The sequence below is a fragment of the Herbihabitans rhizosphaerae genome, assembly GCF_004216555.1.
Lineage (GTDB): Bacteria > Actinomycetota > Actinomycetes > Mycobacteriales > Pseudonocardiaceae > Herbihabitans > Herbihabitans rhizosphaerae.
This window is the reverse complement of record NZ_SGWQ01000019.1, coordinates 1-80,779: the sequence shown is the minus strand read 5'-3', so window position 1 is coordinate 80,779 and position 80,779 is coordinate 1. Positions and strand designations below refer to the sequence as shown.

Here is an 80,779-nt window from a genome sequence, read left to right as displayed (position 1 = left end):
CTTCCATCCACACCCACCCAGAACCGGCAACACCGCGATGAAAAACTACCCCTGGGCGAAAGCACTGGACGCAGTTGAGAAACAGCTCCGCGACATCGAGACGAGCAGGTAGATCATGGAGACCATGCCGAGTTCCACCTTCGCGCGAACACGCGTGTCTGCGCGAAGGTGGAACTCGGGGTGCGGAGGGTGGAACTCGCGGGTGCAGGGCGCGGGACTCGGGGGTGCAGGGCGCGGGACTCGCGGGTTACTTCTGGCGGGCGCGGAGCAGGTCGATCGCTTTGGTGATGCGGCGCTGGCGGGTTTCGGGTGCTTTGGCGCCTTCGATGGCCAGGACGTGGCGGAGTTGGTGGCTGTAGGACAGGGTGTCGAAGAAGGCCCTGGCGGCGGGCGAGGCGTCGAGGGCGGTGGCGAAGTCCTCGGGTATTTCGACGGTGCGTGGCTCGGTGTCCAGCTCCACGGTCACCTCAAGCTCGTCGCCGGCCGCGACGCCGGCCTTGCCCCGCTGTTCGGCGCTCACCGGCAGCATGTACCGGCCGCCCATCGACGCCACTGTGCTGCGGTACGTGTGGCCGTTGATCGTGACGTGGACGGGCGGGCGCTTGCCGGAACCGAGAGTCTCGACAACGTCGACCGGCACTTCGATGCCGGTCGCGGTCTTGCCGCCAAGCTCCAGCGTGGCGTGGAATTTCATCGCCCCTCCCCGAAGAACTCCGCGAGCACCGGCGCCAGTGCGGCGGGCTTCACGATGTGGGTTTGGCCTTCGAGCGTGCGGTGCGTCGCCGCCGGCAGCACCTCGGCGAGCTGGCGCATCGCGGCGGTCATCCACGCCGGGCTCTTGCCGCCGCACACCACCAGCGCCGGCACGCTGGACGTCCACCGGTCGGCCGGCAGCGGCTGGCCGTGCTCGAACGGGGCGACGAACGCCACGTCGTAGGGCAGCGTGTGGGCGACACCCTTGAGCTTCGACCACGCCGGCATGAACCGCATCATCGCCACCACGAATCCCGGCAAGCCGACGCCGGCGCGCATGAACCACTTCACCGTGTCGGCCCGCTTGTCCTGCGCCAGCAACGATTCCATGCGTGATTCGTAGTCGGCGGGGATCGGCGCACGGCTGGAGTCCACGACGAACGGGATCTCGTACAGCGCCAGTTTCTCGACGGCCAGGCCGGCGTTCACCGCCTCCAGCGCCAGCGCGCCGCCCGAGGAGATGCCGTACAGGTGCACCGACCCGCCGGCCTCCTTGATCAGCGCCGCCAGGTCCTCGATCTCACGCTCCCGCGAAAACGGCGCCGTGTCCGTGCTCTCGCCCCGGCCGCGCCGGTCGTAGGTGTACACCGTGAACCGGTCCGCCAGTTCCGCGGCGAGCCCGCCATTCGGGCCGGACGCGCGGTAGCACAGCGCGCCGTCCACCAGGATCAGCGGCGGCCCGCTGCCGATCTTGTCGTAGGTGATGGTGGTTCCGTCACTCGATCTGACTGTCCCCATTGGACTCATCCCTTCGCGGTAAGTGTGTCGATCCACGACTGCCACGCGCGTTCGGTCGCGGTTACGTCGATGTCGGAGAAGACGCTGTGCGTGAGCACGAACCCGCCCTGAAACCCTTGCAGGAAACGGAGAAGCGCGTCGTCGGTGCGCACGCCGATGGTGTGCGCGTTGGTGTAGTAGACCTGCCCGTCGAGGTCATCGGAGCCGAGTGCGTTCCGCAACGCGGTCCACGCACTGTCCCATGTGGACACCTGCGGGCCGAAGACGGTGAACGGCGAGCCGGAGCGCGGTGCGAAGTGGCCGAGGTATTCGCGGAGCGTGCGGAAGAACATCGCGTGCCCGAGGGTCATCGCCTCGTACTCGTCGGCCCAGTCGTCGCCGGGTAGGAAGCCGCCGGTGACCACGCGCAGCACGGTCGAGCCGCCCTCGCGCCCCTCGATCAGGAACTCGTAGCCGACCCGCCGGCCGTCCGGTGCGGGCTCGCCGCCGTAGGCCAGTCGCGCGCCGGGCTCCCACGCGGTGACCGGATGCTCGGGGGTGAAATCGCCGAACGCGGTGCGCACGGCGGCGCCGTCGACCTCGGTGCGTCCCATGAACCAGGAGTCGATGCCCGGACCGGTGGCGATCGCGTCCCACACGGTGTCCGGATCGGCGTCGACCTGGAGTTCGAACGCGTCGGAGAACTCGTGGCTCATGTCAGGACTCCCTTGCCGGAACAGGCTTTTCGGCACTGGGGTGCACAGCCACGACGATCCGGTGCGCGCGCCCGCCCCGCGCCGACTCGTCGTGATACTTGCCCACGAGCGTGGTGACGGCAGTCGCCAACTCCTCGGCGAAAGCGGACCGGTCCGCCGCCGACGCGAACCGCACCTCGCCGTCCAGCGCGAACGTGGCGACCTTCTTGTTCGCCTTCGCGGCACCCGTGAGCAGCGAGCCGACGTCGCGCACCAATCGCGCCGCGACGGCGAGCAGCCAACGCGCGGACAGCCGGTCCGGCGCGCGCGCTGGATCGGGCTGCACGGCGGCCAGCGCGGTCGGCGAGATGACATAGGACGCCGCGGTGGCCCGCAGCACCCGTTCGGTCATGTTGCCCTTGCGCCGCTCCTCGGCCAGCTCCACGAGCCCATGCCGCTCGAGCGTCCGCAGGTGGTAGTTCACCTTCTGCCTGGGCAAACCGACCTTGCCGGCCAGCATGCTCGCCGAGTTGGGCTCGGCCAGCTCGGCCAACAGCCTCGCCCGGACCGGGTCGAGCGACACCTCGGCCGCCGACGGGTCTTCGATCACCGCTACCTCGAACATGCGAGAAGCGTGTCACCGACAACTCAAACTGTCAAGACAAATCTTCTCGTCGGCGGCTGAGTCGCCATCGCGCCAGCAAGCAGCTGACCAGCACGCCGAGCCACACCACGGCGATCATCACGGCCAGCGCCATCGGATAGTCGCCGTCGTGCAGGCCCGGGTTCACCGGCGCCGGGTCCAGCCGCCACAGCAGTGGAAACGCCAGCAACGCGAGCAGCGCGGTGAGCCCGGCGCCCACCGCGACCGGCGCGCGGAACGGCGCCGGCAGCACCCGCGTCACGAGCACGCCGACCACCGCCACCACGGGCGCCACCAGCAGATCGTGCACGACCGGTCCGGCGACGAACCAGGTGCCGATCGCGATCCCCTCGTCGAACGACCGGTCGACCAGCTCGTAGACCAGCACTCCGCCCCAGGCCAGACCTGCCAGCCCGGCGAGCCCCAGCAACACGCGGGTGATCACTTGACCACCTCCAGCCGGTGCACCCACTTGGTCTGCAGCACGCCGGGCCGGTTCGGCGCGATGATCCGGCACGGGAACCCGTGATCGAGGTTCAGCGTCTCGCCGTTGACGCGCAGCGCGAGCAGCGTCAGCGGGTCGGCGACGTGCTCGGCGGGCAGTGTGCTGACCGCGTACAAACTGTTGCGCTCCAAGGAGATCACCCGCACGTCGGTATCGATCGACAGACCGGCGGCACGCAGCACGTCGGCCACCGGGACACCCGTCCACGTCGCCGACTCGCTCCACCCCTCCACACAGGCGATCGGCAGGTCCGCGGTGATCTGCGGCATCGCCTCCAACTCGGCGCGGGTGAACGACCGGCCGCCGATCTCCAGCCGCCACGCCGGATCACGCGCCGAGTCGTGCACACCCGCGGCGAACGCGGTGCGGTTGACCGGCAGCCCTTGCGGATCGTCGCCGGCACGCCAGGACAGCCCGGATACCTTGCGCAGCAACGGAACCGTGGCGCCGGCCGTCGCCACCACGGCGACGCCCGAGGCCAGCCAGGTGCTACGCAGGAAGCCACGGCGGGACAGCGTGCCGCGCTCCGGCGGCTCGGCGTCGACCTTCTCGCCGAGCGCCCGCCTGATCACCGGCAGCTTGACCGCCACGTGCACCACGATCGAGCCGGCCAGCACCCACGCGACCGCGTAGTGCGCCGGCGGGAAGAAGAACTGGAACGGGTAGTTCTGCGCCACATTGAACAACCCGGTCACCAGCTCGAAGAACGCCGCGCCGGACAGCACCAGTATCGACGCCCGCTCCAGCGCGTGCGCCGCCGAGCGAACCACCGGCCGGCCGAACAGCTTCGGGTAGACGCTCCACAGTTTCGCCACCAGCAGCGGGATCGACGCCACGCCGGCTATCACGTGCAGCCCCTGCGTCACCTGGTACAGCCACACCGGCCGGCTCGGCCAGAAGAACCACGACGGCGGGTGCTGGATCGCATGGCTCAGCAATCCGGTGACGAAGCAGACCGTGAACGCGATGCCCAGCCACATCCCGATGCGCGCGGTCACCCGCTCGTCGTGCGCCGCCGAGCGGAACGAGTTTTCCTTGACAGGAAACGAGAATCTCATCGGATCAGCTCCGCGAACCATCGCTCGCCGCGCCGTCCGACATCGCCGAGGCGCAGCCCGACGTCGTGCGCGCACCCCTCGAGCGCGTCGACGCCGAGCCACGCCCAGTCGAACCAGGCGCCGTCCAGGGTCGCGCTGGCCACCCGAACCCGCCCGGTGCGCAGCCCCTCCCCCGGCCCGCTCACCTCGACCAACGCGGTGCCGCCGCGCCGCAGCAGCTCGCCGGTGCGGCGCAACAGCCGCACCGGGTCGCCGCCGATGCCGACGTTGCCGTCGGCGAGCAGCACATGCCGCCAGCGCCCCTCCCCGGGCAGCCGGTCGAACACGTCGCGGCACAGCGCGACGGCACCGCGTTCCCTGGCCAGCCGCACCGCGACCGGCGAGCTGTCCACCCCGAGCGCCGGCACGCCGCGTGCGGTGAGTGCCGCGGTGAGCCGGCCAGGGCCGCACCCGACGTCCAGCGTCGGCCCGGTACACGCGTCGAGCATCCAGGCGTCGGCGGCGTCGGATGCGGCCTTCCATCGGCTGGTCGGCAGGACCAGCCGCTCCCCCGTGGACAGTTCCAGCCAGCACTGGCCGGAGGTCATCGCGTGGCAGAACTCGTTGCCGGCGTGCGGAATCCGGCTCGCCGTGGTCATCGAGCCACCACTCCAGCCCTCACTCCGGCGACCGCGGCGACGGCCTCGGCGAAACGTCCGCCGGTCAGCCTGGCGACCGCCACCGCGTCGGTCATGGTGTCCACATCGGACAGCACGGGCAGCCTGCGCACCTCGCCGAGGGCGGTGCGCAGGGCCCACTCGGTGTGCCGCCCGGTGTCCGGTGTGGACATCGGAATCCTGGCGAGTACCCGCGCGTCGGCCGGACATCGCAGGCCGAGCGCCCACCAGCCGCCGTCCTCGGCGTGCCCCAACACTGCGGGCGCCTCGGCCAGCGCGTCCGCGGCGCCGGTCAGCAGTGCGGGTGTCACCTGTGGGGTGTCCATCCCGATCTGCACAACCGGTGTGTCCGGTAGCAGAGCCATCGTGTCGGCGTGCGCGTTGGCCAGCCGCTCGCCGAACCGGTCGCCGCGCTGGTCGATCACCGTCGTGCGCGCCAGCCACCCCGCCAGCTCATACTTCCGTTGCGCCGCACCGAGATCGCCGGTCAGGGCGACGACGGTTTGACTGTCCGGTGTGGACAGTGCGGCGTCCAGGGTGTCCAGCAGCGCGGTGGCGGCGATCTCCGCGGCCTGGTCGGGAGTCGCGGGCGGGCACAGCCGGGTCTTCGCCAGACCGGCCACCGGCGCCTTGGCCACGACGAGCACGGCGAACCTCATCGCAGCACCCCCGCCATGTCACGCACCGCGCGTGCGGTGCCGCGCACCGAGCCGGACACCTTGGAGCGCGTGCCCTTCGCGCGGTTGCGGTAGGACACCTCGAGCTCGGCGATCCGCCACCCCGCCCGTCCTGCCCGCAGCAACAGTTCGAGCGGATAGCCGAACGCGCGGTCGGTGACGCCGAGGTCAAGCAGGTTCTCCCGTCGGCACGCTCGGGCCGGTGCGATGTCGTGCACGGCCACACCGCGCCGCCGCAGCAGCGCCGCGAGCAGCGTGTTGCCGGCCCGCGCGTGCCACGGCCAACAACCTTTTTCGATCGGAGAGCGCCTGCCCACAACGAGATCAGTGCTCTCATCGAGCAACGCCACCAGTCCGGGCAGTTCGGCGGGATCGAGCGAACCGTCCGCGTCGAGGAAGCACACCACGTCCGCCGTGGCCGCCTCCAGTCCACTGTGGACAGCCGCGCCGTAGCCGCGGCGGGGCTCGTGCACGACGGTCGCGCCGAGTTCGGCCGCGACGATCGGCGAGCCGTCGGTCGAGCCGTTGTCCACCACGATCGGGCGGTATCCGTGCGGCATCGCGGCCAGCACGCCGGGCAGTGCGCCGGCTTCGTCCAGGCACGGGAGCACGACGTCCACGGTCGTCTCTGAGTTCGTCACCCCGCTGACGTTAAGTCCACCGTGGACAGTCGAAAACCCTTGCGGCGCTTACCAAATTGTGACGCCGCGCCAAGTCTTACGGAGTTCTGACGGATGCCGCCGCGGGCACGCGCGGGGGTGCCGGCGGCACTAGCGTCCACCGGGTGACTGTGCGCGTGGACCCCGACGAAACGACCCGCCCGGACCCGGCCGAACCGTCGTCCGCTCCGGTGACCACCGGCCGCCGGGCCGACCTGATCGCGGCCGGGATCGCGTTCGCGCTCGTGGTCGTGGCGGTCGTCGTCGGCAAGCTCCTCTGGCCCGTGCTGCTCACCGGATTCGGCGTCGGACCGCTGTTCGGCGAGTGGCCGATCCTCGGGGAATGGTTCCCGCACATCGGGATCGGCACCCCGCTGGCGATCATCGTCGCGCTGGCCACCGCGATGTACGGGCCGGCGCTCGCGGCCCGGCTGCGCTGGCGCACCGCGCTGGGCTGCGGGTACCTGCTGGCCGTCGCGTGGACGTTCACACTCGCCATGATCGACGGCTGGCAGCGCGGGATCGCCAACCGGCTCGCCACCGACGCGGAGTACCTGCCGACCGTCCCGCACATCACCGACACCGGCGCGATGCTCAACGGTTTCGCGCGTCGAATCCTCGACTTCCAGCCGGACTCGTGGCCCACCCACATCGCCGGGCACCCGCCGGGCGCGACGCTCGTTTTCGTCTGGCTCGACCGGATCGGGTTGTCCGGAGGAGGTGCTGCCGGCACGGTCTGCGTACTCGTCGGCTGCCTCGCGGCGGTCGCGGTTCCGGCCACGATCTCCTTGCTGGGCAGGCACGATCTCGCGCGCGCGGCGCTGCCGTTCGTGGCACTGTTCCCCGGCGCGGTGTGGATCGGCGCGTCGGCGGACGGGTTGTTCACCGGCGTCACGTCGTGCGGGATCGCGCTGCTGGCCCTCGGCGCGGCTCGCCGGTCGCCGCTGGCCGGGTTCGCCGGCGGGGTGCTGCTCGGATTCGGGATCTTCCTGTCCTACGGGCTGGTTCTCATGGGGCCGATCGCCATGGCGGTGATCGTGGTGCGGCGGGCGTGGCGCACGCTGGCCGTGGGGGTGGTGGGCGCGCTCAGCGTGGTGGCGGTGTTCGCGCTGGCCGGGTTCTGGTGGCTGGACGGGTACACGGCGCTGGTCGAGCGTTACTACCAGGGGATCGCCAGCATCCGGCCGTACGGGTACTGGGTGTGGGCGAACCTCGCCTGCCTGGCGTTGGCCGTCGGGCCGGCCGCCGTTGCGGGCCTTCGGCGCGCCGGTGTCACGGTGTTCTCCGGCCTGCGCCGACGGCTCACCCCGGATCGGTTTCCCTTGGCGGCACTGGGAATCGCCGCCGTGTGGGCGGTGATCGTGGCCGACCTGTCCGGGCTGTCGAAGTCCGAGGTGGAGCGAATCTGGCTGCCGTTCGGGGTGTGGCTGGTGGCCACGGCCGCACTGCTGCCGGCCCGGTCACACCGCGCCTGGCTGATCGCCCAGGCCGGCACCGCGCTGCTGGTCAATCACCTGATCCTGACCAACTGGTAAGTGAGTACTCACCCGCCGGTGAGCGAGCACTCACCCCCGAGAATGAGTGCCGCCTGGTTCTACGCTGTCGAGATGCGTGATCGTGGCGAACGACTGTCCGACGGCGAGTTCGAACTCCTCTGCCGACTGCTTCGACGGTATTGCGAGTTCAACCTGGACCAGCACGATCATCTGGTCGTGGACACTACCTTCGGGGACGTCTTCATCAGCGTCACGCGCAAACCCCCGCCGGCCAGCCACCTCGACGGGTACACACGCTTGCCGGGTTGATCGCGCACAGCTGTCCCTACTGACGGCGTGGTGAGTGAGCACTCACCACCAGGTGAGTAAACGCTCACCCGCCAGGAGCCCGCAGCGGCACGGCAAGCTCGAACTGCCGGGTGAGTGAGTGCTCACCCGGCAGTGGGTAAGTGTTCACTCACCCCGAGACGCCGGTGGCCGCGGGCTCGCGGAGGGGATCGCTCGCGAACGCGGACACGCCGTCGGCGAAGGACACCGACGCGGAGAAGCCGAGCAGGTCGCGCGCCGCCGCCGGGTCGGCCACCACGTGTCGCACGTCGCCCGGTCGTGCGCCGCCGACGATCCTCGGCTCGGGTCCATCGCACGCGCGGGCCAGTGTCGCGGCCAGATCCCCGACCGTGTGCGGCTCACCGGAGCACACGTTCACCGGCGTGAGCGCGGAATCGGCGCCGGCGGTCTCGATTGCCAGCACATTGGCCGTCGCCACGTCCGTGACGTGCACGAAGTCGCGCCGCTGCCGGCCGTCCTCCAGCACGGTCGGCGCCTCACCCCGCCGCAACGCCGAGCGGAACAGCGACGCCACCCCGGCGTACGGCGTGTCCCGAGGCATCCGTGGCCCGTACACGTTGTGGTACCGCAGCGCCCACACCTGCCCCCCGGCCTGCCGCGCCCACGCCCCGGCCAGGTGCTCCTGAGCAGCCTTGGTCGCCGCGTAGGTACTGCGCGGATCGAACGGCGCGCTTTCCGGGACCAGACCCGGCTCCAGCGGCGCCCCACAAGTCGGGCACGGCGGTTCGTAACGCCCGTTGTCCACATCGGACTGCCGGCGCGGTGCCGGGCTCACCACACCGTGCGCGGCACAGGTGTAGCGCCCCTCGCCGTAGACCACCATCGACGACGCCAGCACCAGCCGGCGCACGCCGGCGCCGTGCATCGCGGCCAGCAACACCGCCGTGCCGAAGTCGTTGTGCGAGGCGAACTCCGGCGCGTCGAACGGGTCGAGCCCGTGCCCGACCATCGCGGCCTGGTGACACACCACGTCCACCCCGCGCATCGCGTGCGCGAGGACGTCGGTATCCCGCACGTCGCCGATCACGGTGCGGTGCGGCGACTCCGGCGCCGACGACCCGTGCGCGGCCGGCAGCAGCGCGTCCAGAACGGTGACCTCGTGTCCGCGCTCGGCCGCCAGGTCCGCGATGTGCGAACCGATGAACCCGAGCCCTCCGGTGACCAGTACTCGCATGCGGGCAACGCTAGGCCGACGGCCGGCCGCCGACAGCCCACGCGGCGATCACGTCACCGAACCGTCAGATCTTCCAATCGTCCACAATGGACGGTCACTGGCGCGGGTAGACCGGTTCGCCGTTGGTCTCACTCCGCGCACGACGCTGATGCGACTTGTCGCCGATGCCCGTCTTCTCGCCGATCTTGGCCCGCGCGATGCCGGCCGCACCTTGAACGGCCGGGTTGTCGGCGACCTTGCGGTAGGTGCGAACGATCTGGTCGTAGCGGCCTCGCCCGGCTCGCGCGCCCAGCACATAGCCGACGGCCGCACCCAACAGGAACGCCTTCATGCTCTCGCCTCCCACGCATCCACGTGCTCCCCTCCATCCTGCATCACCCAGCCGCGCCGCGCTGACCGCCGGACCGGTATCCCCCGCGCGGGCGGCCTCCGCGATGAGATAAAGTGACTCCCCGTCGGCGCAGGCCGACGTGAGCGATCCTCCATAGCTCAATTGGCAGAGCATTCGACTGTTAATCGAAGGGTTGCTGGTTCGAGTCCAGCTGGAGGAGCGGGCGGGCTTTGGGCGACGTGTGTCCGCGGAAAGCGCGGACCGGGTCGCCCGCCGTTATTTCCGGGGGCCGAGCCCCCGGACCCCACGGCGCGAGTTCCTCGCCTACCAGCTTGGTGCGCCCTGTTCGGGCGCGAGCGCCCTCATGGGCGCGGTTGCGTTTGGACCAACACGCGTGGGGCGTTCACTTTCTGTCAGCAGCAGTGCTCGCCTCGCCAGGCTTCCCGGCCCTCCTTGACGGCCACCACGGCGATCACCATCGCGGCGATCGGGTCGGCCCAGTGCCAGCCGAACAGACTGTTGAGCAACAGGCCGATCAGCAGTACGCCGGACAGATAAGTGCACAGCAGGGTCTGCTTGGAATCGGCCACCGCGCTGGCGGACCCGAGTTCCCGACCGGCCCGGCGTTGTTTGTGCGAGAGCACCGGCATGATCACCAGGGACACCGCCGCCAGCACGATGCCCACCGTTGAATGGTCGGCCGTCTCGGCCCCGAACAGGGTTCTGACGGACTCGACGGTCACGTAGGCGGCCAGCGCGAAGAATGACACCGCGATGACCCGCAGCGCGGTCCGTTCACGCGCTTCCGGATCGGCGCCGGAGAACTGCCACGCGACGGCCGTCGCCGAGGCCACCTCGATCACCGAGTCGAGCCCGAACCCGATCAGCGCGGTGGACGACGCGATCGTTCCCGCCGTGATCGCGACGACGGCTTCCACGACGTTGTAGGTGATGGTCGCGGCGACCAGCCAGCGCACCCGGCGCGTCAGCACCGCCCTGCGCTCAGGGGCAAGCCGAGGTGTGGGCGCACAGCAGCCGTCGGCGCACGCGGTCATCGCGCCTCCGTGGCCGGAACGTCGTCCAGGCAGGGCTCGTCGGTGTCCACCGCGAGCACCACCTTGACCAACTCCCGCAACGCGCGCCCCAGGTGCTCGTCGGCCAGCGCGTAGCGCACCTGACGCCCCTCGTAGCTGGCCACGACCAGGCCGCATCCCCGCAGGCAGGACAGGTGGTTGGACACGTTGGAGCGGCTGAGGCCGAGTTGGTCGGCGAGTTGCCCCGGATACGGCGTGCCGTCGAGCAGGGCCACCAGGATGCGGCACCGGGTCGGGTCGGCCAGCGCACGCCCCAACCTGGCCAGCGCGTCTTCTCGGGTCTCACACTTCAGCATGCCTCGAACAGTACAGCGTTGACTGAACCGTTCCTAGTCCTTGAAGGAGCCGTCCGGGCGGCGGGCGTGGCGAAACTTCATGTGGTTGCACTGAGGGCACGTGGGCAGCCAGATCTTGAAGATCCACAGCCACCAGGTGATCAGGATGACCCGCAGCATCCGCCATACCCATGGCGCCGAGCACGCCGAACAGTCGCGACAGTCGCCAGCCATGTCTCCAGCCTGCCGATCGCGGTGGGTGCCGGCAAGGTCGCTAGGGGTGTCCACCGTCACGTGTGGGGGCACCTAGGCGGTACCGTCCAGGCATGGTCGAATCCGTCCCTCCGGCCAGGACCGTGTGCCACGGCTGCCGCCAGGTAACCCACGTGCGCGTCGAGGACGACGACGGCAACGTCACGCTGCGGCCGATGATCCTGCCCGGCGAGGGCGTCACCCTCCGCGAGCGCGCCCCCGGCCGGCTCGTGCAGGAATCGTGCCCGGTGTGCGGCGAATCCGACGACCCCGGCTGGATCCCCGGATTCGTCCCGCCGGCGTGACGCCGGCTCACATGCCGAGCGTGTAGGCGGCCATCGAGATCGAGCCGGCCGCGTGCCCGTCCACCAGCGGTACGAGCGGCTCGTCGTCGGCGAGGCCCGCGACGTAGAGCAACGGCAGGAAGTGATCCGGCGTGGGCACGGCGTTGCCGAAATCGGGGTGCCCGTCCAGCGCCGCCGCCTCCGCCGGGGAGCTCGCCAGCACCTCGCGCGCCGCGTCGTCGAACCGCAGCGCCCAGTCGTACCCGGCGTCGGGCCGGTTGAAGTCGATCGCGCGCAGGTTGTGCACCACGTTGCCGCTGCCGATGATCAGCACGCCGTCCTCGCGCAGCGGAGCGAGGCGCCGGCCCAGTTCCAGGTGGTAGTCCGCGCCCTCGAAGGCGTTCAGCGACAACTGCACGACCGGGATCGACGCGTCCGGGAACGCGTGCAGCAACACCGACCAGGTGCCGTGATCGATCCCCCAACTGTCGTGATCACTGCCCACCCAGGTCGGCCGGACCGCGTCGGACACCTGCTCGGCCAACTCCGGCAACCCGGGCGCCGGATAGTTCACGTCGAACAGCTCGCGCGGGAAGCCGTAGAAGTCGTGGATCGTGCGCGGCCGCGGCATGGCGGTGACCGCCGTCGCGTTGACGTACCAGTGCGCGGAGATCACCAGGATCGCCCTCGGCCGGGGCACCGACTCCCCGAACGCCCGCCACGCCTGGGTGTACCGATTGTCCTCGAGCGCGTTCATCGGATTCCCGTGGCCCAAGAACGCGGCCGGCATGCGCTGATCGTTCATCAGCGACCAACGTACTTCGCGAGGTGCTCGCCGGTGACGGTGGAACGCGCGGCGACCAGATCGGCCGGAGTGCCCTCGAAGACGATCTTGCCGCCGTCGTGGCCGGCGCCCGGTCCGAGGTCGATGATCCAGTCCGCGTGCGCCATGACCGCCTGGTGGTGCTCGATGACGATGACCGACTTGCCCGACTCGACGAGCCGGTCCAGCAGGCCGAGCAACTGCTCGACGTCGGCCAGGTGCAGGCCCGTGGTCGGCTCGTCGAGCACGTAGATGTCGCCCTTCTCGGCCATCTGAGAGGCCAGCTTGAGCCGCTGCCGCTCGCCGCCGGACAGCGTCGTGAGCGGCTGGCCGAGCTTGAGATAACCGAGCCCGACGTCGGCGAGCCGGTCGAGGATCTTGTGCGCGGCGGGCGTGCGCGCCTCGCCGTCGGCGAAGAACTCCTCGGCCTCGGCCACCGACATCGCGAGCACCTCGGCGATGTCGCGGCCGCCCAGCTTGTACTCCAGTACCGACGCCTGGAACCGCTTGCCCTCGCACTCCTCGCAGGTGGACTCGACGGTGTTCATGATGCCCAGGTCGGTATAGATGACGCCGGCGCCGTTGCAGACGGGGCAGCCGCCCTCGGAGTTGGAGCTGAACAGCGCCGGCTTCACGCCGTTGACCTTCGCGAAGGCCTTGCGGATCGGGTCGAGCAGTCCGGTGTAGGTCGCCGGGTTGCTGCGCCGGGAACCGCGGATCGCACCCTGGTCGATCACCACGACGCCGTCGCGGCCGTCGACCGAGCCGTGGATGAGCGAGCTCTTGCCGGAGCCGGCCACGCCGGTGACCACGCAGAGCACGCCGAGCGGGAGGTCGACGTCCACGTTCCGGAGGTTGTGCGTCGACGCGCCGCGGATCTCCAGCGCGCCGGTGGACGGGCGCACGGATTCCTTGACCTTCGCCCGGTCGTCGAGGTGACGGCCGGTGATGGTGCCGCTGGCCCGCAGCCCGTCCAGGGTGCCCTCGTAGCAGACGGTGCCGCCCTCACTGCCCGCGCCGGGGCCGAGGTCGACGATGTGGTCGGCGATCGCGATCGACTCGGGCTTGTGCTCCACGACGAGCACGGTGTTGCCCTTGTTCCGCAGCTGCAGCAACAGGTTGTTCATCCGCTGGATGTCGTGCGGGTGCAGACCGATCGTGGGCTCATCGAAGACGTAGGTCACGTCGGTGAGCGACGAGCCGAGGTGACGAATCATCTTGGTCCGCTGTGCCTCGCCGCCCGACAGGGTGCCCGACGGGCGGTCCAGCGAGAGGTAGCCCAGCCCGATCTCGGCGAAGGAGTCCAGGAGATGTTGCAGACCCTTGAGCAGCGGGGCGACCGACGGCTCGTCCAGCTTCCGAACCCAGTCGGCCAGGTCGCTGATCTGCATCGTGCAGACGTCGGCGATGTTCTTCCCGTTGATCTTCGAGGACAGGGCTTCCTTGCTGAGCCGGGTGCCGTCGCACTCGGGGCAGGTCTGGAAGGTGATCGCCCGGTCAACGAACGCCCGGATGTGCGGCTGCATCGCCTCCCGGTCCTTGGCGAGCATGGACTTCTGGATCTTGGGGATCACGCCCTCGTAGGTGAGGTTGACGCCCTCCACCTTGATCTTCTCCGGCTCGCCGTAGAGCAGCTTCTGCAGTTCCTTCTTGTTGTACTTCCCGATCGGCTTGTCCATGGGTAGCCCGGCGCCGCCGAAGATGCGGCCGTACCAGCCGTCCATGCTGTACCCGGGGACGGTCAAGGCACCCTCGGACAGCGACTTGCTGGCGTCGTACAGCGCGGACAGGTCGAAGTCGCTGACCGAGCCCATGCCCTCACAGCGCGGACACATGCCGCCGAGCCGGTGGAACGTCGCCTTCTCGGCCTTCGTCTTGCCGCCCCGCTCGACGGTGATCGCGCCGGTGGCCGTCACCGAGGGAACGTTGAACGAGTACGCGTTGGGCGAGCCGACGTGCGGCTTGCCGAGCCGGCTGAACAGGATGCGCAGCATCGCGTTGGCGTCGGTGGCGGTGCCGACCGTGGACCGCGGGTTGGCGCCCATCCGCTCCTGGTCGACGATGATCGCCGTGGTCAGACCGTCGAGGAAGTCGACCTCCGGCCGCGCCAGCGTCGGCATGAAGCCCTGCACGAACGCGCTGTAGGTCTCGTTGATCATCCGCTGCGACTCGGCGGCGATCGTGCCGAACACCAGCGAGCTCTTGCCCGAACCGGAGACGCCGGTGAACACGGTCAGCCGGCGCTTCGGGATCTCGACGCTGACGTCCTTGAGATTGTTCACCCGCGCGCCCTGCACGCTGATCATGTCGTGGCTGTCGGCAGGGTTCGTACTCATTCGCTTCTCCAGTGGCTCGCGCGGGTCGGGCTCGATCTAACCAGGGTGACCAGGACCTATGGCAATGACGCTATGTGCTTGTCGCCGCCGGATGCTTCTTGATTTCTGATCGGTGCGACGAGTTCGCGCCACACCGCCGGTCTCACCTGTCGAACGCACCGAGCGCGAGCGAAGGAGAACCCCCGTGAGCAACGATCTCTGGTCGATGGTGCACGCCGAGCGCGGCGCTGATCGAGGACCTCACCCGCCTCGACGACCAGCAGTGGGAGACGCCGTCGCTGTGCCCGGGCTGGACCGTGCACGACGTGGTCGCGCACCTGATCGACACCGCGCTGACGACGCGCCTCAACTTCGTGGTCGGCATGGTCCGGGCGCGGTTCGACTTCGACCGCCAGAACGCGCGCGGGGTGCGGCGCGAGCGCCGCGACTCACCTCGGGAGACGCTGGAGCGGCTGCGTCAGGTGGCGCCGAGGACCTCCACCGCGCCGGCGCCGCTGGACACCCGGCTCGTCGAGGAGGTCCTGCACGGCGAGGACATCCGCCGTCCGCTGGGACTCACCCGCGCCTACCCGGTGGAGTCCGTGGCCCGGGCCCTTCGCCTGCAGGCGCGCACCTCGGCGTCCTTCGGCGGAGCCAAGGAGCGGCTGGCCGGCATCCGGCTGACCGCGACGGACACCGACCTGTCGATCGGCGACGGCGCGGAGGTGCACGGAACGGCGCTCTCCCTGCTGCTGGCCGTCACAGGGCGACCGGTGGCGCTGGACCAGCTCGACGGGCCGGGCGTCGCGACGCTGACGCCCGCCGCCTGATCACGACGCCGGCGTCATGGACAGCGCCCAGAAATCGGCGTAGCGGCCGTCTCGGCGCAGCAGCTCGTCGTGATCGCCTTCCTCGACGATCCGGCCGCCGTCGAGGAACACGACGCGATCGGCGCGCCGGACGGTCCGCATCCGGTGCGCCACCATGACCACCGTCCGGCCCGCCATCAGGCGCTCGATTCCCTCGTGCACGGCCGCCTCGTTCACCGGATCCAGCGCGGAGGTCACCTCGTCCAGCAGCACGATCGGCGCGTTCTTCAGCAACGCTCGCGCGATCGAGACCCGCTGACGCTCACCGCCGGACAGCAGTGCGCCACCCTCACCGACGTTGGTCGCCCATCCCCCTGGCAGCCGCTCGATCACCTCGTCCAGCCGGGCCGCGCTCGCCGCCGCACGCACCTCGGTCTCGGTCGCGTCCGGGCGGCCGAGGCGCACGTTCTCCTCGATCGTGCCGTCGAACAGGTACACGTCCTGGAACACGATGGCGGTCCGCTCCATCAACACGTCGGTGTCGATCGCGCGCACGTCCACACCTCCCACGCGCACCGCGCCCGCGTCCACGTCGTAGAAGCGCGCGAGCAACTGCAGCAGCGTGGTCTTGCCCGTACCCGACGGTCCGACGACGGCGAGCCGTTGTCCCTGCGGCACCGACAGCGACACGTCGTCGAACACGGTGCGGTCGCCGTGGGTGAAGGTGACGGACTCGAACTCCAGGTCGTGGCTCCGCGGCTGGATCGGCTCGGGCGCCTCCTGGAGCGGCTCGGTGCGCAACACCGCGTCGAGCCTGATCAACTCGGACCGCGCGCCGCGCAGCTTGCCGCCGATGTCCGCCAGCGACAGCACCGGATCCGCGCAGCGGGCGGCCAGCACCAGAATCGTCAGAATCTCCGCCACACCAACGTTTCCGCCCAGTGCGAGGTAGCTGCCCAGCACCAGCAACCCGGTGAACATCGCCTGCACCGCGAGCGTCAGGCCCACCACACCCGGCAGCGCCGACAGCGTAAGCTGGCGGGAGGCGCGCTCCACCTCGCGCAGCGAATCGTCGAGCATTCGGAAGCGTTCGGTGGTCCGGCCGCCGGCTCGGAGCACCGGCTGCGCCTGGAGATATTCGATGACCCGCCCGGCCGCCACGTGCCCGCGTTCGGCACTGTCCGCGTCGCCGGCCGCCGTCGAGCGTCCGGTCCAGGCCTGGATCGCCACCACGATCGGCACGGCGACCAGCGCGGCCAACCCCATCTGCCAGTTGACGGCGAGCATCACGACGATGATCGTCAGCGGTGTCACGCAGGCGGAGATGAACGGCGCCAGCAGGTGCGCGATCACGCTCATGGCCTGCAGAACGCCGTTGCTGGCCAGCACCGACACCTCGCCGACGCGGGCCGCGCTGTACCAGCCGATGGGCAGCCGGGCCAGGTGATCGCCGAGCCGGTGGTACATGCCGTCCAACAGTGTGGTGCCGGCGCGGAAACCGGACAGATCGCTGACGTAGCGCAGCAGCGCGTAGACCGCGACCCCGGCGCCGAACGCGATCAGCCAGGGCCAGGCGTCCGCGGGCGTGCTCCCGAACAGGGCCTGCAGCACGGGGACCAGCAACGCGTAGGACAAGCCCTCGGCGATCGCGGCGATCGTCATCAGGGCCACGGTGCGGCGCACCGGCGGGGCGTACTCGGGTCCCAGCACGCGCAGCAGTGTTCGAATCATCGGGGCTCGTCTCCTTCGGCCGTCGCCGATCGGTGGGCTTGCCAGAACGCGGCGAACTTTCCGTTCTGTGCCAACAGTTCCGCCGGTGTGCCGCGCTCGACGATCGACCCGTTCTCCACCATCACGACGGTGTCGGCGTCCACGATCGTCTCCAGCCGGTGGGCGATGACCAGCACCGTCCGATCACCCCCGAGCGTCGCCAGAGTGCGGCGCACCGCCTGTTCGGTCCGCGGGTCGGCGAAGGCGGTCGCCTCGTCGAGCACCAGAACGGGCGTGTCGGCGAGCAGGGCGCGGGCGATCGCGATCCGCTGCGCCTCGCCGCCGGAGAGCTTCACGTCGTCACCGATCACCGACTCGTAGCCGTGCGGCAGCTCCAGAATCCGGTCGTGGATGTTCGCCATCCGGGCGGCGCGCACCACGTCCTCGCGATCGGCCCGCGGTACCGCCAGCGCGATGTTGTCCGCGACCGACGCGCGCAGCAGGCGCACGTCCTGGAAGACGAAGGACACCTTGTCGTACAACGCTTTGCTGCCGATCTCGCGCAGATCGACACCGCCGAGGACGACCGAGCCGTGCGTCGGGTCGAAGAACCGCGGCAGCAGCTGAACCAGCGTGGACTTCCCGCTTCCGGACGGCCCGACGACCGCGGTGACCGTCCCCGGCTCGAGCACCAGATCGATCCCGCGCAGCACCTCGTGATCGTCTTCGTAACCGAATCGGACGTCCCGCAGTTCCACCCGGTGGCCCCGCGGTGCGACCGGGTGCTCGGGCTCGGGCAGCGGCGGCACCCCGAGCACGTCCCGGATCCGGCCGACCGCGCGCCCGGCGGCCTGCATGTCGTCGAAGACGTGGCCGGCCAGTGCCGCGACCGGCGCGGTCAAACCCAGTCCGAGCAACAGGAACGGCAGCAGATCGGCCGGAGGCAGGCCACCGGTCGTGATCAGCGCCGCGCCGCCGATCAGCACGACCAGCAGCACGAACGGCGGCGACAGCGCCACCTGCATCCCGGCGGCGACCCCGGACAGCCCGCGCACCATCCGGTAGAAGATCGTGACGAAGTCGTCGACGGCCGTGCGGAACCGGCGATGCGCGCGCTCGCCGCCGCCGAACGCCTTGACCACCGCGATGCCCTGGACGAACTCGACGACCGAATTCGAGATCCGCCCCATTGCCGTGTCGAACGCCTTCTGCTCGCGCAGCCGGGTCGGGGTCATCAACAGCGGGACCAGCGCCAACGCCAGCACCACCGGTATCAGCGTGATCAGGGTGAGCCGCCAGTCGATGGTGAACAGGTAGACCATCGACACCAGCGGCACCACGAACGCGGAGATGAGCTCGCCCGGCGCGTGCGCGATGAACGGGTGCACGGCACTGATGTCCTCGCCGACGACCTTGGCCAGCTCGCCGGTCCGCCGCCGGGAGAACCACCCGATCGGCACCCGCCCCAGATGCGCGGCCAGTAGTCGGCGGAACGACAGTTGCACCTTGCCGTCCAGAATGTGCCCGACTCCGGTCGACGCGGCCGTGAACAGCAACCGGACGAGCAGACCGGCAGCACCCGCGATCACGACGAGCCGGACGTGATCGTGATCGATCGGGCCGGGCGACAGCAGAGTGCGCCCCAGTTCGACGACCGCCAGCAGCGGCGCCAACCCCGCGACAGCGCCGATGACCTGCAGGATCACCATCGCGGCGAAACTGCCGATATGCGGGCGCAGCAGCCCCGCCATGCTCGGTTTCACCGCGGAATCGACAGCCGGTGTGGTCATCAGACGTGGTTCCCCTCGGCGAGTCCAGCGACATTTTCGTACGCGTACGGTAACTGTAGCTCCAACAGGCTTCGGTGCGCCACCGAGATCCGAACCGTGGAGGATGAGCAGATGCCCCCAGGCCGACCACCCCGCTTGTCGCTGGACGCGATCATCACCGCGGCCGATCGCATCCTGGAGGCCGAAGGGCCGGACAAACTGTCGATGCGGCGCCTGGCCGGCGAGCTGAACAGCGCGCCGATGGCGCTGTACCACCACGTGCGCGACAAAGATCAGCTACTGCTGCTGATCCTGGAGAAGCACGCCGAGCAGATCCCGCACCCGGACCTTCCGGAAGATCCCCAGGAGCGGCTCACCGCGGTGGCGCTCCTGCTGTACGAACTGCTCGCCGAGCGCGCGTGGATCGTCGAGGTGCTGGCCGCCGGCGACCTCTTCGCCCCCTCCGCGCTGTGGTTCGTCGAATCGATGATCGGCGCGGCCGTCGACCACGGCTGCACGACCGAGCAAGCCGTCGAGGTCTACCGCGCGATCTGGCACTACATCCTCGGCAACCTGATCATCCGCGTGATCAGCGCACGCCGCCGAAGCCGGACCGACACTCCCGTCTACGGCAACGAAGCCATCGCCCAGATGTCGATCGGCACCTACCCCCACATCGCGTCCATCGCCGATCGCTGGGACGAACTCAGCGACCGCGATTCGCACCGACACGCGCTGACGGCCATCGTCAACGGCTTGCTGGACTCTTATGGGCCGAACACCCAGCCGAGACGCCACCGCGTCGGTCGCCGGTGATCACCTGGTCCGACCGTCACTCACCCGCGCCAGGGCATGCGCAAGGTCGGGATGGACGTCGAGGACCCTGTCCATCTCGGTGATCCGCAGTGGCATGAGGACCGCGTAGGTGTGCGCCACCACGCGGAATCGGATGCCCATCTCCACCGCGGCGATCCGAACGGTGGCCAGGTCTGTGACGCCGGCCAGCCCGAGGAATTTCACGGCCCTCAGGTCGACGATCAACAGCGAATCGCCGTGGTGCAAATGCCCGAACAGACGGTCCCGCAGCACTGGGCTGGTGCACAGATCCACATCACCGCGCACCTCGATCGCCAGCACACCAGGTTGGACCGCGATCGGGGTCACGGTGAGAAGCCCAGTCCGCGGAGGGTGAGCAGGCGCGATGACGCTCGCACGCCGGCGGCGTTCAAGCGACACGACTTGATGCACAGTGCTCACGAGGTCGCTCCTAGGCCTGAGTGGCGCTCCACCATCGACAGTTGAGGTTGGGGCGAGCGCATGCGAAGCCGGTCGATCAACTGGTCGCACTGCGCCGCGGTGAGCAGGCCCTGCTGGGCGGCGTACATGATGGCCACGGCTGCGCTCCAATGCGGTTCCGCGATTCCAGCGAGATCAAGCTGCGCCATGGGTAGCCTCGTTCGTTGAGCCGCCAGACGGGAGCGACGACAGGGTGTTGCCGCCGCCAGGTCCGCGGATGGCCCGCTAGTCCGGGCCACGCCGAGCGAACCGACGGATCAGGGTGGTGATCAAGGCACCAAGAGCCAGCCACAGGAGTGCCGCGAGGCCGTAGTTGAACAGGATTCGCGCCTTCGGGCTGTCCGGGGTGAACAGGTCGTCGAATCCCAGTGACACCGCGGCGGCGAAGCCGCGCACGAACGAGGCGACCCCGTTGGCGGGATTCGCCTCGCCGATGACCATGACGATGTGTGCGGCGAGCACCGCGGCGAACAGGCCGCAGACCATGTTGATGACCGTGGTGGTGATCCGGACCGCGCGGACCCGGCTCCACTGCCGTGTCATGCGGTTCTGGGCGTGCGCGAGATCCGATCCGCGCTCGGCGGGCATCGCTCGGCCTTGGTCGGGATTCGGGATCGTCATCGGCGTGCGAACCATCGGGCCGGCCCACGGCTGCCGCTGCGGCTGGTGATCACGTGGTAGACCAGGAGTAGGGCCACTGATCCGAGAATGGCCGTGATCCAGGTCGAGGCGTCGAAGAAGCCTTCGGTGGCGACGCCGAAGTATTCCGATGCCACCCAACCGCCGAGCAGTGCCCCGGCGATGCCGATCAGGATCGTGACGATGATGCCGTGCTTCGCGCGACCGCCCAACAAGGTCTTGGCGATGACGCCCACGATCAGGCCGAGCACGATCCAAGCGATGATGCCCATCTTCGTTCCTTAGAACTGGGGATCGCGGAAACTCTGGTGGTGTGGGGCACGGTGCGACTCAGAGAAGGCAGCACTGGCTCGGTTCGGGGAGAACATCGCCCACCACCTCCTCGGCACGTCGGAAACCGACGCATGCTCGCCAAGGTCTGGGGCGTTGTCCAAATACACCACGATCCGCTGTCGCCGGACTTCCACCGTCCGGCGAGACACTGTGATCGAGTGTCGTACCCCAGCGTAGACCCCAATTCCACGATCCGACAGGGCCGATGCCGGACTGGTAGATCCGGCCGTGTAGACGCACACTCGAGGGGTGATCCTGGGGTACTTCTTCGCCGCTCTGGCAGCTCTGGCGTCGGGCGGAGGCTCGATCCTGGAGTCCATGGGGATCCGCCGGGCCGGCGTGTACGGCGGCACGTCCATGGATCTTGTGGCCCTGCGGCACCAGTGGATCTACCTGCTCGGACTCGGGGTGGACCTGCTGGGATTCGTCTTCGCCGCCGCGGCGTTGCAACTGCTGCCACTGTTCCTGATCCAGTCGGTCCTCGCGTTCAGCATCGGGGTGACAGCCACCATCGCCGCCTTCATGGGCACACGCCTGGCACCGGCCGGCTGGGTCACCTTGGGCCTCGGTGCGGCCGGACTGATCCTGCTGGGCATCTCCGCCGCCCCCGGCCCCGCCCGCGACCTGCACCCGATCTGGCAGTGGATCCTGCTGGGCATGGCGCTGCCGGTAGCCGCGACCGCCACCTACGCGAAGCGCCGTGATCGAGCGTGGACGGGCCGAATGCTGGCCTTCACCTCCGGCGTGGGGTTCAGCGTCGTCGGCGTCTCCGCGAGGACCCTGGACACGCCGACCACGCCATGGCACCTGATCCTCGACCCGGCGGTGTGGGCGATCGTTCTCAACGGACTCACCGCGGCCATCGTGTTCGCGATGGCCCTGCAGAAGCGGGGCGCGACCGCGACCACCGCGATCATGTTCACCACCCACACCGCGCTGTCCTCGCTGATCGGCCTGACCTATCTCGACGACCGGGTTCGCACTGGCTTCACCGCCGTCGCGATCATCGGTTTCGCCCTCGCCCTCGCCGGAGCGGTCGGCACCGCGCACTACGCGACCCACGCCCACCACAACCAGCTCCGGCGGGAACGCCGCCAAGTCGCGCGAGCCACCAAGACCGACCCGAGCGCGTAAACTGAGTGTTCAGCCGGACACGACGACATCCCCAAATCCGAGGTGCCTGCCCTCCGGTCACGTTCGTGGAAGGTGGCCCGTCATGGCCCGCCGTGATCACTCGCAGCCCGCCGGCCCCAGGGCCGAAGACTCGCCCGGGGCCGAGCAACCACCCGAACCCAGCCCAGCCGAAACCCAGGAACTTGACACCGGCCAGCGTGCACCTGGATCCCGTGTCACCCACGCGGGCCGCACCCGAGCCGTGCCCCGAACCCGCACTGGCGCCGCCTGGGTCGCCGTCAGCGCCGCCACCCTGATCACGATCGCACTGATCGTCTTCCTGGCGCAGAACACCGGCAGCGTCGAAATCTCGTTCCTCGGGATGACCACCAGCACCTCGCTAGCCCTGGCCCTGCTCATCGCCGCGGTCGGCGGAATCCTGCTCACCCTGATCCTCGGCACCGCACGCATCACCCAACTGCGCCGCAACCTCCGCAAGCGCTGACACCGCGACCGCGTTAGTTCAAGATCAGCGGGAGGTTGTCGGCGAATAATCGAACGCTCGCGCAATCGGTGACATGTTTTCCGCACCGCCAGGCCTGCCTGTGGTCGCTGCGCGAACTGCATTCCGGACTGACGGTCGGCGCGGTGCGGCCGGAACGCGAGCCGCGGGGGCACTGGTGTGGCGACTACGCGCGTGTGGCGTTGATCTGGCCGTGTCCAGTCGTGCGTACCGACGGCGAATCCAGGCCTACGAAGCCGGCGAGTCGTTCAGCAGACTCGCGGCCGAGGCGAGTGACATCGACACAGTGCGCTTGGCCGCCTCGAAGGGTTTGACCACCGCCACCTGTTGAGTGGCCCGACGCCCGAATTCGGCTATCACCGAAGGATGTTCCACCTGAACGGCGGTACCGAACCGAGCGGCGTCGCATTCATGAGAAAGGTTTGCGCGGCAATCTCAGCCTATATCCGAAACAATTAACTCGTCCCCTTCGGATTCGTCCGTTGTTCACGTATGGGGCGTTTTCAGTCTACGGTCGATCCTTACGGTTCTCTCCTGCCGGCCAAGAGCCACCCGAAAGGAAAGTCCCGATGGATCGTCGCAATTTCCTTCGTGCCGCCGTCGTCGGTACGGGCACCGTCGCCTTCGGTTTCAGCGTCACCCGTACCTCGATCGCCTACCCCGCCGTCCCCGGTCCCAGCCCCTATGGCGCCCTGCTGTCCGCCGATGCCAACGGGATCATGCTCCCGTCCGGCTTCACCAGCCGTGTGATCGCCCGCTCCACGCAGACCGTGGCCGGCACCGGTTACACGTGGCACGGCGCACCCGACGGCGGCGCGTGCTTCGCCGACGGCTCCGGCTGGATCTACGTCTCCAACGCCGAGCTCGGCAGTGGTGCCGGGGGCGTCAGCGCGGTCAAGTTCGACGCCAACGCCAACATCACCGGGGCGTACCGGATCCTGTCCAACACCAACCGCAACTGTGCCGGCGGCCCCACGCCGTGGAATACCTGGATCTCCTGCGAGGAGGTCGACACCGGCTACTCGTGGGAGACCGACCCGTGGGGTGTCAATCCCGCGGTGCGGCGCGCGGCGATGGGCCGGTTCAACCACGAGGCCGCCGCCTGCGATCCGGTCCGCCGGGTCGTCTACCTCACCGAGGACAAGTCGGACGGCGGGTTCTACCGGTTCGTGCCCACCACCTGGGGCAACCTGGCCGCCGGCACACTGCAGGTGCTCAAGACCGATCTCACCTGGGCGACCGTGCCGGACCCGGACGGCTCGCCCACGACCACCCGCAAGCAGGTGTCCGGGATGAAGGTGTTCAACGGCGGCGAGGGCGCCTTCTACCGCAACGACAAGTGCTACTTCACCACCAAGGGCGACAACAAGGTCTGGGTCTACGACGCCGCGGCGAACACCCTGAACACCGTCTACGACGACAACCTTCCCGGCGGCGGCACCGGCCCATTGACCGGCGTGGACAACATCACCGGCGACACCACCGCCGGCGACCTTTACGTCGCCGAGGACGGCGGCAACATGGAAATCTGCATCATCACCCCCAGCGACGTCATCGCGCCGTTCCTCCGCGTGACCGGTCATTCCTCTTCCGAGGTCACCGGTGTCGCATTCAATCCCGCCGGCACCAAAATGTACTTCTCCTCCCAGCGCGGCTCCAGCGGTAGCAGCAGCGGCGGAATCACCTACGAAATCAGCGGCCCGTTCCGCACCACCCCGTAACGCGTCCCGACTCGGTGTCGCGCCCGCCCACGCGGGCGCGACACTGTCGCACCGACGCGTTGACCGATCTATTGAAAGAACCCCTGCACGTACGGGTCCACGAGAGTTCGCATCTCCACCGGCGGCCCGGCGACAGTGACACGGCCATCACGCATGAACACCATTCGATCGGCGACGCCGGTGTCGATCAGTAGGGGCGCGTCGTGAGTGATGGCGAGAACCGCGGCACCGGTGTCCGCGTACTTGCGCAGGTTGATCCACACCTGATACGCGGTGCCCCTGTCGAGCGAGGCGGTGGGCTCGTCAACGACAAGCAGGTTCGGCGCGGGAATCAGCGCGGCGGCCAGAGCGGCCCGCTGAATCTGTCCGGTGGAATGGTGGCCTGGGTACAGATCCAACACGTCATTCGGGTACCAGGCCGCCGCACACGCGTCCTCGACACTCCAAGCCCAGTGCAGACGATGCAGCTCCCGCAACTGCGCGCCGACGGTTTCGTCCGCGATGAATGCCGTGACACCTGACTGAGGCACGAAACCGATGGTGCCCTCGATGCGTACTCGCCCAGTGCTCCGCGCCGACGCGGGCAACAGACCAGTCAACGCGGCTGCCACCATGGATTTGCCACACCCGGACTCGCCGAGAAGCGCCGTGATTTCCCCTTCGGGTACGGCAAGGTTCACCGCGTCAAGGACGGTCTCACTCCATCGGCCGGTGTCGATGTGGACGGTGAGATCGCTCAGTTCAGCGATCGGCATGCGACGTCCTCCTACGGCCACGATCATTCGTCAGGTAGCGCCTCTCTGCTGTTGTCAGCATAAACAGCCAGAGTTCGACGCGCTTTGCCACTGGCTATCGGCCATGCAAGGGTGAATGTTAGAGCGGCAAGCACGACGCCCAGCAACCACAGCAATATGCCGCCCAGTGAAACGCCCAAACTCGAGTAGTCAGCTGGTTTAGCAAAAGAGAACCACATCGCCACAACGAGGAGCGCCAGACATGGCGATCCAAAGAAGAGCAGAAGGTTGGGGTTTAACGATCGAAGACGCTCAATGCCATATCGCTGTCGATGCCTCGCCGCCCACCATTCCCATTGAAGGCCGCCGGGCACTTTAACGCTGAGAACGGTTCGGATATAGTCAGCGGCTCGATAAGCGGTGTAACTAAAGAGGACCCAGCGCGCACACAGCACATACGAACTGAAAGGAACGATCAGCAGCAACGGCGCGCGAGCGTTGGACGAGAGCGAGAAGCCGAATATCGCTCCAACGCTTGTGAGCTGGAGCGCCACAACTTTCCACGACAGATCCCAAGCCCTGTTGATCTCTTCTCGGAGTGCGGCGAATTCAGCTAACGGTCCCGAATGAGTGTCGTCGTCGCCTGCCAACTACTGCCTCCAGCCACTCGCCCAGGAGCCGAGCTGGACGATCATGGCCGCCAGCTCAGTCCCTGGTCAGACAGTGGTGGGGCGGGCGGGGCTCGAACCCGCGGCCAAGGGATTATGAGTCCCCTGCTCTAACCAGCTGAGCTACCGCCCCAGTTGACCACAGCATGGTACCGGTGGGGCGATCGTGTCACCGGACGGTGGCGACGGCGAAGATCCGGCGGAACGGGAACCAGGTCGTGCCGTCCGCCCGCTGCGGGTACGCCTGCCGCAGCTTGGGGGCCAGCTCCGCACGGAACGCCTGCCAGTCGGTGTCGGTCAGCTCCGCCTTGATGGGGCGCAGCGCGGTGCCGGTGATCCAGTCGAGTACTGGATCGTCGCCGGAAAGTTGTTGCACGTATGTGGTTTCCCAGGCGTCGACGGTGCAGCCGGCGTCAGTCAGCAGAGTGGCGTATTCCTCCGGTGTCAGGACGGACTTGGCATCGCGCAGGCTGGTGATCTTGTCGCGCCAGTGCTCCTCGACGACCAGCGAGCGGACGGCCATATGGCTCGGCGCGTCGAAGTTGCCGGGCACCTGCATGGCGATCACCGCGCCCGAGGGCAACGCGGCGGGCCAGGATCGCAGCAGGGTCGCGTGTGAGGGGATCCATTGGAGCAGGGCGTTGGTGACCACGACGTCGGTGTCCGGCTCGGGGTGCCAGTCGCGCACGTCGAGCACCTCGGCGTCGAGCCCGAGTTCGCGCGCCTCGGCGATCATCTCGGGCGAGGAGTCGTATCCCTCGATCACGGCATCGGGCCACCGCTCGGTGAGCGTCGCGGTGAGGTTGCCGGGACCGCACCCGAGATCGACCACTCGCCGGGGCGCCGCCGCATCCACCCTGGCCAGCAGCTCGAAGAACGCGCGGCCGCGGTGATCGGCGAAGGTCAGGTAGGTCTTCGGATCCCACATGAGCCCTCCTCAACAAACAGTACAGGCGTACTGCTTACCACATCGAGATTCTCTGCAACAGAACGCGGCGGCGGCGCGTCGTATTGAGGCAGGTGCCCGACAAACCAGCATGGGGAGCACATGAGGAAGTCCCGAATCGTCGCCGCCGCCATCGCCGCCATCGCGGCGGCAGCCCTGGCCGTGACGCTCGCACCCGGCGCGGTCTCGGCCAAGCCGGCGGCGGACAACCCGCCCGAGACCGCCGACGCGGCGCCGGACTCGGCCCGGCAGAACCTCACCAAGATCATGCCGCTCGGCGATTCGATCACCTGGGGCTACACGATCAAGCACGGCACGCCAGTCGCCCTGGACGGCTACCGCAAGGACCTCTGGGCACGCCTGCACGACAGCGCCAAGCTCAGCCCCGATTTCGTCGGCAGCTGTCCACGCCAGGGTGACGACGAGTGGAAGTGCTACGGCAAAGGCTCGGGCACCTTCGGCGACTACAACCACGAGGGGCACAGCGGCTTCCGGGTACACCAGCTCTCCGCGAACATCGAGCGCTGGCTGGACCTGTACGAGCCCGAGATCGTGCTGCTCATGGCCGGCACCAACGACGTCGGCAAGCCCGACGCCGCCGAGGCGCCCGGACGGCTGTCCGCGATGATCGACAAGATGCGCGACAAGCGCCCCGGCACCCGCCTGTTCGTCGCGACCATCCCGCAGTTCGGTGACGCCGCCGCGCGCGCGAGGGTCAAGGTCTACAACGACGCCGTCGCCCGCATCGTCCCCACCAAGGGCGACAAGGTGCACCTCGTGCCGCAGCACATCGTCGGCGCCGAGTCCGAGGACCTCTCCCCGGACAACATTCACCCGAGCGACTGTGGCTACGCGAAGCTCTCCTACGTGTGGTTCTACTACATGAACCGCGTGCTCAACGGCGGCCGCTGGGACAACGGGTACTGGCCGTGGAGCGAGGCGCCCGGCCCCTGCGCCGGCCCCTGATCACTGCTGAACCTACTGCTGGGCGCGCTCGCGGGCGAGGCGCATCGCCTCGGCGACCTCGGCCGCGAGTGAGCGCAGCGGACCCTCGTCGGTGCCCGGGTCGGGGCGGACCTGCAACACGACCCCGTCCTGCCCCGGCACCGACCGCTGCACGAACCACGCCCCACCACCGGGCAGATCGCGATGATGGCTGGACTTGATCGAACCGGTCACCCGCTGGTGCACCACCTGTGGCACCTTGCGCGGCGTGGACAGCCGAAACCGTTGCGGCGCTTGGTCTTCCAGCAGCACCGCGGCACCCGCCGTGCCGGACTCGCGCGCCTCGACGACGGTCAGCGAGCCGTCGTCCCACGCCGCCTTGCTGATCAGGTGCCAGTCGAGGCGGCGCGCGTCGGTACCGTCGCTGATCCACAGTCCGCGCGTGGTCGCCACCAGATGACCGCCGCCGCGCAGGTCGCCCACCGCCACGACGTTCTCCTCCGGCGACAGCTCACCGGTGAACGAGTCGGGCAGCCCGTGGGTGAGCTTGCCGAACAGCCGGCGCACGAGCGAGGCCACTACAGGCCTCCCGCCGCCTGCTCGCCGAGCGCCTTGCGGTACTGCTCCAGCGCCACGAGATCGCCGAACAGCGTGCGGTACTCCTCGGACTCCTCGACCGGGTTCACCCGCTGCAGCCGCGACTTCAGGTCGGCGATCTGCCGCGCGACGAGGTTCTCCTGCATCCTGGCGACCAGGCTGGACACATACCGCGCGTCCGGTTCCGTCTTGGCGCGCAACGATTCCACGGCCAGCTCGGTGAGCAGCGACCGCACCGTCTGATGTGGACAGTTCTCGCGCACGGCGTCCACCAGCGCCGGGCCGGCGAGCCCACTGGACGCACCGCCGGACTTGATCAGCGCCTGGTGCAGCTCCCGGTATGCCGGATCGGAGAACGCGTCGTCCGGCACCTGGTCGTAGTACGGCCCGGCCAGCTCCGGCACCTGCAGCGCGCACTTGATCGACTCGCGCTGCACCCAGAATCGCGGGTCGTCCGGCCGCGGCCGAGGCGGGCCGTCGACGTCCACGGCGAGCGCGCCCTGGTTCGGGTCGGCCGGTCGCGCACGCCTCGGCGGCGGCGTGCCCGACCCAGCGGTCTCCCGCACGCGGCGCACCACGGTCAATGTGTCTTCCCAGCCGACCCAACCGGCCACCTGGCGCGCGTACTCGTCGCGCAGCGCAACGTCTTTGATCTGTGCCACAAGGGGAACCGAGTTCCGCAGCGCGCCGACCCGGCCCTCGGCGGTCTCCAGGTCGAACTCACCGAGCAGCCCGCGGATGGCGAATTCGAACAGCGGCCGCCTCCGCGCCACGAGATCGCGCACCGCGACGTCACCCTTGGCCTGGCGCAGCTCACACGGGTCCATCCCGTCCGGCGCGACCGCGATGTAGGTGTCACTGGCCCACTGCTGATCGTCGTCGAACGCCTTGCGCGCGGCGTTCTGCCCGGCCGCGTCACCGTCGAAGGTGAAGATGATCTCGCTGCCCAGGCTCACCTTGTTGTACGAGGCGTCGAACAGCAGGCGTGCGAGCACCTTCATGTGCTCGGTGCCGAACGCCGTGCCACACGTGGCGACCGCGGTCGGAATACCGGCCAGGTGCATCGCCATCACGTCGGTGTAGCCCTCGACGATCACCAGCTGACGGCGCTTGGCGATCTCCCGCTTGGCCAGGTCGAGCCCGAACAGCACCGCGGACTTGCGGTAGATCGGGCTCTCCGAGGTGTTCAGGTACTTCGCCTGGATCGGGTCGTCGTCGAACAGCCGCCGCGCGCCGAACCCGACCACGTCACCGGACAGGTCCTTGATCGGCCACAGCAGCCTGCGGTGGAACCGGTCGATCGGGCCCTGACGCCCCTCCTTGGACAGCTGCGCCTTGTACAGCTCGGCCAGCTCGAAACCGCGCCCGAGCAGGTACTTGGTGAGCTTGTCCCAGCCGGCCGGCGCGAACCCGCAGCCGAACGTGGCGGCCGCGGCCGCGTCGAAGCCGCGCTCCTTGAGGAACTCGCGGGCCTTCGTGGCGTCCTGCGTGGTCAGCTGCTCGGCATAGAACTCGGCGGCCGCGCGGTGCGCCTCGACCAGGCGTGCCCGGGTGCCGCGATCCTGCTGCCGGCGAGCGCCGCCGCCCTCGTAGTTCAGCGTGATGCCGGAGCGCTCGGCGAGCCGCTCGACCGCCTCGACGAAGGTGAGGTGCTCGATCTTCATGAGGAAGGCGATCACGTCGCCGCCCTCGCCGCAGCCGAAGCAGTGGAACGTGCCGTGCGTCGGGCGGACGTTGAAGCTGGCGGTCTTCTCGTCGTGGAACGGGCACAGGCCCTTCAGCGATCCGCCGCCGCCGTTGCGCAGCTGGACGTACTCGCCGACGATCTCGTCGATCCGGTTGCGCTCGCGGACCAGCGCGATATCGCTCTCCCGGATACGCCCTGCCACACGTTCATAGTAGATGTGTCGCATCAGACGAAGCCGGCAGCACACGCGTGGGGCACACTCGAAGCCATGACCGTCAGTGTGGACGCTCTTGCCGACGAGTTCGCCGACCACCGTGCGCACCTGATGGCGGTCGGTTACCGGCTGACCGGTGCGGTCACCGACGCCGAGGACGCGGTCCAGGAGGCCTGGCTTCGACTGTCCACTTTGGACATCGATCGGCGTGCGGAGATCCGCGACCTCCGCGGCTGGCTGACCACCGTCGTCGGCCGGATCTGCCTGGACCGGCTGCGCTCGGCGGCCGTGCGGCGCGAGACCTACGTCGGCGAGTGGCTGCCGGAGCCCGTGGTCACGCCGTTCGGCCCACCGCCGGGCGACGATCCGCTGGATTCGGTCGTGCGCGCCGACGGCGTGCGGATGGCCGCGATGGTGGTGCTGGACAAGCTCACCCCCGAGCAGCGCGTGGCGTTCGTGCTGCACGACGCGTTCTCCGTGCCGTTCGGCGAGATCGCGGAGACCCTCGGCTGCTCCACCGCGTCCGCCCGCCAGCACGCGTCACGCGGACGCAAGGCGCTGGCCGACGCGGACCCGCCGCCGCGCGCGCCGCTGCAGGAGCAGCGGGAGCTGATCGAGCGGTTCCTGGCCGCGGTCGCCAGCGGCGACATCGCCTCGGTGGTCAAGCTGCTGCACCCGGACGCCGTGCTGGTCGGCGACAGCGACGGCAAGGCCCGTACCGCGCGGCGGCACATGGTCGGCGCGGACAAGATCGCCCGATTCCTCATGGGCCTCATGGAAAAGTACACCGCGGAGACGATCACCACCGGTCAGCTCGTCCTGGTCAACGGCGATCTGGGCATGGCGATGCCGCAGGTTCCCGCCGACGGCCACAAGTGGGAGATGTCGCCGCGGATCACGTCCTTCGCGGTCCGCGACGGCAAGATCGTCTCCATGTACGACGTGGTCAACCCGGACAAGCTCACCCACGTCGAACTGCCCTGAGGGTGCTCAGCGGCCGCCGATGATCTCGCCGGCGATCCGCTGGTGCGCGGCGAACGTCTCGGGCAACTGGGTCGGCGCGGTGCCCTCGACCCAGAAGCCGAACGTCATCAGGCCGATCACCCTCGGGTGCCGCTTGGCGATCGCGTGGTACTCGTGCTGCAGCGCGGCCAGCTCGGTGTCGGTCGTGTGTCCCGGCAGACTGCCGCACATGCGCAGCGGCGCCGCCTGCGGGAACAGGAACAGCCCCTGCTCGGGCCGGGTGCGCTCCTCCAGTGCGCCCAGGATCGACTCGACCTCGGCCGGCGACTTGCAGTAGTCGTCGAAGCCGATCCAGTCGACCTCGGCGGGCACCTCGATCGAGGCGATCTTGTAGCCGGCCTCGACCAGCATCACCTTCGCGTCCGGGAAGGTCTCCTTGATCGTGCGCGCCGCGGTGGCCACGTCGGCGACCTTCGCTCCGTGGTGGTACGGCTCGTCGAGCAGGTAGAACGCCGCCACCTTGTCCAGCTTGGGCCGCACCGCCTCGGCCAGCCGCAGCCAGCGCTCGCGGTAGTCGGGGTACAGGTGGCAGTTCGGGCTGTTCTCCCCGTCGCACTCGGCGAACATCTCGAAGCCGGTGTACACCGCGCAGGACGCGGGCGCGCAGTCGTCGAGCACCTCGGGCGCGTACCGATCGTAGTCGCTGATGTTGACGTGGTTCAGGTTCGACCGGCCGGCCACCTCCGGCAGGTGGTTGCCGGTGTCGGCCATCATCCGCGCGCCGAAGTACCCGAAGTAGCGGAGTTCACCGTCCGCACGACTGTCCACAGTGGACGATTCGTGGCCTGGCGCGGCGTACGCCACCGTCGCGCCGACGACCCCCGCCGTGATCAGTGCCGCGATGATCCACCCAGTACGTCGAAACCCCATCGGTCCCCTCCCCGGGACGAGTGTTGTCGCGGGGAGGTTACCGGGTGATCGTTACCTCGGGTCGGATGGCACCGGAACCCGGCAGGCGTCGCCCGAGGTGAAGCCCTGGTCGGTGATGTCCAGTGCACTGTTGAGCCGGGCGCGCATATTCTCCAGGCCGATCTGGTAGCTCAGTTCGATCACGCCGTCGTCGCCGAACTCGTCGCGCAACCGCTTGACCAGTTCGTCGGTGACGGTCACCGGGCTCGCGGTCATCGCGTCGGCGTAGGAGATCGCGAGCTTCTCCTGCTCGGTGTAGCTCGGCGAGTCCTGGTAGTCGTCGATGTTCTTGAGCCGGTCGATGTCCAGGCCGTCGTGCTTCTGCAGCATGGTGCCGAAGTCGACGCACCACGAGCAGCCGAGCTGCTGTGCCACGCGGTACACGGCCAGCTCGCGCACGCTCGCCGGGAGCACCTTCGACGCCTTCTCCACGGCCATCTCGTGCTTGGCGCTGGCCATGAACAGCTTGCGGTGGTGCGCCACGACGGTGAACGGCTCGGGCACCGCGCCGTAACGCCGGCGCGCGAACCGGTACCCGACGCGAATCAGTGCGCTCGCGTTCTTCGTTGCCACACCAGGGATCCGAGGCATGACGTGCCCTCCCGATCGTCACCGGGCGCGCTCCGTGCGCGCCCTCCTACGACCTGGACGGGACAGCCTCCGAAGGTGTGACAGCCCAGGTCAGGGCTGGGGCCAGGGTGGCGGGTCGTAGGCGACGAAACCCTGCTCGGCGGGAAGCCGGCCCGGTCGCTGCCCGGTGCGCACCCACGACTCCAGCGCCTTGGTCGCGGTCACCACCTGCGTCGGCGTGAACCGGCAGTGCCCGACGCCGCTGGTCCACGCGTTGGCCGCGTTGCGCTCGCGGCCGGCGTCGGCCACCGTCTGGTTGTAGGCGCTGATGTGCGCCTGCGGCACCAGCGCGTCGACCGTGGTGTGCAAGGTCAGCACGGGGTTGCGGATCCGGCCGCTGTAGTCGGCGTAGCGCTCCAGGTAGTGCCGCGCCTTCGGGTGCGCGCCCAGCCGCTTCTTGTCCATTGTGGACAGATAGCCGTCGACCTGGTCACCGCCGACGCCGAGGCCGGCGAGGTACTGCCTGTCCGAAGTGGACAGTCGGTAGGTGTGGTCCAGGTTCTGCGTGATCGGACCGCCGGCGCGGCGTTCGAGCTCCGCGCGCCCCTCGGTGGCGAAGGACCAGATGCCCAGGGGCCACTCGGGTCCGGTCGGCACGCCGGCGGCGAGCCGCATGAACTCGAACTTGCCGCGCCCGTCCGGCGCGGCGAGCTGGGCCTGGAGAATCGGCGCGACCTCGGACTCGAAGTCGAGATCGTCGCGCACGTCGCCGGGGCGTCCCCAGGCCGCCGGCCATCCGTACACCGCCGCGTAGGCCGACGCCACCGCCGCGACACCGTCCCAGGTGCGCGTGCTGCCGGCGCCGACCGGGCAGGACGGCATCGCGCCGTCGTAGGTCTCGGCGTACCGCTCGATGCTCTCGAACGTGATGATCGAGCCCATCGAGTAGCCGCCGAGCAACGTCACCCTGGGCTTGCCGACGACCTTGCCGAAGTGCTTGGCCAGCGCGCGGGTGTCACGGATGCCGTCGCGAACCGCCCAGCCGGCCGAGGCGTAGGCGGAGCCGGCGATCGCGTACCCGGCGTTCAGCATCGCCTGCTCGTGCGCCTCGGAGATGTGCGAGTTCGGCGGGCGCCGGCCCGGCTCACCTGGATGATCGGCCGCGTCCTCGTAGCCGTGCGCGTACATCACCAGCGTGCGGTTCCAGTTGGCCGGCACCCGGATCTCGTACGGCACGCCACCGAGCTCCCCGACCAGGTCGACCGGGCCGGTCGGCCGGTCCGGTGGCGTCGCCCCGGCCGGGACGACCAGCAACCCGAGCACGGTCGCCACCGCGACCATCACCACCACGACAGCACGTCTGAGCACGCCCGGCTCCTCTCGTCACCCCGCCAGCAATGACTAGCACGATCGCCGGCGCGCACGCGACGCCCGGACGCAGCAACCCTGCCGGGCCTGCTCTTACGGCTCGGTCACCCGCGCCACGAAGTAGATCACCCCCGTCTCGGCGTGCCGGACCACGAGCAGGAACGGGCGGTCCACGTCGACCCGCACCGGCTCGCCGATCTCGACCGAGGTCATCCGCATCATCACCGCGGTGGCGGCGGCGCCCTCGAAGCCCTGCTCGTCGACCTTGAGCACGGACTCGTGCAGCACAGCCGACACCGCGAGCCGGCTGGGGCTGATCCCGGACAGGTCGGCCTCGTCGGTGAACACCGAGCGCACGCCGAGCCGGCGCAGCGCCGGACTGAGCTCGGCCTCCATCGACACGTCGAGCTTCGGCATCGCCAGGCGCACCCTGGTCAGCTCCGGCGCGTCCAGCAGCGTGCCCAGCCGGTCTTCGTCCAAAGTGGACTCCGCGTCGGCCAAGTCGTTGTCCGGCAACAGAATCAGCGCGTCCACTCCCCCGACGGCCGGCAGGCTCACCACCTGCCAGCCGTCCACGGCGGCGTACCCGACGCGTTCGGTGAGCCGCATCGTCGGCACGTCGACCGCACCGGACGGCGTGTGGAACGGCGCGGGCGAGGTCTCTCGCTCGGTGAACCGGTACCGCCAGGCGCACTTCAAGTACAGCGCGTTCACCAGGGCGGACACCGTGTCGGCGTGGATCGAGCCCTCCGGCAGCAGCTCCGGAATCAGCCCGCGGGTGGTCTCCGCGACGTCGGCGTTGATCGTCTGCCGCGCCGGCCCTGGCGACTCGCGGAACGGCGCGTTGCGCACGCTGCCGCCGGACCACTTCGCCAGTTCGTCCACAAAGGACTGTTCCACCTCGATCGCGGAGTCGGCCCACAGCGTGTTGGACACCGCGATCACCGGCTCGTCCTGGCCGTGGCCGGCCGTGCTGAGCGTCGCCGCTCTGCCCAGCAGCTCGCCCGGCTCGCCGAGCAGCTCGGTCAGCTCGTCGCGGGTCAGCCCGCGGGCGCCCTGCGCGAGTAACCCGAGTGCGCTCGCCACGGAGAACGGCGACCAGCACGCGTTGCGGGTCGCGTTCGGCGCGACGACACGGTGCATGGCCAGCGTGTACGCGAGGTGCTTGCGGTCGGTAGCGGTATCCACACGGCCAGTCTGCCACCGCCCGGGAGCACCCTGCTCACTTTCACCGTGGGCGAACGGGCGGCTCTCCGTGCTCGATCAGCGCGTCGCACCACGCCACCGCCTGCTCGTCGGTGAGCGAGGCGACCTGGTCCACCACGACCCGAAGCCGCCCGGCGTCGTCAGCCGCGGCCAGCCACCCCGGCCGGAACGCCGGCTCCAGCGCGTCCGGCGCGCCGTCGGCCAGGTTGGCCACGAGTGCGGTGAGGAGTTCCCGTTGTGCGGCCTGCAACACCAGCCGGTCCGGGTCGCTCATCACGTACCGCAGCGCCATCGCCTTGAGCAGCGCCACCTCGGCAGCGGCCCGCTCGGGCAGCACCAGATCGGCCGAGTAGCGGGTGATCGGCCGGTCCGGGTAGCGGTGCAGCGTGGCGGTGACCGCGGCGGCCACGAACCGCCCGACCAGCTCACTGGTCATGCGCTTCAGTGTCACCTGTGCCGGCAGCGACGCGTCGTACCCGTTGCGGGCCAGCTCCGCGACCACGGGCAGCCGCAGCAGATCGTCGGCCGCCCCCTCCAGCGCCGACACCGGTGCGGCGGAGAAGTGCTTGGCCGCGATCTCGGCGACCGCCGCGCGCTCGACCGGATCGGCGAGCGAGGCGAGCGTGATCCGCCCGGAGTGCACGCCGTCCTCCACGTCGTGCACCGAGTACGCGACGTCGTCGGACCAGTCCATGATCTGCGCCTCGACACACCGCCGCCTCGGCTCAGCGCCCTGCCTGATCCACTCGAACACCTCGATGTCGTCGTCGTAGACCCCGAACTTGACCTCGCCGTCGCGCCGCGGCCACGGGTACTTGGTCGAGGCGTCCAGCGTCGCCCGGGTGAGGTTGAGGCCGTGCTCGGCGCCCGCCTCACCGAGCACCTTCGGCTCGAGCCGGGTCAGGATGCGCAGCGTCTGCGCATTGCCCTCGAACCCGCCGCAGGCCTGCGCCACCTCGTTCAGCGCGCGCTCACCGTTGTGCCCGAACGGCGGGTGGCCGATGTCGTGCGCGAGGCCGGCGGTGTCCACCACGTCGGGATCGCAGCCGAGGTCCTCCGCGATCCCGCGCCCGATCTGCGCGACCTCCAGCGAGTGGGTCAGCCGGGTCCGGGGCGCGCCGGTCACCTCGGCACCCTCACCCGGCCCGACCACCTGCGTCTTGCCGGCCAGCCTGCGCAGCGCCGCCGAGTGCAACACCCTGGCGCGATCGCGCGCGAACGGGCTGCGCCGCGACAGCATCGAGCCGGGCAGCGCGCCACCCTTCGGCGGCTCGGGAAACCGGCGAGCCGTGTCGTGCTCGGTGTATCCGCCGTTCACCGGCACGAGGCTACTGGCGCGGCCCGAGCGCGACCCGGCCGCCGTCGCGGGTGGACGTCAGCCCAGGTCGGCGCCGAGCTGATCGGCCGAGGCCTTGGTCAGCCGGTAGTACAGCAGCGCCTGGGTCTCCCGCCAGATGTAGCGGAACTGCCGCTCGCGCGTCTGGACGACGGGCCCGCTGTGCGTCGGCGACACCCAGGCGTCGAGCCCGGCATCGCGGGCCATCGTCCTGGCGCGCAGGGAGTGCCAGGGGTCGCTGACCAGCACGGCCGTCCGCCAGCCGCGCGCCTTCACCGCGTCGGCGACGGCACGCAGGCTGCCGAGGGTGTCGTTGCCCTCGCCGACCGACACGGTGCGGTCGGAGGGCACGCCCTTGGCGCGCAGCCACTTGGAACCGGCCTCGGCCTCGGTGTACCGGTCGCGCTCCTGCCGGCCGCCCGTGGTCACCACGTGCTCGGCGACCCCGGCGTCGTAGAGGTGCTTCGCCTTGCGCAGGCGCGCTTCGAACACGGCCGACGGCTGGCCCTGGTACTGCGCGGCGCCGAGCACGATGACCACGTCGGCGTGCGAGCGGTCGTCGATCCGCGCCACCTGCCACACCCGGAAGCCGGTGCCGGCGAACACCAGGCCACCCACGATGAGCATGCCGAGGAGGAGCCGGCGCACCAGCCGGAGCCTCCCCCGGTTTCTGCCGCGACCGTGAGCGGAGTGGGTCACCCCGGCATTTTCCCAGACACCCCGGCGACGGTAGGCCGGGGCGACGGATCGCGCCAGAGAGTTGTCCACAGGGCGGAGTTATCCACAAGTTGATCAAGGCCGGTTTCGCTGGGCGTCGACATCGGCTGTGCTGGTCGCATGACACAGAACAGAGCAGTCCTCGATCTCGAAGCCGTCGCCGATCTCTTCCCGCACCGGGTGGCGCGTCTGTCCGAGCTGTTGGAGCTGGGTATCACCAGCAGAGCCGTACTGAGCCGACTGAAACCCGGCGGGCCGTGGCGGCGCCTGCTGTCCGGCGTGGTCCTGCTCGACGACGCGCGGCCGTCCCGCGCGCAGATGATTCAGGCGGCGCTGCGCTACGCCGGTCCGGACGCCGTCGTCACCGGGCCCGACGCGCTGCAACTGTACGACCTGCGCACGCCGCACGGCACCAACAGCCTCGTGCACCTGCTGGTACCCCATCGCCGGCAGGTGCGCGGCGAGGCGCAAATACTCGTCGAGCGGACGCACAAGCTGCCGGAACCGTTGTCCCGCAACGATTTCCCGGTCGCCCCGCTGCCAAGGGCCGCGCTGGACACGGCGCGCAGGCTGACCTCGCGGGAGGAGGTGGGCGCCCTGCTCGGCGAGGTGATCCGGCGCGGTCGAGTCAACCCGTCGGAGCTGCTCCGCGAACTCGATCGCGGCAGCCGGCGCGGCACCGCGTTGCCTCGCTCGGTGTTGATCGAGTTCGAGGAGCGGGTCACCTCGGTGGCCGAGGGCTGGGCGCGCCGCCTGCTCACCAGGGCCGGCCTGCCCCACCCGCGATGGTCGGTGCCACTGCGCGTCGAGTCCGGCCACGAGTTCGGCACGGTCGACGCCTGGTGGCCCGATCTCGGCGTGGTCTGGGACCTGGACGGCTTCGACTTCCACCCGACGCCGGCCAACGCGGCCGCCGCCGTGCGCCGAGTCGCCGAACTCCGCCAACAAGGCCTGATCGTCGTCCACAGCACGATCCGACGCCTCAAAGAGGAATCAGCAAGCGTGATCCAGGAACTCCGAACGGCGCACACCGTCGCCGCCGGCAACCCCACGCCACCAGTGATCGCCGCCTAGGGAGAGTTGGTGACAACGTGACCGGCATGGACCCCATCCAGCGGCTGCGCATGACCGCGATCGAAGAACGGCTGGGCGACCGCATCGACTCTGATCAGCTCATCCAGGCCGCACGCGGCACGCTGCGCGCCGGGATCGTCAGCCTGGCGGCCATCGAATTGGCCGGGCTCGGTCGCGGTGAGGCACCCCAAGCACACGACCTGTTCGCGCGCGTCCTCGAGGAACTCGACCTCGCGTCCACGTTGCCCGCCGACCCGACCGCGGCGCGCTGGGAACTCATCCGCTGGTGGTGCCAGCTCATCATCGACGGCCACGTGGCACCCGAGGTGGGTGGCCGGCTCGTCTGGTGCGAGGGCTTCGACCGGCTCGACGGCCCGGACGCGCTGCGACCGCTCGTCGCGTTGGTCAGCGAACTGGACGACTGGCGCGAGGACTGGGGCGTGCCTCGAGACACCTACCGCCGACGCGTCATCGACGCCGCCAAGCAGGTCCTCGAGCAACCCTGCCCGTCCGGTCACCGGGAGGAGGGACAGTGATCATCACGGGCGCGTCAGACCGGCCGGGAAATCAGCTCGGCGACGATGATGCGGTTGTCCTTGTAGCCGTCGGTGCCGCCGACGTACTCGCCGCCGCAGGTCACCAGGACCAGCCGGTGCGGACCGTTCTGGCCGAAGAGCTTCTCGGCCTTGGCGGGCAGCTCGTGCTTGTCCACCGTGACGATCTCGGAGACCTTGTAGACCCACTTGGCGCCCTTGGCGTCCACGACCTCGACGCGCTGGCCGACCTTTTGCCGCCACAGCTCGTCGAACGGGCCCTTCTTGCCCTTCCAGTTGACATGCCCGGACAGCAGCGACGCACCCTTGGGCGCGCCCAGTCCGGCACCCCACCAGGTCGCCTCGTCCAACCCGTCCGGGATGGGCAGGGTGCCGTCGGAGGTGAGCTCGCGGCGCACCAACTTGGCGGTGCCGCCCTCGGGCAGCCGGATCGTGCCCGGTGGCTGGCCCGGCGGAGGCGGCGGAGGCGCCTCGCTCTGCGTCGTCTCCTGCGTCGTGGAGGTCTGCGGCCCGGTGTCCGCGGCCGGCTGGGGGTCGTCCCCGCCGCCGAGCGCGAACGCCCCACCAACGACCAGACCGATCACGAGGACGATGCCGACCAGGGCCAGCAGCCACCGGCGGTTCGACCCGTTGCCCCGCTGCTCCTCGGGGTAGGCGGGGCCGGAATCGTAGGACGGGTAGTCCCCCATGTGGGTGCCTTCCTCGCATCATGACGAACACTGAGCGCGAAGGGCACGCTACACAATCGCGGGCTGTCACCGGCATGTTGGTGCGGCCAATGATCGCCCGTCGTGGGAGAGCTTCAGCGGGCTGCGCTGGGGCCGGCTCCCTCACCAGGCCGGACCGTCTCCGCGTCGGCCGCGACCAGGCTCGTACGCGACGCCGCCACGCCACCGGCGGCGGTGATCACGACCTCGTACCCCGACTCCTCGGTGGTGTCGGCTTCGGAGAGCAACGGAATGACATGCTCGCGCACCTCGAACGGCGACATGGCCCTGCGGTAGGCCGCCACCGACTCGAACTCGACGGTGAGCACCCACCGCTGGCCCGGCCGCCCGGACGTCTCCGTGGACCGCCCCAGCACACCGCGCACGCAACCGCGCGCCGCGGTCAGCAGCTCCAGTGCGCGGGACGCCCTCGCGGTGAACTCCGCCGCCGAGGACTCCGGCACGGTGAACCGGCAGACGACCAGCACGACGCCCTCCTTCGTGGCGAATGGAAAGATGGTGCACGGTAGTCGCAGAGCGCGACGGCGAAGGAGGCGCGGGTGTCCCAGAGAGCGTCCCGCAGGGTGCGGCGTGATTCCCTGCGCGCACCGCTGGTCGCGGGCAAGGGCCCACTCGCCTCGGTGCCGCCGATCGCCGCCTTCGTGGTGGTGATCGGGCTGTTCGCGGCCGGCGTTCTGGTCGGCGGCGTCGTGGGCGCGGCGCTGCTCGGCGTGCTGGCACTTGGTGTGGCCGGCCTGCTCGCGGGCACCTGGTCGACGCTGACGCCGGCGCAGCGCGGAAGCCGGGTCCTGGTGCTGTTGATACTGATCGCGGTCGCCGTGGTGGTGGCGACGCGGTCGTAACAGGCGACGATCCGTCCGGGAAATACCGAACGCGCCTAGGATGTTGAACATCAGCACATACCGGCGGGTGCGGCCGCCGGCCGTCAGGAGAGGACCATGTCGCCCGTGAGCTCGGAAGCTACCGTCCCACCCGCGGGGCTGGACGCCGAGCACGTGCACACGCCGGGGCGTCCGACGAAGCAGACGGTCGTCGCGATTCCGGCACAGTCGCTGGCCGCGGCGGGAGAGCTGCTGCGGGCGCTCGCCGCACCGGTCCGGATCGCGATCGTGCTCCAGTTACGGGAAGGCGACCGGTGCGTCCACGAACTCGTGGAGGCGCTCGGTGTCGCGCAGCCACTGATCAGCCAGCACCTGCGAGTACTCAAGGCCGCCGGCGTTGTGCACGGTGAACGACACGGCCGCGAGGTGCTCTACCGTCTGGTCGACGAACACCTGTCGCACATCGTCGTGGACGCGGTCACCCACGTCGAGGAGGGCATATCCCGGTGACCCGAGTCGAGCGCACCAACTCGCCGAGCGTGCCCGGCATCCGCGCGACCAAGCAGCGCGCCGCCGTGGCGAACCTGCTGGAGCAGGTCGAGGACTTCCGATCCGCGCAGGAGTTGCACGAGGAACTGCGCAACCGGGGTGAGGGCATCGGCCTGACCACGGTCTACCGCACGCTGCAGTCGCTGGCCGACGCCGGCGAGATCGACGTGCTGCGCACCGACTCCGGCGAGGCGATCTACCGCCGGTGTTCCAGTCACCATCACCACCACCTGGTGTGCCGGTCCTGCGGCTACACCGTCGAGGTGGAGGGCCCTGCCGTGGAGCGGTGGGCTGACCGGGTGGCCGTCGAGCACGGATTCTCCCAGTTGAGCCACACCGTCGAGATCTTCGGAACCTGCGCGGACTGCGCGAAGAAGACCTGATCAACCACAGTTGACAGTCCACAACAGACAGTCCAATTCGGACGGTGAGGGGATACGGGAATCGTGACGTCGCACGAGCAGTGGGTTCAGTGGAACACCGTTGACCAGTACCTGACCGATACCCTCGTGCCGGCGGACGCCGCGCTCGACGAGGCGTTGCGGGCCAGCGAGGCGGCCGGTCTGCCGGCCATCAACGTGGCGCCGAACCAGGGCAAGCTGCTGAACCTGATCGCGCTGATCCGCGGTGCGTCGAACATCCTGGAGATCGGCACGCTCGGCGGCTACAGCACGATCTGGCTCGGCCGCGCGCTGCCCGCCGACGGCCAGCTGATCACGCTGGAGTACGACCCGAAGCACGCCGAGGTGGCCACCGCGAACCTCCAGCGCGCCGGCCTGGCGGACAAGACCGAGGTGCGGGTCGGCCCGGCGCTGGACACGCTGCCCCAACTCGCCGCGGAGGGCCACGGCCCGTTCGACCTCACGTTCATCGACGCCGACAAGGCCAACATCCCCGAGTACTTCGGGTGGGCGGTGAAGCTTTCCCGGCCGGGCAGCGTGATCATCGTGGACAACGTGGTCCGCAACGGCACGGTCGCCGACCCGGACAGCGACGACCCGGCCGTGCTCGGCGTGCGCCGCCTGCACGAGGAGATCAAGGCGGAGCCGAAGGTCACCGCCACCGCGATCCAGACCGTCGGCAGCAAGGGCTACGACGGCTTCACGATTGCCATGGTCAACGACTGACGGAACAGAGCCTCAGGACTCGTACGGGTCGCCGGGTGCGGTGGCGGGCCGCACCTCGATGACGTCGAGCGTTGACACGTACCCGTTGTGCTCGGTGGCCGTGCCCGGCCGGAGCTGACCGACGACCTCGATCCACGAGTCGTTGCGCAGGCCCTGCAGGTCCTGGCCCTCGAGCTTGACCTTGGCCGCGAACGCGTCCGCGGCACAGCAGCCGATCACCATCCTGGCCAGGTACGGGACACCGTCCCGGTTGGCCACGAACCCGATCATCTTGACCTTCTTGCCGACCAGCGTGCCGGTGGTGTCCCAGGCCCCGCGCGCGGCGAAGTCGCTCACCTTGATGCTGATCACCTCGTTGCCCGGCAGCGGCGCGAACTGGCCGGCCGGCTGCCGCACCGCCCGCCCTTCGTCCCGGTTCACCGAGTCGGCGCCCAGTGCCGGCGGCGCGATCAGGAACACCGCGAGCACGGGCAGCAGCAGCATCCAGGTGGTGTGCGTCTTGTGGTCGTGGCCCTCGTGGCCGTCATGATCGTCGTGGTCGTGCGCGTCGTCGGCGGCCGGCAGAGCCTGACCGTCCGCGCCGAACCGGACGGCCCGCGCCTCGGGCTTCGGGCGCGCGCTGCCCACCAGGTCACGCACGATCGACACCACGGCGAGCCCCACCATGATGAAGCCGGCCGCGATCAGGAACGGCTGCTGCGACGGCTTCACGTAGTTCAGGTAGCTGCCGCCGAGCGAGATTTTCAGCAGCGCGCCGCCCAGGAGCAGCAGCAGGATGTTCCCGGTCTCACGCCTCATCCGGCACCTCCGAACACCAGGAGCCCGACGCCGATCGCGCTGAGCAGGGCCACCACGAACGTCAGCGGCGCGAACCGGAGCGCGAACGAGCGCCCGAACGTGCCTGCCTGCATCGCCACCAGCTTCACGTCCACGGCGGGCCCGACGACCAGGAACACCAACTTCGGCAGCAGCGGCAGCGAGTAGGCCGCCGCCGCGACGAACGCGTCCGCCTCGCTGCACAGGGCGAGCACCACGGCGAGTACGGCCATCACGATCACGCCGAGCACCACGTCGGACCCGAGCGCGCTCATCCAGCTCGCCGGCACCACGACCTTGAGCACCGCCGCGACCAGCGCGCCGAGCACCAGGAACCCGCCGGCCTCCACCAGGTCACCGCGCGCGGTGTCGGCGAACACCAGCCAGCGGCGCCCCTCCTGCTTTTCCGGCAGCCGCTTGAGCGCCCGCTCGGCGATCCACTCGAGCTTGCCGAACCGCGCCCACAGCCAGCCCATGCCCACCGCGGTGAGCAGCGAGCCGAGGAACCGGGCCAGCGGCATCTCCGGGTCGTTGGGGAACGCCACCGCGGTCGACACGATCACCACGGGGTTCACGGCGGGCGCGGCGAGCAGGAACGTCAGCGCCACGGCGGGGGCGACACCACGCTGCATCAGCCGGCGGGCCACCGGCACCGAGGCGCACTCGCAGCCGGGCAGCGCGATACCCGCCGCGCCGGCCACCGGCACGGCCAGCGCCGACCGCTTGGGCAGCACCTTACGCAGCGCGCTGGCCGGCACGAAGGCGGCGATGGACGCGCTGATCAGCACCCCGAGCACCAGGAACGGCAGCGCCTGCGCACACACCGCGACGAACACGGTGGACGCCGTGCGCACGGTCGCCGAGAACTGGCCAGAGTCGGGCGCGATCAGCGATGCCAGCCATTCACGGCCGAGCAGCGCGACGATCAGCAGTATGGAGAGCACCTCGAGGGAGGTGATCCGGAAACCGCGCCGCGGCGGCTGATCGGGCGCCTGCGGCTTCTGGGCGACTGAAGTCATCAGATCGGGATTGTGCCAGTCCATGCAGTCATGCGTCTGCCGCCATAAGTAGCTCTCCGCGCACCTGCGACGCGGTGGACACGACCAGCATCAGCAGGGTGCCGAGCGCGGCCGAGCCGAGCCCCTCGGCCGGGAAGGCGTAACGCAGGGTCACGTCCATGCCCTTGTCGTTGCGCACCGCGCCGAGCGTGCCGAACAGGCCCTGACCTGCGCGTTCTGCCACCGCGACGGCTGTGTCGGCGCTGTTGGGCAGGTCCCAGGCCACCACGCAGGTGAGGCTGAGCACGGTCAGCCCCTCGGAGAGTTCCATGACCTGCACGGCGCACGGCACCTCGCCGTGCCGGAAGGTCAGCGCGCCGTCGTCGTCGACGTGCACCTCGTGGAACACCTCGAGTGCCTCGCGCGCGGCGGCCATCGTGTCGGCGGTCCGCTTCGCCTCGTCGGTCATGTACGTCCTTCCGAAGGTGTTGCCGCGTCGACCGCCGCACCGAACCGCCGGTCGCGGCTGGCGTAGGCCTCGCACGCCCGCCACAGGTCGCGCCGGTCGAAGTCGGGGAACAGCGTGTCCTGGTAGACCATTTCCGCGTACGCCGACTGCCACAGCAGGAAGTTGGACGTGCGCTGCTCGCCGGAGGGCCGCAGGAACATGTCCACGTCCGGCATCTCCGGGTGGTACATGTGCCGGGCGACCGTGCGCTCGTCCACCTTGTCGGGGTTGAGCTTGCCGGCGGCGACGAGCCGGGCGATCTCGCGCGCGGCGTCGCCGATCTCGGCCCGCCCGCCGTAGTTGACGCACATGGTCATGTTCAGCACGTCGTTGTTCTTGGTGCGCTCCTCGGCGTCACGCAGCTCGTTGATCACGCTGCGCCAGAGCCTCGGGGTGCGGCCGGCCCAGCGGATCCGCACGCCGATCGAGCCGAGGTAGTCGACCTGCCGGCGGATCACGTCGCGGTTGAAGCCCATCAGGAAGCGCACCTCGTCGGGGCTGCGTTTCCAGTTCTCGGTGGAGAACGCGTACACCGAAAGCCATTTGACGCCGATTTCCACGGCGCCGCTGGCCACGTCGATCATCACGGCCTCGCCGCGCTTGTGCCCCTCGATCCTGGGCAGGCCGCGCTGGTTGGCCCAGCGTCCGTTGCCGTCCATCACCAGCGCGACGTGGCGCGGCACGAACTCGGCCGGGATCTCGGGCGGACGCGCACCGGACGGGTGCGGATCAGGCGGGCGGACCGGCCCTGTCACGACGGGCCGACGGCGACGAAGCATGCCTCGCACAGTAGTGGCTATGAGGTTACGCGGATTGGGGCTGCCGTCGCGAGCGGGAGTCAGTCTCGCGGGGGTAACACTCGGAGCAAGGAGGAGGCCATGTCACGTACCGGGCAGTTGTACTTGGCATGGCCGACGACGCTGACAAAGATCAGTAGATCGCCGCTGCTTGCCCCGCGCAGCAGGCATTCGCCCAATTCGCGTGACCTCTAGGTGGCGGCGGTTTCCTCGCGCCCACGCCGTTCCACCAGGGGCAGGGTGCGCAGCTGCCGCTCCAGGTGCCACTGCAGGTGCGCGGCGACGAGCCCGCTGGTGTCACGGCGGGCGACCGAGCCGCTGGCCTCGGCGCACTCCCAGTCGCCGTGCATGAGCGCGGCGAGCAGCGAGAACGTCTCCGCGGACGGGCGGGCCGACCCGGGCGGACGGCAGCCGGTGCACACCGCTCCCCCGCCGGCGACGCTGAACGACGAGTGCGGGCCCGGCACACCACAGCGGGCACACTCGGTGACGGCGGGTTCCCAGCCCGCGAACGCCATGGCCCGCAGCAGGAACGCGTCCAGCACCAGCGACGGGTCGCGCTCGCCCGCGGACAGTGCCCGCAGCGCGCCGGCGACCAGCATGTACAGCCGCAGCACGGGCTCCTTCTCCTCGCCGGCGAGCCGGTCGGCCGTCTCCAGGATCGCGCACGCCGAGGTGTACCGCTGGTAGTCGCCGACGATGCCGGCTGAGAACGCGTCCACCGTCTCCACCTGGGTGATCACGTCCAGCGTGCGCCCCGTGTAGAACTGGACATCGACGTGACAGAACGGCTCGACCCTCGCGCCGAACCGGGACTTGGTGCGCCGCACGCCCCTGGCCACGGCGCGCACCTTGCCGGTGCGGCGGGTGAGCAGCGTGATGATCCGGTCGGCCTCGCCGAGTTTCTGCACGCGCAGCACCACCCCGGTGTCGCGGTACAGGTTCATGTGCCCATGTTCGCACCACCGGGTGACAACCGATCGGCGCAACGCCGCTATGAAGGGGGACCTCGGTGTCCGACAGCTCCAGCAAGCCAGTGCCACGGCTCGTCGTGACGTCACGCCCGCTGCCCGACTACCGCAACATGTTCGGACTGACCGATGAGGAGATCACCGGCGGGCCGATCCTGGACTGCGCGGCGGGCGCGTCGCCGTTCGGCGCCCAGGTGCGGGCCAGGGGCGGCGAAGTGGTCAGCGTCGACCCGCTGTACGCCGAGTCGCACAGCGCGATCACGGCGCGGATCCGCGCCGACCACGACGCGCTGACCGGCTGGCTCAAGCCGGACGGCCCGACGAACTGGGACTATCTCGGCTCGCCCGGTGCGCTGCTGCGCACCTTCGAGGTCGCCGCCGACTACTTCCTCGCCGATCTCGCCGCGAATCCCGCGCACTACGTCGCCGGTGCGCTGCCGCGACTTCCCTTTCCGGACAAGCACTTCCGGCTCGCGGTGACCAGCCACCTGCTGTTCACCTATCCACACCTGCTCGATGTGGACGACCACATCGCCGGGATCACCGAGCTGGTGCGCGTGACCGACGGCGAGGTGCGCGTCTACCCGCTCGTGGACAGCGTCTCCACCCTGTACCCCAAGCTGGACGACGTGCGGAAAGCCTTGGCGGACAAGGGAATCAGTACCGAGGTTCGCCAGACCATGGCCACCTACATCCCGGGCGGCGATCAGTTGCTGGCGTGCTCACCGGCCTGACCACTCGCGGGCGAGCAACGACCAGACCTGGGCGTCCTGCCGCCGCCCGCCGACCGGGAACACCTCGCGCAGCACGCCGTCCAGGGTGAAGCCGAGCCGTTTGGCGACCGCCGCGCTGCGCTCGTTGTCCGGCGAGCATCGCCATTCGACGCGGTGCATGCCGCGTTCGCGCAGCGCGTAGTCGATCATGCGGCGCACGGCTCGGGTGACGATCCCGTTGCCCTGCTCGGATTCGGCTAGCCAGACGCCGATCTCGCACACGCCGGTCCGCTTCTCCCAGACGCGGAACAGCGTGCCGCCGGCCATCGCCTCGCCGCGCCAGATGCCGTACAGCCGGCCCTCGTCGCGCGCCGACCGGTCGGCGTAGGTCGCCAGCAGCTCGCGCGCGGTCGGCGCGTCCACGATCGTGGTCGCCCACGGCAGCCAGGGTGACAGGTGTGCGCGCTCGGCGGCCACGTGCGCGGCGAACGCCTCGTCCTGCCACGGTTCCAGCGGCCGCAGCTCGACGCCGTCGACGAGCTCCCAGGTCAGCATCGCACCTCCCAGTGCATAACAAACGTTTGGTACGTACCATACCCGTCAACGAGAGAGGAGCACACGTGCCGGCACGAGGAGATCACGACGCACGCCGCCGCGAGGTGTCCGAGGCGGTCTGGCGGGTGCTGGCCGCGCACGGCTTCGGTGGCTTGACCATGCGCGCGGTGGCCGATGAGTTGGGCGCGACCACGGGCCTGCTCACCCACTACTTCGCCGACAAGCGCGCGCTGATCGCCTACGCGCTGGACGTCGCCGAGGAGCGCACCGACACGCGGAAGCTCCGCACCCCGCCGGCTGACGGGTTGCCAGCATTGCGGGCCGCACTGCTCGACGTGCTGGTGCTGGACAAGGACGCCGCCACGATGAACCGGGTGTGGGTCAGCTCGTGGGACGGCGCGCTGTCCGACCCGGAGCGGGGCGCCGTGCAAAAGGCGCGCTACCGCCGCTGGCGCGAGCGCCTACTGCCTCATGTCGTGGCCGCCCAGCGGCTCGGCCAACTACCGTCCACAGTGGACGCCGACGATCTGGTGGTGACCGCCGCCGCGTTCGCCCACGGTCTGGTGGTGCAGGCGCTGTTCGACCCGCGCAAGCTCCCCCGAGCCCGCCAAGTCACCCTCCTGGACAACTTCCTCGCCGGCCTGGCGAGCTAGAAACCCAAGCGGCGCAACTGTTTCGGATCGCGCTGCCAGTCTTTGGCCACCTTGATGTGCAGGTTGAGGTAGACCTTGCTGCCGAGCAGCGCCTCGATGTGCCGGCGTGCCTCGGCGCCCACTTTCTTCAGGCGTTCGCCGTGGTGCCCGAGCACGATCCCCTTCTGCGACGACCGTTCGACATAGAGAAACGCGTAGATATCCACGAGGTCGTCGCGCCCCTCGCGCGGCCCCATCTCCTCGACGGCCACCGCGATCGAGTGCGGGAGTTCGTCGCGCACACCGTCCAGCGCGGCCTCCCGGATCAGCTCGGCGACCAGCGTCGCCTCCGGCTCGTCGGTGAGTTCGCCACCCGGGTAGAGCTGCGGGCCTTCCGGGAGGCGGGCAACGAACAGGTCGGCCAGCGTGTTCACCTGGAACCCGTCCACCGCGGACACCGGCACCAGCTCGGCGAATTCCATGACGTCCTGCAGTGCCACCAGTTGCTCGGCGACCTGTTCCGGCTTGGCGAGGTCGGTCTTGGTGACCACGCCGATCACGGGGGTGCGCTTGGCGACCTTGGACAGCTCGTTGGCGATGAACTTGTCGCCGGGGCCGACCTTCTCGTTGGCCGGCACGCACAGGCCGATCACGTCCACCTCGGCCCAGGTCTCGCGCACGACGTCGTTGAGCCGCTGCCCGAGCAGGGTGCGCGGCCGGTGCAGGCCGGGGGTGTCCACGATCACCAGTTGGGCGTCGTCGCGGTGCACGATGCCGCGGATCGCGTGCCGCGTGGTCTGCGGCTTGTCCGAGGTGATGGCGACCTTGCTGCCGACCAGCGCGTTGGTCAGCGTCGACTTGCCGGCGTTGGGGCGGCCGACGAAACACGCGAACCCGGAACGGTGGCCCTCAGGACTGATCATCGACTCATTGTCGCTTATGGACATGTTGTGCGCCCTCAGTAGGGCGGTGGGTCCGGGTCGGCGATGGGTTCGGCCCGCACGGTGACTTCGCGGCCCAACGGGCTGCGAGTGATCACCACGTCCGGCTCCGGCTGTTCGACGTGCCAGCCGGGCTGTTCCTTGCACAGGTTGTGCCGCTCGCAACGTGGGTTGAGGTTGCACAGGCAGGTGTGCCCGTAATCGGCGTGCCGGATCGTATGGTCAATCTGGCAGCGGGTCGAGGGCCGGTTGCATCCGGGATGGGTGCATCGTGGATGTCGCAGTCGAACGTTCTCGCTCATCGCCGCCGGCGGATACCGTTTCCGCCCCACATCGGTGATCATCCCGCTCGCCGGATCATAGAGAATTCGCCGCCAAGTCGATTTCGGATCGGCCGCCAACTCCCGCACCACCTGCGCAGGTAGCGAATCCACCCCAACCAGCTCACCAGGCTTGTCGTCCACACCCAACAGCGTCGTGTGCGGAACCGTCACCCACACAATCGTCTTGATATGCGAACTGTTCTCGCCACACAGGAAATCCATCGCCACATCGAACCGCAACTGATCCAGGCTGCGGGTGTCACCTTGCTGCTTCAACCGGCGGGCGTGCTGATCGATCCGCACATACGCGGGATACAACTGCTCCACCGGTCCCCGAATGCCGAGGAAGGCCTCGCCGTCGTCTTCCCGAGTGAAGGTGACACACCGATCCTTGCGCCGCGCCAACCGACGCTGCTCCGCACCATCCGGGTCAACCTTCTTCACCCACCGGTTCGCCTTGTCCCGCAAGCTCTTGTAGAAGCGCGGCACATCAGCCAGCACACCGGCCTCCACCTCCTGAGCGTGCTCCACGGTGAGCGGACGGCAGACCTCATACATCGCGCGAGCCTTCGCCCAATCCACCTCACCACGCTCCAACGCGGCCAACGTCTGCGGCTGCCGCGTCACCAAACCTTCGGAGACCGACAGCTGGCGTGCGGCGTGCCCAGGCGACCAATCCAGATGCTCCCCGACCTCTTCGGACACGTATTTCGACACACCCCGCGCGGCCCGCATCTGACTGTACTGCGCCAGCAGATGAACCTCCCGCGCCTGCAACGCAGCCTTACCCTTCTGAACTATTTCCAGCTCCGCCAAAACACTGGCCTCATCGGCACGAAACGGTCCATCCGCCCAATCAAAATCAGGCGCCCCAAACTCCCGAGGCGCGGCCTCCAAAACCGCGTCCCAAGACATCTCCGAACCTATTACCAACACACCACAATTCTACCGGCTAATCCACGAAAATGGCGTCCTCCATTCCGGTGGCAAGCCGGTCGCCTTGCCACCCCCACGATGTCCAAACCACAAAAGGGCGACCGGCGCGGCAGCCAAACGACAGAAAGTGCACCTGAGAACGCCGATTACCCCTCGAACGGAGCAACCACACCACCAGATCGGCCGATGCGCCGTGCCTCCCCCAACGCGATGATCGAGAATTCACGCACTGGGGAGAGCGATCATGGGGCAACCGCGTGACAGTCAAGGTCGATTCGCGAAGAAGTGGGGAGCCGGAGCAGTCGCCGGGGTGGCGCTGAGCGGCACCGTGCTGGCGAGCGGAGGCGGCGCCGCAGTCAGCAGTGGCGCTGCCTCGGCCGGATCGCCGCTCGCGCAGAACGCCGCTCGCGCGAGGACAGCGAAGGCGAAAGCCCGCACCGACAAGGGCAAAAGCTCAGCACGCAAAGGCGACCGCGACGACACGTGGCGCCGCAGCGGCCTCAAGAAGCTCCAAGATCGAACAGAGAACCATCTGCTGTGCGCCGCCGTCTCCTACGACGAAGTGCGCGAATTCTTCCTGCGCAACCGCTGCAAGTCACTCGACCGTTTCATCGTCACGCTCCAAGACGGCGGCGACACCATCGTGGTCGCCGTCGCCTGGGTCGAGATGAACACCTCCCGCGATGCCCGCAAGCTGCAGGACCTGATCGACAAGGACGGCACCGGCAACATCCTCCCGAAGACCGCCGCCCTGCTCGGCGCCCCCCACGCCAAGTTCGACGGCGCCGACTACGACTCGACCCGCACCCGCGTCACGATCGCCGAAGCGGCAACGGTCACCGGATCACCCGACGAGGAACTGCTCGAAGCGCTCGCCGAAATGGCCACACTCTTCCCGAAGCCCTGAGCTACAGGGTGTCCCGAACCTCGCCCGAAGCGTCGGCAACGAACACCGGCGCGGACGACGCCAGCTCCCGCACAGCGGCCAGCGAGTCAGCGTCCACAGTGGACGATGACACCACCGCGGCCGCCTCGATCCCTTGCGCCCCACTGGAAACAGCAGCAGCGACGGCGGCCTGCAACGCGGTGAGCTTCAACGAGGACAGCGCGACCGTGCCCGCCGTGTACGTGCGCCCGTCGGTGTCCCGCACCGCCGCCCCCTCCGCCGCCCCAGTGCGCGCCCGCGTCGACCGGGCCAAGGTGATGATCTTGGCGTCCTCCGGGTCCAGGTCAGCCACCGTCGGTGCTCCTCTCCGTCTCCCGGGGCGCACCATTGGTTCGCCGCACCACGACCGCGGTGATCCGCACGCGTCCCCGGTTGTCCTTACCGCCCTCAGCCCGCAACCGTAGCCCGTTGATCTCCGCCTCCGCGCCCGGCAGCGGCACCCGTCCCAGCCGTTGGGCGAGCAGCCCGCCGACCGTCTCCACGTCGTTGTCGTCCAGCTCCACGTCGAACAGCTCGCCAAGATCCTCGACCGGCAGCCGCGAGCTGACCCGCACGATCCCGTCCTCCAGGTGCTCCACCGGCGGGCGGTCGTCGGTGTCGGACTCGTCGGTGATCTCGCCGACGATCTCCTCCAGGATGTCCTCGATCGTGAGCAGCCCGGCCGTGCCGCCGTACTCGTCCACCGCGATCGCCATGTGGTTGCGCGACACCTGCATCTCGCGCAGCAGATCGTCCAGCCGCTTGGTGTCCGGCAGGAAGTTCGCCGGCCGCATCAGGTCGGCGACGCCCGGCCACTTGTCCGGCTGCTCGTCGGCCCCGACGTCCAGCGCGGCACGGGCGAGATCCTTGAGGTTCACCACGCCGACGATGTCGTCGACGCTCTCGCCGATCACCGGCAGCCGGGTGTACCCGCTACGCAACGACAACGCGAGCGCCTGGCGCGCGGACTTGGTGTGCTCGATCCACACGATCTCGGTGCGCGGCACCATCACCTCGCGCGCGATCGTGCCGCGCAGCTCGAACACCGAGTGGATCATCTCGCGCTCGCCGGCGTCCACAACGCCACGCTCCTGCGCCATGTCCACCAGCTCGCGCAGCTCCACCTCGGAGGAGAACGGGCCCTCGCGGAATCCCTTGCCCGGCGTGATCGCGTTACCGATGAGGATCAGCAGCCGGGACAGCGGCCCGAGCACCAGACCGAGCGCGCGCACCGGGCCGGCGACCACCACCCCGACGCCGTAGGCATGTTGTCGCCCAAGGGTTCTCGGCCCGACACCGACGAGTACATAGGACGCGACGAGCATGCCGAGCGCGGCGGTGAGCACGGCCAGCCAGCCGGGGGTGATCCAGCGCAGGCACACCACGGTGACCAGCACCGTGGCGGCCAGTTCGCAGCCGAGTCGCAGCAGCAGCAACAGGTTGATGTGCCTCGGCCGCTCGGCCACCACCGCGGCGAGCTGCTTCGCACCCGTCCGTCCACTTCGGACAAGACTGTCCACGCGGGCGCGGGACACGGCCGACAGCGCGGCGTCCGCACCGGCGAACACGCCCGCCGCGAGCACCAGCAGGATTGCGAATACCAACAGCGTGACGGAGTTCGTCGTCACCGGACCTCGCTCAGCCCTCGTCGGTCTTGGCCGGCTCGGTGAGCCCGACCGCGCCGAGCACCTCGTCGTCGGCGCTGCGCTGTGCGGCCTTGCGGCGCGCCTCGATCTTCGCGGCGGCGAACTGCTCGAGAATTCGCCCCTGCAGCGTGAACATCTCGCGCTCCTCGGCCGGCTCGGCGTGGTCGTAGCCGAGCAGGTGCAGCGTGCCGTGCACGGTGAGCAGGTGCAGCTCCGACAGCAGACTGTGGCCGGCCTTGCGCGCCTGGTCCTTGGCGAACACCGGGCAGAGCACGATGTCGCCGAGCAGCGCCGGCCCCGGGTCGGTGGAGTCCGGACGGCCGGAGTCCAGCTCGTCCATGGGGAAGGCCATCACGTCGGTGGGACCGGGCAGATCCATCCAGCGTTCGTGCAGGTCGGCCATCACGTCCAGCTCGACAAGCCGCACGGACAGCTCGGCCAGCGGGCTCACGCCCATCTTCCGCAGTGCGAACGCCGCGACGTCCACGATGGACGCCTCGTCAACCGCCACGCCCGACTCGTTGGCGATCTCGATGCTCACCGATCACCGTCCCCGGCGGTGGTGCCCCACGCGTGGCCCGGAGTGCCCGTGGGAGTCGGCGCCCGCGTCGTGCATCGCGTCCTGAGTGGACTGCCACCGGTCGTAGGCGTCCACGATGTTCCCGACGAGCCGGTGCCGCACCACGTCGCTACTGGTCAGCGTGGAGAAGTGCACGTCGTCCACGCCGTGCAGGATGTCGCGCACCACGCGCAGGCCGCTGCCCTGCCCGCCGGGCAGGTCGATCTGCGTGATGTCACCGGTCACCACGATCTTGGAGCCGAAGCCCAATCGGGTGAGGAACATCTTCATCTGCTCGGGCGTGGTGTTCTGCGCCTCGTCCAGGATGATGAACGCGTCGTTCAACGTGCGGCCGCGCATGTACGCCAGCGGCGCCACTTCGATCGTGCCGGCCTGCATCAGGCGCGGGATCGAGTCGGGGTCGACCATGTCGTGCAGCGCGTCGTAGAGCGGCCGCAGGTACGGGTCGATCTTCTCGTAGAGCGTGCCGGGCAGGAAGCCGAGCCGCTCCCCCGCCTCGACGGCCGGCCGGGTCAGGATGATCCGGGTGACCTGCTTGGCCTGCAGCGCCTGCACGGCCTTGGCCATCGCGAGGTAGGTCTTGCCGGTACCCGCAGGGCCGATGCCGAACACCAGCGTGTGCTCGTCGATCGCGTCGACGTAGTGCTTCTGGTTGAGCGTCTTCGGGCGGATCGTGCGGCCGCGGCGGGACAGGATGTCCAGGCTGAGCACCTCGGCCGGCGACTCGGCGGCACCCGCGGACAGCATCGCCACCGTGCGCTTCACCGTGTCCGGCCCGATCTGCTGGCCGCGCCCGGCGAGCGTCACCAGCTCGGCGAACACCCGCTCGGCGAACGCCACGTCGCTGGGCGCGCCGGACAGTGTCACCTCGTTGCCACGTACGTGCACGTCGGCGTCGAGCAGCTCTTCGGCCGCCCGGAGATTCTCGTCTGTGGAACCGAGCAGTACGAGCACGGCCGCGTCAGGCACGGCGAACCGCGACTGGGCCGGTTCGGCGGCCGCTGCGGAAGACACGGACGAAGACGTGCTGGCCTGCTGGGCGGCCCCACCCTGTGCGTTACCCGCCAATTGCCTGCGTGCCTGCTTCCTGCTTCGTCCGTTCGGTCCACCCCATGCTAGCCGTCCCGCCCGACAGCGCGCACCGACAAATCGACCACCTGACAGCCGACGACAATGCGGGCCTGGGGACTTTAGCCCGCTAAAGTACGCGCCTCTGGAGCGCTTCTCACGGGGTGCGGCGACAGTTGCGCAGGTCAACGCCCTGTGGATAGTGCGCTTGACATGTGGCACCCGTTGTGCGTGCGTACTTTAGCCCGCTAAAGTACGTAACCACATAGTTGCGTGACGCGGGGTGATCAGGATTCAGGGGCGGCCGAACAGGCCGAGCTGCTCGCCGCCGAGGACGTGCAGGTGCACGTGGAACACCGTGCGCCCGGAGTCCTCGCCGATGTTGAACACGAGCCGGTAGCCCGACTCGTCGATTCCCTCCACCTTGGCGACCTCCGCGCCCGCGGTGGTCAGGTCGGCGAGGAGTTGCGGGTCCGCGGCGGCGAGTGAGATCGCGTCCTCGTGGTGCTCCCGGGGCACTACGAGGACGTGCTTCGCGGCCTGCGGCTTGATGTCCCGGAACGCGAACGTCTTCTCGGTCTCGTGCACGACGGTCGCCGGGATCTCCCCCGCGACGATCTTGCAGAACAGGCAGTCGGCGGACACGTCACTCCCCCTTCGCGCCCTTGGCCGTGCTGCCGAGGGCATCCCAGTCGATCAAGCCGTCGCCGAGGGTACGCACCGAGGTGAGCAGCCCCAGCCGCGCGGCACGCACCTGCGGCCGGCTGTCCATCACCATGATGTCGTCGAAGAACCGATTGATCGCGTCGACCAGCGCACCGGACGCGCCCACGAAGTCGGCGAGCGTGTAACCGTTCTCCCCCAAGCGTTTCCTGGTCTCGGTCACCGTCTCGGCGAGTGCGGACTCGGCCGGCTCGGACAGGTATTCGCGGTCGATCGACGGCTCGACGGCGTCGGTGCTGGCGAGGATCCGCCGCACCCGCTGCATCGCCTCGGCCGCGGCGGCCAGCACCGCGTCACCCTCGTGCTCGTCCAGGTACCGCAAGGTCTGTTCGGCCAGCACCGGACGCTCGCCGAGCGGGCGCACGGCGGTCACCTTGCCGTGCTCGCCACCCTCGTCCAGCAGCAACTGGGTGTAGCGGCCGAGTACGAAGTCCGCCGCCTCGGCGACCACGCCGTCGGCCACCTCGACACCCTGCTCGCGCAGCACGGCGGCCGCGGCGGTCAGCCCGTCGGTGACGGTCAGCTCGCCCAGCGGCGGCTGCTCGCGCAGCGTCTTCACCACGCCGAGCGCGGCCCGCCGCAGGCCGTACGGGTCGGAGCTGCCGGTCGGCTTGGCCCCGGTCGCGAAGAGGCCCACGAGCAGGTCGAACCGGTCGGCGAGGGCCAGCACCGCGCCGGGCACGGTGGCCGCGACCGGATCGTCGGTGGACCGCGGCTGCTCCATCTCGCGCAGCGCGACGGCCACCTCCTCGGGCTCACCGGCACGGCGGGCGTACTCGGTGGCCATGGTGCCGGCGAGGCTGGTCATCTCGACCACCATCTGCGAGCCCAGGTCGAACTTCGCGAGTTCACCCGCCCGTGTGACCACCTTTCGGTCACCGGCGGCAAGATCAACGCGATCGGAGAGCGCCTCCGCGATCCGGGCGATCCGCAGCGCGCGATCGGCCACCGAGCCGAGCCCGTCGGCGAACGCCAGCGAGGCCAGCTTCTCCTTCATGGTGGCCGGCGGCACGGCGAGGTCGTGGTTGAAGAAGAACTCGGCGTCGGCGAACCGGGCCCGCAGCACCGACTCGTTGCCGGCGCGCACCACGTCGTGGTCGCAGTCGCCGTTGGCCACCGCGACGAAGTGCGGCAGCAGCGAACCGTCCGACGCGCGCACCGGCAGGTACCGCTGGTGCTTGCGCATCACGGTGGTGAGCACGTCGCCGGGAAGGTCCAAATAGGACTGTTCGTACGAGCCGAGCACCGCGTTGGGCCGCTCGACGAGGTTGGTCACCTCGTCCACCAGCGCCGCCTCGCCGACCAGGTCGACGGTGCCGCCGGCCGACGCGGCCAGCTCGATCGCCTGCGCCACGACGGCTTCCTTGCGGACCGACGCGTCCAGCTCGATCCCTTGTGCGGCAAGGAATTCCGGGTACCCGTCGGCGGAGGCGACCGACACGACGGGCTCGTCGGCGGTGCGGTGCACGCGGGTGGTCGTGCCGCTGCCGAGCGAGGACACGGCGACCGACAGCGGAACGTCGCCGAGCAGCGCCAGCAGCCAGCGCACCGGCCGCGAGTAGGCCAGCTCCGAGTCGTTCCAGCGCATGTTGCGGTCGGCCCGCAGCGCGCGCACCACGTGCCCGAGCACCTCGGACAGCACGGCCGGCGCCTCGCGTCCCTCGACCGTGGTGCGCACCGCGACGTACTCCACGCCGTCCGCCGTCACCCTGTCCAAAGTGGACGGATCGACGCCGTGCTTGCGCGCGAAGCCCTCGCCGGCCTTGGTGGGCTTGCCGTCCGCGTCGAACGCCACCGCGGCCTTCGGGCCCCGGTTGGTCTGCTCGGTGTCCGGCTCGCGCGGCGCCACCTCGGACACGATCGCGACCACTCGCCGAGGAGTCGAGTACGTGGTGATCTCGCCGTGCGGGAGCTTCGTGGCGGCCAACCGCGTGGTCAGCTCCTCCCGCACGCGCGCCCGCGCCTTGGGCACCTCGCCGGCGGGCAGCTCCTCAAGGCCGATCTCGAACAGCAGTGTCGCCGGCTCGGACGGCCCGCTGACCTGGCGCGCGACGGCCGGCTCCGGCGAGGGGGCGAGGCCCAGCGGGTGCTCCAGCTCGGCGCGCCGCTCCACCCAGAGCTGTGCCACGTCCCGCGCGAGCTTGCGCATACGGCCGAACGCGCGCGCCCGCTCGGTGGTGGACACCGCGCCGCGCGCGTCGAGCACGTTGAACACGTGCGAGCACTTGAGCATGCAGGTGTACGCGGGCACCGGAAGGCGCAGCTCGATCAGCCGCTCGCCCTCGGTGGCGTAGGACTCGAACAGCGCGCGGTTGGACTCGATGTCCGCGTCGTCCAGGTAGTACCGGGACATCTCGTACTCGGCCTGCGCGAACACCTCGCCGTAGCTGATGCCCGGCGCGTAGGCGATGTCCTTGAAGTGCGAAACCCCTTGCAGCGCCATGAGAATGCGCTCGATGCCGTAGGTGATCTCCACCGAGATCGGGTTCAGCGTGAGACCGCCGGCCTGCTGAAAGTAGGTGAACTGGGTGATCTCCAGACCGTCCAGCCACACCTCCCAGCCGAGGCCCCACGAGCCGGTGGCCGGGTTGGCCCAGTTGTCCTCCACGAACCGGATGTCGTGCGCCTTGAGGTCGACGCCGAGCGCCTCGAGGCTGCCGAGGTACAGCTCCTGCGGGTTGCCCGGGTCCGGCTTGAGGATCACCTGGTACTGCGTGTGCGTCTGCAGGCGGTTCGGGTTCTCGCCGTAGCGGCCGTCGTCGGGGCGCACGCTGGGCTCGACGTAGGCGACGTGCCACGGCTCGGGACCGAGTACGCGCAGGATCGTCGCCGGGTTGAGCGTTCCCGCGCCGACCTCGGTGTTGAACGGCTGGGCGATCATGCACCCGCGCTCGGTCCAGTACGAGGTCAACGCCAGCAGTGCGTCTTGCAGCGTCCGCATGTTCTCTCTTCTTGATTGGCGGTCTACAGGGAGAGACTCCCTCGCGGTAGACGAATCGTACGTGCGCCCTAGGTCACGTCCGCGAGGTGGCGTCGGAACCACGTGGTCAGGCCGACGTCCACGGCGCGAGCCAGTGGTGACTGCGGCGCGGGCTCGATGCCGGGCTCGTCGGCGAGCGGGTGCGCCAGCTCGGGGATCGACAGCAGTTCGGACCGGTCCCCCAGTTTCTCGGCGAGGCTGATCGCGTCAGCACGCAGCGCCGGGTGATCTTGTTCGCCGCTGACCACCAGCAGCGGAGCGTGACCGGCGATGGCGTCCGCCTTGGGGACGAAGTCCAGGCTGTCGACAGCCTTCGAGGACTCGGCGTCGTACGGGTACTCGCCGGGGAACAGGTCCACGACCGATCGCATTCGGATGGCGGCGTTCACCACGGCGCCGGCGAAGATCGGCACGTCGGTCTCGGCGAGGACGCGCAGCGCGACGGCCCCGCCCAGCGAGCCGCCGAGCACACCGACCGGGCCGTCACCGACCGGCAGTTGTGCGCGAACCGCCGCCAGCGCGGCCGGGAACTCCTCGAACGCCTGCTTGACGAACGCGTACAGGAACGACATCAGGACGTCCTCGCGGATCAGCTCGAGGCCGGCGTCCATGCTGCCGTCGACCATGCGCGCCCCGCACATCGGCATCCCCAGGTGCACCCGCCACGCGGGCAGGCCGTTCATCGGCAGCGCGGCGGCGAACGCGGCGTTGGACCTCGGCGCGTCCAGCATGTGCCAGGTGACGATGAGCGGCGCGGCACCGCCGTCGGCCGGCGGCAGTGCGGTGAACGGCACGCCGGCGGCCGTGCCCGTGATCGGTGAGTGCATGCGGCCACGGTAGGTCGGCGACAGTTCACCGGGAGCCGGTTACGCCACCGGCGAAACGAAGGATGCCGCGTTGCGGTGAAGCCTGGGGGTCGCCCCACCGCAACGCGGCGCCGCCGGACTGAGGGGGAGGTGTCCGGCGGTGTCTGGAAATCGCGCTGGCTAGCGTAAGGCCGCGTCGTGCTCAGCGCCACCGGGCTGTTAGCGCTCCCAGAGCGCCGAGCGTTACCGCCGCCGCCGTCGAGGTTCGCAACACGGTAGGCCCCAACCGGACGACCTGCGCACCAGCGCCAGCCAGGGTGTCCAACTCGTCGGGCGCGATTCCGCCCTCGGGACCGACCACCACGAGAAGATCACCCGCAGCGGGTAGGTCCGCGTCGGTGACCCGAATCTCGGCGGACGCGTCGAGCACCATCGCGGCGGCACCACCGGAGATCCGTGCGGCGATCTCGGCCGTGCTCGCCGGCTCGGTCACCGACGGAATCCACGCGCGCCGGGACTGTTTGGCCGCCTCGCGCGCGGTGTCGCGCCAGCGTCCGAGCGCCTTCTCCCCGCGCGGCCCGTCGTCCCAGCGCACCACGCAGCGGGAGGCGCGCCACGGCACGATCTCGTCGGCGCCGGCTTCGGTGGCCAGCTCCACGGCCAACTCGCCGCGATCGCCCTTGGCCAGCGCCTGCACCACGACCACCCGAGGTGACGGCGGCGGCACCGACCAGCGTTGCGCGATCAGCAGCAGCAGCTCGTCCCGCTTCCGGCCCGCGGTCGACTCGGCCACCGTGCAGCGCGCCATGCCGCCGGATCCGTTAGACAGCAACAACTCCTCGCCGACGCGCAGCCGGCGCACGGTCGCCGCGTGCCGGCCCTCGGCGCCGCCCAGCACGGTGTGACCGCCGGCCGGCAGCTCGTCGACCAGGAAAACGGGCAGGCTCATCGGTGCCTCGAACGCAGTCGGGAGAACAAGCCGCCGCCCCGCCCGCTGCCGGCGCCGGCCACCGTGTGGTCCTCCTCGCCGCGCAGCGCCGCCATCTCGCGCAGCAGCTCCTCCTGCTTGGCGTCGAGCTTGGTAGGCACCTCGACCTCGACGTGCACGTGCAGGTCACCGCGCCCGTCCACGCGCCCGGACGAGCGCAGGCGAGGCATGCCGCGGTTGGTCAGCACCAGCTCGGTGTCCGGCTGCGTGCCGGGCTCCAGCTCCAGGTCCTCGGCGCCGTCCAGGGTCTCCAGCGGGAGCACCGCGCCCAGCGCCGCCGTGGTCATCGGCACCCGCAGCGTGCAGTGCAGCTCGGCACCCTCACGCTCGAACGTCTCGTGCGGCAGTTCCTCGACCTCGACGTACAGGTCGCCGGCCGGGCCGCCGCCGGGGCCGACCTCGCCCTGTCCGGACAGCCGCACCCGCATGCCGTCGGCCACGCCGGGTGGCACCTTCGCGGTGATCGTGCGGCGGGCGCGCACTCGCCCGTCGCCGCCGCACTGCCGGCACGGGTCCGGGATTACCTCGCCGAACCCGCGGCACACCGGGCACGCGCGGGCGGTGACCACCTGGCCGAGGAACGAGCGCTGCACCTGCTGGACCTCGCCGCGCCCGGCGCAGGTGTCACAGGTCTCTGGCGAGGAGCCCTCCGCACAGCCGGAGCCGCGACACTCGTCGCACAGCACGGCGGTGTCCACGGTCAGCTCGCGGCTCACGCCGGTGAGGCACTCCTCCAGCGTCAGCTCCATGCGGATCAGCGCGTCGGAGCCGGCCTGCACCCGGCTGCGCGGGCCGCGCCCGCCACCGCCGCCGGCCGCGCCGAAGAAGGCGTCCATGATGTCGCCGAGGCCGCCGAACCCGGCGAACGGGTCGCGCATGCCGCCGCCACCGCCGGCGCCGTTGTCCATCGGATCGCCGCCCATGTCGACGATCTTGCGCTTCTGCGGGTCGGTCAACACCTCGTACGCGGCCGTGACGTCCCGAAACCGCTGCTGTGCCTCGGCGTCCGGGTTCACGTCGGGGTGAAGCTCGCGCGCCAGCTTTCGATAGGCACGTTTGATCTCGTCCGCCGTCGCGTCCTGACGCACGCCGAGAGTGCCGTAGTAGTCCCTCGCCACCGTTGTCCCAGTCCTCCTGATCGCCGGCTAGCGCGCCGACAAGATCTTTCCCACGTAGTTCGCCACCGCGCGCACGGCAGCGATTGTCCCCGGGTAGTCCATTCTGGTGGGGCCGACGACCCCGATGCCCCCCAACAGCGTGTCACGCGTGCCGTAGCCCATCGACACCACCGACGTGCTGCGCATCTCCTCGGCCTCGTTCTCGTTGCCGATGCGGATCGTGATCAGGCCCGGATCCTGTGTCGCGGCAAGGAGTTTGAGCACGACGACCTGCTCCTCGAGCGCCTCCAGCACCTGCCGAAGGGAGCCGGGGAAATCGGCCACGTTGCGGGTGAGGTTGGCGGTGCCGCCGAGCACGAGCCGCTCCTCCGGGTGATCGACCAGTGACTCGACGAGCACGGTGGACACCCTGATGATCGTGTCCCGCAGATCGCTCGGCGCGTCGTCGGGCAGTGCGGCGACCTTGGCCGCGGCCTCGGGCAGCCGGTAACCCACGAGCGTGGAGTTGAACATCGCGCGCAGCCGCGCCACCGACTCGTCATCGATCACGTCGCCGAGGTCCACCATGCGCTGGTCGACCCGGCCGGTGTCGGTGATCAGCACCAGCATCACCCGCGCCGGCGTGATCGGGACGATTTCGAGGTGCCGGACCGTGGAGCGGGACAGCGTCGGGTACTGCACGACCGCGACCTGGTGGGTGAGCTGGGCGAGCAGCCGCACGCTGCGCCGGAGCACGTCGTCGAGGTCGATCGCGCCTTCGAGGAAGTTCTGGATCGCGCGCCGCTCGGGCGTGGACAGCGGCTTGATCTCGGACAGCCGGTCCACGAACATCCGGTAGCCCTTGTCCGTGGGGATGCGGCCGGCGCTCGTGTGCGGCTGGGTGATGTAGCCGTCCTCCTCGAGGCTGGCCATGTCGTTGCGCACGGTCGCGCTGGACACTCCGAGGTTGTGCCGCTCCACGATCGCCTTGGACGCGACCGGCTCCTGGTCGGAGACGTAGTCGGCGACGATGGCGCGCAGCACCTCGAAGCGGCGCTCGTCCGCGTTGACCACGTGCCACCTCCCCTGCTGGGCTGTCTGCGCTCCAGTTTACGGAGCGGGGCGCTCGGCCATAGCGCACAGGCACCCGAGAGTGCGAGACTCGCTCAACTTCGCGGCCGAGGAGTGCGCCATGCAGTCGACCACGATGACCACCGTCGTCCTCCCGATCGCGTTGGCGATCATCATGTTGGGCCTCGGCATGTCGTTGACCGTCGCCGATTTCAAGCGGGTGGCGAAGGTACCGAAGGCCGCGTTCATCGCGCTGGCCTGCCAGATCCTGGTGCTGCCGGCGATCGCGCTGCTGCTGGTGTTGATGTTCGACTTGAAGCCGGAGCTGGCCGTCGGCGTGATGCTGCTGGCCGCGTCGCCGGGCGGCACGACGGCGAACATCTTCAGTCACCTCGCGGGCGGGGACGTGGCACTGAACGTGTCACTGACGGCGATCAACTCGGTGCTGGCCGTGGTGACGCTGCCGATCGTGGTGAACCTGGCGATCACGGGCTTCCTGGACGCGGACACGTCGATCGGGCTGCAGGCGGACAAGATGCTGCAGGTGTTCGCGATCGTGCTCGTTCCGGTGGTGATCGGCATGGTGGTGAACCGGCGGGCACCTTCACTGACCGCGCGGCTGCGCAAACCGGTGAAGATCGCCTCGATCGTGTTCCTGGCGCTGGCCACCGGGCTGGCGATCTTCCAGGAGCGCGACAACGTGGGCGGCTACCTGAAATCGGTCGGCACACTGACGCTCCTGCTCGCCGTGCTGAGCCTGACGATCGGCTACTGGATCCCGCGCCTGGCTCGGGTCACGCGCAAGCAGGCGATCGCGTCGTCGTTCGAGATCGGCATCCACAACTCGGTGCTGGCGATCACGATCGCGCTGTCCCCCGCGTTGTTGAACAGCACGGAGATGGCGATCCCGGCTGCGGTCTACGGCGTGGTGATGTTCTTCCCGGCGAGCGCGCTGGCCTACTGGATCAGCCGACGTCGGGAGCCGGCCGAGGTCGTCGCGCCCTGACCTGACCGAGTGGCCGCACCGGCCCTTGCCTGCCAGGGTTTTCGGGTGATTCCCATTGTGCTGGCCGCCGCCCTGGTGGCGCTGGTCCGGTCGCTCGTCGCGGTACGGCTGCAACGCTGGCACATCGGCGCGCCCGCGGTGATGGTGTCGGCCGGTGTGCTGATCGGGCTGGCGGTCCACGGGTCGATCGCCGAGGCGTTGAACACCGAGTCGGCTCAGCATGTCGCCGAGATCATTCTGGCGTTCCTGCTGTTCGTCGACGCCACCGAGATCCGGGGTGGCCGGCTGTGGGGCAACTCGCCGAAGCTGGTCGCGCGGGTGTTGCTGATCGCGCTTCCGCTGAGCGTGGCATTGGCGATGCTGCTGGGCGCGGTGCTGTTCCCCGAGTTGTCCTGGGCGCTGCTGCTGATCATCGGGTGCGTGGTCGCGCCGATCGACTTCGCCCCCAGCGAGTCCATCGTGCGTGACCGGCGGCTGTCGGCGCGGGTGCGCAGCGTGCTGAACGTCGAGGGCGGCTACAACGACGGGCTCGTCTCGCCGGTGTTCGTGTTCGCCCTGCTGCTGGCCAGTGGCGGCGCCAAGGCCAACGCGCCGTGGGACGCGCTGCTGACCGCTCTGGACCAGGCGACGAAGGCCATCGTGGTGGGGATCGTGCTCGGCGGCGCGATCGCGTGGCTCACCCACCGGTCCGACCTGGCCGGGTGGACCAACGAGCAGTCCCGCCGGATCACGGTCGTGCTGACGCCGCTGGTCGCCTACACGGCCGCCGTCGCGATCCACGGGAACGGCTTCGTCGCGTCGTTCGTGTGCGGCATCGCGTTCCGCTACCTGCACGGCGTGCTGCTGGCCCGACGGATTCGCCGCTCAGCCACCTCGCACGAGACGCACGCGCCCACCGCGCTCACCCGGGATTTCGGGCTCATCGAGGACGTCACCGCGTTGATGACCATGACCATGTGGTTCGTCGTGGGGCTCGCGGCCGTGGTGATGTTCTCCGGCTACGTGGGCTGGCAGGACATCGTGTTCTGCGTCGCGGCGCTCACCGTCGTGCGGATCATTCCCGTCCTCGCGGCGCTGATCGGCTCACCGGCGCCGCGCCGGGACAGGCTGATGCTCGCCCTGCTCGGCCCACGGGGAACGACCACCATCGTGTTCGGCCTGATCGCCTACAACGCGCTGCCCGAAGGCGATGCCGCCGACACGGTGCTGTTCACGACTGTGTTGTGTGTGCTGGGAAGCGTCCTGCTGCACGGCACCGGATCCAGCCTCGTCATCCGATACTCGCGATCAGCCGCGCAAGGCTCACCGCCGGAACGGTGATCACCGGCCCGCAGACGTTCTTGGAGTCGCGAACCGCCACGGTGTCGCCCGCGTGCGCCAGCTCCACGCAAGCCGAGTTCTAGACACCTGAGCTGTAGGTGCTCTTCCGCCAGATCAGTGTCGAGTCGTCCACGGTCACCCCGCGATGGTGTCGATCAGCCGCGCCAAGCTGGCGGCCGAGAGGGTGATCACCGGCCCGGCGGTGTTCTTGGAATCGCGAACCGCCACCACCCGCCCCGCGTGCGCCAGCTCCACGCAGTTCGTGCCCTCGGTGGCGCTACTGAAGCTGCTCCTCCGCCAGGTCGGTGTCGAGTGGTCCACGGTCACCCCGTTCGTCGTACCTCAGCGCACTCCATGTGACGCTGGATCAGCTCTCGTGAATCCTCCTCGTTGAGCGCATCGGAACGCAACTCCTCGAACCGTCGTGTGTACTGACTCACCTGCATCGGTTTGTCGAGAAACTGCTCGTTGAATGGGTATTCGTGGTACACGATGTCCGACTCGCCCAAGTATCGCGGAAATCGCAAGATGCTGAACGATCCTTCGACTCCATCATGGTCGACGTCGATCGGAATCACCTGAATCGCAATGTTCGGCTTTTCCGACATCGTGATCAAGTGCTGAAGCTGCCGGCGAAGCACGTCCCGCCCGCCGCGCGGCCTTGTGAGGACCGTCTCGTCGAAGACAACCTTGAGCCGCAACGGGTTCTCCCCGTCCAGGCGCTCCTGCCTCGCACCTCGCAAGGTGGCAGCACGGTCGGCGACCTTCTTGGCATCGCGCCGCCCGGCGTACCGCCTCATGACGAGAGCCCGGGTGTAGTCCCCAATTTGAAGGATCCCGGGAATTAGGGCGAGCGCGAAATCGAAGGTCTCCTCCGCCTCTGTCTCGAAATTGACGTAAGCACCGACGCTGGTGATGCCGTAATCGTGCCACCAACCCTTCTGACAGGTCGCCGCCGCCATTTCGATCAGCGGCGGCCACTCGTCACAGGGCACCATGTACCGGTCGAGCATGCTCTTGAGCATGTGCGGGCTGCACCTGACCTTGCCGTTCTCGAGGCGGCTCAGCGTGCTGACCGTCGTGTACAGGTCGTCCACGACGTCCTCCGGGTCCAGGTTCTGCCTGACGCGGTAGTCCTCCAAGATCCGTCCGAGCCGCCGCCGGTAGAGAGCCGGGCTCTGCCGAGTGGTCACTGCGATCCCCTTTCGCCATGTTGTCTCATCTGACCATCCACATGCGGATGCTGACGTGGGATTGCGTCACCCGATCGGGGCCTAGTTCGGCGGCTTCATATACTCCGCCTGCCTGGGGCAGGGTGGGATTAGAGGTGGAACGGTGCGCCGTCGTCTTGTCGGTTTGTTTCTAGCGTTTCTCGCGTTGTGTCTGGCCATGGCCGGCTGCACGTCGACGGTGAGCGGCACGGCGAGTGCCGCCGGTTCGGACGGAGGCGGTCAGGGCAACGAGCCCGACGGCCCACCACCGCGTACGCCACAACCGCCCGACCGTGACGCCGCGGCGGTCACGTCGGCCCTGCGCAAGCTGGACGCCTGCGCGCTGATCGACATCCCGGTCGCCAAGTCACTGGCGCCGAACGCGACGCCGATCCCGCGTGGGCCGCACTCGTGCCTGCTCTCACCGACACCGCAGCACGACATCATCAAGGAGTCGGTCCGCATCACCGTCGGCGACGACTCCGACCACGTTCGGCGATTCAGTGGCGTCCCGGTCACTATCGGCGGGGCCAAGGCGTACGAGTACCGCGACGACTCGAGCTCCAGGCGGTGCGAAATCGCCGTCCCGGTCAGCTTCACGCTCGCGATCACGGTGGAGTTCAGAGGTGACGACGTCGAAGGCGCGTGCCGAGTGGTGCGGAAGGTCACCGAAGCCGCGATCGGCAAGCTGCGCAACCCCGACGCGCTGAACGTCGACCCGGCCAAGCGCCCGTTCGCCGCGTGGGACGGCTGCACGTTCCTCAAGCAGGTGCTCGGCAACCCGCCCGAGTTCGACTACGTCGGCGAAGGCACCTACGACCCGTTCAGCGGGTGCGCGGCGGCCAAGCGGCCGCAGCGGGGACAGCCGCCGAGCGCCACGTCCAAGGAGGACGTCAAGCTCACGGCGGAGTACGACGAGGCGCCCAAACCCGCGCCTGGCATGCGGCCCATCGGCGGCAAGCAGGTCGTGTTCTCCGAGCGCACCGGCGAGTGCAAGCTGGAGTGGGCGCAGGGCGACTCCGGGACCGGGGACAAGGACTTCGGCGTGCTGATGTTCGAGCTGTCCGCGAACTGCCAGGCCGCGACCCAGATCGCGGAGAAGATCATGCAACTGGCCGGGCAGGCGCCGAGCGATGCGACTTCTCCGCAGCGCCCGCTGCTGTACGGCCCGAACGAGCCCGACACGGCGGCGGTCGGCGCGTGCATCCACTCCGCCCAGGGCTCCAGCAAGGACTGCGAGCCGTACCAGCCCACCGAGGTGCCCAAGGGATATCAGGCGATCATCGCCGCGGTGACCAAGAACCGGCATGTCCAATGTGCGGTGTTCGAGCCGGCGATCAAGGCGGCGTTCGGGCCCGAATTCCTCCCGCTCAGCTGGGGTCAGCACTGCTTCTTCGTCGAGCCGACGCACGCGCTGCACATCACGGTGAACGTCCTGCCGCCGACAGCGATGCACGTCCCGGGCAAGTACGGGCGGGGCTACCCGAAGCAGGAAGTCCAGCTCGGCGGCAAGCCCGCGTCGACCTACTCCAGCGGCAAGGACAGTTTCGACATCTACTTGTCGGCGGTCGGGGACCTCAACGCCGGCGGCGGCCTGCACATCGGCCTCGAAGCACGCCCGCCGCGCGGCGACCAGAGGACCCTGCAGGCGCAGCTCGACCCCGCGAAGATCGAACTCGCCAAGCAGGCGATGACCCAGGTCGTCCAAACCCGCCTCTGACCCCGCGAGTCCCGCGCCCTGCACCGGTGAGTCCCGCGCCCTGCACCATGCGGAGCGCGGGACTCAGGGTGTCTGAGCGCGGGACTCGCGCATTTGGGGGAGGGTGACTCGGACGGTGGTGCCTTGGCCGGGTTGGGTGGTCAGCTCGACCGTGCCGCCGTGCGCCTCGACGACGGAGTCCACGATGGACAGGCCGAGGCCGGAGCCGTTCTCTTTGGCGCGCGAGGAATCCGTGCGGTAGAAGCGTTCGAACGCTCGGGCGCGCTCGGCCTCGCTCATACCGGGCCCGGTGTCGATCACCTCGATCATCGCGCCGTCCCCGTGCGGGTGAACGCGGATCGTGGCGGGCGCGTCGGACGGCGTGTGCCGCAGCACGTTGGACAGCAGGTTCGCCAGCACCTGCCGCAGGCGGGCCGGGTCACCCGACACGACGACCGGCCCGTCGGCGTCCAGCTCCAGAGATCGCGACGGCTCGGTGGCGCGCGCGTCGGCGACCGCGTCGGCGGCCAGCTCGGTCAGGTCGACCGGCTCGCGTTCCAGCGGCCGCCCCTGGTCCAGCCGCGCGAGCAGCAGCAGCTCGTCGACCAGCACGCCCATCCGCTCCGCCTCCGCCTCGATCCGCCCGGTGACCTTGGCCAGATCGGCCGGCCGCTCGGCCGCACCGCGCCGGAACAACTCCGCGTACCCGCGGATCGTGGCGATCGGCGTGCGCAGCTCGTGGCTCGCGTCGGCGACGAACCGACGCAGCCGCGCCTCGGAGTTCTCCTTGTCCTGGAAGGCGTTCTCGAGCTGGCCGAGCATCGCGTTGAGCGCCGAGTCGAGCCGGCCGATCTCCGTTCCGGGCTTGGCCGACGGCACCCGCCGGGACAGATCGCCCGACCGGATCTCGTCCGCCGTGTCCGCGATGTCGGCCAGCGGCCGCAGCCCGCGCTTCACCGCGAACCAGGACAGCACCACGATCGCGAGCACGGTGACCACGCTGGACACGATCGCGACGCGCGCCACCCGTGAGGTCAACTCGTCGTACCCGGCCGCCTGCAGCTCGGCGGCGCGCGGGCTGATCGCGGCGAGCTGGGCGCCGTAGGAGTCGGAGTCCCAGTCCTGCAGCGCGCCGAACGTGGCGCCGACGGCCGAACCGATGCCGAGCACGGCGAGCCCGGCCACGATGAGGATCAGCTTGCGGCGTAACGACATTACCCACTCACCCGCATCACGTACCCGATCCGCGGCACCGTGTGGATCAGCGGCGGGTCGATCGAGTCGATCTTGCGGCGCAGGTAGGAGATGTAGGTCTGCACCACCGCGTCGTTGCCGCCGAAGTCGTACTCCCACACGTGGTCCAGGATCTGCCGCTTGGACACCACCTTCCCGGCGTGCACGGCGAGGAACCGCAGCAGCTTGTACTCGGTGGGCGTCAGCTCGACCGGCTGACCGTGCCGGCGGACGGTGTGCGCGTCGTCGTCGATCTCCAGGTCGGCGAAGGTGATCACGGACGCCGGGCCGGACTTGGTTCGCCGCAGTACCGCCCGGATCCGCAGGATCAGCTCCTCCAGGCTGAACGGCTTGGTCACGTAGTCGTCGCCGCCCGCGGTGAGTCCGGCGATCTTGTCCTCGGTCGCGTCCCGCGCGGTCAGGAACACCACCGGCGCCTCGTTTCCGTTGCGCCGCAAGCGTTCGCAGGTCTGCACGCCGGAACCGTCGGGCAGCATCACGTCCAGCACGATCAGGTCGGGCGCGAACTCGGCGGCCGTGCTGATCGCCTCCGCGCTGGTGCCGGCGGTCGCGGTGTCGAAGCCCTCGTAGCGCAGCGCGGTGGCGACGAGATCGGCGAGGTAGCTCTCGTCGTCGACCACGAGCACCCTGGTCGGTGGTTGGCTCACCGGCACAGTGTCGCGCGCCGGCCCGCGCCAGAGTGGCAGCGGCACGACTTTCACAGAGAACTCTGAGATCGGCCGCAGAGCGCTGGAAGATCGCGCCGCTGCACTGGTCGGCATGGAGAAACTGTCGAGATTCACATTGGCGCACCGGCGACTGGTCGGTGCGATCACCTTGGCGCTCGTGCTCGCCGGCGGCGGCGCGCTGGCGATCGTGTTGCCGCAGGTCTCGGAGACCTACGAGGCGCCGGGGCTGCCCGCGTACGAGGCGAACAAGGCGATCACCGACACCTACGGCACCGGCGGGCGGGAGCGGCCGTTCCTGCCGGTGATCACGCTGCCGGACGGGGTTTCGGTCGACTCGCCAGGGGTGTCCGAGACACTGCGGCGCGCCTTCGACGCCGTGCGGGCGAACGCCCGTGTCGTGTCCTATGTGGACACCGGGGACCGGCGGTTCGTCAGCCCGGACGGGCGGACCACCTTCGCGCTGGTGTTCGGCGATCCGGTCGAGCAGGGCGGCATTCCGGGCAGTGCGCTCGGTGAGGGCGCGAAACTGGACGACCTGATCGAGGCCGCGTTGCGCGACCGCCTCCCGCCGGGTGCGACGTTGCGCATCACCGGGCTGGACCAGCTCGCGACCGGCGAGGACACCGGCGGGCTGAACGTGCCGGTGAAGCTGGCCATCACGATCCTCGCCGCGATCGCGATCCTGGCGTGGGTGTTCCGGTCGAAGCTGGCGTTCGTGCCGCTGATGATCGCGTTCGTGGCGATCCCGATCTCGTTCCTCGGCGTGGCGGCGCTGAGCCTGTTCACCGACATCCACGAGACGACGATCACCATGGCGCCGCTGTTCGGCATCGGCATCGCGATCGACTACGCGCTGATCCTGGTGACCCGCTGGCGGGAGGAACGCGCACGCGGCCGCGACGGCGACGAGGCGGTGCACGCGGCCATGGCGACCGCCGGGCACGCGGTGGTGTTCTCGGCCGGCGCGGTGGTGATCGGACTGGCGACGATGATCGTGCTGCCGATCCCGTTCCTGCGCAGCCTCGGGCTCGGCGGCACGATGGTGACCGCGGCGAGCGCGCTGGTGTCGCTGACCGTGCTCCCCCTGATACTGCGGCGCGCGAAGTTCACCTCGGATCGCGGTGAGAGTCGCATGTGGACGGTGATCGCGCGGAAAGTGGTGCGGCACAGGCGGATCGCCGCCGCCGGATCGAGTGCGGTGCTGATCGCACTGGCCGCGGTGGCACTCGGCATCAACGTGAACGTGCCCCAGACGGCGAACCTGGACCACGCCGGGCCGGGGCACGATGGGCTGGTGGCGCTCACCTCGGCCGGGGTGCCCAGTGGCGTGCTCACCGCGTTCGACGTGTACGTGCCACCGGGTGCCGACCCGAACGTCGTCGCGTCCACCATCCGCGCGCTGCCCGGGGTGCACACGGTCGCGGCACCGGACGGCGAGGCGTGGCGGCGCGCGGGTTCGGCGGTGATCACCGTGCTGCCGGTGGACGAGGCGGGCACGGACGCCGGTATGGCGACGATCCGACGAGTGATCGACACCGTGCCGGACGGCGTGCTCGTCGGCGGGTACGCGCCGCAGCAGATGGATTTCGTGGACTCCACCTACGACGCGTTCATCTGGATGCTGGTGCTGCTGTCGGTACTCATGTACGTGATGCTGGCGCGCGCGTTCCGGTCGCTTCTGTTGCCGCTCAAGGCGATTCTGCTGAACCTGCTGTCGCTGGGCGCGGTGCTCGGCGCGATGGTGATCCTGTGGCAATGGGGTTGGGGCACCGAGGCGGTGCTCGGGATCCAGCCGGACGGCGTGGTGGGCACGTTCCTGCCGGTGACGATCTTCGCGTTCCTGTTCGGGCTGTCGATGGACTACGAGGTGTTCATCCTGAGCCGGATGCGCGAGGAGTACGACCGCACCGGAAGCACGACCGAAGCGGTGGTGCGCGGCGTCGGGCGGACCGGGCGGCTGGTGACGAGTGCGGCGGCGATCCTGTTCTTCTCGTTCGGCGCGATGGCCACCGGCGGCGAGCTGGACGTGACGATGTTCGCCTCCGGCATGGCACTCGGCATCGTTCTGGACGCCACGCTGATCCGCTCGATCCTGGTACCGGCGACCGTCGCGCTGATGGGCCGCTGGAACTGGTGGCTGCCCGCATGGGCCGCGCGTCTGCTCCGCGTCGAGCCGAGTTTTGTTAGGCTAACCTAAATCACTCGCGACAGCTGAGGAGCCCGAATGACGGTCGCGGAGGACGTGCTGCCGTTCCTGCACTTCGACGCCGAGGTCACCGCAGTGGCCAAGATCAGCGAGCACCTGACTCGCGTGACGTTCGGCGGACGTGACCTGCGGCGGATCACCACGGGCGGACCGGATCAGCGGATCAAGCTCTTCCTGCCCCGGCCGGGCTCCACCGAGGTGACGGTGCCGACGGGCGCGGACTGGTACGCCACGTGGCAGAAGCTGCCCGACGACCAGCGGCCGACCATGCGCACCTACACCATCCGCGCTCTGCGGCCCGGTGAGATCGACGTGGACTTCGTGCTGCACGGGGACCTCGGGCCGGCGTCGCGGTGGGCGGGCCAGGCGAAACCGGGCGACCGGGTGGTGCTCTGGGGGCCGAACGCCGCGAAGTGGGGCGACAACCCCGAGCCCGGTTCACCCATGCAGGGCGCGGACTACGCACCGCGCGAGGGCACAGACTGGCAGCTGATCGCGGGCGACGAGACGGCGTTGCCCGCGATCGGCGGAATCGTGGAGAGCCTGCCGGCAGGGGCGCGGGCGCTGATCTTCGTCGAGGTTCCCGAAGCGGCCGACCAGCAGGTCTGGCAGACCGAGGGCGACGTGACCATACGTTGGTTCCCGCGAGACAGGGTGCTCACGGGAGAGAGCACTGCTCTCGTGAACGCGATCCGGTCCGCGGACTTCCCCGATGGCCAGGTCTACGCCTGGCTCGCCGGGGAGGCCGGCACGGTGCGGGCGCTGCGCCGGCACCTGGTGACCGACCGCGGGATCGACCGCAAGCTGATCACCTTCTGCGGTTACTGGCGCCACGGCAAGAACGAGGACGCGCCCTACGACCCCGACGACCACCAGGCCTGACCTGCCACTCCGCGACTTTCGCAGGGTTAAGTCGGACAAATCGCCCACGATCGCCGACCCCGTGTCACCCGTCCCGACGTTTCCGCACGTCACGCCCCTGCACCCCGCCCTGGAGCGCGGACTTTAGCCCGCTAAAGTCCCCGAACTCAGCGCTGGGCGAGGTGCAGCTCGGTCACTGGGCGGCGGCGCTGTCGTCGGTCGGGCGCACCGAGGCGACCAGGCTTTGGAAGTCGGCGAACACGGTCTCGAGCTGGCCCCGCGTGCAGGTCAGCGCCAGCTCGATGACCGCGCGCAGGTCGGGATCGCGCACGTCGGCCATCGACAGATACGCCTGACACTGCACCAGCTCCCGCGACTGGCCGTTCACCTCGGCGACGAGATCGACCACCTGGCTCAGGCCCGGCGCGTCCAGCGAGCCCTCCTCGACCCGCTGACGCACCTTCGCCGATTCGAGCGACTCCTCCAGTTGGGCGACGGAGTCGTCGGCGATCCGCGCCAGAGTCAGCTCGGGTTCCCGGATCTGACCGGAGATCGTGATGTTGGCCGTGAAGCCGTCGGCCGAGGACAGGTGCACCGCGACGAACGCCGCGTGCGGTGCGCCCGACTCGTCCGGCGACACGGCCTGCCACCCACCCGGCAGGGCGAACTCGATGCGAACGGGCAACTGCGTGGCCATCGCCGACGCTCCAATCAGTCGAACGGGTTGAGCTTGGACGCGACCTTCTTGGCGGTGTTGCCGACCTCGCCCGGGTCGACCGTGAACTCGGCGCCGAGCTTGCCGCCGAGGCCGATCGCCGCGCCAGCGTTGGCACCGATCTTCCACTTGCCGTCCTCGGTCTTGCCGAACGTGGCGTCCGCGCTGGCGCCGATGCCCGCCCAGCCCTCGGCCCTGGCACCCGCCTCGACACCCGAGTGGCCGACGTGCGCGTCACCGACGATCTTGCCGCCGGCGAACGCGTTCGCGCCGACGTTGACACCCTCGGCGCCGATCCTCGCCGTACCACCGAGTTCGGCGCCGACCGCGCCGCGCACGCCGCCGCCCACCTCCACCCGGGTGACACCGAACAGGTCACGGGAAACCTGGCCGCGCGCGCTGGCGTCGACGGCGTAGGCACCGAGGAGGCCGCTGGCGCTCGCGCCCATCCCATTGAAGCCGGCGGTGCCCAATGCGGTGACGTTGCCGGCCTTGAGGGTGGCCTTGCCCTCGGCGTTGAGATCACCGAGCGGCGTGCCGAGCGTGGTGGCGCCCTGTGCCTCGGTCTTGAACAGGTTCGCCTCGGCCAGACCGGCGACCAGCGTGATCTCGGTGCCGCCCGGCAGTTTGGGCATGTCCTTCGTCCCGGCGAACGCGGAGTACTTGTCGAGCTTCTTGCCCGGGTTGTTCGGGTCGTTGTGCCGGTCCTGCCGTGCCTGCGCCTGCTCCGCCCAGCTCTTGCTCTCCTTGATGGTTCGCTTGGTCTTGTCCAGGCCCTCGACACCTTGTGCGGCAACGAAGTTCGCCGGACTGGCGAGCCAGTCGGGGGTGTTCTTGCCCTTGCCGGAGTGCTCGCCGATGGCGGTCGCGTTGGCCGTGCTGGCGTCCTTGAGCTGCTGGCGCGCGCGGGCGAGCGTGGCCTGCGCCTGCGCCCTTCCGGCGACACCCGGATCGGTGAATCCGGGCGTGAGTGGGCACGGCCCACCAGGTGAACCGACCGGTGCGTACGGGTTCAGGCCGGGGTGGAACTCGCCGCCCTTGGCCATGAAGTCGTCGATCGCCTTCGTGGTCGCCTGCTGCGCGGTCTTCCACTGCGCGATCGCCTCACCGGCCTGCCCCTGCGCCCAGGTCAGCGTGGTGGCCTGGCTGTCGACCACACCGGCGGTGGCGATCAGCTCGTCGTGGCCGTACTTCCAGTTGTTCTTCTCCGGCGAGAACTTGCCCCAGAACTGGCCGCTCGCGTCACCCGTCCAGGAGGGAATCGTGACCTGGCCGAGCCCGCCGGACACGTTGAGCATGGTCGTCGCGTCCACCCGCAGCGCGGTGGCCACGGCGGTGACCTCCGCCGGCTCGCCGGGGATCAGCTCCTTCGGGTTCTCCGTCTGTCCGAGCTCGGCCATCAGCGGCCTCCGAACATCGTGGTGTTGCCCTGCTCGAGCACCCGGTACGAGGTGGCCGTACTGAGCAGCGCCTGACCGGCGGACGCGGATCGGCTCTGCAGGATCTGTTTCGCCAGCTCCCACGTGTTGCCGAAGCTCTGCAGCGCGGTATGCACCCCGGCATCGCCGAAGGCCTGGGCGTTGCCGCCGGCCGTGTCCTCCAGGTTGGTGCCGTCCGCCAGGGCGATCGTGTCCCCGATCTTGCCGGCCGCGGTGCCCAGCTCCCCGATCACCACGTCGTAGCCGTCCATGCCTTCACCTCGTCGTGTCCGCCTGCGGTTCCGCTCGAAGCATAGACGTTCACGAACGCGCGTGTTCGCAAAACGGCGAAACACCTGATGTCAACCGTGGGAGTACGGCGAACTGTCCTCCCCCGGCAGACGCGATCACGGCCTCTCGACCGGCACGGTTGGCACCGCACGATTCCGCCGATCGAAGGGGACATCATGGCGGGCAAGGGAAATCGGCGAGCGTGGTTCGCCTCGCCGGTCGGCCGGGTGGCCAGTTGGATCACCGCCGGCATCTGGGTGATCATGCTCGTACTGGCCGCGCCGTTCGCGGCGGACATGGGCTCGGTGCAGAGCGACAAGCAGACCGATCGGCTGCCGGCCGCCGCCGAGTCCACCCGGCTGCACGAACTCGCCGAGCGCATCCCCGGCGACGAGAGCGACCAGGTGCTCGTCGTGTACCACCGCGACGGCGGGCTGACCGAGGCGGACATGACCGTCGCGCACCGGCACCGCGACGCGTTGGCCGTCCACTATGGACAGACGATGCCACCGGTCCGGTCCGACGACCGGAGCACCGCGATGTTCGCCGTGCAACGGGTCGCGGAACACGAGGACGAGAAGGCGACCAGCGCGTTCGTCGAGCACGTCCGCCAGGTCACGACCGACCGCCCGAGCGGTCTGACCACGCAGGTCACCGGGCCGAGCGCGCTCAGCGCGGACATCGACGCGGTGTTCGAAGGCATCGACGTCACCCTCATGCTGGTCACCACCGCGGTGGTGGCCCTGTTGCTGATCATCACCTACCGCAGTCCGTTCCTGTGGCTGGTCCCGCTGCTGTCCGTCGGCGCGGCCGCGTTCCTCTCCATGGCCGCGGTGTACCTGCTGGCCAGCGCGGCCGACATCACCGTCTCCACGCAGAGCTTCTCGATCATGGTGGTGCTGGTGTTCGGCGCCGGGACGGACTACGCGCTGCTGCTCGTCGCCCGATATCGCGAGGAACTGCGCCGCGACGCCGAACCGCGCGAGGCGATGCGGGCCGCACTGCGTGGTGTCGGGCCGGCGATCCTCGCGTCTGGCGGCACGGTCGCGCTCGGCCTGCTGTGCCTGCTCGCGGCGGCGATGAACGACATCTCCGGCATCGGGCTGATCGGCGCGGTCGGCATCGCGTGCACGCTCGCCACCATGTTGACGCTGTTCCCGGTGCTGCTGGTTTCGTTGCGCCGCAAGGTGTTCTGGCCGCGCGTGCCGGTCTTCGGGGAACCGGTACCTACCAACAGCCGGATGGCGCGGCTGGCCGCACGGCTCACCGCACGGCCGGTGCGCACCGCGGGCGTGACCGCCGTCGTGCTCGGCGCGCTCACCCTGGGCACCCTCGGGCTGTCCACCAGTCTCGGCCAGGCCGACCAGTTCGTCAGCAAGCCGGAGTCGGTCTCCGGGTTCGAGACGCTCGCCACGGCCTTCCCGGATCAGGGTGGCCGGCCGTTGCGGGTGGCCGTGCCGAGCCAGCACGCGGCGGCGACCGAGGCCGCGATCCGCGCGCTGCCGGGCATTTCCGACGTGCGGCCGGATCGCGCGGGCAACGGCTGGACGCTGCTGGACGCCACCCCGAAAGCGGCGCCCGACAGTCAGCGGGAGACGGACACGGTCGCCGCGTTGCGGGCCGAGACGCATCGGGTGGGCGGGCCGGACGCGCTGGTCGGCGGGGACGGCGCGGAACGCGTCGACACGGAGAACGCCACCGCGGCCGACATGCGGCTGGTCATTCCGCTCGTGCTCGTCGTGGTCCTGCTGGTGCTGATGGTCCTGCTGCGCGCGGTCACCGCGTCCGTGGTGACGGTCGCCGCCGTGGTGCTGTCCTTCGGTGCGGCGCTCGGCATCGGATCGGTGCTGTTCGACACGGTGTTCACGTTCGGCGGATCGGAGCCGTCACTGGCCCTGATGTGCTTCGTGTTCCTGGTCGCCGTCGGCGTGGACTACGCGATCTTCCTGGTCGCGCGGATCTCCGACGACGCGCCGACGCTGGGCACCACGGTGGCCACCCGGCGCGCGCTCACCGCCACAGCCGGGGTGATCGCGTCCGCCGGTGTGGTGCTCGCCGCGACGTTCGCGGTACTCGCCGCGATGCCGTTCGTCCCGATCGTGCAGATCGGCGTGGTGGTCGCGATCGGCGTGCTGTTGCAGACTCTGATCGTGCAACCCGCTCTGATGGCGCCGCTGGTGGTCGCGCTGCGCAAGGTGATCTGGTGGCCGGGCCGCCGGCAGACGCGCACGATCGCGCCCGAACCCGTGTCCACAGTGGACGCCGGACGGTGACCCGGGTGGCCGGCGGGGTCCGACCGCGCGACGCGCTGCTCACCGCGGCGGTGCTCGGCGCGACCCTGCTGGCCGCGCTGCTCCTGCCGGAGGGGTGGCGCGACGGCCGTCCGCTCGACGGGCGTGGCGCGGCCCTGCTCGCCGCGCTCAACCTCCCGTTGCTCGTGTCCGGGAAGTGGCCGGTCGCGGCGCTGTACGCGTCGTTGCTGCCGCAGATCGTCTACCACGCGCTGGACTACCCGCACGACGCCGCGGTGGTCGCCGCCGCGGTGTTGGTCTACCGCGCGGCGCGGGGTGTCTCGCGTACGACGGCCGTCCTCGCGCTCACCCCGGTGGCGCTGGTGACAGTCCTGACGATCTTGCTGGTCGGTGGCGACACACCAGGGCCGGAGGTCGCCGCAACACTCGGCTGGATGCTGTTCGCCGCGGTGGCCGGGCAGGCGGTTCGGTTGCACAAGGCGTATCTCGCCGAGGTGACCGAGCGGGCGCGGCGGGCCGAGCACACCCGCGAAGAGGAGGCGGCCCGCCGGGTCGCCGAGGAGCGCCTGCGCATCGCGCGCGACCTGCACGACGTGCTCGCGCACAGCATCGCGGTGATCAACGTGCAATCGTCGGTCGCGGTGCATCTGCTGGACGCGCGGCCCGACGATCCCGCGACGAAGGAGATCGCCGAGCCGCTGCGGACCGTGTCCACGGTGTCCAGCACCGCACTCGGTGAGCTGCGCACGACGCTGGACCTGTTGCGCGGCAACGACGTCGACCGCAACGAGCCGGCGCCATCATTGGACGGACTGTCCACTTTGGTCACCAACACGCGGGCCAGCGGTGTCGAGGCGACCGTGACCGAGGACGGCGACCGGCCGGCGCTGCCGCCGTCCGTGGAGATCACGTTGTACCGGATCATCCAGGAGTCGCTGACCAACGTGGTCAAGCACGCCGCCGCTCCGCACGCGTGGGTGCGCGTCGAGTACCGGCCGGACGGAGTCGCGCTGACCGTCACCGATGACGGGCGCGGCACCGGCAGTGGTGGATCCGGCTACGGCATCATCGGCATGACCGAGCGTGCGCACTCCGTCGGCGGGCGGCTGTCCGCCGGGCCGCGCACCGGCGGCGGGTACCAGGTCGCCGCGTGGCTGCCACTGTCCACTGTGGAGGGTTCGTGATCCGGGTGCTGCTGGCCGACGACCAGGGTCTGGTGCGCAGCGCGTTCGCGTTGCTCATCCGGTCGGCTCCGGACATGGAGGTGGTCGGTGAGGCGGCCGATGGTGAGGCCGCGGTGACGCTGGCGCGCGAGTGCCGGGCCGACGTGGTGGTGATGGACATCCGGATGCCTGGGGTGGACGGCATCGAGGCGACCCGGCGGATCGCGGCCGACGACGATCTCGCCGGGGTGCGGGTACTCATCCTCACGACGTTTTCCAATGACGAGAACGTGCTCGGGGCACTGCGGGCCGGTGCGAGTGGGTTTCTGGTGAAGGACACCAAGCCGGCTAGCTTGCTGGAGGCGATCCGGACGGTGGCTGGTGGGGAGGAGTTGCTCTCGCCGGGCGCGACGCGGGCGCTGATCTCGCGGGTGTTGGCGCAGCCGGAGGTGGTTTTTTCGGCGCGGGTGGTTGACGGGTTGACTGATCGGGAGCGCGAGGTGCTGACGCTGATCGGGCGTGGGTGCAACAACGCGGAGATCGCGGAGGTGCTGGTGATCAGTCCGCTGACGGCGAAGACGTACGTGAGTCGGATCATGACCAAGCTGGACGCGCGGGATCGTGCGCAGTTGGTGATCACGGCTTACGAGTCGGGGCTGGTGCGGCCGGCTGCTCCGTGACGCTGTGGTTCGCGAGTCCCGCGTTCTGCACCCGCGAGTTCCGCGCCCTGCACCCGCGAGTCCCGCGTTCCGCATTGGTGTGTCCCGCGCTGTGCATCGGCGTGGGGGTGGCTCTTGGGGTGTGGCGGCGCGGCATTGTGCGGGCCGATACTCACAAGTCAAGGGCGCCTACGGCGTCGGCTTCGCCGACTCACCCCTGGCGGGGTTCGCCCTGGACTTGTGAGCCTCGATCGGCCCTAACCGCAGGCGCTACGGGCAGGCTCCGCCTGCCTTTTGCCCGTACCGCGCCGCCACCTTGCTCCACATAGTTTCACCCGGTGGTCTCAAGTGGTCGATGCGCCATCGGTGTTGAGCAGTAGTTTGTCTAGTTTTTCTTGGGGGGTTTTCCAGCCGAGGGTTTGGCGGGGGCGTCCGTTGAGGCGTGCGGCGATGGCGTCGAGTTCGGCTTGGGTGAATCTGGAAAGGTCTGTTCCTTTGGGGAAGTACTGTCGGAGGAGGCCGTTCGTGTTCTCGTTGCTGCCGCGTTGCCACGGCGAGTGTGGATCACAGAAGTACACGGGCATTCCGGTCATCATGGTGAATGTCTTATGGGCGGCGAGTTCTTTGCCCTGATCCCAGGTGAGACTGTTCTTCATGAACTCCGGGAGCGTTTCCATTTTACGGGCCAACAGTGGCGCTACTCGCTCGGCGGTGCGGTCGTAGGGGATGCGGACGAGCATCACGAACCGGGTTTGTCGTTCGACCAGGGTCGCGATCTGGGATTTACCGCCTTTGCCGATGAGGCAGTCCCCTTCCCAGAAACCAGGGACCGCGCGGTCGTCGGCCTCCTTGGGCCGGTCGCTGATGTTGACCATCTCCGGGATGCGCCCCGTGGTGGCGGCAGCGACCCGGGACGGGCTGATCCGCCGCGTGCGGCCGGTCCCGCGGAGCCAGCGTCAACTGCGTCCGCAACTCCCCACGCGCCTGCAGGAACAACGTCTGATAGATGGTCTCGGGGGACACGCGCATCTCTGGGTCCTCGGGGTAGGACTCGACCAAGTCAGCGCTGATCTGTTCCGGCGACCACTCCCGCGCCAACCCGTTGTTCACCTCATCATGCAAACGCTGACTCACCTCCAGCTTCCTCATTTTCGGCCGTTCCCGCCGCCCTGCCGCCATCCGAGCCGCCACGATCGGCAGATAATCGCCGTAGACGCTCCGATTCCGCGTGACCTCTCGATCGATGACCGAATGATGCCGACCCAACCTGAACCCTATCCCCCGATGCGACAACACACCCCGCGCCAATTCAACCCGCGATAATTTCCCGCTCGCCATCCGTAAGCGAACCCAACCTACTCAAACAACCTTCTCCGTCCAGTCGAGACATCATCCCACACTGGCGCGTTCACCGATTGAGACCACCCCCCATAGTGGTCGATCGAATTCGGTAGAATCGAGGTATGAGGGGACAACAACTAATCGACGAGCTACGGGCTCGCGAAACCCACATTCGACAACTCGAATACGAGCGACTTCAA

At 69.4% G+C, this 80,779-nt stretch carries 89 protein-coding genes and 2 tRNA genes; 28 read left to right on the top strand and 63 right to left on the bottom strand.

The window, feature by feature from the left end; all coding sequences use genetic code 11:
• Positions 1–247 precede the first annotated feature (247 nt).
• From EV193_RS32560 to EV193_RS32520, 9 genes are read right to left on the bottom strand one after another with little or no spacing between them, the layout of a single operon-like run.
• On the bottom strand, positions 248–694 hold the full coding sequence (locus EV193_RS32560) for a YdeI/OmpD-associated family protein (protein WP_130348809.1): 447 nt from the start codon (positions 692–694) through the stop codon (positions 248–250).
• Positions 691–1,491: an alpha/beta fold hydrolase gene (locus EV193_RS32555; protein ID WP_130348808.1), complete on the bottom strand. Its 801-nt coding sequence runs from the start codon at positions 1,489–1,491 to the stop codon at positions 691–693. The genes EV193_RS32560 and EV193_RS32555 overlap by 4 nt, the downstream gene beginning before the upstream one ends.
• A 5-nt stretch (positions 1,492–1,496) precedes the next feature.
• Positions 1,497–2,186, bottom strand: coding sequence for an SRPBCC family protein (locus EV193_RS32550; protein WP_130348807.1), 690 nt, complete (start codon positions 2,184–2,186; stop codon positions 1,497–1,499).
• 1 nt (position 2,187) lies between these two features.
• Entirely contained in the window at positions 2,188–2,790 is a 603-nt protein-coding gene (locus EV193_RS32545; protein ID WP_130348806.1) for an ArsR/SmtB family transcription factor, read from the bottom strand.
• 31 nt (positions 2,791–2,821) lie between these two features.
• Entirely contained in the window at positions 2,822–3,253 is a 432-nt protein-coding gene (locus EV193_RS32540) for a hypothetical protein (protein WP_130348805.1), read from the bottom strand.
• Positions 3,250–4,371, bottom strand: a complete 1,122-nt coding sequence (locus tag EV193_RS32535; RefSeq protein WP_130348804.1) for a molybdopterin-dependent oxidoreductase — start codon at positions 4,369–4,371, stop codon at positions 3,250–3,252. The genes EV193_RS32540 and EV193_RS32535 overlap by 4 nt, the downstream gene beginning before the upstream one ends.
• Positions 4,368–5,009 (bottom strand): class I SAM-dependent methyltransferase, encoded by a 642-nt coding sequence (locus tag EV193_RS32530; RefSeq protein ID WP_423202260.1) that lies wholly within the window; start codon positions 5,007–5,009, stop codon positions 4,368–4,370. The genes EV193_RS32535 and EV193_RS32530 overlap by 4 nt, the downstream gene beginning before the upstream one ends.
• Positions 5,006–5,686 (bottom strand): TIGR04282 family arsenosugar biosynthesis glycosyltransferase, encoded by a 681-nt coding sequence (locus EV193_RS32525; protein ID WP_130348803.1) that lies wholly within the window; start codon positions 5,684–5,686, stop codon positions 5,006–5,008. Before EV193_RS32525 ends, EV193_RS32530 begins: the two co-directional genes overlap by 4 nt.
• The gene (locus EV193_RS32520) at positions 5,683–6,324 is read right to left on the bottom strand and encodes a glycosyltransferase family 2 protein (RefSeq protein WP_130348819.1); all 642 of its coding nucleotides are present in this window, start codon (positions 6,322–6,324) and stop codon (positions 5,683–5,685) included. Before EV193_RS32520 ends, EV193_RS32525 begins: the two co-directional genes overlap by 4 nt.
• Positions 6,325–6,488: 164 nt before the next feature.
• Between EV193_RS32520 and EV193_RS32515 the strand changes: the two genes are divergently transcribed.
• Together EV193_RS32515 and EV193_RS32510 are read left to right on the top strand one after the other, a co-directional pair.
• Positions 6,489–7,898 carry a hypothetical protein gene (locus EV193_RS32515; RefSeq protein ID WP_242613833.1) on the top strand — a complete coding sequence of 470 codons (1,410 nt, stop codon included), beginning with the start codon at positions 6,489–6,491 and terminating at the stop codon, positions 7,896–7,898.
• A gap of 72 nt (positions 7,899–7,970) precedes the next feature.
• On the top strand, positions 7,971–8,168 hold the full coding sequence (locus tag EV193_RS32510; protein ID WP_130348802.1) for a hypothetical protein: 198 nt from the start codon (positions 7,971–7,973) through the stop codon (positions 8,166–8,168).
• A 148-nt stretch (positions 8,169–8,316) separates the two neighbouring features.
• On the opposite strand, the gene EV193_RS32505 is transcribed toward EV193_RS32510, so the two are convergent.
• The gene (locus EV193_RS32505; RefSeq protein ID WP_130348801.1) at positions 8,317–9,381 is read right to left on the bottom strand and encodes an NAD-dependent epimerase/dehydratase family protein; all 1,065 of its coding nucleotides are present in this window, start codon (positions 9,379–9,381) and stop codon (positions 8,317–8,319) included.
• Positions 9,382–9,475: 94 nt separating this feature from the next.
• The gene (locus EV193_RS32500) at positions 9,476–9,727 is read right to left on the bottom strand and encodes a hypothetical protein (RefSeq protein WP_130348800.1); all 252 of its coding nucleotides are present in this window, start codon (positions 9,725–9,727) and stop codon (positions 9,476–9,478) included.
• Positions 9,728–9,859: 132 nt separating this feature from the next.
• On the opposite strand from EV193_RS32500, the gene EV193_RS32495 reads away from it, so the two are divergent.
• A tRNA-Asn gene (locus tag EV193_RS32495) sits at positions 9,860–9,932 on the top strand.
• A gap of 193 nt (positions 9,933–10,125) precedes the next feature.
• Here the strand turns inward: EV193_RS32495 and EV193_RS32490 are convergent.
• From EV193_RS32490 to EV193_RS32480, 3 genes are read right to left on the bottom strand one after another with little or no spacing between them, the layout of a single operon-like run.
• On the bottom strand, positions 10,126–10,767 hold the full coding sequence (locus tag EV193_RS32490) for a cation efflux transmembrane domain-containing protein (protein ID WP_130348799.1): 642 nt from the start codon (positions 10,765–10,767) through the stop codon (positions 10,126–10,128).
• Positions 10,764–11,102 (bottom strand): Cd(II)/Pb(II)-sensing metalloregulatory transcriptional regulator CmtR, encoded by a 339-nt coding sequence (gene cmtR, locus EV193_RS32485; protein WP_130348798.1) that lies wholly within the window; start codon positions 11,100–11,102, stop codon positions 10,764–10,766. Before cmtR ends, EV193_RS32490 begins: the two co-directional genes overlap by 4 nt.
• 33 nt (positions 11,103–11,135) lie before the next feature.
• The gene (locus EV193_RS32480; RefSeq protein ID WP_130348797.1) at positions 11,136–11,315 is read right to left on the bottom strand and encodes a hypothetical protein; all 180 of its coding nucleotides are present in this window, start codon (positions 11,313–11,315) and stop codon (positions 11,136–11,138) included.
• 92 nt (positions 11,316–11,407) lie between these two features.
• Between EV193_RS32480 and EV193_RS32475 the strand changes: the two genes are divergently transcribed.
• Entirely contained in the window at positions 11,408–11,638 is a 231-nt protein-coding gene (locus tag EV193_RS32475) for a hypothetical protein (RefSeq protein WP_130348796.1), read from the top strand.
• 7 nt (positions 11,639–11,645) lie between these two features.
• Here EV193_RS32475 and ygiD read toward each other — a convergent pair whose 3' ends face one another.
• Positions 11,646–12,422, bottom strand: a complete 777-nt coding sequence (gene ygiD, locus EV193_RS32470) for a 4,5-DOPA-extradiol-dioxygenase (protein ID WP_207222899.1) — start codon at positions 12,420–12,422, stop codon at positions 11,646–11,648.
• Entirely contained in the window at positions 12,422–14,776 is a 2,355-nt protein-coding gene (locus EV193_RS32465) for an ATP-binding cassette domain-containing protein (protein WP_130348795.1), read from the bottom strand. Before EV193_RS32465 ends, ygiD begins: the two co-directional genes overlap by 1 nt.
• 194 nt (positions 14,777–14,970) lie before the next feature.
• On the opposite strand from EV193_RS32465, the gene EV193_RS32460 reads away from it, so the two are divergent.
• Entirely contained in the window at positions 14,971–15,585 is a 615-nt protein-coding gene (locus tag EV193_RS32460; protein ID WP_207222900.1) for a maleylpyruvate isomerase family mycothiol-dependent enzyme, read from the top strand.
• On the opposite strand, the gene EV193_RS32455 is transcribed toward EV193_RS32460, so the two are convergent.
• Both EV193_RS32455 and EV193_RS32450 read right to left on the bottom strand, forming a co-directional pair.
• On the bottom strand, positions 15,586–17,295 hold the full coding sequence (locus EV193_RS32455) for an ABC transporter ATP-binding protein (protein WP_130348794.1): 1,710 nt from the start codon (positions 17,293–17,295) through the stop codon (positions 15,586–15,588).
• A complete protein-coding gene (locus EV193_RS32450) occupies positions 17,292–19,064 on the bottom strand; it encodes an ABC transporter ATP-binding protein (RefSeq protein WP_207222898.1) in 1,773 nt (590 codons plus the stop codon). Before EV193_RS32450 ends, EV193_RS32455 begins: the two co-directional genes overlap by 4 nt.
• Before the next feature lie 111 nt (positions 19,065–19,175).
• Here EV193_RS32450 and EV193_RS32445 point away from each other — a divergent pair, with 111 nt between their 5' ends.
• Entirely contained in the window at positions 19,176–19,859 is a 684-nt protein-coding gene (locus EV193_RS32445) for a TetR/AcrR family transcriptional regulator (protein ID WP_130348793.1), read from the top strand.
• Here EV193_RS32445 and EV193_RS33585 read toward each other — a convergent pair whose 3' ends face one another.
• The 4 genes from EV193_RS33585 to EV193_RS32430 form a co-directional block, all read right to left on the bottom strand.
• Positions 19,860–20,207 carry an STAS domain-containing protein gene (locus EV193_RS33585; RefSeq protein ID WP_165401590.1) on the bottom strand — a complete coding sequence of 116 codons (348 nt, stop codon included), beginning with the start codon at positions 20,205–20,207 and terminating at the stop codon, positions 19,860–19,862.
• An 89-nt stretch (positions 20,208–20,296) separates the two neighbouring features.
• A complete protein-coding gene (locus EV193_RS33580) occupies positions 20,297–20,488 on the bottom strand; it encodes a hypothetical protein (protein ID WP_165401589.1) in 192 nt (63 codons plus the stop codon).
• Positions 20,489–20,564: 76 nt separating this feature from the next.
• Positions 20,565–20,960 (bottom strand): hypothetical protein, encoded by a 396-nt coding sequence (locus tag EV193_RS32435; protein WP_242613832.1) that lies wholly within the window; start codon positions 20,958–20,960, stop codon positions 20,565–20,567.
• Positions 20,957–21,250 (bottom strand): GlsB/YeaQ/YmgE family stress response membrane protein, encoded by a 294-nt coding sequence (locus EV193_RS32430; protein WP_130348791.1) that lies wholly within the window; start codon positions 21,248–21,250, stop codon positions 20,957–20,959. The genes EV193_RS32435 and EV193_RS32430 overlap by 4 nt, the downstream gene beginning before the upstream one ends.
• A gap of 310 nt (positions 21,251–21,560) precedes the next feature.
• On the opposite strand from EV193_RS32430, the gene EV193_RS32425 reads away from it, so the two are divergent.
• The 3 genes from EV193_RS32425 to EV193_RS32415 all read left to right on the top strand — a co-directional run bounded on the left by EV193_RS32425 (position 21,561) and on the right by EV193_RS32415 (position 24,668).
• Positions 21,561–22,445: a hypothetical protein gene (locus EV193_RS32425; protein ID WP_242613831.1), complete on the top strand. Its 885-nt coding sequence runs from the start codon at positions 21,561–21,563 to the stop codon at positions 22,443–22,445.
• 82 nt (positions 22,446–22,527) lie between these two features.
• Positions 22,528–22,929 carry a LapA family protein gene (locus EV193_RS32420; RefSeq protein WP_130348790.1) on the top strand — a complete coding sequence of 134 codons (402 nt, stop codon included), beginning with the start codon at positions 22,528–22,530 and terminating at the stop codon, positions 22,927–22,929.
• A 587-nt stretch (positions 22,930–23,516) separates the two neighbouring features.
• A complete protein-coding gene (locus EV193_RS32415; protein ID WP_130348789.1) occupies positions 23,517–24,668 on the top strand; it encodes an alkaline phosphatase PhoX in 1,152 nt (383 codons plus the stop codon).
• 68 nt (positions 24,669–24,736) lie between these two features.
• Here EV193_RS32415 and EV193_RS32410 read toward each other — a convergent pair whose 3' ends face one another.
• The 4 genes from EV193_RS32410 to EV193_RS32395 form a co-directional block, all read right to left on the bottom strand.
• The gene (locus EV193_RS32410) at positions 24,737–25,423 is read right to left on the bottom strand and encodes an ATP-binding cassette domain-containing protein (RefSeq protein WP_130348788.1); all 687 of its coding nucleotides are present in this window, start codon (positions 25,421–25,423) and stop codon (positions 24,737–24,739) included.
• A 23-nt stretch (positions 25,424–25,446) separates the two neighbouring features.
• Positions 25,447–26,052 carry a hypothetical protein gene (locus EV193_RS32405; protein WP_130348787.1) on the bottom strand — a complete coding sequence of 202 codons (606 nt, stop codon included), beginning with the start codon at positions 26,050–26,052 and terminating at the stop codon, positions 25,447–25,449.
• Positions 26,053–26,126: 74 nt separating this feature from the next.
• A tRNA-Ile gene (locus EV193_RS32400) sits at positions 26,127–26,203 on the bottom strand.
• A gap of 36 nt (positions 26,204–26,239) precedes the next feature.
• On the bottom strand, positions 26,240–26,998 hold the full coding sequence (locus EV193_RS32395) for a trans-aconitate 2-methyltransferase (protein WP_130348786.1): 759 nt from the start codon (positions 26,996–26,998) through the stop codon (positions 26,240–26,242).
• 120 nt (positions 26,999–27,118) lie between these two features.
• Here EV193_RS32395 and EV193_RS32390 point away from each other — a divergent pair, with 120 nt between their 5' ends.
• Positions 27,119–27,982 carry an SGNH/GDSL hydrolase family protein gene (locus EV193_RS32390; protein WP_130348785.1) on the top strand — a complete coding sequence of 288 codons (864 nt, stop codon included), beginning with the start codon at positions 27,119–27,121 and terminating at the stop codon, positions 27,980–27,982.
• A 12-nt stretch (positions 27,983–27,994) separates the two neighbouring features.
• Here EV193_RS32390 and EV193_RS32385 read toward each other — a convergent pair whose 3' ends face one another.
• Together EV193_RS32385 and dnaG are read right to left on the bottom strand one after the other, a co-directional pair.
• Positions 27,995–28,540 (bottom strand): hypothetical protein, encoded by a 546-nt coding sequence (locus tag EV193_RS32385; RefSeq protein WP_242613830.1) that lies wholly within the window; start codon positions 28,538–28,540, stop codon positions 27,995–27,997.
• Positions 28,540–30,447 carry a DNA primase gene (dnaG, locus tag EV193_RS32380; protein WP_130348784.1) on the bottom strand — a complete coding sequence of 636 codons (1,908 nt, stop codon included), beginning with the start codon at positions 30,445–30,447 and terminating at the stop codon, positions 28,540–28,542. The genes EV193_RS32385 and dnaG overlap by 1 nt, the downstream gene beginning before the upstream one ends.
• 66 nt (positions 30,448–30,513) lie before the next feature.
• Between dnaG and EV193_RS32375 the strand changes: the two genes are divergently transcribed.
• Positions 30,514–31,443, top strand: coding sequence for a sigma-70 family RNA polymerase sigma factor (locus tag EV193_RS32375; protein WP_130348783.1), 930 nt, complete (start codon positions 30,514–30,516; stop codon positions 31,441–31,443).
• Positions 31,444–31,449: 6 nt separating this feature from the next.
• On the opposite strand, the gene EV193_RS32370 is transcribed toward EV193_RS32375, so the two are convergent.
• From EV193_RS32370 to EV193_RS32345, 6 genes are all read right to left on the bottom strand, one after another.
• Positions 31,450–32,352, bottom strand: coding sequence for a hypothetical protein (locus EV193_RS32370; protein WP_130348782.1), 903 nt, complete (start codon positions 32,350–32,352; stop codon positions 31,450–31,452).
• Between the two features lie 51 nt (positions 32,353–32,403).
• On the bottom strand, positions 32,404–32,982 hold the full coding sequence (locus EV193_RS32365; RefSeq protein WP_130348781.1) for a carboxymuconolactone decarboxylase family protein: 579 nt from the start codon (positions 32,980–32,982) through the stop codon (positions 32,404–32,406).
• A gap of 90 nt (positions 32,983–33,072) precedes the next feature.
• Positions 33,073–34,329, bottom strand: coding sequence for a hypothetical protein (locus EV193_RS32360; protein WP_130348780.1), 1,257 nt, complete (start codon positions 34,327–34,329; stop codon positions 33,073–33,075).
• Between the two features lie 93 nt (positions 34,330–34,422).
• Positions 34,423–35,472, bottom strand: coding sequence for a serpin family protein (locus EV193_RS32355; protein WP_130348813.1), 1,050 nt, complete (start codon positions 35,470–35,472; stop codon positions 34,423–34,425).
• An 85-nt stretch (positions 35,473–35,557) separates the two neighbouring features.
• Complete coding sequence (locus EV193_RS32350; protein WP_130348779.1) at positions 35,558–36,853, bottom strand: deoxyguanosinetriphosphate triphosphohydrolase; 1,296 nt, start codon at positions 36,851–36,853, stop codon at positions 35,558–35,560.
• 57 nt (positions 36,854–36,910) lie between these two features.
• The gene (locus EV193_RS32345) at positions 36,911–37,498 is read right to left on the bottom strand and encodes a YdcF family protein (RefSeq protein WP_130348812.1); all 588 of its coding nucleotides are present in this window, start codon (positions 37,496–37,498) and stop codon (positions 36,911–36,913) included.
• Positions 37,499–37,708: 210 nt separating this feature from the next.
• Here EV193_RS32345 and EV193_RS32340 point away from each other — a divergent pair, with 210 nt between their 5' ends.
• Positions 37,709–38,662, top strand: a complete 954-nt coding sequence (locus EV193_RS32340; protein WP_130348778.1) for a hypothetical protein — start codon at positions 37,709–37,711, stop codon at positions 38,660–38,662.
• 26 nt (positions 38,663–38,688) lie between these two features.
• Complete coding sequence (locus EV193_RS32335) at positions 38,689–39,198, top strand: hypothetical protein (RefSeq protein WP_130348777.1); 510 nt, start codon at positions 38,689–38,691, stop codon at positions 39,196–39,198.
• A gap of 14 nt (positions 39,199–39,212) precedes the next feature.
• Here EV193_RS32335 and EV193_RS32330 read toward each other — a convergent pair whose 3' ends face one another.
• Both EV193_RS32330 and EV193_RS32325 read right to left on the bottom strand, forming a co-directional pair.
• On the bottom strand, positions 39,213–39,905 hold the full coding sequence (locus EV193_RS32330; protein WP_130348776.1) for a class F sortase: 693 nt from the start codon (positions 39,903–39,905) through the stop codon (positions 39,213–39,215).
• Between the two features lie 113 nt (positions 39,906–40,018).
• Complete coding sequence (locus EV193_RS32325) at positions 40,019–40,411, bottom strand: antibiotic biosynthesis monooxygenase family protein (protein WP_130348775.1); 393 nt, start codon at positions 40,409–40,411, stop codon at positions 40,019–40,021.
• Positions 40,412–40,483: 72 nt separating this feature from the next.
• On the opposite strand from EV193_RS32325, the gene EV193_RS32320 reads away from it, so the two are divergent.
• The 4 genes from EV193_RS32320 (at position 40,484) to EV193_RS32305 (ending at position 42,441) form a co-directional block, all read left to right on the top strand.
• Positions 40,484–40,786, top strand: a complete 303-nt coding sequence (locus tag EV193_RS32320) for a DUF6703 family protein (protein WP_130348774.1) — start codon at positions 40,484–40,486, stop codon at positions 40,784–40,786.
• A gap of 96 nt (positions 40,787–40,882) precedes the next feature.
• Entirely contained in the window at positions 40,883–41,275 is a 393-nt protein-coding gene (locus EV193_RS32315; RefSeq protein ID WP_130348773.1) for an ArsR/SmtB family transcription factor, read from the top strand.
• Positions 41,272–41,697 carry a Fur family transcriptional regulator gene (locus EV193_RS32310; RefSeq protein WP_242613829.1) on the top strand — a complete coding sequence of 142 codons (426 nt, stop codon included), beginning with the start codon at positions 41,272–41,274 and terminating at the stop codon, positions 41,695–41,697. The genes EV193_RS32315 and EV193_RS32310 overlap by 4 nt, the downstream gene beginning before the upstream one ends.
• A 63-nt stretch (positions 41,698–41,760) precedes the next feature.
• Positions 41,761–42,441, top strand: a complete 681-nt coding sequence (locus EV193_RS32305; protein WP_130348772.1) for an O-methyltransferase — start codon at positions 41,761–41,763, stop codon at positions 42,439–42,441.
• Between the two features lie 12 nt (positions 42,442–42,453).
• Here the strand turns inward: EV193_RS32305 and EV193_RS32300 are convergent, their stop codons facing one another.
• From EV193_RS32300 to recO, 5 genes are all read right to left on the bottom strand, one after another.
• Positions 42,454–43,239, bottom strand: a complete 786-nt coding sequence (locus EV193_RS32300) for a TIGR03943 family putative permease subunit (RefSeq protein ID WP_130348771.1) — start codon at positions 43,237–43,239, stop codon at positions 42,454–42,456.
• Complete coding sequence (locus EV193_RS32295) at positions 43,236–44,276, bottom strand: permease (RefSeq protein ID WP_130348770.1); 1,041 nt, start codon at positions 44,274–44,276, stop codon at positions 43,236–43,238. Before EV193_RS32295 ends, EV193_RS32300 begins: the two co-directional genes overlap by 4 nt.
• 28 nt (positions 44,277–44,304) lie before the next feature.
• Positions 44,305–44,724 carry a YbjN domain-containing protein gene (locus tag EV193_RS32290; RefSeq protein WP_130348769.1) on the bottom strand — a complete coding sequence of 140 codons (420 nt, stop codon included), beginning with the start codon at positions 44,722–44,724 and terminating at the stop codon, positions 44,305–44,307.
• The gene (locus EV193_RS32285) at positions 44,721–45,542 is read right to left on the bottom strand and encodes an isoprenyl transferase (protein ID WP_130348768.1); all 822 of its coding nucleotides are present in this window, start codon (positions 45,540–45,542) and stop codon (positions 44,721–44,723) included. Before EV193_RS32285 ends, EV193_RS32290 begins: the two co-directional genes overlap by 4 nt.
• 209 nt (positions 45,543–45,751) lie before the next feature.
• Entirely contained in the window at positions 45,752–46,507 is a 756-nt protein-coding gene (recO, locus tag EV193_RS32280) for a DNA repair protein RecO (protein ID WP_130348767.1), read from the bottom strand.
• A 65-nt stretch (positions 46,508–46,572) separates the two neighbouring features.
• Here recO and EV193_RS32275 point away from each other — a divergent pair, with 65 nt between their 5' ends.
• The gene (locus tag EV193_RS32275; protein WP_130348766.1) at positions 46,573–47,265 is read left to right on the top strand and encodes a hypothetical protein; all 693 of its coding nucleotides are present in this window, start codon (positions 46,573–46,575) and stop codon (positions 47,263–47,265) included.
• Here the strand turns inward: EV193_RS32275 and EV193_RS32270 are convergent.
• Complete coding sequence (locus tag EV193_RS32270) at positions 47,254–47,799, bottom strand: GNAT family N-acetyltransferase (protein ID WP_130348765.1); 546 nt, start codon at positions 47,797–47,799, stop codon at positions 47,254–47,256. The two genes, EV193_RS32275 and EV193_RS32270, sit on opposite strands and share 12 nt — an antisense overlap.
• Positions 47,800–47,864: 65 nt before the next feature.
• On the opposite strand from EV193_RS32270, the gene EV193_RS32265 reads away from it, so the two are divergent.
• Positions 47,865–48,452: a TetR/AcrR family transcriptional regulator gene (locus tag EV193_RS32265; protein WP_130348764.1), complete on the top strand. Its 588-nt coding sequence runs from the start codon at positions 47,865–47,867 to the stop codon at positions 48,450–48,452.
• Here the strand turns inward: EV193_RS32265 and era are convergent.
• A complete protein-coding gene (gene era / locus EV193_RS32260) occupies positions 48,449–49,354 on the bottom strand; it encodes a GTPase Era (protein ID WP_130348763.1) in 906 nt (301 codons plus the stop codon). The genes EV193_RS32265 and era overlap by 4 nt on opposite strands.
• Before the next feature lie 35 nt (positions 49,355–49,389).
• A complete protein-coding gene (locus tag EV193_RS32255) occupies positions 49,390–50,610 on the bottom strand; it encodes an HNH endonuclease signature motif containing protein (protein WP_130348762.1) in 1,221 nt (406 codons plus the stop codon).
• 265 nt (positions 50,611–50,875) lie between these two features.
• Here EV193_RS32255 and EV193_RS32250 point away from each other — a divergent pair, with 265 nt between their 5' ends.
• Positions 50,876–51,538 carry a hypothetical protein gene (locus EV193_RS32250; RefSeq protein ID WP_130348761.1) on the top strand — a complete coding sequence of 221 codons (663 nt, stop codon included), beginning with the start codon at positions 50,876–50,878 and terminating at the stop codon, positions 51,536–51,538.
• Between the two features lies 1 nt (position 51,539).
• Here the strand turns inward: EV193_RS32250 and EV193_RS32245 are convergent, their stop codons facing one another.
• The 10 genes from EV193_RS32245 to hrcA all read right to left on the bottom strand — a co-directional run bounded on the left by EV193_RS32245 (position 51,540) and on the right by hrcA (position 62,518).
• Positions 51,540–51,869 carry a cytidine deaminase gene (locus EV193_RS32245; RefSeq protein WP_130348760.1) on the bottom strand — a complete coding sequence of 110 codons (330 nt, stop codon included), beginning with the start codon at positions 51,867–51,869 and terminating at the stop codon, positions 51,540–51,542.
• Entirely contained in the window at positions 51,862–53,184 is a 1,323-nt protein-coding gene (locus tag EV193_RS32240) for a hemolysin family protein (protein ID WP_130348759.1), read from the bottom strand. Before EV193_RS32240 ends, EV193_RS32245 begins: the two co-directional genes overlap by 8 nt.
• A gap of 10 nt (positions 53,185–53,194) precedes the next feature.
• Positions 53,195–53,743, bottom strand: coding sequence for an rRNA maturation RNase YbeY (gene ybeY, locus EV193_RS32235; protein ID WP_130348758.1), 549 nt, complete (start codon positions 53,741–53,743; stop codon positions 53,195–53,197).
• A 3-nt stretch (positions 53,744–53,746) separates the two neighbouring features.
• Positions 53,747–54,850 (bottom strand): PhoH family protein, encoded by a 1,104-nt coding sequence (locus EV193_RS32230; RefSeq protein ID WP_130348757.1) that lies wholly within the window; start codon positions 54,848–54,850, stop codon positions 53,747–53,749.
• A gap of 294 nt (positions 54,851–55,144) precedes the next feature.
• Positions 55,145–55,495 carry a histidine triad nucleotide-binding protein gene (locus tag EV193_RS32225; protein WP_165401588.1) on the bottom strand — a complete coding sequence of 117 codons (351 nt, stop codon included), beginning with the start codon at positions 55,493–55,495 and terminating at the stop codon, positions 55,145–55,147.
• A 1-nt stretch (position 55,496) separates the two neighbouring features.
• Positions 55,497–58,514, bottom strand: a complete 3,018-nt coding sequence (locus EV193_RS32220) for a glycine--tRNA ligase (protein WP_130348755.1) — start codon at positions 58,512–58,514, stop codon at positions 55,497–55,499.
• Positions 58,515–58,582: 68 nt separating this feature from the next.
• The gene (locus EV193_RS32215) at positions 58,583–59,380 is read right to left on the bottom strand and encodes an alpha/beta hydrolase (protein ID WP_130348754.1); all 798 of its coding nucleotides are present in this window, start codon (positions 59,378–59,380) and stop codon (positions 58,583–58,585) included.
• A 181-nt stretch (positions 59,381–59,561) separates the two neighbouring features.
• Positions 59,562–60,308, bottom strand: a complete 747-nt coding sequence (locus tag EV193_RS32210) for a 16S rRNA (uracil(1498)-N(3))-methyltransferase (RefSeq protein WP_130348753.1) — start codon at positions 60,306–60,308, stop codon at positions 59,562–59,564.
• Positions 60,305–61,465 carry a molecular chaperone DnaJ gene (gene dnaJ, locus EV193_RS32205; protein ID WP_130348752.1) on the bottom strand — a complete coding sequence of 387 codons (1,161 nt, stop codon included), beginning with the start codon at positions 61,463–61,465 and terminating at the stop codon, positions 60,305–60,307. The genes EV193_RS32210 and dnaJ overlap by 4 nt, the downstream gene beginning before the upstream one ends.
• Positions 61,466–61,492: 27 nt before the next feature.
• Positions 61,493–62,518 carry a heat-inducible transcriptional repressor HrcA gene (gene hrcA, locus EV193_RS32200; protein WP_130348751.1) on the bottom strand — a complete coding sequence of 342 codons (1,026 nt, stop codon included), beginning with the start codon at positions 62,516–62,518 and terminating at the stop codon, positions 61,493–61,495.
• Between the two features lie 79 nt (positions 62,519–62,597).
• Between hrcA and EV193_RS32195 the strand changes: the two genes are divergently transcribed.
• Positions 62,598–63,521, top strand: coding sequence for a bile acid:sodium symporter family protein (locus EV193_RS32195; RefSeq protein ID WP_242613827.1), 924 nt, complete (start codon positions 62,598–62,600; stop codon positions 63,519–63,521).
• Between the two features lie 45 nt (positions 63,522–63,566).
• The gene (locus EV193_RS32190) at positions 63,567–64,841 is read left to right on the top strand and encodes a cation:proton antiporter (RefSeq protein WP_130348750.1); all 1,275 of its coding nucleotides are present in this window, start codon (positions 63,567–63,569) and stop codon (positions 64,839–64,841) included.
• Here EV193_RS32190 and EV193_RS34650 read toward each other — a convergent pair.
• The 3 genes from EV193_RS34650 to EV193_RS32175 form a co-directional block, all read right to left on the bottom strand.
• The gene (locus tag EV193_RS34650; RefSeq protein ID WP_341273217.1) at positions 64,792–64,908 is read right to left on the bottom strand and encodes a DUF397 domain-containing protein; all 117 of its coding nucleotides are present in this window, start codon (positions 64,906–64,908) and stop codon (positions 64,792–64,794) included. The two genes, EV193_RS32190 and EV193_RS34650, sit on opposite strands and share 50 nt — an antisense overlap.
• 68 nt (positions 64,909–64,976) lie before the next feature.
• Entirely contained in the window at positions 64,977–65,168 is a 192-nt protein-coding gene (locus EV193_RS32180; RefSeq protein ID WP_130348749.1) for a DUF397 domain-containing protein, read from the bottom strand.
• Entirely contained in the window at positions 65,165–66,034 is an 870-nt protein-coding gene (locus EV193_RS32175; RefSeq protein ID WP_165401587.1) for a helix-turn-helix domain-containing protein, read from the bottom strand. The genes EV193_RS32180 and EV193_RS32175 overlap by 4 nt, the downstream gene beginning before the upstream one ends.
• Before the next feature lie 142 nt (positions 66,035–66,176).
• Between EV193_RS32175 and EV193_RS32170 the strand changes: the two genes are divergently transcribed.
• Entirely contained in the window at positions 66,177–67,772 is a 1,596-nt protein-coding gene (locus EV193_RS32170) for a DUF3558 domain-containing protein (protein ID WP_130348747.1), read from the top strand.
• 63 nt (positions 67,773–67,835) lie between these two features.
• Here the strand turns inward: EV193_RS32170 and EV193_RS32165 are convergent, their stop codons facing one another.
• The gene (locus EV193_RS32165; RefSeq protein ID WP_130348746.1) at positions 67,836–68,966 is read right to left on the bottom strand and encodes a sensor histidine kinase; all 1,131 of its coding nucleotides are present in this window, start codon (positions 68,964–68,966) and stop codon (positions 67,836–67,838) included.
• Positions 68,966–69,652 (bottom strand): response regulator transcription factor, encoded by a 687-nt coding sequence (locus EV193_RS32160; protein ID WP_278044244.1) that lies wholly within the window; start codon positions 69,650–69,652, stop codon positions 68,966–68,968. Before EV193_RS32160 ends, EV193_RS32165 begins: the two co-directional genes overlap by 1 nt.
• 112 nt (positions 69,653–69,764) lie before the next feature.
• Between EV193_RS32160 and EV193_RS32155 the strand changes: the two genes are divergently transcribed.
• Positions 69,765–71,870, top strand: coding sequence for an MMPL family transporter (locus tag EV193_RS32155; protein WP_130348744.1), 2,106 nt, complete (start codon positions 69,765–69,767; stop codon positions 71,868–71,870).
• 27 nt (positions 71,871–71,897) lie between these two features.
• A complete protein-coding gene (locus EV193_RS32150) occupies positions 71,898–72,761 on the top strand; it encodes a siderophore-interacting protein (RefSeq protein WP_130348743.1) in 864 nt (287 codons plus the stop codon).
• A 172-nt stretch (positions 72,762–72,933) separates the two neighbouring features.
• On the opposite strand, the gene EV193_RS32145 is transcribed toward EV193_RS32150, so the two are convergent.
• The 3 genes from EV193_RS32145 to EV193_RS32135 are packed head-to-tail and all read right to left on the bottom strand — an operon-like array spanning position 72,934 to position 75,145.
• Positions 72,934–73,437: a hypothetical protein gene (locus EV193_RS32145; protein ID WP_130348742.1), complete on the bottom strand. Its 504-nt coding sequence runs from the start codon at positions 73,435–73,437 to the stop codon at positions 72,934–72,936.
• Positions 73,438–73,451: 14 nt separating this feature from the next.
• Positions 73,452–74,855, bottom strand: coding sequence for a putative T7SS-secreted protein (locus tag EV193_RS32140; RefSeq protein ID WP_130348741.1), 1,404 nt, complete (start codon positions 74,853–74,855; stop codon positions 73,452–73,454).
• The gene (locus EV193_RS32135; protein ID WP_130348740.1) at positions 74,855–75,145 is read right to left on the bottom strand and encodes a hypothetical protein; all 291 of its coding nucleotides are present in this window, start codon (positions 75,143–75,145) and stop codon (positions 74,855–74,857) included. The genes EV193_RS32140 and EV193_RS32135 overlap by 1 nt, the downstream gene beginning before the upstream one ends.
• Positions 75,146–75,340: 195 nt before the next feature.
• Between EV193_RS32135 and EV193_RS32130 the strand changes: the two genes are divergently transcribed.
• From EV193_RS32130 to EV193_RS32120, 3 genes are read left to right on the top strand one after another with little or no spacing between them, the layout of a single operon-like run.
• Positions 75,341–77,437 carry an MMPL family transporter gene (locus EV193_RS32130; protein ID WP_165401586.1) on the top strand — a complete coding sequence of 699 codons (2,097 nt, stop codon included), beginning with the start codon at positions 75,341–75,343 and terminating at the stop codon, positions 77,435–77,437.
• A 5-nt stretch (positions 77,438–77,442) separates the two neighbouring features.
• Positions 77,443–78,600, top strand: coding sequence for a sensor histidine kinase (locus EV193_RS32125; RefSeq protein ID WP_165401585.1), 1,158 nt, complete (start codon positions 77,443–77,445; stop codon positions 78,598–78,600).
• Positions 78,597–79,259, top strand: a complete 663-nt coding sequence (locus EV193_RS32120; RefSeq protein ID WP_130348737.1) for a response regulator — start codon at positions 78,597–78,599, stop codon at positions 79,257–79,259. Before EV193_RS32125 ends, EV193_RS32120 begins: the two co-directional genes overlap by 4 nt.
• Positions 79,260–79,582: 323 nt before the next feature.
• On the opposite strand, the gene EV193_RS34360 is transcribed toward EV193_RS32120, so the two are convergent.
• The gene (locus EV193_RS34360; protein WP_242613826.1) at positions 79,583–80,113 is read right to left on the bottom strand and encodes an IS30 family transposase; all 531 of its coding nucleotides are present in this window, start codon (positions 80,111–80,113) and stop codon (positions 79,583–79,585) included.
• Positions 80,114–80,779: the final 666 nt, after the last annotated feature.

Excerpts from the sequence above, each read along its gene's own strand:
- EV193_RS32560 (WP_130348809.1), bottom strand. The coding sequence starts at position 694 with ATGAAATTCCACGCCACGCTGGAGCTTGGCGGCAAGACCGCGACCGGC.
- EV193_RS32555 (WP_130348808.1), bottom strand. The coding sequence starts at position 1,491 with ATGGGGACAGTCAGATCGAGTGACGGAACCACCATCACCTACGACAAG.
- EV193_RS32550 (WP_130348807.1), bottom strand. The coding sequence starts at position 2,186 with ATGAGCCACGAGTTCTCCGACGCGTTCGAACTCCAGGTCGACGCCGAT.
- EV193_RS32545 (WP_130348806.1), bottom strand. The coding sequence starts at position 2,790 with ATGTTCGAGGTAGCGGTGATCGAAGACCCGTCGGCGGCCGAGGTGTCG.
- EV193_RS32535 (WP_130348804.1), bottom strand. The coding sequence starts at position 4,371 with ATGAGATTCTCGTTTCCTGTCAAGGAAAACTCGTTCCGCTCGGCGGCG.
- EV193_RS32530 (WP_423202260.1), bottom strand. The coding sequence starts at position 5,009 with ATGACCACGGCGAGCCGGATTCCGCACGCCGGCAACGAGTTCTGCCAC.
- EV193_RS32525 (WP_130348803.1), bottom strand. The coding sequence starts at position 5,686 with ATGAGGTTCGCCGTGCTCGTCGTGGCCAAGGCGCCGGTGGCCGGTCTG.
- EV193_RS32510 (WP_130348802.1), top strand. The coding sequence starts at position 7,971 with ATGCGTGATCGTGGCGAACGACTGTCCGACGGCGAGTTCGAACTCCTC.
- EV193_RS32505 (WP_130348801.1), bottom strand. The coding sequence starts at position 9,381 with ATGCGAGTACTGGTCACCGGAGGGCTCGGGTTCATCGGTTCGCACATC.
- EV193_RS32490 (WP_130348799.1), bottom strand. The coding sequence starts at position 10,767 with ATGACCGCGTGCGCCGACGGCTGCTGTGCGCCCACACCTCGGCTTGCC.
- cmtR (WP_130348798.1), bottom strand. The coding sequence starts at position 11,102 with ATGCTGAAGTGTGAGACCCGAGAAGACGCGCTGGCCAGGTTGGGGCGT.
- EV193_RS32480 (WP_130348797.1), bottom strand. The coding sequence starts at position 11,315 with ATGGCTGGCGACTGTCGCGACTGTTCGGCGTGCTCGGCGCCATGGGTA.
- EV193_RS32475 (WP_130348796.1), top strand. The coding sequence starts at position 11,408 with ATGGTCGAATCCGTCCCTCCGGCCAGGACCGTGTGCCACGGCTGCCGC.
- ygiD (WP_207222899.1), bottom strand. The coding sequence starts at position 12,422 with ATGAACGATCAGCGCATGCCGGCCGCGTTCTTGGGCCACGGGAATCCG.
- EV193_RS32465 (WP_130348795.1), bottom strand. The coding sequence starts at position 14,776 with ATGAGTACGAACCCTGCCGACAGCCACGACATGATCAGCGTGCAGGGC.
- EV193_RS32455 (WP_130348794.1), bottom strand. The coding sequence starts at position 17,295 with ATGATTCGAACACTGCTGCGCGTGCTGGGACCCGAGTACGCCCCGCCG.
- EV193_RS32450 (WP_207222898.1), bottom strand. The coding sequence starts at position 19,064 with ATGACCACACCGGCTGTCGATTCCGCGGTGAAACCGAGCATGGCGGGG.
- EV193_RS32445 (WP_130348793.1), top strand. The coding sequence starts at position 19,176 with ATGCCCCCAGGCCGACCACCCCGCTTGTCGCTGGACGCGATCATCACC.
- EV193_RS33580 (WP_165401589.1), bottom strand. The coding sequence starts at position 20,488 with ATGGCGCAGCTTGATCTCGCTGGAATCGCGGAACCGCATTGGAGCGCA.
- EV193_RS32435 (WP_242613832.1), bottom strand. The coding sequence starts at position 20,960 with ATGACGATCCCGAATCCCGACCAAGGCCGAGCGATGCCCGCCGAGCGC.
- EV193_RS32430 (WP_130348791.1), bottom strand. The coding sequence starts at position 21,250 with ATGGGCATCATCGCTTGGATCGTGCTCGGCCTGATCGTGGGCGTCATC.
- EV193_RS32420 (WP_130348790.1), top strand. The coding sequence starts at position 22,528 with ATGGCCCGCCGTGATCACTCGCAGCCCGCCGGCCCCAGGGCCGAAGAC.
- EV193_RS32415 (WP_130348789.1), top strand. The coding sequence starts at position 23,517 with ATGGATCGTCGCAATTTCCTTCGTGCCGCCGTCGTCGGTACGGGCACC.
- EV193_RS32410 (WP_130348788.1), bottom strand. The coding sequence starts at position 25,423 with ATGCCGATCGCTGAACTGAGCGATCTCACCGTCCACATCGACACCGGC.
- EV193_RS32395 (WP_130348786.1), bottom strand. The coding sequence starts at position 26,998 with ATGTGGGATCCGAAGACCTACCTGACCTTCGCCGATCACCGCGGCCGC.
- EV193_RS32390 (WP_130348785.1), top strand. The coding sequence starts at position 27,119 with ATGAGGAAGTCCCGAATCGTCGCCGCCGCCATCGCCGCCATCGCGGCG.
- EV193_RS32375 (WP_130348783.1), top strand. The coding sequence starts at position 30,514 with ATGACCGTCAGTGTGGACGCTCTTGCCGACGAGTTCGCCGACCACCGT.
- EV193_RS32370 (WP_130348782.1), bottom strand. The coding sequence starts at position 32,352 with ATGGGGTTTCGACGTACTGGGTGGATCATCGCGGCACTGATCACGGCG.
- EV193_RS32365 (WP_130348781.1), bottom strand. The coding sequence starts at position 32,982 with ATGCCTCGGATCCCTGGTGTGGCAACGAAGAACGCGAGCGCACTGATT.
- EV193_RS32355 (WP_130348813.1), bottom strand. The coding sequence starts at position 35,472 with ATGCACCGTGTCGTCGCGCCGAACGCGACCCGCAACGCGTGCTGGTCG.
- EV193_RS32345 (WP_130348812.1), bottom strand. The coding sequence starts at position 37,498 with ATGCTCATCGTGGGTGGCCTGGTGTTCGCCGGCACCGGCTTCCGGGTG.
- EV193_RS32340 (WP_130348778.1), top strand. The coding sequence starts at position 37,709 with ATGACACAGAACAGAGCAGTCCTCGATCTCGAAGCCGTCGCCGATCTC.
- EV193_RS32335 (WP_130348777.1), top strand. The coding sequence starts at position 38,689 with ATGGACCCCATCCAGCGGCTGCGCATGACCGCGATCGAAGAACGGCTG.
- EV193_RS32330 (WP_130348776.1), bottom strand. The coding sequence starts at position 39,905 with ATGGGGGACTACCCGTCCTACGATTCCGGCCCCGCCTACCCCGAGGAG.
- EV193_RS32315 (WP_130348773.1), top strand. The coding sequence starts at position 40,883 with ATGTCGCCCGTGAGCTCGGAAGCTACCGTCCCACCCGCGGGGCTGGAC.
- EV193_RS32300 (WP_130348771.1), bottom strand. The coding sequence starts at position 43,239 with ATGAGGCGTGAGACCGGGAACATCCTGCTGCTGCTCCTGGGCGGCGCG.
- EV193_RS32295 (WP_130348770.1), bottom strand. The coding sequence starts at position 44,276 with ATGACTTCAGTCGCCCAGAAGCCGCAGGCGCCCGATCAGCCGCCGCGG.
- EV193_RS32290 (WP_130348769.1), bottom strand. The coding sequence starts at position 44,724 with ATGACCGACGAGGCGAAGCGGACCGCCGACACGATGGCCGCCGCGCGC.
- EV193_RS32285 (WP_130348768.1), bottom strand. The coding sequence starts at position 45,542 with ATGCTTCGTCGCCGTCGGCCCGTCGTGACAGGGCCGGTCCGCCCGCCT.
- recO (WP_130348767.1), bottom strand. The coding sequence starts at position 46,507 with ATGAACCTGTACCGCGACACCGGGGTGGTGCTGCGCGTGCAGAAACTC.
- EV193_RS32270 (WP_130348765.1), bottom strand. The coding sequence starts at position 47,799 with ATGCTGACCTGGGAGCTCGTCGACGGCGTCGAGCTGCGGCCGCTGGAA.
- era (WP_130348763.1), bottom strand. The coding sequence starts at position 49,354 with ATGATCAGTCCTGAGGGCCACCGTTCCGGGTTCGCGTGTTTCGTCGGC.
- EV193_RS32255 (WP_130348762.1), bottom strand. The coding sequence starts at position 50,610 with ATGTCTTGGGACGCGGTTTTGGAGGCCGCGCCTCGGGAGTTTGGGGCG.
- EV193_RS32250 (WP_130348761.1), top strand. The coding sequence starts at position 50,876 with ATGGGGCAACCGCGTGACAGTCAAGGTCGATTCGCGAAGAAGTGGGGA.
- EV193_RS32220 (WP_130348755.1), bottom strand. The coding sequence starts at position 58,514 with ATGCGGACGCTGCAAGACGCACTGCTGGCGTTGACCTCGTACTGGACC.
- EV193_RS32215 (WP_130348754.1), bottom strand. The coding sequence starts at position 59,380 with ATGCACTCACCGATCACGGGCACGGCCGCCGGCGTGCCGTTCACCGCA.
- EV193_RS32210 (WP_130348753.1), bottom strand. The coding sequence starts at position 60,308 with ATGAGCCTGCCCGTTTTCCTGGTCGACGAGCTGCCGGCCGGCGGTCAC.
- EV193_RS32165 (WP_130348746.1), bottom strand. The coding sequence starts at position 68,966 with ATGTCGTTACGCCGCAAGCTGATCCTCATCGTGGCCGGGCTCGCCGTG.
- EV193_RS32155 (WP_130348744.1), top strand. The coding sequence starts at position 69,765 with ATGGAGAAACTGTCGAGATTCACATTGGCGCACCGGCGACTGGTCGGT.
- EV193_RS32150 (WP_130348743.1), top strand. The coding sequence starts at position 71,898 with ATGACGGTCGCGGAGGACGTGCTGCCGTTCCTGCACTTCGACGCCGAG.
- EV193_RS32145 (WP_130348742.1), bottom strand. The coding sequence starts at position 73,437 with ATGGCCACGCAGTTGCCCGTTCGCATCGAGTTCGCCCTGCCGGGTGGG.
- EV193_RS32140 (WP_130348741.1), bottom strand. The coding sequence starts at position 74,855 with ATGGCCGAGCTCGGACAGACGGAGAACCCGAAGGAGCTGATCCCCGGC.
- EV193_RS32135 (WP_130348740.1), bottom strand. The coding sequence starts at position 75,145 with ATGGACGGCTACGACGTGGTGATCGGGGAGCTGGGCACCGCGGCCGGC.
- EV193_RS32130 (WP_165401586.1), top strand. The coding sequence starts at position 75,341 with ATGGCGGGCAAGGGAAATCGGCGAGCGTGGTTCGCCTCGCCGGTCGGC.
- EV193_RS34360 (WP_242613826.1), bottom strand. The coding sequence starts at position 80,113 with ATGGTCAACATCAGCGACCGGCCCAAGGAGGCCGACGACCGCGCGGTC.